Origin of the sequence: Microbacterium sp. EST19A (assembly GCF_019969685.1) — a bacterium.
In the GTDB taxonomy this organism is placed as follows: Bacteria; Actinomycetota; Actinomycetes; order Actinomycetales; family Microbacteriaceae; genus Microbacterium.
This window is the reverse complement of record NZ_JAHXYZ010000001.1, coordinates 951,849-1,065,293: the sequence shown is the minus strand read 5'-3', so window position 1 is coordinate 1,065,293 and position 113,445 is coordinate 951,849. Positions and strand designations below refer to the sequence as shown.

General features: G+C 69.5%; 109 protein-coding genes (2 of these 109 running past the window's edge). 84 read left to right on the top strand and 25 right to left on the bottom strand.

All coding sequences use genetic code 11. The features are described 5' to 3' along the window. The 3 genes from LC452_RS05260 to LC452_RS05250 form a co-directional block, all read left to right on the top strand. Positions 1-715: the 3' end of a CdaR family transcriptional regulator gene (locus LC452_RS05260; protein ID WP_223622976.1), read on the top strand. Its footprint begins 794 nt before the window's first position; 715 of the gene's 1,509 nt are visible here — the last part of the coding sequence; its start codon lies off the left edge, out of view; its stop codon occupies positions 713-715. 125 nt (positions 716-840) lie between these two features. Beyond that, positions 841-1,008, top strand: a complete 168-nt coding sequence (locus LC452_RS05255; protein ID WP_223622975.1) for a hypothetical protein — start codon at positions 841-843, stop codon at positions 1,006-1,008. A 109-nt stretch (positions 1,009-1,117) separates the two neighbouring features. After that, positions 1,118-1,279, top strand: a complete 162-nt coding sequence (locus LC452_RS05250) for a hypothetical protein (RefSeq protein WP_223622974.1) — start codon at positions 1,118-1,120, stop codon at positions 1,277-1,279. A 19-nt stretch (positions 1,280-1,298) separates the two neighbouring features. Here the strand turns inward: LC452_RS05250 and LC452_RS05245 are convergent, their stop codons facing one another. Then, positions 1,299-2,504 (bottom strand): ROK family protein, encoded by a 1,206-nt coding sequence (locus LC452_RS05245; protein ID WP_223622973.1) that lies wholly within the window; start codon positions 2,502-2,504, stop codon positions 1,299-1,301. 117 nt (positions 2,505-2,621) lie between these two features. Here LC452_RS05245 and LC452_RS05240 point away from each other — a divergent pair, with 117 nt between their 5' ends. The 18 genes from LC452_RS05240 (at position 2,622) to LC452_RS05155 (ending at position 18,226) form a co-directional block, all read left to right on the top strand. Next, positions 2,622-3,947, top strand: a complete 1,326-nt coding sequence (locus LC452_RS05240; protein WP_223622972.1) for an ABC transporter substrate-binding protein — start codon at positions 2,622-2,624, stop codon at positions 3,945-3,947. Beyond that, complete coding sequence (locus tag LC452_RS05235; protein WP_223622971.1) at positions 3,944-4,918, top strand: carbohydrate ABC transporter permease; 975 nt, start codon at positions 3,944-3,946, stop codon at positions 4,916-4,918. The genes LC452_RS05240 and LC452_RS05235 overlap by 4 nt, the downstream gene beginning before the upstream one ends. Continuing rightward, complete coding sequence (locus LC452_RS05230; protein WP_223622970.1) at positions 4,918-5,793, top strand: carbohydrate ABC transporter permease; 876 nt, start codon at positions 4,918-4,920, stop codon at positions 5,791-5,793. Before LC452_RS05235 ends, LC452_RS05230 begins: the two co-directional genes overlap by 1 nt. Before the next feature lie 40 nt (positions 5,794-5,833). Further along, positions 5,834-7,516 carry a glycoside hydrolase family 13 protein gene (locus LC452_RS05225; RefSeq protein ID WP_223622969.1) on the top strand — a complete coding sequence of 561 codons (1,683 nt, stop codon included), beginning with the start codon at positions 5,834-5,836 and terminating at the stop codon, positions 7,514-7,516. A 147-nt stretch (positions 7,517-7,663) separates the two neighbouring features. Continuing rightward, positions 7,664-8,647, top strand: coding sequence for a metal ABC transporter solute-binding protein, Zn/Mn family (locus LC452_RS05220; protein WP_223622968.1), 984 nt, complete (start codon positions 7,664-7,666; stop codon positions 8,645-8,647). Beyond that, positions 8,644-9,477 (top strand): metal ABC transporter ATP-binding protein, encoded by an 834-nt coding sequence (locus LC452_RS05215; protein WP_223622967.1) that lies wholly within the window; start codon positions 8,644-8,646, stop codon positions 9,475-9,477. Before LC452_RS05220 ends, LC452_RS05215 begins: the two co-directional genes overlap by 4 nt. Beyond that, positions 9,474-10,331, top strand: coding sequence for a metal ABC transporter permease (locus tag LC452_RS05210; protein WP_223622966.1), 858 nt, complete (start codon positions 9,474-9,476; stop codon positions 10,329-10,331). The genes LC452_RS05215 and LC452_RS05210 overlap by 4 nt, the downstream gene beginning before the upstream one ends. Positions 10,332-10,368: 37 nt before the next feature. Beyond that, a complete protein-coding gene (locus LC452_RS05205; protein WP_223622965.1) occupies positions 10,369-10,791 on the top strand; it encodes a hypothetical protein in 423 nt (140 codons plus the stop codon). Continuing rightward, on the top strand, positions 10,778-11,143 hold the full coding sequence (locus LC452_RS05200; RefSeq protein WP_223622964.1) for a DUF5615 family PIN-like protein: 366 nt from the start codon (positions 10,778-10,780) through the stop codon (positions 11,141-11,143). The genes LC452_RS05205 and LC452_RS05200 overlap by 14 nt, the downstream gene beginning before the upstream one ends. A gap of 96 nt (positions 11,144-11,239) precedes the next feature. Then, a complete protein-coding gene (locus LC452_RS05195; protein WP_223622963.1) occupies positions 11,240-11,656 on the top strand; it encodes a Fur family transcriptional regulator in 417 nt (138 codons plus the stop codon). Then, the gene (locus LC452_RS05190; RefSeq protein ID WP_223622962.1) at positions 11,653-12,699 is read left to right on the top strand and encodes a permease; all 1,047 of its coding nucleotides are present in this window, start codon (positions 11,653-11,655) and stop codon (positions 12,697-12,699) included. Before LC452_RS05195 ends, LC452_RS05190 begins: the two co-directional genes overlap by 4 nt. Next, the gene (locus tag LC452_RS05185) at positions 12,692-13,507 is read left to right on the top strand and encodes a TIGR03943 family protein (RefSeq protein ID WP_223622961.1); all 816 of its coding nucleotides are present in this window, start codon (positions 12,692-12,694) and stop codon (positions 13,505-13,507) included. Before LC452_RS05190 ends, LC452_RS05185 begins: the two co-directional genes overlap by 8 nt. Continuing rightward, entirely contained in the window at positions 13,497-15,395 is a 1,899-nt protein-coding gene (locus LC452_RS05180) for an Ig-like domain-containing protein (RefSeq protein ID WP_223622960.1), read from the top strand. Before LC452_RS05185 ends, LC452_RS05180 begins: the two co-directional genes overlap by 11 nt. Next, on the top strand, positions 15,395-16,111 hold the full coding sequence (locus LC452_RS05175; RefSeq protein WP_223622959.1) for a DNA-3-methyladenine glycosylase: 717 nt from the start codon (positions 15,395-15,397) through the stop codon (positions 16,109-16,111). The genes LC452_RS05180 and LC452_RS05175 overlap by 1 nt, the downstream gene beginning before the upstream one ends. A 126-nt stretch (positions 16,112-16,237) precedes the next feature. Then, complete coding sequence (gene rpmB / locus LC452_RS05170; protein WP_017203559.1) at positions 16,238-16,474, top strand: 50S ribosomal protein L28; 237 nt, start codon at positions 16,238-16,240, stop codon at positions 16,472-16,474. Continuing rightward, a complete protein-coding gene (rpmG, locus tag LC452_RS05165; RefSeq protein WP_017203558.1) occupies positions 16,474-16,644 on the top strand; it encodes a 50S ribosomal protein L33 in 171 nt (56 codons plus the stop codon). Before rpmB ends, rpmG begins: the two co-directional genes overlap by 1 nt. 3 nt (positions 16,645-16,647) lie before the next feature. Then, positions 16,648-16,953, top strand: coding sequence for a 30S ribosomal protein S14 (gene rpsN / locus LC452_RS05160; RefSeq protein WP_017829734.1), 306 nt, complete (start codon positions 16,648-16,650; stop codon positions 16,951-16,953). A gap of 448 nt (positions 16,954-17,401) precedes the next feature. Beyond that, positions 17,402-18,226, top strand: coding sequence for a type IV toxin-antitoxin system AbiEi family antitoxin domain-containing protein (locus LC452_RS05155; protein ID WP_263293782.1), 825 nt, complete (start codon positions 17,402-17,404; stop codon positions 18,224-18,226). Between the two features lie 111 nt (positions 18,227-18,337). Here LC452_RS05155 and LC452_RS05150 read toward each other — a convergent pair whose 3' ends face one another. After that, positions 18,338-19,180: an alpha/beta hydrolase gene (locus LC452_RS05150; RefSeq protein WP_223622957.1), complete on the bottom strand. Its 843-nt coding sequence runs from the start codon at positions 19,178-19,180 to the stop codon at positions 18,338-18,340. Between the two features lie 153 nt (positions 19,181-19,333). On the opposite strand from LC452_RS05150, the gene LC452_RS05145 reads away from it, so the two are divergent. The 3 genes from LC452_RS05145 (at position 19,334) to LC452_RS05135 (ending at position 22,522) form a co-directional block, all read left to right on the top strand. After that, positions 19,334-19,915: a TetR/AcrR family transcriptional regulator gene (locus tag LC452_RS05145; protein WP_223622956.1), complete on the top strand. Its 582-nt coding sequence runs from the start codon at positions 19,334-19,336 to the stop codon at positions 19,913-19,915. 192 nt (positions 19,916-20,107) lie between these two features. Then, positions 20,108-20,395: an HU family DNA-binding protein gene (locus LC452_RS05140; protein WP_017203554.1), complete on the top strand. Its 288-nt coding sequence runs from the start codon at positions 20,108-20,110 to the stop codon at positions 20,393-20,395. 114 nt (positions 20,396-20,509) lie between these two features. Next, the gene (locus LC452_RS05135) at positions 20,510-22,522 is read left to right on the top strand and encodes a cytochrome c oxidase assembly protein (RefSeq protein ID WP_223622955.1); all 2,013 of its coding nucleotides are present in this window, start codon (positions 20,510-20,512) and stop codon (positions 22,520-22,522) included. 22 nt (positions 22,523-22,544) lie between these two features. Here the strand turns inward: LC452_RS05135 and LC452_RS05130 are convergent, their stop codons facing one another. Continuing rightward, positions 22,545-23,615, bottom strand: coding sequence for a hypothetical protein (locus tag LC452_RS05130; protein WP_223622954.1), 1,071 nt, complete (start codon positions 23,613-23,615; stop codon positions 22,545-22,547). Positions 23,616-23,731: 116 nt separating this feature from the next. Between LC452_RS05130 and LC452_RS05125 the strand changes: the two genes are divergently transcribed. Next, complete coding sequence (locus tag LC452_RS05125; protein WP_223624693.1) at positions 23,732-25,153, top strand: ATP-dependent RecD-like DNA helicase; 1,422 nt, start codon at positions 23,732-23,734, stop codon at positions 25,151-25,153. A gap of 2 nt (positions 25,154-25,155) precedes the next feature. Here LC452_RS05125 and LC452_RS05120 read toward each other — a convergent pair whose 3' ends face one another. Continuing rightward, positions 25,156-25,803, bottom strand: a complete 648-nt coding sequence (locus tag LC452_RS05120; RefSeq protein ID WP_223622953.1) for a heme oxygenase (biliverdin-producing) — start codon at positions 25,801-25,803, stop codon at positions 25,156-25,158. A 50-nt stretch (positions 25,804-25,853) separates the two neighbouring features. Continuing rightward, a complete protein-coding gene (locus LC452_RS05115; RefSeq protein WP_223622952.1) occupies positions 25,854-26,168 on the bottom strand; it encodes a DUF2470 domain-containing protein in 315 nt (104 codons plus the stop codon). A gap of 98 nt (positions 26,169-26,266) precedes the next feature. Between LC452_RS05115 and LC452_RS05110 the strand changes: the two genes are divergently transcribed. Both LC452_RS05110 and corA read left to right on the top strand, forming a co-directional pair. Continuing rightward, the gene (locus LC452_RS05110) at positions 26,267-27,553 is read left to right on the top strand and encodes a serine hydrolase (RefSeq protein ID WP_223622951.1); all 1,287 of its coding nucleotides are present in this window, start codon (positions 26,267-26,269) and stop codon (positions 27,551-27,553) included. A 37-nt stretch (positions 27,554-27,590) separates the two neighbouring features. Next, a complete protein-coding gene (gene corA, locus LC452_RS05105) occupies positions 27,591-28,607 on the top strand; it encodes a magnesium/cobalt transporter CorA (protein ID WP_223622950.1) in 1,017 nt (338 codons plus the stop codon). 3 nt (positions 28,608-28,610) lie between these two features. Here corA and LC452_RS05100 read toward each other — a convergent pair whose 3' ends face one another. Together LC452_RS05100 and LC452_RS05095 are read right to left on the bottom strand one after the other, a co-directional pair. Continuing rightward, positions 28,611-28,829 (bottom strand): multidrug transporter, encoded by a 219-nt coding sequence (locus LC452_RS05100; protein WP_223622949.1) that lies wholly within the window; start codon positions 28,827-28,829, stop codon positions 28,611-28,613. Further along, on the bottom strand, positions 28,816-30,189 hold the full coding sequence (locus LC452_RS05095) for an APC family permease (RefSeq protein ID WP_223622948.1): 1,374 nt from the start codon (positions 30,187-30,189) through the stop codon (positions 28,816-28,818). Before LC452_RS05095 ends, LC452_RS05100 begins: the two co-directional genes overlap by 14 nt. A gap of 214 nt (positions 30,190-30,403) precedes the next feature. Between LC452_RS05095 and LC452_RS05090 the strand changes: the two genes are divergently transcribed. Continuing rightward, a complete protein-coding gene (locus LC452_RS05090) occupies positions 30,404-31,051 on the top strand; it encodes an MIP/aquaporin family protein (protein ID WP_223622947.1) in 648 nt (215 codons plus the stop codon). 126 nt (positions 31,052-31,177) lie between these two features. Further along, entirely contained in the window at positions 31,178-31,849 is a 672-nt protein-coding gene (locus LC452_RS05085) for a GPP34 family phosphoprotein (RefSeq protein ID WP_223622946.1), read from the top strand. Positions 31,850-31,860: 11 nt separating this feature from the next. Here LC452_RS05085 and LC452_RS05080 read toward each other — a convergent pair whose 3' ends face one another. After that, positions 31,861-33,051 (bottom strand): MFS transporter, encoded by a 1,191-nt coding sequence (locus tag LC452_RS05080; RefSeq protein ID WP_223622945.1) that lies wholly within the window; start codon positions 33,049-33,051, stop codon positions 31,861-31,863. Between the two features lie 111 nt (positions 33,052-33,162). Here LC452_RS05080 and LC452_RS05075 point away from each other — a divergent pair, with 111 nt between their 5' ends. Further along, entirely contained in the window at positions 33,163-33,624 is a 462-nt protein-coding gene (locus LC452_RS05075; RefSeq protein ID WP_223622944.1) for a MarR family winged helix-turn-helix transcriptional regulator, read from the top strand. 16 nt (positions 33,625-33,640) lie between these two features. On the opposite strand, the gene LC452_RS05070 is transcribed toward LC452_RS05075, so the two are convergent. Both LC452_RS05070 and LC452_RS05065 read right to left on the bottom strand, forming a co-directional pair. Beyond that, a complete protein-coding gene (locus tag LC452_RS05070) occupies positions 33,641-34,609 on the bottom strand; it encodes an NADP-dependent oxidoreductase (RefSeq protein ID WP_223622943.1) in 969 nt (322 codons plus the stop codon). A 9-nt stretch (positions 34,610-34,618) separates the two neighbouring features. Further along, entirely contained in the window at positions 34,619-35,602 is a 984-nt protein-coding gene (locus LC452_RS05065; protein WP_223622942.1) for an alpha/beta fold hydrolase, read from the bottom strand. A 64-nt stretch (positions 35,603-35,666) separates the two neighbouring features. On the opposite strand from LC452_RS05065, the gene LC452_RS05060 reads away from it, so the two are divergent. The 16 genes from LC452_RS05060 (at position 35,667) to LC452_RS04985 (ending at position 51,667) form a co-directional block, all read left to right on the top strand. Further along, positions 35,667-36,626 carry a YafY family protein gene (locus LC452_RS05060; RefSeq protein WP_223622941.1) on the top strand — a complete coding sequence of 320 codons (960 nt, stop codon included), beginning with the start codon at positions 35,667-35,669 and terminating at the stop codon, positions 36,624-36,626. Positions 36,627-36,935: 309 nt separating this feature from the next. After that, complete coding sequence (locus tag LC452_RS05055) at positions 36,936-37,148, top strand: heavy-metal-associated domain-containing protein (protein ID WP_223622940.1); 213 nt, start codon at positions 36,936-36,938, stop codon at positions 37,146-37,148. Further along, a complete protein-coding gene (locus LC452_RS05050; protein WP_223622939.1) occupies positions 37,145-38,065 on the top strand; it encodes a heavy-metal-associated domain-containing protein in 921 nt (306 codons plus the stop codon). Before LC452_RS05055 ends, LC452_RS05050 begins: the two co-directional genes overlap by 4 nt. Beyond that, positions 38,062-40,320, top strand: coding sequence for a cation-translocating P-type ATPase (locus LC452_RS05045; RefSeq protein ID WP_223622938.1), 2,259 nt, complete (start codon positions 38,062-38,064; stop codon positions 40,318-40,320). Before LC452_RS05050 ends, LC452_RS05045 begins: the two co-directional genes overlap by 4 nt. Positions 40,321-40,391: 71 nt before the next feature. After that, positions 40,392-40,613 carry a hypothetical protein gene (locus tag LC452_RS05040; protein WP_223622937.1) on the top strand — a complete coding sequence of 74 codons (222 nt, stop codon included), beginning with the start codon at positions 40,392-40,394 and terminating at the stop codon, positions 40,611-40,613. A gap of 131 nt (positions 40,614-40,744) precedes the next feature. Then, positions 40,745-41,356: a GntR family transcriptional regulator gene (locus LC452_RS05035; protein WP_223622936.1), complete on the top strand. Its 612-nt coding sequence runs from the start codon at positions 40,745-40,747 to the stop codon at positions 41,354-41,356. Between the two features lie 45 nt (positions 41,357-41,401). Further along, the gene (locus LC452_RS05030; protein WP_223622935.1) at positions 41,402-42,223 is read left to right on the top strand and encodes a sugar nucleotide-binding protein; all 822 of its coding nucleotides are present in this window, start codon (positions 41,402-41,404) and stop codon (positions 42,221-42,223) included. A 53-nt stretch (positions 42,224-42,276) separates the two neighbouring features. After that, positions 42,277-43,443 (top strand): MalY/PatB family protein, encoded by a 1,167-nt coding sequence (locus LC452_RS05025; RefSeq protein ID WP_223622934.1) that lies wholly within the window; start codon positions 42,277-42,279, stop codon positions 43,441-43,443. A gap of 45 nt (positions 43,444-43,488) precedes the next feature. Beyond that, positions 43,489-44,490, top strand: a complete 1,002-nt coding sequence (locus tag LC452_RS05020) for an aldo/keto reductase (protein WP_223622933.1) — start codon at positions 43,489-43,491, stop codon at positions 44,488-44,490. Positions 44,491-44,700: 210 nt separating this feature from the next. Then, positions 44,701-45,828 (top strand): N-methyl-L-tryptophan oxidase, encoded by a 1,128-nt coding sequence (gene solA / locus LC452_RS05015; RefSeq protein ID WP_223622932.1) that lies wholly within the window; start codon positions 44,701-44,703, stop codon positions 45,826-45,828. Between the two features lie 175 nt (positions 45,829-46,003). Then, the gene (locus LC452_RS05010) at positions 46,004-46,954 is read left to right on the top strand and encodes an ABC transporter permease (RefSeq protein WP_223622931.1); all 951 of its coding nucleotides are present in this window, start codon (positions 46,004-46,006) and stop codon (positions 46,952-46,954) included. Further along, entirely contained in the window at positions 46,951-47,937 is a 987-nt protein-coding gene (locus tag LC452_RS05005; protein WP_223622930.1) for an ABC transporter permease, read from the top strand. The genes LC452_RS05010 and LC452_RS05005 overlap by 4 nt, the downstream gene beginning before the upstream one ends. Beyond that, entirely contained in the window at positions 47,934-49,511 is a 1,578-nt protein-coding gene (locus LC452_RS05000; RefSeq protein ID WP_223622929.1) for an ABC transporter substrate-binding protein, read from the top strand. Before LC452_RS05005 ends, LC452_RS05000 begins: the two co-directional genes overlap by 4 nt. 88 nt (positions 49,512-49,599) lie before the next feature. Beyond that, entirely contained in the window at positions 49,600-50,469 is an 870-nt protein-coding gene (locus LC452_RS04995) for an ABC transporter ATP-binding protein (protein WP_223622928.1), read from the top strand. Then, on the top strand, positions 50,466-51,239 hold the full coding sequence (locus LC452_RS04990) for an ATP-binding cassette domain-containing protein (RefSeq protein ID WP_223622927.1): 774 nt from the start codon (positions 50,466-50,468) through the stop codon (positions 51,237-51,239). Before LC452_RS04995 ends, LC452_RS04990 begins: the two co-directional genes overlap by 4 nt. A gap of 2 nt (positions 51,240-51,241) precedes the next feature. Beyond that, on the top strand, positions 51,242-51,667 hold the full coding sequence (locus LC452_RS04985; protein ID WP_223622926.1) for a cupin domain-containing protein: 426 nt from the start codon (positions 51,242-51,244) through the stop codon (positions 51,665-51,667). A gap of 137 nt (positions 51,668-51,804) precedes the next feature. Here the strand turns inward: LC452_RS04985 and LC452_RS04980 are convergent, their stop codons facing one another. After that, positions 51,805-53,715, bottom strand: a complete 1,911-nt coding sequence (locus tag LC452_RS04980) for a GAF domain-containing protein (RefSeq protein ID WP_223622925.1) — start codon at positions 53,713-53,715, stop codon at positions 51,805-51,807. Positions 53,716-53,748: 33 nt separating this feature from the next. Continuing rightward, positions 53,749-54,597, bottom strand: coding sequence for an alpha/beta fold hydrolase (locus tag LC452_RS04975; protein ID WP_223622924.1), 849 nt, complete (start codon positions 54,595-54,597; stop codon positions 53,749-53,751). A 212-nt stretch (positions 54,598-54,809) separates the two neighbouring features. Between LC452_RS04975 and LC452_RS04970 the strand changes: the two genes are divergently transcribed. The 9 genes from LC452_RS04970 (at position 54,810) to LC452_RS04930 (ending at position 65,215) form a co-directional block, all read left to right on the top strand. Then, entirely contained in the window at positions 54,810-56,090 is a 1,281-nt protein-coding gene (locus LC452_RS04970) for a hydroxymethylglutaryl-CoA reductase, degradative (protein WP_263293781.1), read from the top strand. Then, positions 56,087-57,094: a hydroxymethylglutaryl-CoA lyase gene (locus LC452_RS04965; RefSeq protein ID WP_223622922.1), complete on the top strand. Its 1,008-nt coding sequence runs from the start codon at positions 56,087-56,089 to the stop codon at positions 57,092-57,094. The genes LC452_RS04970 and LC452_RS04965 overlap by 4 nt, the downstream gene beginning before the upstream one ends. Continuing rightward, positions 57,091-58,320, top strand: coding sequence for a CaiB/BaiF CoA-transferase family protein (locus tag LC452_RS04960; protein WP_223622921.1), 1,230 nt, complete (start codon positions 57,091-57,093; stop codon positions 58,318-58,320). The genes LC452_RS04965 and LC452_RS04960 overlap by 4 nt, the downstream gene beginning before the upstream one ends. After that, on the top strand, positions 58,317-59,144 hold the full coding sequence (locus LC452_RS04955; RefSeq protein WP_223622920.1) for a MaoC family dehydratase N-terminal domain-containing protein: 828 nt from the start codon (positions 58,317-58,319) through the stop codon (positions 59,142-59,144). Before LC452_RS04960 ends, LC452_RS04955 begins: the two co-directional genes overlap by 4 nt. Next, complete coding sequence (locus LC452_RS04950; RefSeq protein ID WP_223622919.1) at positions 59,141-59,779, top strand: FMN-binding negative transcriptional regulator; 639 nt, start codon at positions 59,141-59,143, stop codon at positions 59,777-59,779. Before LC452_RS04955 ends, LC452_RS04950 begins: the two co-directional genes overlap by 4 nt. Continuing rightward, the gene (locus tag LC452_RS04945; RefSeq protein ID WP_223622918.1) at positions 59,776-60,804 is read left to right on the top strand and encodes an ornithine cyclodeaminase; all 1,029 of its coding nucleotides are present in this window, start codon (positions 59,776-59,778) and stop codon (positions 60,802-60,804) included. The genes LC452_RS04950 and LC452_RS04945 overlap by 4 nt, the downstream gene beginning before the upstream one ends. 24 nt (positions 60,805-60,828) lie before the next feature. Then, on the top strand, positions 60,829-62,298 hold the full coding sequence (locus LC452_RS04940; protein ID WP_223622917.1) for an amidohydrolase: 1,470 nt from the start codon (positions 60,829-60,831) through the stop codon (positions 62,296-62,298). Between the two features lie 7 nt (positions 62,299-62,305). Continuing rightward, entirely contained in the window at positions 62,306-63,883 is a 1,578-nt protein-coding gene (locus LC452_RS04935) for an amidohydrolase (protein ID WP_223622916.1), read from the top strand. A gap of 192 nt (positions 63,884-64,075) precedes the next feature. Beyond that, on the top strand, positions 64,076-65,215 hold the full coding sequence (locus tag LC452_RS04930) for a CaiB/BaiF CoA-transferase family protein (RefSeq protein ID WP_223622915.1): 1,140 nt from the start codon (positions 64,076-64,078) through the stop codon (positions 65,213-65,215). Between the two features lie 10 nt (positions 65,216-65,225). On the opposite strand, the gene LC452_RS04925 is transcribed toward LC452_RS04930, so the two are convergent. After that, positions 65,226-66,704 (bottom strand): CdaR family transcriptional regulator, encoded by a 1,479-nt coding sequence (locus LC452_RS04925; protein WP_223622914.1) that lies wholly within the window; start codon positions 66,702-66,704, stop codon positions 65,226-65,228. Between the two features lie 73 nt (positions 66,705-66,777). On the opposite strand from LC452_RS04925, the gene LC452_RS04920 reads away from it, so the two are divergent. The 13 genes from LC452_RS04920 to LC452_RS04860 all read left to right on the top strand — a co-directional run bounded on the left by LC452_RS04920 (position 66,778) and on the right by LC452_RS04860 (position 82,720). Then, on the top strand, positions 66,778-67,881 hold the full coding sequence (locus LC452_RS04920; protein ID WP_223622913.1) for a DUF917 domain-containing protein: 1,104 nt from the start codon (positions 66,778-66,780) through the stop codon (positions 67,879-67,881). Further along, positions 67,878-69,452 carry a hydantoinase/oxoprolinase N-terminal domain-containing protein gene (locus LC452_RS04915; protein ID WP_223622912.1) on the top strand — a complete coding sequence of 525 codons (1,575 nt, stop codon included), beginning with the start codon at positions 67,878-67,880 and terminating at the stop codon, positions 69,450-69,452. The genes LC452_RS04920 and LC452_RS04915 overlap by 4 nt, the downstream gene beginning before the upstream one ends. A gap of 70 nt (positions 69,453-69,522) precedes the next feature. Further along, on the top strand, positions 69,523-71,103 hold the full coding sequence (locus tag LC452_RS04910) for an ABC transporter substrate-binding protein (RefSeq protein ID WP_223622911.1): 1,581 nt from the start codon (positions 69,523-69,525) through the stop codon (positions 71,101-71,103). Positions 71,104-71,107: 4 nt separating this feature from the next. After that, a complete protein-coding gene (locus LC452_RS04905; protein ID WP_223622910.1) occupies positions 71,108-72,151 on the top strand; it encodes an ABC transporter permease in 1,044 nt (347 codons plus the stop codon). A gap of 5 nt (positions 72,152-72,156) precedes the next feature. Beyond that, entirely contained in the window at positions 72,157-73,950 is a 1,794-nt protein-coding gene (locus tag LC452_RS04900) for a dipeptide/oligopeptide/nickel ABC transporter permease/ATP-binding protein (protein WP_223622909.1), read from the top strand. Beyond that, positions 73,947-74,735 carry an ABC transporter ATP-binding protein gene (locus LC452_RS04895; protein ID WP_223622908.1) on the top strand — a complete coding sequence of 263 codons (789 nt, stop codon included), beginning with the start codon at positions 73,947-73,949 and terminating at the stop codon, positions 74,733-74,735. Before LC452_RS04900 ends, LC452_RS04895 begins: the two co-directional genes overlap by 4 nt. Beyond that, positions 74,732-75,919 (top strand): M20 family metallopeptidase, encoded by a 1,188-nt coding sequence (locus LC452_RS04890; RefSeq protein ID WP_223622907.1) that lies wholly within the window; start codon positions 74,732-74,734, stop codon positions 75,917-75,919. Before LC452_RS04895 ends, LC452_RS04890 begins: the two co-directional genes overlap by 4 nt. Before the next feature lie 550 nt (positions 75,920-76,469). Further along, the gene (locus LC452_RS04885) at positions 76,470-77,840 is read left to right on the top strand and encodes an MFS transporter (RefSeq protein WP_223622906.1); all 1,371 of its coding nucleotides are present in this window, start codon (positions 76,470-76,472) and stop codon (positions 77,838-77,840) included. Beyond that, complete coding sequence (locus tag LC452_RS04880; RefSeq protein ID WP_223622905.1) at positions 77,837-79,102, top strand: CaiB/BaiF CoA-transferase family protein; 1,266 nt, start codon at positions 77,837-77,839, stop codon at positions 79,100-79,102. The genes LC452_RS04885 and LC452_RS04880 overlap by 4 nt, the downstream gene beginning before the upstream one ends. After that, positions 79,102-79,875, top strand: coding sequence for an enoyl-CoA hydratase/isomerase family protein (locus LC452_RS04875; RefSeq protein WP_223622904.1), 774 nt, complete (start codon positions 79,102-79,104; stop codon positions 79,873-79,875). Before LC452_RS04880 ends, LC452_RS04875 begins: the two co-directional genes overlap by 1 nt. Before the next feature lie 59 nt (positions 79,876-79,934). Further along, complete coding sequence (locus tag LC452_RS04870) at positions 79,935-81,857, top strand: helix-turn-helix domain-containing protein (protein ID WP_223622903.1); 1,923 nt, start codon at positions 79,935-79,937, stop codon at positions 81,855-81,857. Between the two features lie 91 nt (positions 81,858-81,948). Beyond that, complete coding sequence (locus LC452_RS04865; RefSeq protein WP_223622902.1) at positions 81,949-82,362, top strand: hypothetical protein; 414 nt, start codon at positions 81,949-81,951, stop codon at positions 82,360-82,362. Between the two features lie 7 nt (positions 82,363-82,369). After that, complete coding sequence (locus tag LC452_RS04860; RefSeq protein WP_223622901.1) at positions 82,370-82,720, top strand: hypothetical protein; 351 nt, start codon at positions 82,370-82,372, stop codon at positions 82,718-82,720. A gap of 92 nt (positions 82,721-82,812) precedes the next feature. Here the strand turns inward: LC452_RS04860 and LC452_RS04855 are convergent, their stop codons facing one another. Together LC452_RS04855 and LC452_RS04850 are read right to left on the bottom strand one after the other, a co-directional pair. Beyond that, entirely contained in the window at positions 82,813-83,118 is a 306-nt protein-coding gene (locus tag LC452_RS04855) for a hypothetical protein (RefSeq protein ID WP_223622900.1), read from the bottom strand. Between the two features lie 85 nt (positions 83,119-83,203). Beyond that, a complete protein-coding gene (locus LC452_RS04850; RefSeq protein WP_223622899.1) occupies positions 83,204-83,398 on the bottom strand; it encodes a hypothetical protein in 195 nt (64 codons plus the stop codon). A 132-nt stretch (positions 83,399-83,530) separates the two neighbouring features. On the opposite strand from LC452_RS04850, the gene LC452_RS04845 reads away from it, so the two are divergent. Then, a complete protein-coding gene (locus tag LC452_RS04845; RefSeq protein ID WP_223622898.1) occupies positions 83,531-86,011 on the top strand; it encodes a glycoside hydrolase family 2 protein in 2,481 nt (826 codons plus the stop codon). On the opposite strand, the gene LC452_RS04840 is transcribed toward LC452_RS04845, so the two are convergent. Further along, entirely contained in the window at positions 86,008-86,574 is a 567-nt protein-coding gene (locus tag LC452_RS04840) for a TetR/AcrR family transcriptional regulator (RefSeq protein WP_223622897.1), read from the bottom strand. The two genes, LC452_RS04845 and LC452_RS04840, sit on opposite strands and share 4 nt — an antisense overlap. Before the next feature lie 209 nt (positions 86,575-86,783). Here LC452_RS04840 and LC452_RS04835 point away from each other — a divergent pair, with 209 nt between their 5' ends. Both LC452_RS04835 and LC452_RS04830 read left to right on the top strand, forming a co-directional pair. Continuing rightward, positions 86,784-88,523, top strand: a complete 1,740-nt coding sequence (locus tag LC452_RS04835) for a CocE/NonD family hydrolase (RefSeq protein WP_223622896.1) — start codon at positions 86,784-86,786, stop codon at positions 88,521-88,523. Between the two features lie 47 nt (positions 88,524-88,570). Further along, positions 88,571-89,686, top strand: coding sequence for a magnesium and cobalt transport protein CorA (locus LC452_RS04830; RefSeq protein ID WP_223622895.1), 1,116 nt, complete (start codon positions 88,571-88,573; stop codon positions 89,684-89,686). A gap of 26 nt (positions 89,687-89,712) precedes the next feature. Here the strand turns inward: LC452_RS04830 and LC452_RS04825 are convergent, their stop codons facing one another. Beyond that, positions 89,713-90,729 (bottom strand): LacI family DNA-binding transcriptional regulator, encoded by a 1,017-nt coding sequence (locus tag LC452_RS04825; protein WP_223622894.1) that lies wholly within the window; start codon positions 90,727-90,729, stop codon positions 89,713-89,715. Positions 90,730-90,828: 99 nt separating this feature from the next. Between LC452_RS04825 and LC452_RS04820 the strand changes: the two genes are divergently transcribed. The 6 genes from LC452_RS04820 (at position 90,829) to LC452_RS04795 (ending at position 98,728) form a co-directional block, all read left to right on the top strand. Further along, on the top strand, positions 90,829-91,761 hold the full coding sequence (locus tag LC452_RS04820; RefSeq protein ID WP_223622893.1) for a nucleoside hydrolase: 933 nt from the start codon (positions 90,829-90,831) through the stop codon (positions 91,759-91,761). 181 nt (positions 91,762-91,942) lie between these two features. After that, on the top strand, positions 91,943-92,920 hold the full coding sequence (locus LC452_RS04815; RefSeq protein ID WP_223622892.1) for a nucleoside hydrolase: 978 nt from the start codon (positions 91,943-91,945) through the stop codon (positions 92,918-92,920). A 56-nt stretch (positions 92,921-92,976) separates the two neighbouring features. Continuing rightward, complete coding sequence (locus LC452_RS04810) at positions 92,977-94,008, top strand: BMP family protein (RefSeq protein ID WP_223622891.1); 1,032 nt, start codon at positions 92,977-92,979, stop codon at positions 94,006-94,008. A 63-nt stretch (positions 94,009-94,071) separates the two neighbouring features. Then, on the top strand, positions 94,072-96,858 hold the full coding sequence (locus tag LC452_RS04805) for an ATP-binding cassette domain-containing protein (protein WP_223622890.1): 2,787 nt from the start codon (positions 94,072-94,074) through the stop codon (positions 96,856-96,858). After that, the gene (locus LC452_RS04800) at positions 96,855-97,799 is read left to right on the top strand and encodes an ABC transporter permease (protein ID WP_223622889.1); all 945 of its coding nucleotides are present in this window, start codon (positions 96,855-96,857) and stop codon (positions 97,797-97,799) included. Before LC452_RS04805 ends, LC452_RS04800 begins: the two co-directional genes overlap by 4 nt. A gap of 23 nt (positions 97,800-97,822) precedes the next feature. Then, positions 97,823-98,728: a ribokinase gene (locus LC452_RS04795; RefSeq protein ID WP_308116464.1), complete on the top strand. Its 906-nt coding sequence runs from the start codon at positions 97,823-97,825 to the stop codon at positions 98,726-98,728. Positions 98,729-98,734: 6 nt separating this feature from the next. Here LC452_RS04795 and LC452_RS04790 read toward each other — a convergent pair whose 3' ends face one another. Together LC452_RS04790 and LC452_RS04785 are read right to left on the bottom strand one after the other, a co-directional pair. Continuing rightward, entirely contained in the window at positions 98,735-99,343 is a 609-nt protein-coding gene (locus LC452_RS04790) for a VOC family protein (RefSeq protein WP_223622887.1), read from the bottom strand. A 106-nt stretch (positions 99,344-99,449) separates the two neighbouring features. Next, positions 99,450-100,226, bottom strand: a complete 777-nt coding sequence (locus LC452_RS04785) for an IclR family transcriptional regulator (protein ID WP_223622886.1) — start codon at positions 100,224-100,226, stop codon at positions 99,450-99,452. 98 nt (positions 100,227-100,324) lie between these two features. Here LC452_RS04785 and LC452_RS04780 point away from each other — a divergent pair, with 98 nt between their 5' ends. From LC452_RS04780 to LC452_RS04765, 4 genes are all read left to right on the top strand, one after another. Next, positions 100,325-101,926, top strand: a complete 1,602-nt coding sequence (locus LC452_RS04780) for an FAD-dependent monooxygenase (protein ID WP_223622885.1) — start codon at positions 100,325-100,327, stop codon at positions 101,924-101,926. Beyond that, a complete protein-coding gene (locus LC452_RS04775; protein ID WP_223622884.1) occupies positions 101,923-102,876 on the top strand; it encodes an amidohydrolase family protein in 954 nt (317 codons plus the stop codon). Before LC452_RS04780 ends, LC452_RS04775 begins: the two co-directional genes overlap by 4 nt. 43 nt (positions 102,877-102,919) lie before the next feature. Next, a complete protein-coding gene (locus LC452_RS04770) occupies positions 102,920-104,401 on the top strand; it encodes an aldehyde dehydrogenase family protein (protein WP_223622883.1) in 1,482 nt (493 codons plus the stop codon). Positions 104,402-104,475: 74 nt separating this feature from the next. Beyond that, entirely contained in the window at positions 104,476-105,621 is a 1,146-nt protein-coding gene (locus tag LC452_RS04765; protein ID WP_223622882.1) for an amidohydrolase family protein, read from the top strand. On the opposite strand, the gene LC452_RS04760 is transcribed toward LC452_RS04765, so the two are convergent. From LC452_RS04760 to LC452_RS04740, 5 genes are all read right to left on the bottom strand, one after another. Next, positions 105,609-106,385: an SDR family oxidoreductase gene (locus LC452_RS04760; protein ID WP_223622881.1), complete on the bottom strand. Its 777-nt coding sequence runs from the start codon at positions 106,383-106,385 to the stop codon at positions 105,609-105,611. The two genes, LC452_RS04765 and LC452_RS04760, sit on opposite strands and share 13 nt — an antisense overlap. Further along, entirely contained in the window at positions 106,382-107,242 is an 861-nt protein-coding gene (locus LC452_RS04755; protein WP_223622880.1) for an alpha/beta hydrolase, read from the bottom strand. Before LC452_RS04755 ends, LC452_RS04760 begins: the two co-directional genes overlap by 4 nt. Positions 107,243-107,271: 29 nt before the next feature. Beyond that, positions 107,272-107,685 (bottom strand): HIT family protein, encoded by a 414-nt coding sequence (locus LC452_RS04750; RefSeq protein WP_223622879.1) that lies wholly within the window; start codon positions 107,683-107,685, stop codon positions 107,272-107,274. Then, positions 107,682-108,554 carry an NAD(P)H-binding protein gene (locus LC452_RS04745; RefSeq protein ID WP_223622878.1) on the bottom strand — a complete coding sequence of 291 codons (873 nt, stop codon included), beginning with the start codon at positions 108,552-108,554 and terminating at the stop codon, positions 107,682-107,684. The genes LC452_RS04750 and LC452_RS04745 overlap by 4 nt, the downstream gene beginning before the upstream one ends. Positions 108,555-108,628: 74 nt before the next feature. Then, positions 108,629-109,318, bottom strand: coding sequence for a GntR family transcriptional regulator (locus tag LC452_RS04740; protein WP_223622877.1), 690 nt, complete (start codon positions 109,316-109,318; stop codon positions 108,629-108,631). 119 nt (positions 109,319-109,437) lie between these two features. On the opposite strand from LC452_RS04740, the gene LC452_RS04735 reads away from it, so the two are divergent. Genes LC452_RS04735 through LC452_RS04725 form a run of 3 tightly spaced genes read left to right on the top strand, consistent with a single transcriptional unit; the run spans position 109,438 to position 113,287 of the window. Continuing rightward, on the top strand, positions 109,438-111,783 hold the full coding sequence (locus LC452_RS04735; protein WP_223622876.1) for a transketolase C-terminal domain-containing protein: 2,346 nt from the start codon (positions 109,438-109,440) through the stop codon (positions 111,781-111,783). A gap of 28 nt (positions 111,784-111,811) precedes the next feature. Beyond that, entirely contained in the window at positions 111,812-112,423 is a 612-nt protein-coding gene (locus LC452_RS04730) for a VOC family protein (RefSeq protein WP_223622875.1), read from the top strand. Positions 112,424-112,426: 3 nt separating this feature from the next. Next, positions 112,427-113,287: a fumarylacetoacetate hydrolase family protein gene (locus LC452_RS04725; RefSeq protein WP_223622874.1), complete on the top strand. Its 861-nt coding sequence runs from the start codon at positions 112,427-112,429 to the stop codon at positions 113,285-113,287. 72 nt (positions 113,288-113,359) lie between these two features. Here LC452_RS04725 and LC452_RS04720 read toward each other — a convergent pair whose 3' ends face one another. Continuing rightward, positions 113,360-113,445, bottom strand: the final stretch of a protein-coding gene (locus tag LC452_RS04720; RefSeq protein WP_223622873.1) for an MFS transporter. Its footprint extends 1,225 nt past the window's final position; the window shows 86 of its 1,311 coding nt (coding positions 1,226-1,311); its start codon lies beyond the right edge, outside the window; its stop codon occupies positions 113,360-113,362.

The window sequence follows — 113,445 nt, the reverse complement described above, 5'->3', positions numbered from 1 at the left end:
CGTCGATCTACGCGGCACCCCGGATCTCGACGTGGAGCGCCGCATGCTCGAGCGCGGATGGCGGACGAGCGGATACCACCTCGGCTTCCGCATCATCGGGCGCACCCGCGTCGACACCCTCCAGCTCCTCCGCTTCGTGATCGGCGAACTCGGCCGCATCTCCGTCGACTCGCACGCGACCACGAGCGGTCGAGGCGTGACCGGATGGCTGACGTTCACGGACCCGCCGGCTCCGCCCCAGATCGAGCAGCACGTGGCGTCACTCCGAGACCTGCATGTGGCCGCCCGGCGCTCGTTCAATGTCGCGACCGGCGTCGGCTCGGTGGCGAACGGCTCCGCGGGCCTCACGACGTCGTTGAGCGAGGCGTCCGACGCGTCCAAGATCGCCGTGAACCGTTCGACCACGAGCTGGTTCGTCCGTGTCGACGGACTCGGACTCGAACGGCTCCTGCTCGCGTGGACCGGCAACGACACCTTCGTCCCGGCGGCGCAGTCGCTCCTCGCGCCGTTGCAGGAGGGTCGCGGCGAGCTGCTGACCACCCTGTCGGCGTACCTCGATCACGAGTCGGCGCTCGCCCCGACCGCCGCCGCACTCGGTCTGCACCGCAACACCGTCGCCAGTCGCATCCATCGCGCGCAGGAGCTGCTCGGCGTGGACATGAACGATCCCGAGGTCCGTCTGGCGCTCCATCTCGCGTGCCGCGCGGTGCGCTGACGGCTCGCGCCCCGAGTCGCCGAAGGCAGACGGAGGTGGCGACCTGCGTCTATGGAGCGAGTCTCGGCAGCGGATCACACTGGGTGCGGCGAGCGCATGAGGCCTCGCGTGTGTGAGGAGACGAGATGTCCGACGAGAAGAAGATCCCTGCCGAGGCCGCCGCCGACGCGTCCGTGCCGGCCGAACTGACCGAAGAGCAGCTCGCCGCGGTCGCCGGTGGCATCGGCCATCCGACTCAGGGACAGCACATGGACAAGGCCGAGATCGACAGGGCCCTCCGCGGCGGGAGTTAGCCCGCGCGGATGCCGCGGAGGTGACGACCTGCGTCTATGGAGGCGCCTTCCCCGGCGGAACACACTTGTTCTGCGAGCGCACGAGGCCTCGCCCACCAGAGGAGACGACATGTCTGAGAAGAAGATCCCTGCCGAAGCCGCTGCCGACGAGACGGCCGAGCTCACCGACGAGCAGCTCGGCGAGGTCGCCGGCGGCGATGGCTACCCGAACCAGGGGCGCGGGGGCGGCAACATCCCCCTCGAGGAGAAGGTCCTCCGCGGCTGGAAGTGAAGGAGGCCGGATGCCGTGGCTAGGCGCGCATGCGGAGACGCTGCTCCGCCAGCCGCGGCACCGCCTGCTCGCGCGCGGCACGTCGCGCGGTGGCGACAGCGCCGACGGATACGACCTCGGCGCCGAGCTCTGAGGCGAGGATCTCGGGCGCGGGCAGGTGCAGCTCACCGGGCAGGACGCGGCGGGCGGCGGCCAGCACGGGCTCGACGCTCTCGGCCACTGCGCCGCACACGATGACGCGCGCCGGGTCGTACATGCTGCCGAGCACCCCCACGACGCGGGCGACCGTGGCGCCGACGCGGTCGGTGACGAGCACGGCATCCGCATCGCCCGACGCGGCGAGGGTCAGGACCAGCCGGGGGTCGATGTACCCGGAGGCGACGATGCGTCCGACCGCGGTGTCACGATCGATCTCTCCCGCGTCGACGGCCGCCTGCGCGTGGTTGCGCACCGAGTAGGGGAGTCCGAAGGCCGAGCCGACGCCGACGATGTGGTCGAAGACGACACCCTCGCCGACACCTCCGTGCGCGCCGTGCAGCACGTGGCCGTCGACGACGACTCCGCCGCCGAAGCGCTCGCTGGCGAGCAGGGCGACGTAGTCCCGGCATCCGACGGCCGCGCCGACCGCCCCTTCGGCGATCGCGGCGAGCTGGGCGTCGTTCTTGATCTCGACGACCGGCGCCCAGTCGCGCAGGGCGTCGGCGAGTCCGGGGTTGGTGCGTTCCCAGAAGCCGTCCGGGTGCGGGGGCGAGACGCCGTTGCGATCCACCGGTGCGGCGACGCCGACGCAGAGGGCGAGCACGTCCTCGCGAGGCACGGCGGCCTCCTCGAGTGCGGCACGCAGGCTGTCGACGATCGTCGCGCGGCGCTGTTCGGACGTCTGGGTCGGATCGAGGTCGACGCGGTGATGCACGAGAGTCTGATCGATCGGATCGGCGACGGTCACCGCGAGATGCGTGTCGCCGGCATCGATCCCGACGACGACACCGAGGTCGGGGGAGAGGCTGAAGCGCCGGGCGGGCCGACCGGAGCGGTAGCTGCCGACGGCGCGGGCGTTGGGGAGCTCGCGCAGCATCTCGGCGTCGAGGAGCGTGTCCATCGCGTCGATCGCGGTGGAGCGCGTCAACGACGTGCCCGCCATGACCTCGGTCGCGGTGAACTCGCCCGCCGCCCAGGCGAAGTCGAGGACGGCGCCGACGCTCGCGCGTCCGGTGCCGAGATCCATCGAGACTTCTGTCACTCCCCTTGACCTTTCTGTCGCGCCAATGAGAGAGTACCTCTCGACAGAGTAAATTCGCTCACTAGATTTAGTACGCGGATATACGGGATCGAAAGGACGACGGTGTCTGAGAAACGAACACGCGCGGTGCGGATGATCGCGGGAGCCCTCGGGCTCACGCTGGTCGGGGCCGCCCTCACGAGCTGCGCAGCCGGCTCGGGAGCGGAGACGATCCGCTTCACCTTCAGCAAGCGCGAGGCGATCGAGTTCATGAACGAGCTCGTCGCAGAGTACAACTCCTCGCAGGACGAGGTGAAGGTCGAGATCGACACGTCGGGTGTCGACGTCGTCTCCGCCAGCTTCGTGCGGGGCAACCCGCCCGACATCATGCTCGCCAACTACAACTACGAGATCGCGCGATTCGTGCAGCGCTGCGCGCTCACCGATCTCTCCGACACCGAGGCCGCCTCCGGCATCCGCGACGACCTCCAGCCGCTCATGGATCAGTACGGCTCCTGCGAAGGGCGCACCAGTGCACTCCCGTACTCGGTGATGGCGGCATCCGTCATCTACAACAAGCAGATCTTCGACGAGCAGGGGCTCGAGGTCCCGAAGACCTGGGACGAGCTCCTCGCCGTCTGCGACCAGCTCAAGGCCGCAGGCATCGACCCGTTCTATGCGACCTTCAAGGATGACTGGACCGTCGCGCAGGGCTGGTACGACTACACCGCCGGCGGCTCCGTCGACGTGATCGACTTCTTCGACGCGATGGCCGAAGAGGGCACCGAGGTCGGCCCCGATGCGCCGGTGTCGTTCGAGCAGGACTTCTCCGAGCCCATGGACCGGATGATGCAGCTGGTGACCGAGTACACCAACTCGGATGCCGCGAGCCGCGCCTACGGTGACGGCAACCTCGCGTTCGGCGAAGGCAAGGGCGCGATGTACCTGCAGGGCCCGTGGGCCTTCAGCGAGATCGAGAAGACCGCGCCCGACCTCGACCTCGGCACCTTCCCGCTGCCGATGACCGACGACCCGGCCGACCTCGGTGTGCGGGTCAACATGGACCTCGCCGCGATGATCCCCGCCGAATCGAACCACCAGGAGGCCGCGCGCGACTTCCTCGAGTACCTCTACCTGCCCGAGAACATCGAGGCGTACAACGCCTCGCAGCTCGGCTTCACCCCGACGACGGATGCTCCGGCCCCCGACGATCCGCGGGTCGAGGGAATGATCGAGTACTACGACAACGGGCAGATCTACCAGGGCCCCTCGGTGCTCGTGCCGAAGACCCTCCCGCTGAACAACTACGTCCAGGCGATGGTGCTCGGAGCCTCCCCGGAGTCCACGCTGCGCACGATGGACGCCGACTGGGCGCGGATCGCGTTCCGCGCACCGATACCCACCACTCAGGATTCCGCATCCGGCGAGACAGAGGAGTCGACGCCATGACGAACACCGCCCTGCCGAACCCGGCAGTCCCGAGCATCACGAAGCCGCCCGCCGTGACGACGGACACCACCTCCGTCGTCACCGGCGGCGGAACCCGAGGGCTCCGCCGCCGCACGAAGCGTGTCGAGCCGATCTACTACCTGTTCCTGCTGCCGACCCTGGTGATCTTCACGCTCGCCATCACGGTTCCGGCGGTGATGGGCATCTTCTTCAGCTTCACCGACTCGATCGGCATCGGCGAGTGGAGCTTCAACGGGCTCACCAACTATGTCGCGATGTTCAGCGACCCGTCGATCCTGCAGAGCTATCTGTTCACGTTCGGCTTCTCGATCGCCACGGTGATCGTGGTCAACGTGGTCGCCTTCCTGCTCGCGGTCGGACTGACCTCGCGCATCCGCTTCAAGACCGGGCTGCGCACGATCTTCGTGATCCCGATGGTGATCTCGGGCATCATCATCGCGTACGTCTTCAACTTCCTGTTCTCGAACTCCCTGCCGGCCGCAGGTGCTGCCACCGGCATCCCGTTCCTCGAGACGAGCCTGTTGGCCAACCCCGACCTGGCCTGGGTCGCGATCGTCATCGTGACGGCCTGGCAGGCCGTGCCCGGCACGCTCCTCATCTACATCGCGGGTCTCCTGTCGGTGCCCGGTGAGGTGTACGAGGCGGCGAGCATCGACGGCGCGAACAAGCGGCAGCAGCTCCTGCGCATCACGCTCCCGCTGGTCGCCGGCTACGTCGTGATCAACGTGATCCTCGGGTTCAAGGGCTTCCTGAACGCGTACGACATCATCGTCGGCCTCACCAATGGCGGGCCCGGCACCTCCACCCGCAGCGTCGCGATGACGATCATCGCGGGCTTCAACGGCGGCGACTACGCCTACCAGATGGCCAACGCGACCATCTTCTTCATCGTCGCCGTGCTCATCTCCCTCCTCCAGCTGTCGCTGACGCGCGGAAGGAACGCACTCTGATGTCGACGCAGACGATCACCACCCAGACGGCGGGCAAGAAGCCCCGCTTCAAGATCGAACGACCCAACTGGTCGGGCACGATCATCCTGATCCTGTGCACGGTCACCGTGCTCCTCCCGCTCTACGTGACCATCTCGATGGCGTTCAAGACGACGGGGCAGGCCGTCGACGGCAACGCCTTCTCGTTGCCCGCGCCGTTCAGCATCGACGGGTTCGTCGAAGCCTGGAACCTCACGAAGTTCCCGGTCGGTGCCGGCATCTCGCTCCTGGTCACCGCCGGAACGGTCGCGGCGACGATCATCCTCGCGGCGTTCGCGTCCTACGCGATCGTGCGCAACTGGGACCGCAAGCTGTTCCGCTACTCGTTCTTCTACCTGCTGGCCGCGATGTTCATCCCGTTCCCGGTGGTCGCTCTGCCGCAGATCCAGCTCACCGGCCGGGTCGGGCTCGACAACCCGTTCGGCGTGATCATCCTCGCCACGATGTTCCAGCTCAGCTTCAGCGTGCTGCTGTTCACCGCGTTCCTCCGCTCGATCCCGATCGAGCTGGAGGAGAGCGCCCGCATCGACGGTGCGACGACCTGGCAGACGTTCTGGCAGCTGATCTTCCCGCTGCTCGCCCCCATGAGCGCGACGGTCGGCATCTTCGCCTTCCTCTACGCCTGGAACGACTTCATGATGCCATCGCTGATCATCTCGGATCCCGCGATGCAGACGCTGCCGGTGCGGCAGAACCTGTTCCAGACCCAGTTCAGCAACAACTACAACGTCTCGTTCGCCTCATATCTGATGGCGATGGCCCCCGCGATCCTGGCGTACCTGTTCACGCAGCGCTTCGTCATGGAGGGCGTGACGCAGGGCGCCGTCAAGGGCTGACCGATACCGACCGCAACAAGAAAGAAGGAGTTCTCCTCTTATGACCGACGCGCTTCTCGTCGAGACCCGCAAGGCCGATGCCGCCGTCTGGTGGCGGCAGGCCGCCGTGTACCAGATCTATCCGCGGAGCTTCGCCGACGCGAACGGCGACGGACTGGGTGACATCCCCGGCATCGTCTCCCGCGCCGACTATCTCGCCGAACTCGGCATCGACGCGGTGTGGCTCAGCCCGTTCTATCCCTCGGCGCTCGCCGACGGCGGGTACGACGTGGCCGACTACCGCAACGTCGATCCCCGCCTCGGAACCCTCGACGACTTCGACGCGATGGTCGAGGCGCTGCATGCCCGCGGCATCCGGGTCGTCGTCGACATCGTCCCGAACCACAGCTCCGATCTGCACGAGTGGTTCCAGGAGGCGCTCGCCGCGGGTCGCGGGTCGGCGGCACGCGAGCGCTACATCTTCCGTGAGGGGAAGGGCGTCGACGGCTCCGAGCCGCCGACGGACTGGGGTGCGGCCTTCGGCGGCAGCGCCTGGGAGCGCGTCGAGGACGGGCAGTGGTACCTGCACAGCTTCGCCATCGAGCAGCCCGACCTGAACTGGGACCACCCGGAGGTGCGCGCCGACTTCCTGAAGACGCTGCGCTTCTGGTCGGACCGCGGGGTCGACGGGTTCCGCATCGACGTCGCGCACATGCTCACGAAGGACCTCACCGAGCCGCTGCCGAGCCAGGCGGAGCTCGACGCGATGGACCGCACATCGGGTCGGCATCCGCTGCTCGATCGTGACGACGTGCACGAGATCTACGCCGAGTGGCGTGCGGTGTTCAACGAGTACGACCCGCCGCGCACCGCGGTCGCCGAGGCCTGGGTCGAGACACCCGAGCGTCGCGCCCGGTACGCGTCGGCGGATGGCCTCGGGCAGGCGTTCAACTTCGACCTGCTGGTGGCGGAGTTCTCGGCGGGGGACTTCCGCGACGTGATCACCGAGAACCTCGAGCAGGCGCAGGCGAGCGGCTCGTCGACGACGTGGGTGCTGTCGAACCACGACGTCACCCGCCACGCCACCCGCTACGGCCTGCCGTCGCTGCGCGGCCGCACCGTCAAGCAGGGCACCGAGTGGGTGGCCGCCGGTGGTCCCGCCTACCAGCTCGACCGCGAGGGCGGGCTGCGCCGGGCGCACGCCGCGACCCTGATGCTGCTCGGCCTTCCCGGCAGCACGTACCTCTACCAGGGCGAGGAGCTCGGCCTGCACGAGGTCGCGCAGATCGCGCCGGAGCAGCGTCAGGACCCGGCGTTCCTGCGGGAGGAGGCCTTCGACGGCCTCGGACGTGACGGATGCCGCGTGCCGCTGCCGTGGACGGCATCCGGCTCCTCCTTCGGTTTCGGTTCGGCTGACGCGCACCTTCCGCAGCCGTCCTGGTTCGCGGAGTACGCGGTCGACGTGGAGGCGGCCGACCCGTCGTCGACGCTGTCGCTGTACCGCGAAGCGCTGCGCCTGCGGCACCTGCTGCAGGCCGATGAGCGCCTGGAGTGGATCGAGACGGGCCGCGACGATGTGCTGCGCTTCGCCCGCCCGAACGGCTGGCAGGTGGTGACCAACTTCGGCACCGAGCCGTTCGATCTCGGTGCGGATGCCGGGGAGGTCGTGCTCGGCGCGGTCGTCGACGGTGCGGTGCCGGGGGAGCACACGGTGTGGATCGCTCCGGCGGGTCTCGTCGGCTGAGGCCGCACCGCTGAATCTGCAGGCGGGAAAGACAGTTGCAGGTCGAGAACTCGGTTCTCGACCTGCAACTGTCGTCTCGACCTGCAGATCGACGGCGCACGCGGAACTGATTTGATAATGGTTCTCATTAGCGTTTAGAGTGAGGGCATGAAGAAGCCCGTGCTCGCCCTCGCCCTCGCATCCGTCGCCGCCCTCGCTCTCGCCGGATGCTCCACCCCCGCGGCGGGAGAGGGCGACGACGGCACGATCCAGGTCGTCGCGAGCACCAACGTGTACGGCTCCCTCGCCCAGCAGATCGGCGGCGACCGGGTCGAGGTCTCCTCGATCATCAACTCCGTGACCCAGGATCCGCATTCCTACGAGGCCACCGCCCGCGATCGGCTGACCGTGCAGAAGGCCGACCTCGTGATCGAGAACGGCGGCGGCTACGACGCGTTCATCGACGACCTGCTCGACGGATCGGATGCCGAGGTGCTCACGGCCGTCGAGTTCTCGCACGACTTCCCCGGCAACGAGGGCCACGAAGAAGGCGACGCCGACGCGGAGGAGCACGACCACGAGCACGCCGAGGGCGAAGAGGGCCACGAAGGCCACGATCACATCGAGGGATTCAACGAGCACGTCTGGTTCGACCCGCACACGATGATCCACGTCGTGGAGGACATCGCGGCACATCTCGCCGAACTCGACCCCGACGGCAAGGCCGACTTCACGGCTGCCGCCGACGAGATCGTGGCCGACCTCGAAGGATTCGAGACCGACCTCGAGACGATCAAGACGGATGCCGCCGGCGCGAGCGTCTTCATCACCGAGCCGCTTCCCGGCTACCTCGCCACAGCCGCGGGCCTCACGGACGTCACCCCGGAAGGATTCGCGGAGGCGGTCGAGGAGGGCACCGACGTGGCTCCCGCCGTCCTGCTCGATGCCCTGAACGTGATCGACAGCGGTGAGGTGACCGCTCTGCTCACGAACGCGCAGACCGGCGGTGCCGAGACCGAGCGCGTCGAGGCCGCCGCGAAGGATGCCGATATTCCGGTTGTCGCGTTCACCGAGCTGCTCGAGGACGGATCGTCGTACTCTGAGTGGATGCGTGACGCGATCAAGAGCCTCGCCGCCGCCGTCCAGTCGTGAGTGCGGCGGTCCCTGAGCGCGGGCCGGCCCTGGAGATCGCCGGTGCCGCCCTGCATCGCGGTGACCGAGAGCTGTGGGCAGGGCTCGACCTGACCGTGGAGCCGGGGGAGTTCATCGCCGTGCTCGGGCCCTCGGGTTCCGGCAAGACCACGCTGCTGCGCAGCATCCTGGGCCTGCAGCCCCTGTCGTCGGGCACGATCAAGGTGGCAGGTTCTCCCGTGCACCGCGGCAACGCGCGGATCGGGTACATTCCGCAGCAGCGCTCGCTGGCTCCCGACACGAGCATGCGGGCGCGCGATCTCGTGGCGCTCGGGGTGCAGGGCAGCCGCTTCGGCTTCCCCGTCCCGCACCGCGGCGACCGGGCCAAGGTCGACCGCCTGCTCGAGGCCGTCGGAGCCGCGCACTACGGCGACCGCCGGGTGGGCCTGCTGTCCGGCGGCGAGCAGCAGCGGCTGCGCGTCGGACAGGCCCTCGCCGACGAGCCCTCGCTTCTCCTGTGCGACGAGCCCCTGTCGAACCTCGATCTCGCGAACCAGGTCGGCGTGACCGACATCATCGATCGGCAGCGCCGCGAACGCGGCGCGGCCGTGCTGTTCGTCACGCACGACATCAACCCGATCCTCAACCGCGTCGACCGGATCCTCTACATCGCCGGCGGACGGTTCCTGCTCGGCACCCCGGAAGAGGTGCTGCAGACCCGCGTGCTCACCGACCTCTACGGCACTCCGGTGTTCGTGCTCCGCGCCGGTGACCGGCTGGTCGTCGTCGGAGTCCCGGATGCCGAGCCGCACCACGACCACGGCGACCACGAGCACGGCGGCGCCGCATGAGGCCTCTGCTCGACTGGAGCGACGTCTTCTCGTTCCAGGACTACGGAGACCTCGTCGCCCTGCTCGCGAACTCGATCATCGCGGGTGCGGTGCTCGGCATCGTCGGCGGACTGATCGGCGTCTTCGTGATGCAGCGCGATCTGGCGTTCGCGGTGCACGGGGTGAGCGAGCTCTCGTTCGCGGGCGCGGCGGCCGCCCTGCTCTTCGGCGGCAGCGTCGTCGCCGGTTCGCTCGGCGGGGCGCTCGTGGCGGCGATCCTCATCGGCGTCCTCGGCGCGAAAGCCCGGGACCGCAACTCGATCGTCGGCGTGCTCATGCCGTTCGGCCTCGGTCTCGGCATCCTCTTCCTCTCCCTCTACGACGGCCGCAGCGCCAACCGGTTCAGCCTGCTCACCGGGCAGATCGTGTCGGTGTCGAGCCCGGACCTGGGCTGGCTCATCGGCATCAGCGTCGTCGTGCTGATCGGGCTGCTGGTGATGTGGAACCCGCTGCGCTTCGACTCGCTCGACCCCGAGTCGGCCGCCGCACGCGGCGTGCCGACGCGCGCCGTGAGCTTGATCTTCATGGTGCTGCTCGGCCTCATCGTCGCGGTGAGCGTGCACATCATCGGCGCGCTGCTCGTCATGGCGCTGCTGGTGACGCCCGCCGCCGCCGCCATGCGCGTCACGGCCGGCCCTGTGGCGGTTCCGCTGCTCGCCGCCCTGTTCGGATTCGTCTCGGCCGTCGGCGGCATCCTGCTCGCCCTCGCCGGCACGCTGCCGGTGAGCCCGTACATCACGACCCTGTCGTTCACGATCTACGTGGTGTGCTGGATCGTGCAGAAGGCGCGGGCCCGCGTGCGGCGGGTGGCCTGAATCCGTCGACATCCGGGGGACTGCTACACTGTAGTGCATGGTAGCACCTACGAATGTTCGCTTCTCTGCGACCGTCAGTGACGCGTTGACGAAGTACGCCCACCTGACGGGTCAGACGAAGTCCGGCGTCATCAACAGCGCGGTCGAGGAGTGGCTGCGGATGCAGGTGCACACCGGCGTCCGATTCGTCACGGTCGAGACGGGCGAACGGCGCGCGCGACTCGTCGATGGCCCAGAGGTGTGGACAGTCGCGGAGGCGTGGCTGGCGCATGAACCCGATGCACGCACCCCGCAGATTCTGGGGCAGGTCCTCGGGCTGTCTGAAAGCACGATCGGGAATGCCTTGAACTACTGGGCCGATCATCGCGCCGAGATCGACGGCATACTCGAGCGGCACCGCATCGCACAGGACGAGGCGCTGGCGGCGTGGGAAAGACGCCAGGCGATTGACGCGGCCTGAACTCAGGGTCCTCCTCGACGAGCACTACCCGGGCTGGTTGGCCGATGCACTCGGCGCCGCAGGGATCGACGCTGCCGCGGTCGTCCAGCGCGACGACCTCCGGGGTGCCGAGGATGCTGAGGTGCTGCGAACCGCGACTCTGGAGCATCGCATCGTGATCACCGAGGACGTGACGACATTCGGGTTCGCGATAGACAAGCAGGCCTCGCACGCGGGCGTCGTCTTCTGTCATCACGCTCGCTTTCCCAGGAGCGGGAGCGGACTCGAGCGCCTGAGAGTCGCCTTGATCGCGTTCGCCGCGGATCCGCCGTCGGCAGCCGGGGAGCGCTCGTTCATCTGGTGGCTTCGGTGAGTCATCACATCCGTGAATCGTCGCCTGCGCACCCGATGCTGCCCCGACTGCTGCCGCTCCCAGCCCTCGCCAACCGCCGCCGCCTAGAATCGTCGTATGGCTCAGCGGAACACCTGGCAGCGCGAACGCGTGCGCGAAGCGCTCGCCGACGCGCGCGGTTTCGTGAGCGCGCAGAACCTGCACGCCTCGCTGCGTGAGGACAACACCGGCATCGGGCTCGCGACCGTGTACCGCGCCCTCGCCGGGCTCGCGGCATCCGGTGATGCCGACTCGCTGCAGAGCCCGGAAGGCGAGGCGCTCTACCGCGCCTGTACGACCCAGGGCCACCATCACCACCTGATCTGCCGGTCCTGCGGACTGACCGTCGAGATCGAGGCGAAGGACGTCGAGCAGTGGGCTCACCGCACCGCGGCTCTCCACGGGTTCACCGAAGCCGCGCACGTGGTCGACATCTTCGGACTGTGCACCCCGTGCACCAACAAGCGCGACGCCGAACGGGCAGCGAACGCGTGAGCCTCTCGGCAGGCACGGCGACCCGCGCGGGCCAGGGCCATGCGCATCGTCCGACCCGTTCGCCGCGCTCGGCCTGGGTCGGCGTCGGTCTGGGCGTCGCGATCATCGCGGCCCTGTTCCTCGTCGACCGGTTCCTGCCGTCGCTGTTCCCCGCCTCGCTGCCCACCCGGGCGCAGGATGGGCTCACGCTCGCCCTGAGCGTGCTCATCGAGGCCCTGCCGTTCGTGATCCTCGGTGTGCTGCTCTCGATCGTGGTGCAGGTCTGGCTTCCGGCCGATGTCATCCATCGCTGGCTGCCGAAGCGCGCCTGGGCCCGTCGTGCTGTGCTGTCGCTGCTCGGGATGGTGATCCCGGTGTGCGAGTGCGGCAACGTGCCCTTCGCCCGCGGACTGATGATGCGCGGACTCGCTCCCGCGGAAGCCCTGACCTTCCTGATCGCCGCCCCGATCGTGAACCCCATCGTCATCCTCACGACGCACGCCGCGTTCGGCTGGGACGGCGGCATCCTGATCGCCCGACTCGTCGGCGGCTACCTGATCGCGAACCTCATCGGCTGGATCTACAGCCTGCACCCCTCGCCCGACTCGCTGCTGACCCGGCGTTTCGTCGACACGTGCGACCGCGTCACCCACGAACCCGGCACGCCGGTGCGCCGCAGCCTCACCCAGTTCCTGGTCGAGCTCCGCGCGGTGATGCCCGCTCTCGTGATCGGATCCGCGCTCGCCGGGGCGGTGCAGGTGCTGATCCCGCGCGACATGCTGCTCGCGATCGGTTCGAACCCGGTGCTCTCGATCGTCGCGATGATGGTGCTCGCGATGACGGTCGCCATCTGCTCGAACGTCGACGCGTTCTTCGCGCTGTCGTTCGCGTCGACGTTCTCGTCGGGCGCACTCGTCGCCTTCCTCCTGGTCGGGCCCCTCGTCGACATCAAGATGCTCGCGCTCATGCGCACGACCTTCACCGGGCGCACACTGGCCGGCATCGTCGGCGTCGTGGTCACCGCGGCCTTCGCGATCGGGATCGGGGTGAACGTCCTTGTCTGAGCACACCTCTTCGCGCGCACGCGCCCTGGGCACCCGCTGGCTCGGCGTCGGACTCGCGACCCTCGTCGCGGTGGTCACCCTCGGCCTCGGCGTGACCGGTCGACTCACCCTCTACATCAGCCCCGAGTCCGTGTGGTTCGCGTGCGCCGCGGCCGTCGTGACCCTCGCCGGTGCGGTCTGGTCGTTCGCCCTGCCGCTCGGCGAAGAGGGCGACCACGGGCACGATCACGGGACGGATGCCGCAGCCGTGGATGCCGCCGCCGACGCGGATCACGCTCCGCGCTCGACGGCATCGCCCCGGAAGACCCTCGCCATGGTCGGAGCGGTCGCCGGCGGCGTGGTCGCGACGGGTGTGGTGGCCGCCGCGCTCGTGCTGCCCCCGGCATCGCTGTCCGTCGAACTGGCGATGTCTCGCGCCGGCGAGCAGAGCGCCCTCTTCGCAGGCGCCGACAACGTGGCGCTCGGGGTCGCCGACACCTCGACGTTCGGCATCGGCGACTGGGCGAGCGTCTTCGCCACCGCGACGAACACCACCGCCTATGACGGAGCCGCCGTCACCCTCACCGGATTCGTCACGCCCGGCGCTTCGGGCGACGACGACGTGAACCTCACACGCCTGGTCATCACGCACTGCGTGATCGACGCGCAGACCGCCACGCTTCCGGTCACCGTCGACCCGGGCGAGTACCCGACCGGTCAGTGGGTCGAGGTCACCGGAACCGTCCGAGCGGATGCCGACGGCACCCTCCGTGTCGTGCCGACCGACGTCGTCGCGATCGACGAGCCGGGGGATCCGTATGAGTACTGACGACGAACGCCCCGAGGTGCCCGCCGTGCCGCGGACCCGCGCCGAGATGCGCGCCGCCCGGGAGGCGGCCGAGGCTGCGGAGGCCGAGCGGATAGACCGCGCGACGGCTTCCGCGACGGCCCCCGCGGGGGAGACCGCGCAGGGGAGCGACGAGCCGGATGCCGGCCGCGACGCGGCTGCTGCGCGCGAAGCTGCAGTGCGTGAGGCTGCCGCTCGTGAGGCTGCTGTTCGCCAGGCCGGTGAACGTGAGATCGCCGAGCAGGAAGCCGCTGCCCGGAAGATGGCCGCCTTCGAAGCTGCTGCTCGGGATGACGTCGAGGCCACTGCGGATCCCGTCGTTCCCGCGATCCCGATCGCCCCGGAACCCGTCTTCGCTCCCGCCGCGCCTGTCGTGGCGACCGAGGAACCCGCACCCGGAAAGGTGCCCGCCGACGAGGCTCCCTCCGACGAGGCGCCCTCCTACAAGGCACCCACGGGCACGGCCGCTCCCGCCGGCGCCAAACTGCCGCGACGAGCTCTCCCCTCCCGTCGCTTCCTCATCTCGCTCGGCGCCGTGCTCGGCGTCCTCGTGCTGGTCGGCACCGGCTTCGGCATCGTCAGCCTGCTGCAGGGGCCGCGCATCTCGGAGGTGCAGGTCGATCCGGAGCAGGCGATCGAGGCCTCCGGCAGCAGGGTCATCATCACCGCGAATCAGGCGCTCTCCGATATCGACGCGAAGCAGGTCTCGGTCGAACCCGCCGTGCCGTTCACCGTCGACGCGTCGGGCCGTGGCGTCGGCATCCGCTTCACCGTCCCGCTCGACGATTCGACGGAGTACACCGTCCGCGTCTCCGACGTCACGGGCACCGGCGGGGGGCCGACGGCCGATCTGACGACGACCTTCTCGACTCCGGCGTCGAACATCTTCCTGCTGCGCCGCGACCCCGACGGCGACGACACGATCTTCCGCACCGACCTCAGCGGCGAGAAGGCCGTGCCGGTGTTCGCGGTCGACAAGATCAACGACTTCCGGGCGACGTCGACGCAGCTGGTCGTCTCCGTCGAGGAAGACGACGGCTCCCGACTGCTCGTCATGGACCGCGACGGCACGAACGAGCGCGAGCTCGAGCTCCCCGGCGACGGGTTCGTCGGAGCGATCCAGGTGTCCGAACGCGGCGGACTCGTCGGCTACAGCTACTCCGATCGCGAGCTCAGCGACACGGAAGGGCGAGCGAGCGTGCTCGTCACCCAGCCGCTGAACGGCGACGAGAAACCGCAGATCATCGAAGTCGCAGGCGTCGAGGCCAGTGTCTTCGCCTGGCAGTTCGTGCCCGACAGCCCGGCCGTGCTGTTCATCGACTTCGACGGGGCACTGTCGCTGGTCGATCGCTCGACCGATGCGGGCGTGCAATCGCTGGGCCTCGCGGCCACGATCCAGGGGATCTCCCGCGGCACCTACACCGCGATCGTCGAACGGCTCGACGGAACCGTGGTGGAGCTCAACCTCGCCGACGGCTCGGAGGCGCCGCTCGCGGCATCCGATCCGGACTACGGCACCGCGACGTCGATCACTCCGTACCCGGGCGGCACGCTCCGCCATGTCGTCGCCCGCGACGAGTCCGGGATGCCGATCGGGCAGGCCGTCGTCCGCGTCGACGACGACGGCGCCGCCACCCCGCTGGTCGAGGTCGGCTCGTCCGACTCGATCCTGCAGGCCTGCGCCTCGCCGAGCGGCCAGTACGCCGCCGTCGTGATCGCCCCCGACCTGTCGAACAACCCGTACGACGGCATGCTGCTGCCGCTGCCGGAGAACGTCGAGACGCACCTCATCGACATGGAATCGGGCGACGAGCTCGTCGCCCTCACCGGCTTCGACGCGTCGTGGTGCCAGACGGCTCCCCGGTTCTGATGTCCGTCCTGCGCCGAGCCACCCGCGCGGAGCTGAGCGGCTCGGCCGTCGAGGTCGCCCCGCGGCTGCTCGGTGCCGAGCTGCGCACCGTGGTCGCCGGGCAGGGGACGCCGCCGGATGCCGCCCCCGTCGAGGTGCGCCTGCGCATCACCGAGGTCGAGGCGTATCACGGGCAGGGCACGGGCGACTTCGCCGATCCGGGCTCGCACGCGAGGATGGGCCGGACGGCGCGCAACGCGACGATGTGGGGCGAGCCCGGGCACCTGTACGTGTACCTGAGCCACGGCATCCATTCCTGCGTCAACGTGGTCGCGGGTCCCGAGGGCCAGGGCGACGGCATCCTGCTGCGGGCCGGCGAGATCGTCTTCGGGACGGATGCCGCCGCGCGGCGCCGCGGTGCCGGACTGCCGCTCGGGCGCACGGCCTTGCGGGATCTCGCCCGCGGACCGGGACGCCTCGGGCAGGCCGTCGGGCTCCGGCATCCGCTGCACGACGGGATCGACGCGATCACCGGCGAAGAGCACCACGGGGCGCGTGCCGAACTCTGGCTCGGGGAGCCCCGGCCGGACGTCGTCACCGGCCCGCGCGTCGGTGTCGCGGGGGTCGCCGGGACGGATGCCTTCCCCTGGCGGTTCTGGATCGATTCGGACCCGACGGTGTCGCCGTTCCGCTGGGGTCGCGGGGCGCAGGCGGCCGCCTCCGCCGTGCTAGACTGACTCTTTGTCTGCGCACACTCCTGTGCGCAGTTCGCGTGCTACCGGGTCCTGAGGGATCCGGCGGCGTGCAGACAAGGGATCTTGGGTGGGGCCGTCTGGCCTCACGGTAGAGAAGGAGTCACCATCATGGCAGCAGTGTGCCAGGTGACCGGAGCTGTTCCCGGTTTCGGTCACAACGTCTCGCACTCGCACCGCCGGACGAAGCGCCGCTTCGACCCGAACGTGCAGAAGAAGACGTATTTCGTCCCGTCGCTCGGTCGTAAGATCACGCTCAACGTGTCCGCCAAGGGCATCAAGGTGATCGACGTCCGCGGCATCGAGAACGTCGTCAAGGACCTCCAGGCGAAGGGTGTGAAGCTCTAATGGCCAAGAAGGCTCAGGACGTACGTCCGATCATCAAGCTGCGTTCCACGGCAGGTACGGGATACACGTACGTGACCAAGAAGAACCGCCGCAACACCCCCGACCGCCTCGTGCTGAAGAAGTACGACCCGGTCATCCGTCAGCACGTCGAATTCCGAGAGGAGCGTTGATCAATGGCTAAGAAGAGCAAGATCGCTCGCAACGAGCAGCGCAAGGTCATCGTCGAGCGTTACGCCGAGCGTCGCGCCGAGCTGAAGAAGACCCTGGTCGACCCGAACGCCACCGACGAGGCCCGCGAGGCCGCACGCGTCGGCCTGCAGAAGCTGCCGCGCAACGCGTCGCCGGCTCGCGTGCGTTCGCGCGACGTCATCGACGGCCGCCCCCGCGGTGTCCTCACGAAGTTCGGCATCTCGCGTGTCCGCTTCCGTGACATGGCACACCGTGGCGAGCTGCCCGGTGTCACCAAGTCCAGCTGGTAAGTCTCAGCAGACAGAAGGGGCGAGGATCTTCGGATCCTCGCCCCTTCTCCGTGTCCGGGGGTGTTTCGCGCACTCGCGGTGCGCTCGCTGCGTCGGGCTGGCTTCACCGGCTTGGGCTGAGTCTGAAGTACAGGGCATCCTCCCGACAGTGTGATCTCCTCCGGACCGGGTTCTCTGCGCTAGTTCTCGCGGGTGCGGGTGCGGGTGCGGGTGCGGGTGCGGGTGCGAAGGCTTGGGCTTGGGCTTCTCTCGCGGGTTTGGGCTGACTTCGCGGGCTTGGGCTGAGGTTCGCGGCGGATCCACCCTCCCGACGCGGTGTTCTCCTCCCAGACCGGGGGCGTCGACTTCTCGTCCACTGCGGATGCCGTGGCGCAACTGTGCACACGCTTCGCGGAAGTCGGGGGTGATGCCCTGCGAGGGGTGCTCGATCCGCGCAGCATGAGGTCGCATGGATGTGACTTCTGCGTTGCGAGCACGCGACGGCGTGGCGAGAGTCAGGACATTGAGGAACGCGGGGGTGAGTGATCACGCTCTGCGCCGTGCGCGGGAGCGAGGTCTGATCTTCTCGGTGTGCCGTGGCTGGGTGGCGCTGCGGGAAGCGGATGCCATGCTCGTCGCTGCCGCCAGACGTGGTGTCGTGCTCAGCTGCGTGACACTCGCCGCCCGCAGGGGTCTTTGGGTGCTCGATGACTCCGGGCCACATCTGGCCGCCCCATCGACATCGGGTCATGCGTCATCAGCGCGTGGAGTCGTCCACTGGAGCAAGCCGATCTTTCCGCGCGACCCGGATTCCTGCGAAGACTCCCTCGAGAACGCGCTGGTGATCCTCGCGCGATGTCAGCCCTACGAGAGTGCGATCGCGACGTGGGAGTCGGCGTTCCGGCAGAGGCTCGTCGATCCGGGTGAGCTCGAGCGTGCCCCGTTGCCACCCGCTGCGCGTCAGCTGCTCGCGGAGGCGCAACCGTTCGCGGACTCGGGCACCGAGACGATCTTCCTCACGCGACTCGCTTGGCTGAACGTCTCGATCACTCCGCAGGTGTGGATTCTCGGGCATCGGGTCGACTTCTTGCTCGGCGACCTCCTCGTCGTCCAGATCGACGGAGGTCATCACGTCGGCGCGCAGCGCTCGAGCGAAATCGAACACGACGCTCTGTTGAAGCTGCACGGCTATCACGTGATCCGGATCGGATACGACCACCTCATGAACCAGTGGCCGTGGGTTCAGCGGACCATCCTCGCCGCCATCGCACAGCGCCTCCACCACGCCGCGTGATCGGGCGGAGATCACACCGATGGGCGGAGGATGCTCTCGCAAACCTCCGCCCATCAGCGAGATCTCCGCCCGACCCAGTGCGCACGACCCGCCGCGCGCAGCCTCCCGGCATCAGGCGACGGATGCTGTCGCGTGCGACACCGCCCAGGCGAGGGCCTCGTCGGCGATCTCTTCCCAGCCGTCCTGACTGACGAGCCGGTGCGTGCGTCCGGCGTACTCCTTGCGCTCGACGGTGGCAGGGCTCCCCGTGGAGCGGTACTTCTTCTCGATCGCCCGCACGATGGCCGGCGGCACGACGTGGTCGATCTCTCCGGCGATCAGCAGCAGCGGAGCGCGGTCGGTGCGGGCGTAGTCGACGTGGGTGACGCCGCCCTTCTCGTTCAGCACCGAGAGGACCCCTTCGAAGAACACCCGGTTGTAGGAGTTCACCGCGTACTCCTCCCAGAGGGCATCGGATGCTGCGCGGGGGAGGTCGTTGCCGAAAGTGAAGTGGAAGTGGCGCTTCGACAGCGGCTTGGCGCCGTTGCGCCCGAACGGGTTGGAGAGGATCGGTGTGCCGGTCCAGAGGGTGGAGAGGGGGAGGGCCGTGACGCCCGCGGTCTGCCCCGGGGCGACGCCGACGTACGCGACGCCGAGTCCGCGGTCGGCGAGCATCTGCGTGATCACGCCGCCGAAGGAGTGGCCCATGATGATCGGCTTGACCGGGAGGGCGCGGATGATGCGCTCGTAGTTGTCGGCGATCTGCTTCAGGCCGATGCCCTTGAGTGCTGCCGGGTTGCGGCGGATGTCTTCGACCGTGCGGTCGTCGATGCCGGGCCACCCAGGGACGATGACCTCGTGACCCTTCGCGCGGAAGCGGTCCGCCCACGTGTCCCAGCTCTTCGGCGTCATCCACAGTCCGTGGATGAGGACGATCGGGGCCTTGCCGGTGCTGGTGCTGTCGGTGCTGTTCATGATGTCTTCTCCTTGTCGGGCCCCGCCCTGTGCGGCTGCCGTATAGTGATAGTAGACCGAACGTTCTATCTACCGCAAGTGCTTTCTCAAAATTCGTGGAAGTCGTCATCCGGAAGCGGCGGATCGGATGCGACGATGAGAGGAGAGACCACCATGAACACCACGACGAAGCGCCCCAGTCCCGCCCGAGCTCGATTGATCGACGCCGCGACCCGCCTGTTCTACGAGGAGGGCATCCACGCGGTCGGCGTCGACCGCGTGATCGAAGAGGCCGCCGTGACGCGCGCGACGCTCTACAAGCAGTTCGGCGGCAAGGAGAACCTCGTCCTCGCCTACCTCGGCAATGAGGACGAGATGCTCCGCGGCATGTTCGCCGACGCCGGTGCCGCGGTCGCCGAGCCGGAAGGACTGCTGACGGCGATCGTCGACGGCATCGCCGCCGACATCCGCCTCCGGCACACGCGCGGATGCCCGTTCATCAACGCGGCAGCCGAGTATCCGGATGCCGGGGGAGCGGTGCGTCAGCTCATCGGCGAGCATCGCGAGTGGTTCCGCGCGACCCTGCAGGCTGTGGCGGAAGGCGCGGGACTGGACCATCCGGCCGATGTCGCGGCATCCCTCGTGCTGCTGCGGGACGCCGCCCTCGTGGGCGGATATCTCGACGGCGACGACCGCGTGACGCCGGCTTTCGAGCGCACGGCGCGGTCCGTGATCGACGCCCACCGCCCGCGCTGACCGCGCGTGAAACGGATGAAACCTGTGACTGGAGTGACGGAAGTGGTGCGACACGCCCAGTAATTGCCCAAAACCCGCGAAATGACGCGGAAATGTGGGCGGTCGTTGATACATTCGAGGCGGTCGCAAGACCAGGAGCATCCGCTCCGAACACATAACGATGCGACGGGATCTCGTCGCTGGAGGAGTGACATGGCTGACAAGTCCATCACCAAGACCGAGCTCGTCGCGAGCATCGCAAGCGCAACGGGCCAGAGCCAGGCCACCGTCTCCGGTGTCCTCGACTCGCTGTTCGCCACGGTCTCCGACGCTGTTGCCAAGGGCAGCAAGGTCTCGATCCCGGGCTGGATCTCGTTCGAGCAGGTCGACACGGCCGCCCGCACGGGTCGCAACCCGCAGACCGGCGCCGAGATCAAGATCCCGGCCGGCAAGCGCGTCAAGGTGACCGCTGGCTCCAAGCTCAAGGCTGCCGTCAAGTAATTCGACGCACCTTCACGAAGGCCGCCGCCCCTCCCGGGTGGCGGCCTTCTGCGATCCCCGGGACGCGGGCGAGGACGGTCAGCCGGGGCGGATGCCGCGGCTTAGGCTGGTGGGGTGACTTCCCGCGCCGAGACGACCAGTGGGTCCTCGGCGTATCGACTCGCGGGGATCGTGATCCTCGTCGTCGCAGCGGTCATCGCGACAGTCATCGCCCTCGCGCTCGGCGGCGGAGCCAAACCGCCGCTGCTGCAGGATCCCGGGCCCTTCGTGCTCTGGGGCACGCCGATCGCGAAGCTGGTGATGAACATCGCCGGTGCGGCGATGCTGGGCGCGCTCGTGCTGGCCCTGTTCGCGCTGCGGGCCGGAGAGCGCGCCTTCGACACGGCCCTGAACGTCGCCTCGGTGGGCGCCGCGGTGTTCACCGTCGCGTCCGGGCTCGCCGGCTTCCTCGCGTTCATGGCGGCGTTCAACCCGAAGCTCAGCATCGAGCGCGAGTTCGGCACGCAGCTCGGGCGGTTCCTGCTCGATCTTCCGCTCGGCCAGTCCTGGCTCATCACCACGATCTTCGGCGCTGTGATCACGGTCCTGGCCTTCGCGTGGCGCACGTGGACCCCGACCCTCATCACGGCGTTCCTGGCCGCGGCATCCTTCCTCCCGCTCGCCACGCAGGGGCACGCCGGAGATCTCGCCGGGCACAACATCGCGGTGAACTCGATCCTGCTGCACATGATCGCCGCGGCCGTCTGGCTCGGCGGGCTGCTGCTGCTCGTGCTCCTGCGCGGACGCACCGATGTCGACACTCCGCGCCTCGTGGCGCGCTACTCGTCGCTCGCGATCGCCGCCTTCGCGGTCGTCGCCGTGTCGGGGGTGACCCGCTCGATCGTCGCGGTGGGCAGCTGGGATGCGCTCTGGACGACCCCGTACGGCGCGATCGTGCTCGCGAAGGTCGCGCTGCTCGTCGGCATGGGCCTGCTCGGCGCCTGGTACCGCACCCGCCTCATCCCGAAGCTCTCGGGCGAACGCGCCACGCGCTGGTTCTGGATGCTCGTGCTCGGAGAGGTCGCCCTGATGGGCCTGGCATCCGGTGCCGCCGCCGCCCTCGCCCGCACGCCCCCGCCGACCGGCGAGACCGCGGCGTTCGCGCAGACACCGGCCGAGATCCTGACCGGCACGACGCTGCCGCCGGAGCTCACGCTCGAGCGCTGGTTCACCGCGTGGAACATCGACGTGCTGTGGCTCGTCGCGGCCGGGTTCGGACTTTTCCTCTACCTCGCGGGAGTGATCCGCCTGCACCGCCGGGGCGACCGCTGGCCGATCTACCGCACCGTGTTCTGGGTCCTGGGGATGCTGCTGCTCGTCTGGGTCACCGGCGGGCCGATCAACGCGTACCAGGAGTATCTCTTCAGCGTGCACATGCTCGGGCACATGATGCTGTCGATGGCGATCCCGCTGCTGCTCGTCACGGGCGCGCCCATCACTCTCGCGCTGCGCGCCGTCCACAAGCGCGACGACGGCACCCGCGGCGGCCGCGAGTGGATCATGTGGGCCGTGCACTCACCCGTGGCCCGGGTTCTCACGCACCCGTTCGTGGCGGCGGCGATCTTCATCCTGTCGCTCTGGGCGTTCTACTTCACCGATCTCGTGCGCTGGTCGATGTACGAGCACCTCGGCCACGAGTGGATGGTCATCCACTTCCTGCTGTCGGGCTACCTGTTCGTGATGAGCCTGATCGGCGCCGACCCGGTGCCGTACCGGCTGCCGTACCCCGGACGCCTCATCACCCTCATCGCCATCATGGCCATGCACGCGTTCTTCGGCATCGCGATCATGATGCAGGAGGGCCTCATGGTCGCCGACTGGTTCGGGTCGATGGGCCGCGCGTGGGGCGCCGACCCGATGACGGACCAGTATGTCGGCGGAGGCATCGCGTGGTCGATCGGTGAGATCCCGACGCTTATCCTGGCGATCACGGTCGCGATCCAGTGGAGCCGCAACGACACCAAGGTGCAGCGCCGGAGCGACCGGAACGCGGATCGCACCGGGGATGCCGAGCTAGAGGAGTACAACGCCAAGCTCGCCGCCCTCGCGGAGCGCGACCGTCGCGAAGCGGAGCGGCAGAGCCGCTAGGCTCCGTCGCGTCAGGGCCGGATCACTCCGTGACGGGATCGTCGGGCGAGCCCACCCGGATCGACGCGGAGCCGTCGGGCAGGATCACGATCGTGCCGTTGACCTGGAACGGCACGTCTTCGGACACCGGCTCGATGGAACCGTCGAAGAGGGACTGGATCTCGACCTCGACGTGAGCCACGGCATCCGCGGGAGGGATCTGCCACTCGCCGCCGTCCGGGGCCACCGTCACTTGAGGCTGCGTGGCGATCGACCACTTCGGCGGCGAGGCGATGCGGTTCCGGACCTCGAGGCCGAACGGACATGCCGCGGGCAGCAGCACCTCCTGCGTCGTGCACTCGGTGAGGAACTCCTCGACCCGTTGCTGCACGACCGCCACGAACTCCTCGGTCGGCTTCGTCTGCACGTCGAGCGGAGTGACGGCCAGGGGAGTGTCGGCGAGCACGCCGTTGCCCGACGACTCCGCGATGGCCGTGTCGACCGTGACCGAATACAGGCCCGGGGTGAACACGAGCAGTGGCAGCGGATCGATCCCCGTCGCGTCCACGCCGGCGGCGGACACCTGGCGCCGATCGACCTCGAACCCGTTCACGGCGAAGCGGTCGGCACCGCGCACGGTGAGCTCCACGACCGCCAGCGGGCTGGCGGTGAAGCGCCAGTTGGGCGTGACGCCGGCCCAGCCGTCCTGCTCGACGAGGAACGTGCTGCGTCCTTCGTGTCCGCCGGCCTTGTAGCTGACGGTCACCGCTGTCTTCCCGTCGGCGGGTTCCTCGGACTCGACCTCGATGTCGGTCAACGGGGCGAGCGCGGCATGGCGGAGCATCGCCTCGGATGCCGTGGCATCGATGCCCGCCGCATCGAGGGTCTCGCGGTCGACGGCGACCCCGGGGATGCGCAGCGCATCGGCGGCCCGTCCGGCGGCGAGCAGATCGAGATACCGGGTCACGAACGCGGAAGGCCCGTAGAACTGCTGGTAGAGGGTGGCGCCTCCGGCGCCGAGCGCGGCGAGCAGGAGGACGCCCACGAGCGCGAGCAGAGCCAGGTCGGCACCGAGACGGGCGCGCCGGGCCCCCGTGGTCGCGACCTGCTGCATGGCGTCAGTCTAGGAGGGCGTCCTGAGACGACGCCGAGCGTCGGCGGTGCCGGGCGGATGCCGGGACGTAGCATGGGTGGGCGCCCGTGTCCGTCCGCGTCCCCCTTGTGAGCACCGTGTCCCTTCCCGCCCTGTCCGAGGAGCAGCAAGAGCTGTTCCGGCTCATCGAGGACACCGGCGAGCACGTCTTCATCACCGGTCGCGCCGGCACCGGCAAATCGACGCTCCTGCAGCACTTCGCCTGGAACACGAAGAAGCAGATCGCGATCTGCGCTCCGACCGGCGTCGCGGCGCTGAACGTGGAGGGGCAGACGATCCACTCGCTGTTCCGGCTGCCCATCGGGCTCATCGGCGACGCCGACATCGATCAGAACGATGCGACCCGGCGGATCCTGAACGCGATCGAGACGCTGGTGATCGACGAGATCTCCATGGTCAACGCCGATCTGATGGATGCCATCGACCGATCGCTGCGCCAGGCCCGGGGGAGGCGCGGCGAGCCCTTCGGCGGCGTGCAGGTCGTGATGTTCGGGGATCCGTACCAGCTGGCTCCCGTGCCGCCGCGCGGTGACGAGGCGCGCTACGTGCAGGACCACTACCGCTCGTTCTGGTTCTTCGACGCGAAGGTGTGGGCCGGCCCGTGGACCGGCTCCGGCACGAGGGCGGAGTCCCACGGCTTCGGCTCGTCGGATCAGGACGGACTCTTCGCCGTCGACACCAGGGCCGAGCTGCACGTGCGGGAGCTGGTGAACATCCACCGGCAGTCCGACGACGGCTTCAAAGCGATGCTCAATGCCGTGCGCTATGGCCGGGTGACCGCCGAGATCGCCGGGGTGCTCAACGCGCAGGGGGCGAGGACGCCGCCCGACCCCGAGCCGGGCGAGGTGCCGATGATCACGCTCGCGACCCGCAACGACATCGTCAACAAGATCAACAGCCAGCATCTGATCGCCCTGCCCGGCAAGGAGCAGACCGCACGCGCCGAGGTCAGCGGCGACTTCGGGCGCGGTGAAGCGTCGCTGCCGGCGGAGTCCGAGCTGAAGCTCAAGGTCGGCGCGCAGGTGATGTTCCTGCGCAACGACACCGCGATGTCGGGCGAGCCGCCGCGCTGGGTGAACGGCACGATCGGCACCGTCATCCGCATCCTCGGCGGCGCGGTGCGCGTCGACATCGACGGCGACGAGGTCGATGTGGAGCCCGCGGTCTGGGAGCGATTCCGCTACGCCTACGACCAGAACACGAAGAAGCTGTCCCGCGACGTCGTGGCCGAGTTCACCCAGTTCCCGCTGCGGCTCGCGTGGGCCGTGACGATCCACAAGTCGCAGGGCAAGACCTACGAGCGCGCGATCATCGACCTGGGCTCCGGTGCGTTCGCCCCTGGTCAGACGTACGTCGCGCTCAGCCGGCTCACGTCACTGGACGGGCTGTACCTGTCGCGGGCGCTGCGGCCAACCGACATCCGGGTCGACGAAGACGTGCGGCGCTTCATGCGCGAGGCGTGGCTCGCGAAGTCCACGCCGGAGCTGCCGAAAGCCTGAGCTCAGGCGGCGACGCGGGCGCGGTCGAGGTCTTCGAAGAGCTCGGTGTTGAAGCGGTAAGCGAGCAGCACTTCGTCGATCACGCGCTCGCGCTCGGCGTCGTCCCACGGGGCGGAATCCAGCTGCTCGCGGTAGACGTCCTTGAAGGCTGCCGGGTCGGCGATGTCGTCGAACAGGTAGAAGCCGATGCCGTTGGTCTCGAAGCCGAAGCGCCGCGCCATGATGCGGCCGATGAAGATGCCGCCGGAGAGGTCGCCGAGGTAGCGCGTGTAGTGGTGCGCGACGAAGCCGCCTGCCCAGGTCGCACCGACCTGGCGGATGCGTTCGACGTAGCGCTCCGTGGTGGGCAGCGGCGTGATGCGCTCGCGCCAGTCGGCGCCGAGCAGGAACTCGAGGTCGGCTTCGAGCGCAGGGAGCCGCGTGAGCTTGTCGCTGAGGAAGACGGATGCCACCGGATCCTGCCGCATCCGCTCGCCGGCGCCCTCGAGCGCCTCGTAGATGAAGTAGTGCTGGGAGACGAGCGAGATGTAGTCCTCGCGCGAGCCCTCGCCCTTCAGCAGGTCGGACATGAATCCGGCGCCCTCGCTGCGGGAATGCGACCCGGAGGAGCGCTCGCGCAGCGCGGCGGAGAAGGAGAGGATCTCAGGCATGGGACCAGTGTAAGGCTTGCCTAACCTCGGACGGAAGCCGAGTTTCGCGCTCAGGCGTGCGGGCGGGGCTCCACGCCGAGGCGCGCGCAGGCGGCGTCGTACAGCGCGACGACCTCGCGACGCACGGCCGGACGCTCGTCGATCGGTCCGCCGGGCCAGGGCACCCGGAGCTCGGAGACATCGCCGTCGCGGGTGATGTCCCACACGCCGCCGTCGCCGTCGAAGCCGGTCATGACGGCATCCGTGATGGGAGCCTCGGCCGGCTCGGCGAAGGCGCGGGCGATGAGCAGGTTGTCGTCGGTGTGGTCGCCGTTCATGTGGCGGAGGATGGCGGTGATCACATCGGATTCGAAGGCATGGGGCACATTCACACCTTACGTGCGCCCCGTGCGGCGGGTGCCGGTGCTGACTTTCAGCATCCTCGTTCTAGACTCGGGGGACACGTCTTCGGGGGTACTTACCAATGCAGCTTCTCTCGTCGCGCCGGTGGCGCGCCGCCGCGGCCACCGCGGCCGTGCTCGCTCTCGTCCTCACCGGCTGCTCCGAGGGGGAGTCGTTCACCTACACTCCGCCTGCTCAGGCCGAGGGCGCGCTGCCCGACGACACGGTCGCCGCCATGCAGGAAGCCGTCGACAGCGCGGTCGCCGCCTCCGGCGCGAGCGGCGCGATCGTCGGCGTCTGGGTGCCCTGGAGCGGCACCTGGGTGACGGCCAGCGGCTCGCAGGACCGTGCAGGCGAGAAGGCGCTCGACACCGAGATGTCCTTCCGCATCGCCGACGTGACGCGACTGATGACCTGCGACGTGCTCTACGCGCTGGCCGACGAGGGCACGGTCAAGCTCGACGCGAAGGTCCCGAAGTACGTGTCGGGCGTCGCCGACATGAAGGACATCACCCTTCTCGACCTCTGCAACGGCACGAGCGGCGCCGGCTCCTCCGAGGCGACCGTCAAGAACGCGTGGCTGACCACACCCGACCGCGTCTGGGCTCCCCTCGAGCTCGCGGGCTTCGGGCTGGGGCACGTCCGCACCGCGGCGCACACCACGTACCGGGATTCGGACTCCGGCTACCTGCTGCTCGGTCTCGCACTCGAGCGCGCATCCGGCATGACGGCCGCCGAGCTGATCGCCGAATACGTCACGGAGCCCCTCGGCCTTCCGGACACCTCGCTCCCCGGTGTCACCGCCGCTCCTCCGTCGACCGGACCGGTGATGGACGGCCACTACCTCAGCGCGATCGAAGGCGGGTACAGCTGCGAGGCGCCGGTCGACATCACGACGCTCTCCTCCAGCTCCGGCTTCACGGATTCCGGTGTCGTCTCGACGATCACCGACCTCGGCCGCTACGCCCAGGCCGAGGCCGCGCAGGTGCTCCGCAAGGACAAGGACAAGCCGAACCGCTTCGGCGCACCGCTGCCCGTGGCCGCCGACGCCCCGTCCTGGTATCAGGCCACGGGCGGCGCCTACCTCGTGGGGTCGCTGGTCGGCCAGCACGGATGGACGCCCGGATACGCGACGTCCGCCTACTCGGACCCGGCGACGGGATTCACGGTCGCGGTGGTCCTCAACGACTCGACCGCGGGCGCGACCTTCGCGCAGTACCTCTCGTGGGAGCTCGCGGCCATCGCCTCCAAGGCGCCTGCTGCTTCCGGTCAGACGGCGCCGGAGTTCGGCCTGCCGTTCACGGCCGAGCAGTACCACCAGGCGATCACGGATGCCGCGCTCGTGTGCGTGCCGCCGCCGGTGGAGTGATCCGCAGCCGATCCGACAGAGCGAGGGGACGGCGACGATGGCGATCATCGACAACGCGATCTATGTGAACGGCGTCCGCACCGAGAACCCGCAGAGCCTCAGCGAGACGTTCGAGCTGATGCGCGCGCGCGACGGCATGAGCTGGATCGGGATGTACCGTCCGAGCGAGGAGGAGATCCGCGAGGTCGCCGATGAATTCGGCATCCACGTGCTCGTCGTCGAAGATGCCCTCTCGGGTCATCAGCGGTCGAAGCTGGAGCGCTACGGCGACGTGCTGTTCATGGTGCTGCGCCCGGCGCGCTACCTCGACGCAACGGAGGAGGTCGAGTTCGGTGAGGTGCACATCATCGTCGGCCCGGACTTCGTCGTGACCATCCGGCATGCCGAGTCGCCCGATCTCGGACGCGTGCGGCGTCGGCTGGAGGGCGATCCGACCCTGCTGCGCCACGGTCCGGAGGCGGTGCTCTATGCGATCCTCGACGAGGTCGTCGACGAGTACGCGCCGGTGCTCGCCGGGCTCGAGAACGACATCGACGAGATCGAGAGCCAGCTGTTCGAGGAGGATGTCGATGCCACGCAGCGCATCTACGACCTCGGCCGCGAGGTCATCGACTTCCAGCGCGCGACGCAGCCGCTCTCGGGGATGCTCGACGCCCTGCTGCGCGGATCGGACAAGTACCGGGTGAGCGAGGAGCTGCAGAAGTACCTGCGCGACGTGCTCGACCACACGCTGCGCGTCGCCGACCGCGCGACGACGTTCCGCACCGTGCTCGACAACGCGCTCACGGTGGAATCGACCATCGTCGCACGCCGGCAGAACGAGGAGATGCGGCGGATGACGGAGCTGAGTATCCGTCAGAACGAAGAGGTCAAGAAGATCTCGGGCTGGGCCGCGATCCTGTTCGCCCCGACGCTGGTCGGCACGATCTACGGCATGAACTTCGACAACATGCCCGAGCTGCACTGGTCGTTCGGCTACCCGATGGCGATCGCGCTGATGATCGGCATGGGGTTCGGGCTCTACGCGTTCTTCAAGCGCAAGGGCTGGCTGTAGCGCTCAGGCCGACTCGTCGTCGTCGGTCTCGACGCCCGGGCCGGGCCCGGGGCGCACCGGAGCGTCGGGGGCGATGTCGATGCGGGTGTTGCCGTCGTGCTCGCTGACCTCGATGCGGGGCGCGGCGTCGGCTTCGGTCGCATCGGGCGCTGCGGTCAGCTGATCGTGGCGCTTCTCCTCGAAGGTCTCGTCGTCTGCGGATCCGTTCTCAGGCGTGGTCATGGTTCTCCTCCGGGTTGCGGGTGTCATCGGTCTTCAGGTTCTCGGTGCGCTTCCGGCCCCAGCGCGCCAGCAGGAACAGCAGCACGCCGACGGCGAGCAGGATCGCGCCGAAGAGCCAGACGAGCGGCCGCTGCTGGGTGAGCAGCAGGATGCAGGACGCGATGCCCAGCACGGGCACGAACGTCCAGACGCGGAAGTGGTCCTGCTCCACGTGATCGCGGCGCAGGACCAGCACCGAGACGTTCACGCTGAGGAAGACGAAGAGCAGCAGCAGCACGACCGTCTCGGCGAGGGTCGCCAGGTCGCCGACGAGGGTGAGGCCCATCGCGACCAGCGTGGTGGTGAGGATGGCGACCCATGGCGTCTTCCGGTTCGGCAGCACGCGGCCCAGGGCGGCCGGGAGCAGGTTCTGCTCGGCCATGCCGTACGTCAGCCGGCTGACCATGATCATCGTGAGGAGGGCGCCGTTCGCGACCGCGATGAGCGCGATGAGGCTGAACAGCCAGGAGGGGATGCTGACGCCGGTCGCCTCGACCACCGCGAGCAGTGGCCCGCTGGACTCCTGCAGTTCCGACGCCGGCAGGGCGATCGAGCTCGCGAGCCCGACGAGCACGTACACGCCTCCCGCCGTGAACAGCGCGGCGAAGAGGGCGCGGGGGTAGGTGCGCCGGGGATTCTTGACCTCTTCGATCATGTTGGCCGAGGTCTCGAACCCGACGAAGGAGTAGTACGCGATGACGGCCCCGGCGAGGACGGCCATGCCGACGCTCGTGCCCTCGGGCGTCTCCGTGATGCGTGACACGTCGCCGCCGCCCCCGCCGACGAAGACCGCGACGACGGCGATCACGATCACGAGCCCGCTGAGCTCGATCGCGGTCATGACGAGGTTGGCGCCCATGGATTCGCGGATGCCGCGGGCGTTGAGGAGCGCGACGACGGCGAGGAAGACGATGGCGACCGGGATCGTGGGCAGATCGATGAAGGTGCGGAAGTAGTCGCCGGCGAAGGCGATCGCGAGTCCGGCCGCGCTGGTCACGCCCGCCGCCAGCATGCTGAATCCGACGAGGAACGACACGAGCGGGCTGCGGAAGGCCCGTTCGGCGAAGACGGCCGAGCCCCCGGCCTTCGGATACTTGGTCACGAGTTCCGCGTACGAGCCGGCCGTGAGCAGTGCGAGCAGCAGGGCGAGCAGCAGCGGCGCCCACAGCATCCCGCCGACCTTCTGGGAGAGCACCCCCATGAGCGCGTAGATGCCGGCACCCAGCACGTCTCCCAGGATGAAGGCGAAGAGCAGAGGGCCGGTGATGGCTCTGCGCAGGCGAGTGGGAGTCTCGGCCCCGGCGGCGGTCTCGGTGGTCATCCTCGAACGCTATGGCCTGCGATCGCAGGCGGCGATGGGGTTGACACGGCGGCCGCGCGGGCGTTCAGGATTCTCACAGAAATGCCGCGCGGCTTCGCGGGCCGTCGCCCGGGGCACCGATATATTGTCGTCGCACGAAGGACGGTCCGCCGGCCTCCGGCAGGGGCGATCGAGGGGATCGCTTCACGACCTGACACAAGAAACGGGTTCTCTCATGACCGGTACCGCACGGAAGGCGCTCGCCGAAGGGCTCGCGACCTTCCTCTTCGTCCTCGCCATCATCGCGGCAGTGAACAGCGAAAGCCCGCTGACGCCGCTCGCGATCGGCTTCACACTCATGGTCCTCGTCTACTCGACGGGCCACATCTCCGGCGCGCACCTGAACCCGGCCGTCTCGGTCGGCGTGTTCCTGCGCGGCGGTCTGAGCGTCGTCGACTTCATCGCCTACCTCATCGCCCAGTTCATCGGCGGCGCGCTGGCCGCGCTCGCCAGCCTGGCCGTATGGCCCAGCGGCGGCAAGGCCGTGGTCATCGAGGTCGGCCCCGCCTTCCTGGTCGAGGCGCTGTTCACGCTGATCCTCGTGTGGGTCGTGCTCAACACGGCCACCTCGAAGGACACCGACGGCAACTCCTTCTACGGCCTCGCGATCGGCGCCACGGTGTTCGTCGGCGCGGCGACGGTCGGCTCGATCTCGGGCGGTGGGTTCAACCCCGCCGTCGCCCTCGGCCTCTCGGTCGGCGGCTACTTCGCTTGGAGCTCGCTGTGGCTCTACATCGTCGCCCCGGTCGTCGGTGCCGTCATCGCCGCGATCCTGTTCCGCGTGCTCAACGCGGACGACGCGAAGAAGATCGCCGGCGAGTAACTCCCGGCTCCGAAGCGCCGCGTCCTCTCCGGAGGGCGCGGCGCTTCTGCGTGCGGCGGCATCCTCCGGACGGATCTCCGCCGCGCGGGGGATGTCGTCGGCATCCGTCTTCCGTATCGTGATCCCATGCTGATCGTCGAGGAACTCCACCTGCTGCTGACCCGGCCCGACGGGCGCGTCGAGAGCGCAGCGAGCGTGCACCGTCTGTTCGGTGCGATCGCCGCGGTCATCGTCGACCTCGCCCTCCACGACCGCGTCGTGGTCACCGAGGAGAAGAACGCCGCCGTGCAGGTCGTCTCGGTCGAGCCCACAGGGAATCCGATCCTCGACGCGACACTTGCTCGCCTCGAGCCCCTGAGTGGCAAGCGTCTGCAGTCCCTCCTGATGCGGTCGAAGCTCGACCCGCTCGACCACGTCGTCGAGTCGCTCATCGCACAGGGCGTGGTCGTGCGGGGAGAGCGCGGCTTCTTCGGGTGGGGCTCACTGCGCACGCCCGAGTCTGACCCCGGGCCGGAGATGCTGATCCGCTCGCGGCTCGCCGCCGTGCTTTCCGGGTCGGCCGCCCCCACCCAGGCCGATGTCACGATCCTCGCCATCCTGCAGGGGATGAACGCGGCGCACCCGATCCTGAAGAACGAGGCCGCGGGGGCGTCGGCGGGTCAGCTGAAGAAGCGGATCGAGCAGCTGGTCGAGGGCTCCGCCGCCGGTGACGCGGTCTCGAAGGCCGTGAACACGGCCATCGCCGCGGCGCTCATGGCAGCGATGACGCCGGTCATCGTGGCGACGACGACCGGCTGATCGTCGCCCGGTCAGCGCACGTCGACGCTGACCGGGCTGCGGTCATCGGACGCCACGGGGCCGCGAGCACGCGCGGCGGCGATCACGATGACCACGAGCGCGACGCCGGTGATGATCGCCCCCAGCCAGATCGGCGAGGTGTAGCCGAGCCCCGCTGAGATCCCCACGCCGCCTGCCCACGCGCCCAGGGCGTTGCCGACGTTGAACGCGCCGATGTTGGCGCCGGAGGCGAGCGTCGGCGCGCCGCCCGCGTAGTGCATCACCCTGCTCTGCAGGCCGGGCACCGTGCCGAAGCCGAACCCGCCCATGAGGAACAGGGCGATGATCGTCGCGATCCCGGACTGGGCGAGGACGGCGAACAGGGCGAGCACGACGACCAGTGCCGCGATGAAGACGATCAGGGTGCGGTCGATGGCGCGGTCGGCAAGGCGGCCGCCGAGCCAGTTGCCGAGTACGAGACCGCCGCCGAAGAGCACCAGCAGCCACGGCACAGCCGAGGAGCTGAAGCCGCTGACCTCGGTGAGCGTGTACGCGATGTAGGTGAACGCCCCGAACATGCCGCCGAACGCGAGGACCGTGACGATCAGCGAGAACCACACCTGGCCGGACCGGAAGGCCCGCAGCTCCTGCCGGAGACTGATGCTCTGGTCGGGCCGCGGCAGGGCCGGCACGAGGGCCGCGATGCCGATGAAAGCCAGCACGCCGATCGCGGAGATCGTCCAGAACGTCGAGCGCCAGCCGAACTCCTGGCCGAGGAACGTGCCGAACGGGACCCCGAAGACGTTCGCCGCGGTGAGACCGGTGAACATGATGGCGATCGCTCCGGCCTTCTTCTCCGGGGCGACGAGCCCGGCGGCGACGACGGATCCGATGCCGAAGAACGCGCCGTGGCAGAGGGCCGCGATGATCCGGCCGATCATGGCGCTGCCGTAGTCGGGAGCGAGAGCGGTCAGGGCGTTGCCGAGGATGAAGAGCACGAGGAGCCCGAGCAGCACGGGCTTGCGGGGAAGGCGAGTGGAGGCGGCCGTCAGCAGCAGGGCGCCGACGACGACGGCCAGCGCGTACCCGGAGATGAGCCAGCCGGCTGCGGATTCGGTGACGCCGTACTCCGCCGCGACCTCCGGCAGCAGTCCCATGATGACGAACTCGGTGAGTCCGATGCCGAAGGCCCCGATGGCGAGGGCGATCAGTCCTGCGGGCATGACGATTCTCCTGATACTCTGAGATTGATTGCACGCGCGGGATATTGCGCAGCGAGAGATAATCGTTGCACACGCAACTATAAAGCGCAAGCAACTACTTGGGAGGTGCTCATGGGAATCGCAGACGACGCCGTCGAAGTGCGCGCTCAGGGATGGCGGACACTCGCGGCCCTGCACGGCCTGATCGAAGCGGAGCTCGAGCGTGGGCTGGCCGACACGGTCGGACTGTCGGTCGTGGAGTACACGGTGCTCGATGCGCTGGAGCGGCAGGATGGCTGGCATATGCGCATGCAGCAGCTCGCGAGGGCGACCGCGCTGAGCCCCAGCGCGACGACGCGCCTGGTCAATCGACTGGAGGACCGCGGGCTCCTCACCCGCGTGCTCTGCGCTGACGACCGTCGCGGGATCTACACCGAGCTGACGGCATCCGGCCGTGAGCTGTACGACCGTGCGCACCCGATCCACGACGCGACGCTGGAGCGCGCGCTGGAGCATGCTGCTGGCCAGCCCGAGCTCGCGCCGGTCGTCGAGGCCCTGCACGGCGTCGCCCTCCCCGCTCTCGCCGCACGCTGAGGTCTTCTGGCGTCGGTCAGTCGGTCGCGCCGGCCCCCGGCTCCGTGGTGAGCACGATCTTTCCGGTGGCGTGTCCGGCGATGGAGCGCGCATAGGCCTCGCGCACGTCCTCGAGCGGGTGCACCGAGTCGATCGGCAGTTCGACGCCGCCCCCGGCGAGCAGCTCCGCGATCAGGGTCAGCTCCCGCGCGCCGGCCTTGGCTCCACCGACTCCGCGGACCGTCGGATGCCGTCGGCGCGCGTCGTAGTCGGCGATCGTGTTGATCCGGTTCGGGGGTACACCCAGCGTCAGCGCCAGGTCGACCGTGCCGTGGCCGACGGTGTCGAGCACTGTCGTGAGCCCGTCCGGGACGGCTGCGCGCACCTCGTCGGCGAGGCTGTCGCCGTACGCGAGCGGTTGGATGCCAAGCCGGCGGAGCAGCGCGTGGTTGCGGGGACTCGCCGTGCCGAGGACCCGTGCGCCGCGCAGCACGCAGAGCTGAGCGGTGAGGATGCCGACGCCGCCGGCGGCGCCGCTGACCAGCACGATGTCGCCCTCGCCGATCCGCTGCGACTCGACGCTCGCCACGGCCGTGCGCCCGACGACGTTGAGCGCTCCCGCGACGAGCAGCGAGAGGCCGTCCGGCACGCGGACGAGCAGAGCCGGATCGATCACGAGGTGGTCGGCCTGCGCCTCGTACCGGAGCCCGCCGAAGACCGGCTCGCCGACGCGCCACCCGATCACGTCGTCACCGAGCGCGTGGATCGTGCCCGAGAAGTCGTAGCCGTTGCCCGACGGCAGGCTGCGCTCGTACGGGTCGTTCATGGGTTCGCCGCTGAACAGCTTCCAGTCGACCGGGTTCACGCCGGCCGCGGCCACCCGGACCAGCACCTGATCCGGTTGCGGCCGCGGCACGGGGCGATGCTCGATCCCGAGCACCTCGGGTCCGCCGAAACGGTGGAACACGACCCGTCTCGACGCGGCATCCGTCGGTTCGAGGGGCATGGGGACAGCCTAAGACGATCGGAGAGGGGGACGGTCCGAGGCGATCGATCCGTGTCGTCCCAGCCACTCCAGGATCGCGCGGTTGGTCTCGTCGGGACGTTCCTGCTGGATCCAGTGACCGCTGTCGAGACGGATCTCCTCGACGTTCGGCACGAACTCCGCGAGGTTCGGTGACGGCGCCACAGGGTCGCGATCGCCCGAGATCATGAGGGTCGGCTGACGGACGATCGGATCGACGTCTCCGAGCAGCTGCCAGTCGCGGTCGAAGTTGCGGTACCAGTTGATGCCGCCGGTGAACCCGGACTCCTCGAAGGCCGTGACGTACACGGCGAGCTCCTCGGCGCTCAAGAGGGGCTCTCCGTGAGGGGAGTCCGACAGCGCGAGTGCGATCATCGCGTTCCCGGGCTGCGGCGCCTGGAGCGGCTCGTTCCGGCGGTAGAGGTTGCGGATGAACCGCTCCGTGTTCGCCTCGAGCACCGCGTCGGCGACGCCGGGCTGCCGGTTGAAATGCACGAAATAGTAGTCGCTGCCGAGTACCTCCTCCATGAACTCGAGCCACGGCCGCTCGCCGCGCGCGGGGTACGGCAGGCTCAGGCAGATCACCTTGTTCACCCTGGTCGGATGCAGCACGCTCAGGCTCCACACGACCATCGCGCCCCAGTCGTGACCGACGAAGGTCGCGTCCGTGTAGCCGTAGTGATCGAGCAGTGCGACGAGATCGCCGGCCAGCTGCGCGACGTCGTAGGCCTCGACGTCGGCCGGGCGGGACGAGTTGCCGAAGCCCCGCTGGGTGGGCGCGATCACGTGATAGCCCGCGGCGACCAGCGCGGGCACCTGGTGACGCCAGGTGAAGGCGAGGTCCGGCCAGCCGTGGCAGAGCACGATGGGTCGGCCGACGTTCTCACGGCCGGCTTCGAAGACCTCGAGCGTCACGCCGTTGACAGCGATCAGGGTCGGCTCGGGGAAGGGGATGGAGTGTGTCGATGAGTTCATGCTCTTCACGCTAGGGAGGTAAACAGGTCACCTGATGACCGGTTTATCTGGAAATGTTGTCGACATGCGAAGCGATCGACTCGTGGCCATCCTGCTCATGCTGCAGCGCCGCGAACAGGTGACGGCCGCCGAGGTCGCCGTCGAGCTCGAGGTGTCGGAGCGCACCGCGCGGCGCGACCTCGACGCGCTGGCGCAGAGCGGCATCCCGGTCTACTCGATCCAGGGCAGGGCGGGCGGCTGGCGGCTGCTCGGGGGCGGCCGCACCGATCTCTCCGGGCTGACGGCGAGCGAGACCCGCGCCCTGTTCCTCGTCGCCGGCCCGGCCTCGACGGCGACGCCGGCCGTGCGATCCGCGCTCCGCAAGCTCGTGCGCGCTCTTCCCGAGCCGTTCCGCGATGAGGCCGAGGCGGCGGCGACCTCGTTGATCCTCGACCCGCGGAATTGGGGCTCCACGCGGGTTGCGCAGCCGCCGCCCTTCCTCGATGAACTGCAGGATGCGGTGATCCGCGGCGTGCAGGTGCGACTCGGCTACGTCGACAGCGAGGGCGCGGAGTCCGAGCGGATCGTCCACCCGGTGGGCATCGTCGCCAAGGGGCCTTCGTGGTACCTCGTCGCCTACACGGAGAGGGGTCGGCGCACCTTCCGAATAGACCGGGTCTCGTCCGCCGCTCCGACCGACGAGCCCGTCTTGTTCCCCGGCGCCGTCGACCTCTCCGAGAGCTGGCAGGAGATCGCCGACGATCTCGACCGGCGGCGCACGTCGCCCGTCGTGATCCACGCGACCTGTGCGCCCGACGGGATCGACAAGCTCAGGATCGCCGTCGGCGACAACCTCGAGACCACGGGGGTCACCGCCGACGGGCGTGTGTCCGTCGTGATCCGCGGACCCAGCGAGTACGGGCTCGCCGGGCTCCTCTCCGGCCTCGTCGAATGGCTCGACATCACCGAGCCCGCCGGCGTGCGCGACCACCTCGCGGCCATCGGCCAGGCGCTCACGAAGCGCTACGGGGCCCCCGGCTCCTGACTCTGCGTCGTGTCGCTCACCCGGTCGCTTCGCGGTCGCATCGCGAACCGGAGAACGATCCGGTCTACGCCATCGCCGGCGTCAGAGCGCCCCGTCAGGGCGTCGGGTCAGAGCGCCCCGTCAGAGCGCCGTGGCCGCGGCGAACTCCTCGAAGGCCGCGATCTTGCCGGGGTCGATCGTGTACGTCACGACGCAAGTGATCACGGGGCCACGATACTCGCGTCCTGGGTGCGGGTTTCGGGAATACCCAAGAGGGGTATACAGTTGTTTCAGATACCCCGGTGGGGTATTCATCGAGACGAGGATGACATGGCGACGAACGAGTACCAGGTGACGGGCATGACCTGCGGACACTGCGAGATGTCGGTCCGTGAAGAGGTCGGCCAGATCGCGGGTGTCGAAGACATCCAGGTGAGCGCGCAGACCGGCCTGCTCTCCGTGACCGCCGCCGCCGACATCGACGACGCACAGGTCCTCGCCGCTGTCGAAGAGGCCGGTTACTCGGCGGTGCGGGCGTCATGAAGACCGGCGCGCGGCTGGCCCTCTTCGGGGCGGGATTGGCGGTGGCGTTCGGCGGGGCCTTCGGCATCGCCGCGGCCGTGGCGCCGGATGACATCGTGGCGGAATCGCAGAAGGGAAGCGACATGAACGAGCACGGCGGAGAACACGAGACGGAGTCGGCATCCTCGGCATCCGAACTGGCCGGCGCGCTGAAGGGGCTGGCGATCAGCATCGACGGGTACGTGCTGTCGCCGATCACCGCTCCGGCGGTCGCCGGGGAGTCGGGTGAGCTGAGCTTCCAGATCCAGGATGCCGACGGCGAACCCGTGACCTCGTTCACCACCGCACACGACAAGGACCTGCATCTGATCGTGGCGCGATCCGACGGGAGCCGGTTCCAGCATGTGCACCCCGTGCTCGACGCGTCCACCGGCACCTGGTCGGTGCCGTGGGAATGGGCGGATGCCGGAACCTACCGGGTGTTCGCCGACTTCACGACAGCGGGCGAGGATGCGACGAACCTGACCCTCTCGCGCCTCGTGCAGGTCGCAGGTGCCTTCACGCCGGTCGAGACGGAGCCGAGCATGGCCTCCGAGGTGGACGGCTTCACGGTCTCCCTCGAGGGCGACGTCGTCGCCGGATCCGCCAGCGAGCTGACGATCACGATCTCTCGCGACGGTCAGCCGGTCACGACACTCGAGCCGTATCTGGGAGCCTTCGGCCACCTCGTCGCCCTGCGCGAGGGCGATCTCGCCTTCCTGCACGTGCACGCTGAAGGTGACGAGCCCGCCGCCGGCGACACCGCGGGACCTGAGATCGTGTTCTTCGCCGAAGCCCCGACCGCCGGCCGCTACCTGCTGTACCTGGACTTCCAGGTCGACGGCGTGGTGCGCACCGCCGAGTTCGTGGTCGACGCCGCGCACGGTGATCACTCATGAGCACCTCCGTGCCCCAGACGGCCGGATCCGGCGTCGAACTGGAGATCGGCGGGATGACCTGCGCCTCCTGCGCGATGCGGATCGAGAAGAAGCTCAACAAGCTCGACGGGGTCTCGGCGACCGTGAACTACGCGACCGAGAAGGCCAAGGTCATCGTGCCCGAGGGGTACGACCCGGCCGCGCTCATCGCCGAGGTCGAGAAGACCGGATACACGGCCGCGATGCCGGCGCCGAAGGATGCTGCGGCACGCGGAGATTCCGACGACGTCGACCCCGAGCTGCGTTCGCTGCGCAACCGGCTGATCGGCTCGATCGTGCTGACGATTCCGGTCATCGCGATGGCGATGATCCCGGCCCTGCAGTTCATGTACTGGCAGTGGGCGTCGCTGGCGCTCGCCGCCCCTGTGATCGTGTGGGGAGCGTGGCCGTTCCACCGGGCCGCATGGATGAACCTGCGGCACGGTGCGGCGACGATGGACACGCTCATCTCGATGGGCACCTCGGCCGCGTTCCTCTGGTCGCTGTACGCGCTGTTCTTCGGCACGGCCGGCACCCCGGGCATGACGCATCCGTTCGAGTTCTCGCTCGCGCCGTCCGACGGCGCCGCGAACATCTACCTCGAGGTCGCCGCGGGCGTGACGATGTTCATCCTCGCCGGACGGTACTTCGAGAAGCGGTCGAAGAAGCAGGCGGGCGCTGCGCTGCGGGCCCTCCTGGAGCTGGGCGCGAAAGAGGTGTCGGTCGTGCGCGACGGCGTCGAGGGGAAGATCCCCGTCGACGAGCTGCGCGTCGGCGACGAGTTCCTCGTGCGGCCGGGGGAGAAGATCGCGACCGATGGTGTCGTGGTGTCGGGCACATCGGCGGTCGACGCCTCGATGCTGACCGGGGAGTCCGCTCCCGTCGAGGTCGCGTCGGGAGATGCGGTGACCGGCGCGACCACGAACGTCGGCGGTCGGCTCGTCGTGCGGGCCACGCGGATCGGATCCGACACGCAGCTCGCGCAGATGGCTCGCCTCGTCGAGGACGCGCAGACCGGCAAGGCCGAGGTGCAGCGCCTCGCCGACCGGATCTCGGGCGTCTTCGTGCCGATCGTGATCGTCATCGCGGTCGTGGCGCTCGGTGCCTGGCTGGGTGCCGGGTTCCCGGTGGCCGCCGCCTTCACCGCCGCGGTCGCCGTGCTCGTGATCGCCTGCCCGTGCGCCCTCGGCCTCGCGACCCCGACCGCGTTGCTCGTCGGCACCGGACGCGGGGCGCAGATGGGCATCCTCATCAAGGGCCCGGAGGTGCTGGAGTCCACCCGCACCGTCGACACGGTCGTGCTCGACAAGACCGGCACGGTCACCTCCGGCCGGATGACGCTGGTCGACGCGGTCCTCGAGCCGGGCACCGATCGGGCCGAGCTGCTGCGCCTCGCCGGAGCGCTGGAGGACGCCTCGGAGCACCCGATCGCCCAGGCGATCGCGAAGGGTGCGACGCAGGAGGTCGGCGCGCTGTCGGCGCCGGAGGACTTCGCGAACATCGAGGGCAAGGGCGTACAAGGCGTCGTCGACGGGCACGCCGTGCTGGTGGGGCGCGAGTCGCTGCTGGCCGAGTGGTCGCAGCACCTGAGTCCGGAGATCGCGGATGCCAAGGCGGATGCCGAGAGTCAGGGCAAAACCGTCGTCGCCGTCGGCTGGGATGGTCAGGCGCGCGGCATCCTGATCGTGGCCGACACGGTCAAGCCCACGAGTGCCGAGGCGATCGCGCAGTTCAGGGCTCTCGGTCTGACCCCGGTGCTGCTCACCGGCGACAACGAGGCCGTCGCACGGCGGATCGCCGCCGAGGTCGGCATCGACGAGGTCATCGCCGAGGTGCTCCCGGCCGACAAGGTCGACGTCGTCCGCCGCCTGCAGGGCGAGGGGAAGGTCGTCGCGATGGTCGGCGACGGCGTCAACGACGCTCCCGCCCTGGCTCAGGCCGACCTAGGTCTCGCCATGGGAACGGGCGCGGACGTGGCGATCGAAGCATCCGACATCACCCTGGTGCGCGGCGATCTGCGCAGCGCGGTCGACGCGATCCGGTTGTCGCGCAAGACGCTCGGAACGATCAAGACCAACCTGTTCTGGGCGTTCGCCTACAACGTCGCGGCGATCCCCGTCGCCGCCCTCGGCATGCTCAACCCCATGCTCGCGGGCGCGGCGATGGCGCTCTCCAGCGTCTTCGTCGTCGGAAACAGCCTGCGGCTGCGCGGATTCCGGAGCGTCGCGCGAGACTGAGCCTTCTGCCCTCGCAGAACGACCCCGACTCCGACGACGACCCCGACGCGTTCCGCTCGCTCCGCGCGCTCGTGGCGGTGGTCGAGGGCAAGGCGGACGTGCTGAGCGCCCTCCGGCCGGCGTGCGACACGGTGATCAGTTGGTACGGATCCTCCGACAGCTCGCAGGGCGGGTTCGTGATGGATGCCGAACTCCTCGCCGGGCTCGCCGCTCTCGGATGCGTCCTGGTCGGCACCACGTACCTGTCCGACGAGGAACCCGCAGACCGTTCACACTCCGGATCGGAGGCGTGAAGGGCTGACGCGTAGCGTGGAACCCCGCTCCGGCGATCCGAGCGAGAGTTCAGCGAATGGGGGTGCGGCGCGTGCTTTTCACACCTGTGCCGGAGACCCGGACCGATCGCCCCTCGTCGTTCGGCTCCTCGATGAGTGCGCCGATCCTCGTCGACGAGCTCTTCCAGCGCCTCGCTCGCCGCATCGCCGACGGGACGTACCCTCCCGGGGCCCGACTGCGGGACCAGGCGCTCGCCGAGGAGTTCGCCATCTCGCGCACCCCCGTCCGCGAGGCGATGCAGCGGCTCCGGGGGATCGGCATGATCGAGATCTACCCCAGCAGACACACCGTCGTGGCCGACGTCACGGCAGAGTCGATCGCGGCGACCCGGGATTTCGCGGCGTTGAGCGCGGGATGCATCGTCCGGCTGGCGGTCCCGAAACTCGGTGCGGCGGAACGCGACCGCGCGGCCGCGCTCGCGGGAGAGGTGGCGGCCGAGATCGCCGGCGACGGAGACTGGTTGTCGGCGCAAGCCGACATGCTTCGCTACCTGTGCGACCAGGTGCGGAGTCCGCTGTTCCGCCTGCTCCTCGGTGATGCCTGGTACCTCGTCATCCGCGATCTGAGCCGGGACCTCCTCTCGCCCGAGCGGCAGATGCAGCGGGAGAACACCGCCACCGCGCTGGCCCAGCTCATCCGAGACGGCGACGTGGACCGCGCGGAGCGCGCAGCGCGCGACGTGTTCTGCCTCGACGGCGGCTGAACGCCCCCGACCGCAACGGGTCGGAAATGCAGGTACGGTCGCAGGATGACCGTCACGGCGCCGCCCCCTCGCACGCTGCTCGTCGGGTTCGGCAAGCTCGGACAGCGTCTGGCTCTCCGGCTCGTCGACGACGGGGGAGAGGTGTTCGCGCTGCGGCGCAGCGACGGCGACCTGCCGGACGGCGTCGTCGGCCTCCGCGCAGACCTCTCGCTCCCTCTCGCGGAGGGCCTGCCCGAGGTCGACGCGATGGTCGTCACGCTCCCGCCGGGCGGCACGGTCGACAGTTATCGCATAGCCCTGACGCACCTCGCCGACGCCCTGCCCTCGGTCCCCGCCCGCACCGTGTTCGTCTCCTCGACCGGCGTCTTCGAGAGCGCAGCATCCGATCATCCGATCACCGAACAGGATGACCCCGCACCGGCATCCGATCGCTCGCGCGGGCTGTACGACGGCGAGCGGGCCGCGATCGAGCTGTTCTCCGCGGTCATCGTGCGGCCGGCCGGGATCTACGGTCCGGGCCGGGAGTTCCTGCTGCGGCAGGTGCGCGAGGGCAAGGTCGTGAACCACCGCCGCCGCACGAACCGCATCCACGAGACCGATCTCGTGCGCGCACTCGACGCGCTGCTGCGGATGCCGGAGCCACCGGCGCTCGTGCACGCGATCGACCAGGCGCCGGCGCCGCTCGGCGACGTCGTCGCGCACATCGCCCAGAGGCTCGGAGCGGATGCCCCGCCGGATGATCCCTCGGCGGAGGCGACCGGACTCGTGCACGACGGGTCGCTGCTCCTGTCCGTGCTCGGCACTCTCGAGTATCCGACGTACCGCGAGGGATACGACGAGATGATCGCGGGCGCGCCCGCCGGCTGAGAACCGGGCGAAGATGGAGGAGGCATCCCCGCCGCCGACCGACAGGAGCACGCATGTCTCTCGCCTCCGCCTTCGACGCCATCGAGGTCGATCACCTTCGTCGCATCGGCGGCCTGAAATGGTCGACGTTCCCCGACGCGGTCGGCGCCTTCGTGGCCGAGATGGACTTCGGCGTCGCCCCCGGCATCTCCCGGGCACTGCACGCCGCCGTCGACCAGGGAGTCTTCGGCTATCTTCCGACGGCTCTGTCGGATGACATGTCCGCGGCGACCGCCGAGTGGCTGAACGACATGTACGGCTGGGCGGTGCCGGCATCCGACGTGCATCCGATCGCCGACGTGATCCAGGGTCTCGAGCTGGCGATGAAGCACTTCTCCCGTCCCGGCGCGCCGGTGATCGTGCCGACACCGGCCTACATGCCGTTCCTCTCGGTGCCGCCGATGGCGGGGCGCGAGGTCATCCAGGTGCCGATGACGGTGACCGACGGGCGGTACGCCCTCGACCTCGACGGCATCGACGCCGCCTTCCGCGCCGGCGCGAGTCTGCTCATCCTCTGCAATCCGTACAACCCGGTCGGGCGGGTGTTCGACCGGGAGGAGCTGCTCGCGGTGAGCGAGGTCGTCGAGCGTCACGGCGGGCGGGTGTTCTCCGATGAGATCCATGCGCCGCTCGTCTACGCGCCGGCCGCGCACGTTCCGTACGCCTCGATCTCGGATGCCGCGGCGGCGCACACCGTCACCGCGACATCCGCGTCGAAGGCCTGGAACCTGCCGGGCCTCAAGACGGCGCAGATCATCCTCACCAACGAGGCCGATCGGGCGATCTGGGAGCCCATCGGGATGATGGCCTCGCACGGTGCGAGCAACCTCGGCGTCATCGCGAACACCGCGGCCTACCGCGACGATCGCGCCTGGCTCGCCGAGGTCGTGCAGTACCTCGACGGCAACCGCCGATTCCTCGGTGAAGCGCTCGCCGCGAAGATCCCCGAGATCGACTACCGGGCACCCGAGGGCACCTACATCGGCTGGCTCGATGCGCGGGCGCTCGAGCTCGGCGCACAGCCGGCCGAGTTCTTCCGCGAGAAGGCCGGTGTCGCGTTGACCGACGGATCGGCGACCGGCACGGCAGGCATCGGCTTCATGCGCTTCGTGTTCGCGACATCGCGGCCGATCATCGAGCAGGCCGTCGACCGGATGGCGGGGGCTCTGGCGCGGCGCTGAAGCTGGGATAGTGGAGACATCCCCCATCTGCGAGAAAGCAGCGTCATGACGTATACGGCTGAGCCGACCCGGTACGACTCGATCCAGACAGCGCGCAGCGGACGGAGCGGCCTCATCCTGCCGCGCGTCTCCCTGGGCCTGTGGAACAACTTCGGAGAGGATCGCACGTTCGAGACGCAGCGCGCGATCCTGCGCCGTGCGTTCGATCTGGGCGTCTTCCACTTCGATCTGGCGAACAACTACGGCCCGCCTGCGGGGAGCGCGGAGCAGAACTACGGCCGCATCCACCAGCTCGACTTCCGTCACTACCGCGATGAGCTCGTCATCTCGACGAAGGCGGGCTACCAGATGTGGGACGGCCCGTTCGGAGAGTGGGGCTCGCGCAAGACGATGGTGGCCTCGCTGGACCAGTCGCTGCAGCGCCTGGGCCTCGAGTACGTCGACATCTACTACTCGCACCGTCCCGACCCGGAGACGCCGATCGAGGAGACCATGGGCGCGCTCGCGACCGCGGTGCGCCAGGGCAAGGCGCTCTATGTCGGCATCTCGAACTACTACACGCCGGAGGAGACGCGAGCGGCCGCAGCCGCGCTGCGCGCCGAGGGCGTGCCGCTGACCATCCACCAGCCGCGGTACAACATGTTCGACCGCCGCATCGAGGAGCTGGGCCTGCTCGACACTCTGACCGAGCTGGGGGTCGGCGCGATCGCGTTCTCTCCGCTGGATCAGGGTCTGCTCACGGACCGCTACCTGAAGGGGATCCCGAGTGATTCGCGCGCGGCGACCGGTCGCTGGATGACGGAATCGAACATCTCGGAGGCCTACCTCGAACGGGCCCGCGCTCTGAACGACATCGCCTCCTCGCGCGGACAGACGCTCGCGCAGCTCGCGATCCAGTGGGTGCTCCGCGACCCCGCCGTGACCAGTGCGCTCATCGGCGCGTCGAGCGTCGGCCAGCTGGAGGACACGCTCCGCGCCCTCGACGGCGCGCCGCTCACCGACGACGAGCTCGCGCTTCTCGACCCGCTCGCGGCGAAGCCTTCCTGAACGCGCTCGCTTCTCCGTCCCAGCCGATCGAAACCTCGTCGAAACGCATTCGACGTCTGCGTGTTCGCCGCGGCCGCAGCGCGTGCTCAACACACATTCGCACGCCGTCAACATGGGACATCGATCCATAGTCGCCGTCGCACGGCTCCCGCACACTGACAGCAGCGAGCCGGTGGTACGCGCCGGTCGCCGCGAGAGAAGCGGAGCATCATGGAGTCGTTCGAGGTGGCAGTCGTCGGAATGGGAGCGATCGGCAGTGCAGCCGCGTACCATCTCGCTCGCCGAGGCGCGAAGGTGGTGGCGTTCGAGCAGTACGAGCTCGGCCACGTGCGCGGCGCCTCTCACGACACCTCGCGGATCGTCCGCACCTCGTACGGCGCCTCGTCTTACGTGCGCCTGGCCCAGTCGGCCTACCGCGATTGGGCCGACCTCGAGCAGGAGTCGGGCGAGCGGCTGCTCACGATCACCGGCGGGGTCATCCTCATCCCGACCGACGGACCCTACTCGGCATCCGATTTCACGGTCGCGCTGACCGAATGCGGCGTCGAGCACGAGCTGCTCTCGCCGACCGAGGTGCAGGCGCGCTGGCCGCAGTTCCGGGTGCCCGAGAACGTCGAGACCGTCTACACCGCCGACACGGGCATCGCCCATGCGTCTCGGACCGTGGCGACCCTGCAGATGCGCGCTCGCGTGCACGGGGCCGACATCCGCGACCGCACCGCCGTCCTGTCGCTCACCCCGGATGCCGACGGCGTGATCGTGCACACCGCGAACGGCGACATCCGCGCCGGCAAGGTCATCGTCGCCGCCGACGCGTGGACGAACACGCTGCTCGAGCCGCTCGACGCCGCGATCCCGCTCGACATCATGCAGGAGCAGGTCACCTACTTCCACCCGGCCGAGCCGGACGACTACGACCGTTCGCGCTTCCCGGTGTGGATCTGGGAGGACGACGAGTGCTACTACGGATTCCCCACCTTCGGCGAGCCGTCGATCAAGGCCGCGCGTGACGTGTCGGAGAACCGGATGACCCCGGAGCAGCGGTCGTTCGTGCCCTCGCCCGAGCTCACCGCGCAGCTGACCGAGTTCATGGACGGCCTGATCCCCGGGAAGGGGCCGGAGCTGCGCACCGTGACCTGCCAGTACGCGCTCACCAAGGACCGTCGGTTCGTGCTGAGCGCGCTGCCGCAGCATCCCGACATCATCGTCGGCCTCGCCGCCGGACACGGCTTCAAGTTCACGCCCACACTGGGCCGGGTGCTGGCCGAACTGGCGCTGGACGGCGAGTCGACCGACGACCTCCGCGAGTTCGGTGCCGCGGATTCGATGGTCCGATGATGCGCCCCGCGGGTGGTGAAGTGACGATCGCGAGCCCGCGAGCGATCCCAGCTATGGAGGATTCACCCACCATGCGATCGATGCCCTGGAGTCCCGCACCGTATGGGCGGCGGCATCCCCTGCGTAGCGTGACCGCCATGTCACTGACGACATCCCGAAGAGGAGTGACTTCGCGATGACCCGCTACATCATCTCCCGGATCCTCTCGTCCCTCTTCGTCCTGTTCATGCTGTCGATCCTCGTGTTCTCGATGGTCCGGATCATCCCCGGCGACCCGCTGGCCGCGTTCGCGGATCCGGCCAACCCCGACCCGGCGAAGCTCGACGCGCTGCGTGTCCAGCTCGGACTCGACCAGCCGTGGATCACCCAGTACTTCGTGTGGCTGCTCGGCGTCGTCCAGGGCGACTTCGGTCGCGCGATCACCGTCCCCGGCGAGGTGTCCGCCCTCATCGCCACCCGTCTTCCCCTGAGCCTCAGCCTGGCGGTCATGGCGACCGTGATCGGCACCGCCCTCGGCATCCCCGCCGGCGTGCTCGCTGCGACGCGGTGGCGTCGCCTCCCCGACACGGCCGTGCGCGGACTCTCGTTCGTGCTTCTCGCCACGCCGCCGTTCGTGCTCGGCACCGTGCTGATCCTCGTCAACTCGCTGACCCTGCGACTTCCGCTGGTCGGCTACGCCGGCGCGGCAGGCGATCCGCTGCGGGCCTTCGGCGTGCTGCTGCTGCCGTCGTTCCTGATCGGCATCGTGCTGGCGGCGATCATCGCCCGGTACACCCGAGGAACGCTTCTCGACACGCTCGGACAGGACTTCGTCCGCACCGCCAGGGCCAAGGGCGCATCCCCGAGTCGCCTCGTCACGCGGCACGCACTGCGCAACGCCCTCATCCCCGTCACCACGGTCATCGGCATCGAGCTCGCTGCCCTCGTCGGCGGCACCGTCGTCATCGAGGCCGTGTTCTCGCTCCCCGGCATGGGCTCGCTGCTGCTGACCGGCATCCGCTCCTCCGACTATCCGATCATCCAGGCGACCGTCCTCCTCATCGGCGTCGTCTACGTCGTGATCAATTTCGCCGTCGATCTGCTCTATCCGCTGATCGACCCCAGAGTGAGGGTGCACGCACGATGACCGTCACACGAGAACTCGCCCTCGCCAACGTCGCGGGCAAGCGCCCCGCGCGCCGCCGGTTCGGGCCGGCGTTCTGGGGCGGCGCCGGCATCCTCGGCGTCATCCTGATCCTCGCCGGCTGGATGAGCTTCTGGCCGCCGTACGACCCGTTCGCCGCCTCCGGCCTGCCCCTCGGCGGACCCTCCGGCGAGCACCTCCTCGGCACCGACAACCTCGGCCGCGACACCTTCACCCGTCTCGCCCTCGCCGCCCGGACCAGCCTCGTCATCTCGGGTGCCGCGGCACTCCTCGGTGCGGTGATCGGCACGTTCTTCGGACTGATCGCCGGATACGTCGGCGGCTGGATCGACGCGGTCATCATGCGCGTCGTGGATGCCGTGCTCGCACTCCCCGCGATCCTCGTCGCCCTCGTGGTCGGCGTCGTGATCGGCAACGGCCCCTGGCCGCTGATCCTCGCGCTGGGACTGGTCTTCGCCCCCGGATTCGCCCGCGTCATGCGCGCTCCGGTCATCGCACTGCGGGAACGCGACTTCGTGCTCGCCGCCACGATCAGCGGCGTGCGCCCTGCGCGAGTCATCGCCGAGCACCTGCTGCCGAACGTGCTCACCCCGCTGTTCGTGCAGTTCGCGTCGGTCGCCTCGCAGGTGGTCCTGATCGAGGCGGCCCTCAGCTACCTCGGCCAGGGGGTGCAGGCGCCGGAGCCGTCGGCCGGTCGCATGATCAGCGAATTCACGCGGTTCATGCAGCTGCAGCCGCTGCTCATCATCCTCCCGTCGCTCGTGATCATCCTGCTGTCAGCCGCCTGGAACCTCCTCGCCGACGGCCTGCAGGACTACCTCGCGCCGCGTCGCGAGCCGGCGTTCTCGCTCGGCCGTCGCACGAAGCGCCGACCGAAGCCCACGGCATCCGACAGCTCCACCCCCTCCACGCACGACACCCGATCAGAGAAACAGCAATCCCGAACCGAGAAGAGGCCCTCATGAACAGACGACACTGGGCAGGGACGGCGGCAGCACTCGCCGTCGTGACCCTGACGATCGCCGGATGCACGTCCGGAGGCGGCGGCACCGGAGCCGACGAGCCCGCGGGCGACCCGGTCTCCGGCGGCACGCTCACCTGGGGAGTCCCGGCAGAGCCCTCCGCCGGCGGCATCGACCCGATGGTCGCCTCGGCCATCGCCGCCGAGGTCATCGACTCGATGGCGTACGACACCCTCCTCACCCGCGACGACGACAACAAGATCGAGCCGGCCCTCGCGACCGAGTACGAGCAGGTCGACGAGCTCACCTGGGTGTTCCAGCTGCGCGACGACGTCACCTTCGCCGACGGCTCGCCGTTCGACGCGGGCGACGTGGTCTACTCCTTCGAGACGCGCAAGGACGGCGGCACGAACGCCACGTACCTGAGCCTCATGGAGAGCGTCGAGGCGACCGGCGACCACGAGGTGACCTTCCACTTCAGCGCACCGGACGGCACGTTCCTCGACGCGGTCTCCGCGCGCCAGACCTTCCTCATCGTGAGCGAAGAGGGATACGGCAACGCCACCGAGGAGGAGCGCCAGACCTCGACCTTCGGTACCGGCGCCTTCCAGGTGACCGAGTGGAACCAGGGCGTCTCGGTCACGCTGGAGAAGAACGAGGACTACTGGGGCGACGAGCCCTACCTCGACGAGATCGTCTTCGAGCTGTACCCCGACGAGAACACCCTCCTCGCCGCCGTGCAGCAGGGCAGCGTGCAGGCCGCGTCGTTCATCGACGGCAGCCTCGCCCAGCAGGCGGCCTCCTCGGGCTTCACCCTCGGCGACGCGGCGTTCCGTCAGAACCTCGCCATCTACGTGAACCCGGAGTCGGGTCCGCTGGCCGACGTGAACGTGCGCCGCGCGATCTCGCTCGCCCTGGACCGCCAGGCCATCGTCGACACCGCGATGCTCGGCAACGCCGGCATCTCGTTCGTCCCGCCCGCCGGCGACCCCGGTGCCACGGACGCGACGACCCTGCCGTACCACGAGCGCGACGTCGAGGAGGCGAAGCGACTGCTCGAAGAAGCCGGTCAGCCGAACCCCGAGATCACGCTCAGCTACATGGGCGACGTGGCCGCGGCCCATCACCCGGCCTACGAGATGATGCAGCAGCAGCTCGCCGAGGCGGGCATCACGCTGAACCTCAAGTCGACGCCGCTCGCCGAGATCGCACCGATCTTCACTACGGGCGAGTCGTGGACCGACCTCGTCGCGATCCCGGGCAGCCCTCGTGCGTCGGCCGCGTTCTACCTGGAGCCGGTGCTCCTCGAAGGCGGCGTCTACAACCACTGGGACGGCAACCCCGACGCCGACAAGGCGCGCGAGCTGCTGACGGCGGCGAAGTCGGCCGCGACCCCGGAGGAGTACACCGACCTCATCACGCAGCTCGCGACCGAGGCCGCCGACCAGGCGCTCGAGTTCGTTCCTGCCGCGGTCCCGGTGTACTTCGAGGTCTGGAACAGCAACAAGCTGCACGACTACGAGAACGACGCGTTCTACTCGCGCTCCGCTCTCGACCACGCCTGGTTGTCGCAGTGACACCCCGCCCGGGCGCCGTCGTGATCATCCACGCCGGCGCCCGGGCATCCACCTCCGCCTCCGAACCAGAGAGAAAGCCGGGTCGCGCATGACCGACGACGTCGACGCCCTCCGTGTCGAAGACCTCAGCATCTCCTACGGCGCCGCGCCGCCGTCGGTCACCGGCGTCTCCCTGCGCGTGCGCAAGGGCGAGATCGTCGGCGTGATCGGCGAATCCGGCAGCGGCAAGTCCAGCATCGCGCTCGCGATGATGGGTCTGCTCCCCGACTCCGCCCGCGTGACGGCCAGCCGCATGACCGTGGCGGGCGCCGACATGCAGGACGCCACCGAACGCGACTGGGGACAGGTGCGCGGCGTGAAGGCGTCGATGGTCTTCCAGGAGCCGATGGCGGCCCTCAACCCCTGCATGCGCATCGGCGCCCAGATCGCCGAGGTGCTGCAGATCCACGGCACGGCTGACAAGAAGCAGGCCAGGGCGCGCGCCCTCAAGATCCTGCAGCTGGTGCAGATGCCGGATGCCGAGAAGCGACTGAACTACTACCCGCACCAGCTCTCCGGCGGTCAGCGTCAGCGCGTCGTGATCGCGATCGCCGTCGCCGCCGGCCCCGACCTGCTCGTGGCGGATGAGCCGACGACCGCGCTCGACGTCACGGTGCAGGCGCAGATCCTGGAGCTGATCAAGAGCCTTCGCGACGAGACCGGCATGGGCGTGCTGTTCATCAGCCACGACCTCGGCGTGATCGGGCAGCTCTGCGAACGTGTCGCGGTGATGTACCGCGGCCGGGTCGTGGAATCGGGCTCGGCGCGGCGCGTGCTGGAGGATCCGCGGCATCCGTACACCCGCGCGCTGCTGGAGAGCATCCCGCGCCCGTCGGTGCCGGTGCGGTCGCCGCTCGCGGTGATCCCGGCCCTCAACGACTTCGCCGAGGCACCCGCCGAACTGGAGGAGGCCTCATGAGCGACGACGTGCTCCGGGTGAAGAACGTCACCCAGCGCTTCGGTCACGGCGACAACGCCATGGTCGCGCTCGACGACGTGAGCCTGTCGGTTCCGCGCGGCGAGACGCTGGGCCTGGTCGGCGAGTCCGGCTCGGGCAAGAGCACGCTCGCGCGCGCCATCCTGCTCATGCGCACGCCGACCGCGGGGACGATCGAGTTCGACGGCGAGGACGTCACCGGGTTGCGGGGCCGGGCGCTGCGCACTCACCGGCGTCGCATCCAGATGGTTTTTCAGGATCCGAACGACTCGCTCGACCCGCGGTTCACCGTCGCGCGGTCGATCTCCGAGCCGCTCGTGGCCGCCGGGATCGGATCGAAGGAGCGCCGCCGTCGCCTCGCCGACGCGCTGGATCGCGTCGGACTGCCGATGGACTCGGCCGAACGCTACCCGCACGAGTTCTCGGGCGGTCAGCGCCAGCGCATCGCGATCGCCCGCGCCATGGCCGCCGAACCCGAGTTCGTCGTGCTCGACGAGCCGACATCGGCACTGGACGTCTCGGTGCAGGCACAGGTGCTGAACCTGCTCGTGCAGCTGCAGAAGGACACCGGCGTCACCTACCTGTTCATCACCCACAACCTCGCCGTCGTTCATCACCTCGCCCACCGCGTCGCGGTGATGCACCAGGGCAAGGTCGTCGAGGAGGGCACCGGCGAGCAGGTCATGAACGCTCCGGAACACCCGTACACCCGGCAGCTGCTCGAGTCCATGCCGGTGCTGTACCGGACCTGATCATGAGGATTCAGCGAGCGGGCGACAACGCCCACGACTGGGAGCTGTACGACGGCGAGGGCCGTATCGGCATCGAGTGGTACTTCAAGGAGACCTCGGCGCTGCCGATCTCGGTCATGCGGTACCACCTCGAACCCGGGGCGGAGGAGGGCCAGCATCACCACCTCGAGGGCGACCCGGACAGCTGCTCGACGAACAGCTCCCACGAGATGTACATCGTCACGCAGGGCGAGGTCGTGATCACCGCGGGTGAGGAGCGGCGGGTCCTGCGGGCGGGTGACGCCTTCTATGCCCCGGAGGGCATGCAACACGGAGTGCGCAACGAATCGGATGCCGCCGCCGAGCTCCTGCTCGTGTTCGGCCCGCGCGGTCAGCATCCGTTCTCCCAGACCGGCGCCGAGGCCTTCGACGCGGAGGCGGACCGGTAGGTCGTCAGGAGATCGCGGCCGCGGGTCGCCACGGCATCCGCTCGGGAGGAGAACTCCGTGCCGGGCTGAGGTCTGCGGCGGATTCCCCAGCCCATGGGTGCCTTCTCAGCCCATGGGTGAGTCCCGACGAGCCGCGCTCAGACCTGCGGCCCCTGCAGTCTCTCCCGCAGCTCGTCGAGGCGCACGGCGATGCCGAGGCGGAACATCCGCTCGTCGTCGCGCCAGGTCTCGCCGAGCACGTGGTCGAGGCGGTCGAGCCGCTGGAGGATCGTGTTCGTGTGGAAGTTGAGCGCCCGGGCGGTCCGGGTGGGACTGGCGTTGTTGCGCACGAACGCCCGGAGGGTGCCGAGCAGGTCGGCATTGCGCTCGGCGTCGTACTCGCGCACGGCGCCGATCGTGTCGCGGAGGAACGTCGACAAGCCCTGCGCGTCGGCGTCGAGCACGGCCGAGTAGGGGAGGAAGTCCTCGACGTGCGCCGTGAGGTCGGTCAGCTCGAGCGCGGCGAGCAGTCGGGCGGTGCGCCGAGCGGCGAGGAACGCGGCGGGCAGCGGGCCCTTCGCCGGCGGGGGCACGACGACGGCGACGGAGTCCTGGATCGCCGACGCGACCTGCGCGCGCAGCCGGTCCGGCTGGATCTCGCCCCGCCCGCCCGAGTACGCGGCCACGACGAAGCCGCGGTACTCGCCGACCAGCGCCCGGTCGTCGAGCTGTCGTATGACCGCGCGCCCTGCGGGGGTCTGCTGGTCGCCGGCGACCGACAGCAGGAGCAGCGAGTCGAGCGCGCCGAGGTCGACGCCGAGCCTTCGGGCGCGACGTTCGACGTCGGAGCGGCGCTCCGGCACGTCGTCGAGGATGTCGGCGATCAGCTCGCTGCGCACGCGATGATCCGCACCGGATGCCGCCTCCTGCTGCAGCTCCAGCAGTGCGCCGACCTGTGCGGCGCGCTCGATCGTGCGCAGGTCGACGGCCCCGAGCTCGAAGTCGCCGTCACCCAGGAGCAGCGCACCGAAGTGCCGGTTGCCGGCGGTGAGGGCCGACACCGCCCGCACGCCCTGACCCGCGACGGGGACGGCATGGCCGTGCCGCCGGCTCTCCGCGAGGGCGTCGCGCACCGGCTCGTCGAGGGACAGCATGCCGGGGGCGAGGGGGAGTCCGGCCGCGGCGATCACGTTCTCCTGCGCGTCGATGATCGCGACAGCGCGCCCGAGAGCCGAGGCGAGGGTCTCGGCCACCGGGCCGAATCCGCCACCGGCGAGCACGGCCTGCACCAGCTCCTGGTGCACCGTGTTGGCGCGGTCGCGTTCGACGAGGTGGGCGGTCAGACTCTCGAGGGTGCGGCGGCTGGCGTCTTCGGAGAGCTGCAGATCGCGCAGGGTCTGCGTCGTCTGCAGGATGACCGACGCGTGGTCGGCGACCGCCGAGAGCAGGGCGACCTCCTCGGGGGAGAAGCTCTTCTTCTCGCGGTTCGCCACGAACAGCACGCCGAGCACATCGTCGCTGGTCAGCATCGGCACGCCGAGCAGCGAGACCAGGCCCTCGGCCGAGACGGCGTCGTCGATTCCCGCGTCGTGGCGGTCCGCGGCATACGCGGTGTAGTCGGCGACCCAGTGCGCGGTGCGCGACTCGACCACGACGCTGGCGAGTCCCCGACCCGGAGGCACGCGGAGCGTCTGGAACGACGCGCTCACTGAACCGCTGGTCTCGCGTACCCGCAGCTCGCGGCTGTCGGTGTCGAACTCCGACAGGTAGGCCAGGTCGACGCCCATCATCTCCCGGGCGCGCTGCACGAGACGCGCGAGCACCGCGTCGCTGTCGCGCAGCTCGGCCAGCTCCCTGGCGCTCGAGAACAGCGCGGTCAGCTCGTGCTCGCGACGGCGCAGCCGCGAGAGCTCGCGCTGCGCACGCCCCACCCGTTCGGCGAGCGCCGTGGCCTCAGCATCCGCCGCCCCGAGCTGCCGCAGCGCATCGCTGACCGCGGTCGGTCCGACCAGCTCGGGATCGTACGCCGCGTCGAGCAGCGCAGCGATCGCTTCGGTGTCCTCGGGCATCACATCACTGTACGGCGCGACGTCGGTCGGGCGTCAGCGCCCCTCGTCCGCTCGGGCCGCGGTCCTCAGGAGGGCTGCGGCCAGATCGGGCCACAGCTCGTGCGGGATGAGGTGGCCCATGTCGGCGTGCACCTGCAGCTCTGCCCCGGGGATCGCCTCGGCGATGTCGACGGCCGATGCCCAGTGCAGCACGTCGTCTTCGCGCCCGTGGAAGACGACGGTCGGCGCGGTCACCGCCTTCAGTGCCTCGAGCCGCTCCGGCGCGCGGCGCAGCGCGGCCCATTGCCGCGCGAAGCCCTCGGGGTGGTACCCGCGGTCGTACGCCTCGCCCGCCGCCGCCCGATGCCATTCGACCTGCGGGTCGTAGGCGCCGAGCCGGGTCGACTCTGCGTACAGCGCCGCGAACTCCACCGCCTGCTCGCGCGAGACGCGCACGGGAGGCGCACTGAGCTCGGCGCGCTCGTCGTGCAGCACGTAGCGCGGGGACTGGCCGGGGATGGTCGACAGCAGCCCGAGGCTGCGGATGCGCTCCGGATGCCGGATCGCGAGCATCTGCGCCATCATCCCGCCCATCGAATGACCGGCGACGTGCGCCGCGTCGACGCTCAGCTCGTCGAGGACCCGCAGAACGTCCTCCGCCATGTCGGACAGGTCGTAGCCGCCGTCGACGTCGTCCTCGCCGCCGAAGAGCTGCGAGAACCCGGTGTCGCGATTGTCGAAGCGCACCACGCGCAGCCCACCGGCGGTCAGCATCCCGATGAACCGCTCGTCCCAGGAGAGCATTTGGGCCCCTCCGCCGGAGACGAGGACCAGCACGGGAGCGTCGGCGTCGCCGAACACCTCGTAGTACAGACGCACGTCGGCTGAGTCGGTGTAGGGCATCGGATCTCCTCACGCACAGCGGACGAGAGAGTCCGCACCCCGGGATGTGCTGCGAGTCTAGGTCGGTCGCGCGCCCAGACGGATGTGTCATCCGCCCACAGCGAGCCGCAGGCGATGAGCTTTCCATCCATCGTCGCTCGCTCGGACCGCTCCTAGTGTCGTCCTTGACCACAGCGCCGAGGACCCGGCCGCTGTCAGGAAAGAAGGTGGCGATGTCGATCAACAGCCGAATCTCTGGTCTGCGCGACCACACTCCCGACGAGCGGCTGACGCTCGTCGCGCAGAGCGCCGACCTCGACCCGGACGTGCTCGACGCCCTCCGGCCCGACAGCGGGCTCTCGCTCGCCCAGGCCGATCACATGATCGAGAACGTGGTCGGCATGATCGGCATCCCGATCGGCGTGGCCACGAACTTCACGATCGACGGCCAGGATCGCCTGATCCCCATGGCCACCGAGGAGCCCAGCGTCGTCGCCGCCGCCTCCAACGCCGCACGCATGGCGCGGCAGCACGGCGGCTTCACCACCTCGTACACCGGTGACGTGATGATCGCCCAGATCCAGGTGCTCGACGCCGTCGACCCGCACGGCACCCGCTTCGCCCTGCTCGAGGCGAAGGACGAGCTGCTGGCACTCGCGAACGAGCAGGACCCGATGCTCGTGTCGCTCGGCGGCGGCGCCTTCGACATCTCGGTCCGCGTGCTCCCGACCCGCGCGGGCGTGCAGGTCATCCTGCACCTGCACGTCGACGTGCGCGACGCCATGGGCGCCAACGCCGTGAACACGATGGCCGAGGCGATCGCCCCCCGCATCGCCGAGGTCGCCGGCACCCGCACGCTGCTGCGCATCCTGACCAACAAGGCCGAGCTCCGCCTCACCCGTGCGCGGGCCGTCTTCGACGCCGAACTGCTGGGCGGGGCGCAGGTGGTCGACGACATCGTCGCCGCGAGCGCCTTCGCCGAGGCCGACCCCTACCGCGCGGCCACGCACAACAAGGGCATCATGAACGGCATCACCGCCGTCGTGCTCGCCACCGGCAACGACACGCGCGCGGTCGAGTCGGGCTGCCACTCGCACGCCGCCCGCACCGGCCGGTACGCGGCGCTGTCGCAGTTCGAGAAGGATGCCGACGGCAACCTCGTCGGCACGCTCGAGGTCCCCCTCGCGGTCGGCCTCGTCGGCGGCGCGACCCGCGCCCACCCCACGGCCCAGGCGTCGGTGAAGCTGCTCGGCGTGCAGACGGCCAGAGAGCTCGCCAGCGTGATCGCGGCCGTCGGCCTCGCGCAGAACCTCGCCGCCTGCCGCGCGCTCGCCGCGGAAGGCATCCAGCGCGGGCACATGACCCTGCACGCCCGCACGATCGCCGCGAGCGCCGGCGCCGAGGTCGATGAGATCGGCGCGGTCGCGGCGCGCATCGTCGCCGAGCGCCGCATCCGCGTGGAGTACGCCCGGGAGGTGCTCGCGGAGCTGCGCGCGGGCGGGGCGAGCGCATGAGCGCTCCCGCCCCGAAGGTGATCCGCCAGGACGGCCTTCCCACTCGGGTGACCGTGTTCGAGGTGGGGCCCCGCGACGGGCTGCAGGCCGAGACCGACATCATCCCCGCCGACATCAAGACGCAGCTCTGCCGCCGGCTGTACGCCGCGGGCAGCCGTGATCTCGAGGTCACGAGCTTCGTGCCCCCGAACTGGATCCCGCAGCTCGCCGATGCCGAGGAGGTCGTCGCCGGTCTCGAGGTGCCCGCGGGCGCCCGCGCCGTCGGCCTCGTGCCGAACCTCCGCGGACTGCAGCGCGCGATCGATGCCGGCATCCGTGAGGTGTCGGTCGTCGTCAGCGCCACCGAGTCGTTCGCGCAGGCGAATCTCAACACCACGCGGGCGGGCGCGATCGAGCGCGCCGTCGAGGTCATCGCCACGGCGACCGCGCAGGGCATCCCGGTGCGCGGCTACGTCTCGATGGCATTCGGCGACCCGTGGGAGGGCGCCGTCGACACGGATGCCGTGATCGAGGCGGCCTCGGCCCTCCACCAGGCCGGCAGCCGCACGATCGCCCTCAGCGACACGATCGGCGTCGCGACGCCGGGGCACACGGTGGGGATCATCGAGGAGGCACTCGCCGTCGGCATCCCGGTCTCTGACATCGCCCTGCACCTGCACGACACGTACGGACAGTCGCTCGCCAACGTGCACGCCGCCCTGCAGCTCGGGGTCGCCGAGTTCGACGCGTCCGTCGGCGGACTCGGCCGCTGCCCGTACGCGAAGGGCGCGACCGGTAACCTCGCCACAGAGGACCTCGTGTGGATGCTGCACGGGCTCGGCATCGAGACCGGACTCGATCTCGGCGCCCTGGCCGCGACCACGCTCTGGCTCTCGCGCATCCGCAATGTGCGTCCCGCCTCGAACGTCGCCCGTGCGTTCGCCGCCGCGGGAATCGACAGCATCGGCATCGACGCCCCCGAATCCGTCGCCCCTCAACCCGCCCAGGAGGTCACGCCCACATGATCGACACCACGCTCCCCGCTCCCGGTGCGCTCGCCGGGGTCACCGTGATCGATCTGTCGCGCGTGCTCGCCGGCCCCTACGCCGCGCAGATGCTCGCCGACCTCGGCGCGACCGTGATCAAGGTCGAGAACCCGCGGGATCCGGACGTGTCGCGTGGCTTCCCGCCGTACCTGACCGACGGCGACGAGGAGTTCAGCGCCTACTACGCCCAGTACAACCGCGGGAAGCTCGGCATGGGCCTCGACCTCGCCACCCCCGAGGGCAAGGAGGTGCTGAAGGACCTGGTCCGCGGCGCCGATGTGCTGGTCGAGAACTTCCGCCCCGGCACGATGGAGAAGCTCGGCGTCGGCTACGAGGTGCTGCGCGAGGTCAACCCGCGCCTCGTCTACACCGCGATCTCCGGCTACGGCCGCACCGGATCGCGCAGCAAGCGCCCCGCGTTCGACAACACCGCGCAGGCGGCTGGCGGCATCTGGTCGATGAACGGCTACGCCGAGCATCCGCCGGTCCGTGTCGGCGTCACGATCGGCGACCTCTCGGCCACCCTGTTCGCGGTCGTCGGCACGCTCGCCGCCCTGCGCCATGCCGAGGCGACCGGCGAGGGCCAGGTCGTCGACGTCGCGCAGGTCGACAGCATCGTCGCTCTGACCGAGACGGCTGTCGTCGACTACACGGTCAACGGCACGGTGGCGTCGCCGCAGGGCAACGCGCACGCCTGGGTGCGTCCGTACGAGCTCTTCGACTGCGCCGACGGGCAGGTCTTCTTCGGGGCGTACACCGACAAGCTCTGGAACGCGAGCTGCGACCTGTTCGGCACGCCCGAGCACAAGGACGACCCCGAGATCGACACCATGCGCAAGCGGTTCGAGGAGGACGTGTACGAGCGCCGGGTCAAGCCGATCGTCGCGGGCTGGCTCGCCTCGCGCACCAAGAAGGAGCTCGAGGATCTCGCCGGCGACGTCGTGCCGCTCACCGCGGTGAAGACGATCGGCGAGGTCGTCGAGGACCCGGGCACCGCCGAGCGCGACATGATCGTCGAGGCCGACTACGGCGACCTGGGCGTGCTGCGCATGTTCGGGCAGCCGATCAAGCTGTCGGCGACGCCTGCGACACCGGCTCGCACGGCCAACCGCTTCGCGGAGCACGCCGACCGGGTGCTCACCGAGTTCGCCGGCTACGACGCCGCGCGCATCGCCGAGCTGCGTGCCGCGGGAGCGCTGCCGTGAGCGAGCTGCGCACCGAGCGGATCGCGGCATCCACCGTCGAGGCGTACCGCGGCACCTTCGCGGCCGACGACCCGGCTCTCACCGACGGCGACACGCTGCCGGCCGGCTGGGAGGGCGTGTTCTTCCCGTTCGACGCGGTGCTCGCCGATCTCCGTCCCGACGGGACCCCCGCTCGCGACGGCATCATCCCCGAGATCGATCTGCCGCGCCGGATGTACGCCGGCGAGACGACCGAGTTCCTGCGCCCGCTTCATCTGGGCGAAGAGGTGACGCGAACGGCATCCCTCGGGAGCGTCGTGGAGAAGAACGGCTCCCGCGGACGTCTGGTGTTCGTCGACGTGGAGCGCGAGTACGCGGTCGACGACGAGCCCGCCGTGCGCACCGTCTGGCACGACGTCTTCCTCGAGGCGGCCGATCCGGATGCTCCGGCGCGCGCACCCCGGCCCGATCCGGCCGTCGTGGCCGAGGCCGACTGGCAGGAGGAGCTCACGCTCGACGCCCGGCAGCTGTTCCGGTTCTCGGCGCTGACCTTCAACACGCATCTCATCCACTACGACCGTGCCTGGGCGCGCGAGGTGGAAGGGCTGCCCGATCTGCTCGTGCACGGCCCGCTCACGCGCATCCTGCTGATGGATGCCGCGCGGCGGAACGCCCCAGGACGCGTGCCCGTGCGCCTCGACCTGCGGGCGATCGCGCCCGTGCTCGTCGACCTCCCCCTGCGGATCGTGGGTCGCACGACCGGGGACTCGACTCGGGTGACCGCGGTCGATCCAGATGACGTGGTGCTCGCGACCGCCGACATCGACTGGCGGAAGACCTCATGAGGCACACCCCCGACTACGTGCTCGACGACGTCGAGGCGATCCGCGCCCTCGTGCGCGAGAACCCGTGGGCGACGATCGTGAGCCACGTGCCCGGCCAGGGCCTGGTCGCGTCGCACTACCCGATGCTGCTCGATGAGGATGCCGACGGCATCGTGCTCCTGAGCCATGTCGGCCGACCCGACGAACGGCTGCACCGGCTCGGCGAGCACGAGGTGATGGTGATCATCTACGGGCCGCAGGGCTATGTCTCGCCCGGTTGGTACGACGTGTCGCCGGCCGTGCCGACCTGGGACTTCGCGGTCGCGCATCTGCACGGCACTCCCGAGATCCTCTCCGACGAGGAGAACCTGCAGGTGCTGGACCGGCTCGTCGCGTGGTTCGAGAGCCCGCTGCCGGAACCGTTCCTCATGCACCGCACACTCGAGAACACCGCCTACGCCGAGCGGATCGTGCACGGCACGGTCGGCTTCCGCCTGCGCGTCGACCGGTTCGAGGCAAAGGACAAGATGAGCCAGGACAAGCCCGCCGAGGTGATCGCCAAGATCATAGAAGCGCTGCGGCGGCCCGGCCCCTATGAGAACCCGAAGCTCGCCGATCGCATCGCGAGCACCAATGGACAGGAGGTGACGGCATGACCGCATTCGTGGGAGTCGCCGACATGGTGGAGTGGATCTCGCGTCGCGGCGCCGAGCGGATCATGACCGAGATGGCCGACACGATCGAGGACGACTTCCGTCGCTGGGAGTCCTTCGACAAGAGCGAGCGCGTCGCCAATCACACCCCGTTCGGTGTGATCGAGCTCATGCCGATCAGCGATCCCGACATCTACGCGTTCAAGTACGTCAACGGTCACCCGTTCAATCCGGGCCGCGGCTACCAGACCGTCACGGCGTTCGGCGTGCTCGCCGACGTGCACAACGGCTACCCGGTGTTCCTCGCCGAGATGACGCTGCTCACCGCGCTGCGCACCGCGGCGACCTCGGCCATGGTCGCCCGCCGCCTCGCACGCCCCGAGTCGAGCACGATGGCGATGATCGGTGCGGGCAGCCAGGCCGAGTTCCAGGCGCTGGCGTTCCGCGGCGTGCTCGGCATCTCACGGCTGCGCATCTACGACGTCGACCCCGCGGCATCCGAGAAGTTCGTCCGCAACCTCGGCTCGCGCGGCTTCGACATCACGGTCTGCGGCTCGGCGTCGGAGGCGGCATCCGGTGCCGACATCGTCACGACCTGCACGGCCGACAAGGCGGTGGCCCAGGTGCTGACCGATGCCGACGTCACCCCGGGCATGCACATCAACACGATCGGCGGCGACTGCCCGGGCAAGACCGAGCTCGACCCGCGCATCCTCGATCGAGGACCGGTCTTCGTCGAGTACACGCCGCAGACCCGTGTCGAAGGCGAGATCCAGAACGTCGCCCCCGACTTCCCAGTGACGGAGTTCTGGCAGGTGCTCGCCGGTCTCGCACCGGGACGCACCTCGGCCGATCAGGTCACGATCTTCGACTCGGTCGGCTTCGCCATCGAGGACTTCTCGGCGCTGCGGCACCTGCGGGCGGACCTCGCCGGCAGTGGCCTCGACACCGAGATCGACCTCGTCGCGGCGCCCGAGGACCCGAAGGATCTCTTCGGCTTCGCGCACTCGCCCGTCCCCGCCCTCTGAACCGCGCTTCCTGATCGGAGCATCATGACCGAAACCGTGACCCTGACCGGAGCGCGCCCGTTCGACGGCGGCGAGCCCGTCGACCTCGTGCTGCGCGACGGGATCATCGCGTCGATCGCCCCGGCCGGTGCGGCTGCGGCCGAGGGTGAGATCGTGGACGCCGACGGGCGGTTCATCGGCCCGGGGTTCTGGGACGCGCACGTGCACTTCACGCAGCACGTGATCCGTCGCCGTCGTGTCGATCTGACGGAGACCCGCAGTGCGGCCGACGTGCTCGATGTCGTGCGGCGGGCGCGGGCGGGTGGTGCGCCGCTGAGCGACGGGATGCTGATGGGGTACGGGTTCCGCGACGGACTGTGGCCCGTGCCCGCCTCGCTCGACGCCCTCGACGCGGTCGTGTCCGATGTCCCGGTCGTGCTGGTGAGCGGTGACCTGCACTGCGGGTGGATGAACCGCGCGGCCGAACGGCGGTTCGGTCTCGCGCTCGATGAGACCGGGTTGCTGCGCGAGGGTCCCTGGATCCAGCTGATGCACTCGTTCGACGAGGTATCCGCGCTCCCGGCCGACGCCTATCGTGAGGCCGCCGATGCCGCCGCGGCGCGAGGCGTCGTCGGCATCGTGGAGTACGAGAACACCGACAACGTCGCCGAGTGGTCGAAGCGGACGGCGAACGGACTCGCCAGCCTCCGCGCCGACATCGCGGTGTGGCCGGATCGGCTCGAGTCGGTCATCGCCGACGGCCGCCGCACGGGTGACGTGGTCGACGCGCAGGGGCTCGTCACCTTCGGCCGTCTCAAGGTCGTGGTCGACGGCTCGCTGAACACCCGTACGGCATGGTGCTGGGACCCGTATCCGGGGATGGATCCGGGCCACCCGCACGCGTGCGGGATGGAGAGCGTGCCGATCCCGGAACTGCGTCGCCTGCTTGAGCGCGCGCGGGGTGCCGGGATCGAGGCCGCCGTCCATGCGATCGGCGACCGCGCCAACACCGAGGTGCTCGACACCTTCGAGGCGCTCGGGATGAAGGGCGTGATCGAGCACGCCCAGCTCGTGCGCGACGAGGACTTCGCCCGCTTCGCCGCTCTGGAGTTGATCGCGAGCGTGCAGCCCGAGCACGCGATGGACGACCGCGACGTCGCCGACCGGCATTGGGCCGGCCGCACCGGTCGCGCCTTCGCGTTCGGATCCCTGCACCGCTCCGGTGCGGCGCTGCGCCTCGGTTCGGACGCCCCCGTCGCTCCGCTCGACCCGTGGGTCTCGCTGAGCGCCGCGACCGCCCGCAGTCGGGGCGACCGTGAGGCCTGGCATCCCGAGCAGCGTCTGCCGCTCGACGTCGCGCTCGCGGCATCCGTCCGCACCTCGCTGGCCGTCGGCCAGCCGGCCGACCTCGTGCTCACCGACCGCGACCCGTACGCGAGCGACCGCGATGAACTGCGCACGATGCCCGTCGCGGCCACCCTGCTCGGCGGACGATTCACCTGGCGAACGATCTGAGGACGGCATGACGACCTTCACCAACGGCCGGGTGTTCACCGGCGAGTCCGAGACGGCGTTCGCCTCGGCGTTCCGGATCGCCGACGGCCTCATCGACTGGCTCGGCGATTCCGCCGACGTCACCGATCCGGATGCCGTCGACCTGGGCGGACGCACCGTGCTGCCCGGACTCCTCGACAGTCACACGCATCCCGCGCTCCTGGCCGGGACTGCGGCGGCGGCCGAGTGCTTCCCGCCCGCGGTCATGTCGCCCGACGACCTCGTCACCGTGCTCGAGCGGCACGCCTCCTCTCTCGCCGACCCGAAGGCGTGGGTGCTCGGCCGTGGATTCGACGACACGAAGTTCCCCGAGGGGCGGATGCCGACGGCCGAAGACCTCGATCGTGTGAGCACCGAACGTCCGGTGCTGGTGTGGCGCTGCGACGCCCACTCCGCCGTGTGCAACACGAAGGCTCTCGAAGTCGCGGGTATCACCGCCGACACGGTCGACCCGGAGGGCGCCCGCTTCGAGCGCGACGCCGTCGGGAAGCCGAACGGGGTGCTGACCGAGCTCGCCGCGGTCGACGCGGTGACCCGGTTCATCCCCGCGCCCACACGCGAGGACCAGCTCGCGGCGATCCTATCGATCGGCGAAGAGCTCGCCTCGCGCGGCATCGTCGCGGTGTGCGACCTGCTGTCGTCGCGCATCGATCAGCCTCTGGCGACATTCCGCGCGGCGGTCGAGCGCGGACTTCGCACGCAGGTCGCACTGTACCCGGGGTGGGATCCGGCGGCGCCGCTCGCCGACCTGTCTCCCGGCGACCGCGAGGGGCAGATCCGAATCGCCGGAGTGAAGGTCGTGCTCGACGGCGCCTACTCCAACCGCACCGCGTGGGTGCACGAGGCCTATCCCGACTCATGCGATCACGGGCTGCGACTGGTCGACGACGCCGACGTGCTCGCGGCCGGCGACTGGGCGCGACGCAACGGAGTGCAGCTCGCCGTGCACGCCATGGGCGACCGGGCTCTCGACCGGGTCGTCGAGCTCTTCGCGGACGCGGAGCCGTGGCTCGACGGCATCCCCTCGGTGCGCATCGAGCACGCCACGATCGTGAGCGACGCGTATCTCGCACGCCTCACCTCGGCGCGCATGTCGTTCGGCATCGCGACGCACACGGTGTTCTTCTTCGCCGAGTACGACGGCTACGAGAAGGCGCTGCGCGTCGAGCAGGTGCCCGATGCGTATCCGATCGCCCGGCTGTACGCCGGACTCGGCCCGCTCGCGCTGTCGTCGGACCGGCCCGCCACGGCATGGAGCGGGGCCGACGACGTGATGCTCTCGGTCGAGGCCGCCGTGCGCCGCCGCACGTACAACGGCATCGAGTTCGGCGCCGAAGCCGCGATCACGGTCGCCCAGGCCCTGCTGCTGTACACCTCACGTGCGGCGACGCTCTCGCCGCTGACCGGCGTCGGCACTCTCGCGCCGGGGTGCGACGGCAGCTTCGCCGTGCTCGATCGCGACGTCTTCACCGTGCCCGACGACGAGATCGCCGCCGTGCGCGTCGCCGAGACCTGGGTGCGTGGCGAGCGGGTGTTCCTGCGGTGACTCGCTGATGGGCTGAGTTCCCTCTCTTGGGAGGAGTATCAGCGCGGAATCCTCCTCCCGGCAGTGCGAAGTCAGCCAGACGGGAGTGGAGGGAACGCTCAGCAGCGACGCCCTCGGGTGTGCGCAGCATCCATCGTCGGCGGATGCCGCGGGGCATAGCCTCGCAACGATGAACACGCACCGGAGCCACGCATGACCGAAGACGGCGCGTTCCTGCCGCTCGCCGGCATCCGGGTGATCGATCTCACGCGACTGCTCGCGGGCCCCTACGCGACGATGACGCTGGCCGAGCTGGGCGCCGACGTGATCAAGGTCGAGCAGCCGGGCATCGGCGACGAGACCCGGCATTGGGGCCCGCCGTTCGTGCACGGCGCGAGCGCATACTTCCACGCGATCAACCGAGGGAAGCGCAGCATCGCGCTCGACCTGACGGATGCCGCGGACCGCGCCGTCGCGCTCCGGCTCGTCGAGTCGGCCGATGTGCTGGTGGAGAGCTTCCGGCCGGGCGTGGCCGAGCGCCTGGGAATCGGTCCGGACGCGATGCGCGAGCGGTTCCCTCGGCTGGTCTACGCGTCGATCAGCGGCTTCTCCCCGAACGGGCCGCTGGCCGCCGAACCCGGCACCGCTGTCACGGTCGAGGCCGAGTCGGGGCTCATGCACGTCACCGGGTACGAGGGAGCCGATCCGGTGCGCTCGGGGGTGGCGATGGTCGACATCGCGACCGGCATGTCGATGATCAACGGGGTGCTCGCGGCGCTCCTCGAACGCACCCGCACGGGCGTCGGGCGGCGCCTGGAGTTCTCGCTCTTCGCCACAGCGCTGAGCTCGCTCGGCACGGTCATCGCGGCGACCTCGGCGGGCGGCCCTCCGTCGAAGCCCTGGGGCAGCTCGCATCCGTCGATCGTGCCGTATCGGGCGTTCGCGGCGGCCGACGGCAGCGTCGTGCTCGGCGCGACGAACGACGCGATGTTCGCACGACTGGTGTCGGCGCTGGATCTCGGAGAGCCGCTCGGCGCGGACCGCTGGGCCGGCAACCAGGCGCGCGTCGAGGGTCGCGACGAGCTCGAGGCGGTGCTCGCCTCACGGGTGCGCGTTCTGACGCTCGACGAGGTGGTCACCCGCTTGAAAGCGGCGCGCGTACTCGTGGCCCGGGTGCGCAGCCCCGAAGAGGCAGCGGCCGGGGAGCAGGCCGCGGCGCTGGGCCTCATCGAGCACGACGACGGCGTCTCGATCGCACGGTCGGCGCTCGGCACGAACGGCACCGCGCACCTGCCGCGTGCGCCGCAGCTCGACGCTGACGGTGCTGCGCTGCGCGCCGAGGTCGGTGAGTGACCGCGGCCGCCTACCCCGCCCCCAAGAGCCGCACCCGGCATGCGAGTTCGACCGCGAAGCGCACGTCCGGATCGTCGAGGTCGATGTCGAGCTGCTCGCGGATGCGGCGCATGCGGTAGCCGACGCCGTTCGGATGCAGCATCAGCTCCTTGCCCGCGTGCACGAGCGAGCGGCCGTGCGCGAGGTACACGAGCAGTGTGCGCACGGCATTCAGCGCGCGCTCCGGACCGAGCTCGTCGAGGGGGCGCAGCACATCGTGCAGCAGGTCGCGGCTGATCGGCGACGCGTACACGTCGAGCAGCACGCGCCGCAGCCCCGTCACGTCGGTGAGCTCGACCCCGCCCAGACGCCCGGCGGCGATCGCGGACTCCGCGGCGATCCGGGCCTCGGCGGCCGACTGCCGCAGCCCGAGCGCGCCGAGCTTGGGCGTGCCCAGCCCCAGCGTGTACGCCCATTCGGTGCCCGCGAGCTCTCGGGCCTGGTGCTGGATCAGCCGCGCCACCTCACGCACGCGGCGCTGGTGGTCGCCGGCGCCGTGCTCCTCGGTGCACACCAGCATGAGGTCGTCCTGCAGGAAGGCCGCGTGCCACATCTCCTCGCGCGATTCCACGAGCTGCAGCACGAACAGCTCGAGGGCGGGCTGCACGCTGCGGGGCGCCCGGGCCTCGGCATCCGCCGTATGGGTCGGCGCGAGCCAGGCCACCACGTGCGACTGGGGGAGCGGCAGCCCGAGCCGCGCGGCCTGCCCGACGAAGCCCTCCACGCGCGACGACTCGGCGAGCACGAGCTCCACGAGCAGGTCGGCGCGGGACTGGGTCGGAGCGTAGCGGTCGCGGCTCTGGCGCTGCACGACACGCGACAGCAGCGACGCGATCACCGGCACAGAGACGGCCGTGGCTCCGTCGGTGGTCGCCGCCACCAGACGCCCCACGGGCACCTCGCCGATGCACACCGCGTCGGATGCCGCCCACGTCACGGTCGGATCGGCGATCATCGACAGCTCGATGCCGAGCGCCCCGCTCGCGGCGGCGAGGATGCTCTCCGGAGTGCTCTCGGATGCCTCGGCGGCCTCGGTGGCCGCAGACACGGCGTGCGCCCCGCGCATCATGGCCTCGGAGGCGCCTCCGGAGATCGCGCGGTCGATCGTCTTCGCCAGGTCTGCGGCGCCGATGCCGGCGGCGGAGAACACCGGCACACCGCCCCGGGTCGCGAGGACGGTGGCGGTCTCGGCGAGGGCGACTGCGGTGGTGAACACGATGCCGGCGAGCCCGCGCGCACTGGCCTGCCGCAGCGCCACATCGATCCGATACGGTGGCGGCTGCTCTTCGCCGGGGATGATGACGAGCGTCCCGGCGGGCACGGCGTCGAGTCGATCGACCGCCGCCATGTCGACGCGCACGACGATGCGGGAGTCGACGGGCCCCGCGACGTGCAGCAGTCCGAGGCGGCCCGCATCACCGCGCAAGTCTTCCAGCGTGTACTGTGCCATCCGCACAGTATGCCGGGAAACACTGGCTCCTGGGAACATTGCCGGGGGTTCACCCCGACCGTAGCGTGATCACATGGCACAGACATCCCCGATCGCGCGCACCGAGCGCATCACCGAGATCACGGTCGAAGACGTCGCCGCGCTCGGCATCGGCACCGCGATCTTCGGCACCGGCGGCGGCGGCGCCGTGTACACCAGCCAGATCATGGTCGAGAACGCGTTGCGCGATCACGGACCCGTGCCGCTCGTCACGGTCGACGAACTCGGACCCGACGACGTCGTCATCCTGATGTCCGGCATCGGCGCCCCCACGGTGGGCATCGAGATGCTCTCGGCCACCGGTCAGATCCATGCGCTGCTCGCCGAGGCGGAGCGGCTGCTGGGTCGCAAGGTCACGACCCTCATGGCGGCGGAGATCGGCGGCGGCAACGGCGTGCAGCCGATCGGCTGGGCCGCCCGCCTCGGGCTGAAGGTTCTCGACGCGGACGGCATGGGTCGCGCGTTCCCGGATGCCGCGATGGTCGCGATGAACGTCGCAGGGGTGCCGTGCGAGTGGGCGGTCCAGAGCGACGTCGTCGGCAACATCTCGGTCATGAAGACCATCGATCTGCACTGGCTCGAGCGCCACGCGCGGGCACTCACCGTCGCCAGCGGCTCGATCTGCCTCGGCGCGCACTACCCGATGACGGCCGAGACCGTGCGCGGGGCCGTGATCGAAGGCACCGTGAGCGCGTCCATCCGTGTCGGCCACGCGCTGATGTCGTCGTCCGACCCGGTGGCCGCCGTGGCCGAAGAGCTCGACGCCCGCGTGCTGATGACCGGCAAGATCACCGACCTCGACCGCCGCACCGCCGGCGGCTTCGTGCGCGGCTCGGTCACCATCTCGGGCACCGGCACCGACCGCGGACGCCTGCAGCGACTGGAGCTGCAGAACGAGAACCTCCTGGTGCTCGAAGACGGCGCGGTGCTCGCCAGCGTGCCCGACCTCATCACCATCATCGACGCCGAGACAGGGCACGCGATCACCACCGAGATGCTGCGCTTCGGCCAGCGGGTGTCGGTGCTCGCCTGGGCCTGCGATCCGATCTGGCGCACACCCCGCGGGCTGGAGCTCGCAGGGCCGGCGGCCTTCGGCTACGACCTCCCCTACGTCCCTTTCGAAGGAGCAACCCGATGACCGCGCGCGACCTGGCGATCGGCGTCGACGTCGGCGGCACCAACACCGACGCCGTCGTGCTCGACGGTGACGGCCGGGTGCTGGCCTGGACCAAGCGGGCGACGACCGACGACATCACCGGCGGCATCCGCGCGGGCATCAGCGACGTGCTCGCCGCCATCGGCGACGACCGCTCGCGGGTCTCGCGCGTCATGCTCGGCACCACGCACGCGACGAACGCGATCGTGCAGCGGCGTCAGCTCGACCGGGTCGCGATGATCCGTCTCGGGGCGCCCGCCGCCACCGAGTACCCGCCGCTCACCGGCTGGCCGGACGACCTGGTGCGCATGGTGCTCGCCGGATCCGCGATGCTCGGCGGCGGACACATGGTCGACGGCACGCCGATCTCGCCGCTCGATCGCGACGGCATCCTGCGCTTCGTCGACGGACTCGACGACTTCGACGCGATCGCCGTCGCCGGGATCTTCAGCCCCTCCTCGCCCGAGCAGGAGCTCGAGGTCGCCGAACTGCTGCGCGGCCATCTCGGGCAGGACACCCGGGTCTTCCTCAGTCAGGACATCGGCCCGACCGGTCTGCTGGAGCGCGAGAACGCCACGCTGCTCAACGCCGCGCTCTACAGCGTCGCGCGTTCGGTGACCGAGGCGCTCGTCACCGTCGTCGCCGAGGAGGGGCTCGACGCCGCCACCTTCTTCGCGCAGAACGACGGCACGCTCATGTCGCTCGACTATGCGGCGCAGTATCCCGTCCTGACGATCGGCTCGGGACCGGCGAACTCCATCCGCGGCGCCGCCTACCTGTCGGGCCACGACGACGCGATCGTCATCGACGTCGGCGGCACGACCTCCGACCTCGGCGTCGTCGTCGGCGGATTCCCGCGTGAATCCACGCTGCCGCGCGAGATCGGCGGGGTGCGCACGAACTTCCGGATGCCGGACATCCTCAGCGTCGGCATCGGCGGCGGGACGGTCGTCGACGTCGCCACCGGGCGGGTCGGGCCGGACTCGGTCGGCTACCGCATCGATCCGGAGGGGCTGCTGTTCGGCGGTTCCACCCCGACGCTGACGGATGCCGCGGCGCTCGCCGGCAGCCCGGTGGCCGGTCGCTCGCTGCCGCCGCTCTCCTCGACCGTGTCCGCGGCGCTGGAAGCCGCGCTCGCCGTGGTCGCCGACCGCCTGGAGGAGGCGGTGGAGCGCCTCTCGCTCGGGCGCCTCGACATCCCGCTGGTGGTCGTCGGCGGCGGCGGCTTCCTCGTTCCCGACCGGCTCGCCAGCGCCGGACGCATCCTGCGTCCGGACCACGGCGGCGTCGCCAACGCGGTCGGCGCGGCCATCTCGCTCGCCGGCGGACGTGCCGACCAGATGGCCCCGATGGGCGATCGGGATGCCGCGATCGAACAGGCATCCGAGGCGGCCGTGGCGAAGGCCATCCAGGCCGGGGCCGACCCGCTGCAGGTGTCGGTGGTCGAGGTGCTCGAGACCCACGTGCCGTACACCGCTCAGCCCACCGTCAACGTGACCGTCAAGGCCGCAGGACCCCTCGCCCGGCTCTCCGCCGAGGCGCCCGTCCGCTGATCCGCACCACCGCCGTACCCTGCACCGCCGCCGTACCCCCGCACTTCCCACCCGATAAGAGGAGATCGCAATGAAACGCAGTACCGCAGTACCCGTGGCCGCCGTTCTCTCTGCGCTCGCGCTGACACTGACGTCCTGCGCGGGTTCCACCGGTCCGTCCGAAGGCGAGGTCGTCTCGGGCGGCACCTTCGTCACCGCCGTGGGCGATGACCCGGGCGACCTCAACCCGCTCAAGGCGGTCTCGCCCGACACCTTCTCGGTGATCAGCCTCGCCTACGAATCGCTGATCGCCGTGACGCCCGAGGGCGAGCTCGAACCGTGGCTCGCCGAGAGCTGGGAGGAGACGGGCACCGAGGTCGTCTTCACCCTCAAGGACGGCATCACGTGCGCCGACGGATCCGAGTTCACCGGACAGACCGTCGCCGACAACCTGAACTACAACGCCGATCCCGAGAACGCGACGTTCTCGTACGGCTCCGTCATCGACGAGAAGATCTCGGCGACGGCTGAGGGCAACACCGTCACCGTGACGAGCACCGAGAACAACCCGTTCCTCGTGGTCAACATCGGCACCATCCAGCTGGTGTGCGACGCCGGCCTGGCCGACCCGACCACGATGTCCGACGCGACCGACGGCACCGGCCTCTTCGCGCTCAGCGACATCAAGCCGGGTGACACCTACACGTTCACCAAGCGCGACGACTACACGTGGGGCCCCGACGACGTCACGAGCGACACCGAGGGCCTTCCCGACACGATCGAGGCGCGCGTCATCTCCGACGAGAGCACCGCGGCCAACCTGCTGGTGTCCGGCGAGATCAACGCCGCGACCATCTCGGGTGCGGATCGTTCCCGTCTGGATGCCGCCGGGCTCACCTTCGTCGGCGTGCGCAACCCGGTCGGCGAGATCCTCTTCAACGAGAAGGAGGGGCGTCCGTTCTCCGACCCGCTCGTCCGCGAGGCGCTGTCGACCGCGATCGACCGCGACGAGGTCGGCACGGTCATCGCCGACGGCGAGGGTCTGGAGTCGATCTCGCTCGTCACGAAGAACCCGCTGCTGTGCGTCGCGGACGAGCCCGAATGGTCGCTGCCCGACACCGACCTCGACCGCTCCGCCGAACTGCTCGACGAGGCCGGATGGCTTCTCGAGGACGACGGCCTGCGCTACAAGAACGGCGAGCCGCTCACCATCAAGTTCGTCTACAACGCGCCCACCTCGACGCACGCCGCCGCGGCGGAGCTCGTGAAGGAGACGTGGGACGGTCTCGGCGTGACCACCGAGCTCTCCGGCAACGACGCGGCCGCGTGGTCCGAGCAGCTCTACACGTCGTTCGACTGGGACACCGGCTGGGTCCAGATCGCGCCGGGCGGACCCGTGCTGCTGTCGGTCTTCTTCGACGGAGCGACGCCCGACGTGGGCGGTCTGAACTTCATGTGGGTCGACAACCCGGAGTACTCGGCCCTCGTGACCGAGGCCTCCAGCGCGAGCCCGGAGGAGGCCTGCGGCATCTGGCAGGATGCGGAGAAGGAACTCATCGAGCGCTTCGACGTGTTCCCGGTGATCGACAACATCCTGCCGACCTACCAGTCGGGTGCGACGTTCGATCTGCCGAACTTCATCCAGCCCACCTCGATCCGGATGCTCGGCTGACATCATGACGACGACTCCTCCGCTCGCGACCGCCGACGTGGTCGACACGACCACGGCCGCTCTGGCGGCGCGGGCGGAGGAGCGCCGCCTGCGCCGGGGGCTCACTCCGCGCACCGCCTTCCTGCTCCGCCGGCTGGGGCGCCTGGTCGTCTCGCTGGCCGTCGTCATCATGGCCTCGTTCCTGCTCATGTACCTCGTGCCGGGAGACCCGGTGCGTGCGGCCCTCGGCCAGAGCGCGACACCCGAGCTCGTCGAGGCGACGCGCATCCAGCTCGGGCTCGACAAGTCGATGCCCGAGCAGTTCCTGCGCTTCATCGGCGGCCTCTTCACCGGTGATCTCGGAACATCCGTCCGTCTGCAGCGTCCCGTCGCCGATGTGATCGCCCAGCGGTTCCCGACCACGCTGCTCCTCGCGGTCCTCGCGTTCGTCATCGCGGTGGTCGGTGCACTCCCCGCCGGCATCGGCGCGGCGGTGCTCGCCCGCTCGGGCCGCCGCCGCGGCCTGTCGATGGCCGTCTCGGCCGTGCTCGGCATCCTGATCGCGGTGCCCAGCTTCCTGCTCGCGGTCGGACTGATCTCGCTCTTCGCGGTGCGGCTGGGCTGGCTCCCCGCAGCGGGCTGGGGCGCGCCGGCGGATGCCGTGCTGCCGGTCATCGCGCTCGCGATCGGCCCCATGGCCTACCTCGTGCGCATCGTGCAGGTCGAGATGCTCGCGGTGCTCGACACCACGTACATGACCACGGCGCGCGCCAAGCGCCTGCCGCGGCGCCTGATCCACCTGCGCCACGCCCTGCCGAACATCGTGACCGCCACGCTCACTGTCGGCGGCATGATCCTCGCCGGACTCACCGCGGCGACGGTGCTCATCGAAGCCGTGTTCGCCATCCCCGGCCTCGGCTCGATCATGGTCTCGTCGGTCGGCGCCAAGGACTATCCGATGGTGCAGGGCGTCGTCATCGTCTACGCCCTCATCGTGCTGGGCGTGAACCTCGTGGTCGACGTCATCCTCGCCACCATCGATCCGCGCTCGTCGATCACGGAGGGCTGATCCCGATGTCTCTGCGCAAGAGGTTGCTCAATCCGATCGCGATCTCGGCGATCGCCGGCAGTGCGCTGCTGCTCTTCGCCGCCGTCGCCGGCCCCGTCATCTGGGGTGACGCGGCGACCACGACCGACGTCTCGTCCCGCCTCCTCGGCGCGAGCGCCGCCCACCCGTTCGGCACCGACGAGCTCGGTCGCGACATCCTCGCCCGCGTGCTCGTCGCGACGCGCCTGACGCTGCTGCTCACCCTGGGCGCGACGGCGATCGCGCTGTGCGGCGGGATCGTGTTCGGGCTCGTCGCCAGCATCCTGCCGAAATACCCTCGGCGCCTGTTCACCGGTCTGCTCGACATCCTGCTCGCGTTCCCGTGGCTGCTGATGGTGCTGTTCTTCACGGTCATCTGGGGAGCGACGGCGACCGGGGCGATGCTCGCGATCGGCTTCGCCGGCATCCCCTCGTTCGCCCGACTCGTCTACAACCTCGCCGCCTCCGTCTCGGGGCGCGACTACGTGCGGGCCGCGCGGGTCGTCGGAGTCGGACCGATCGGCGTGCTCCTGCGACACGTGCTGCCGAACATCGCGAACCCGTTCTTCGTGAACGCCGCGGCGACAGCGAGCGTGACGCTGCTCTCGTTCGCAGGGCTGTCGTTCCTCGGCCTGGGCGTGCAGGCGCCCGAGTACGACTGGGGACGGATGCTCCAGGAGGGGATCCTGCGCATCTACGTCAACCCGCTCGCCGCCCTCGGCCCCGGCCTCGCCGTGGTCCTCGCGGGACTCGTCTTCACCATGGTGAGCGAGGCGGTCGCGGGGTCCCGGGGCGCCGGATTCCGTGCCGTCGCCGCACGTGCGGCGGGAGCGGTGACCATCTCCTCGCGTCGTCGTGAGCTGGTGGCGGAGAGCGCAGAGCCCGAAGGCGAGGTGGTCGCCGAGATCCGCGACCTGCACATCGCGTTCGCGACCCCCGACGGCGGCACCGTCGAGCGGGTCCGCGGGGTCGACCTGCGCATCGCGCGCGGCGAGATCGTCGGCATCGTCGGGGAGTCCGGATCGGGCAAGTCGCTGACGGCGATGGCACTGGCCGGTCTGCTCGGCGACGACGCCATCATCACCACGTCGGCCCACACCTTCGCCGGGATCGACATGACACGGGCGCCGTCGGCTGCGGATCGCTCGCGCCTCGGCGTCGAGCTGGGCATGATCTTCCAGGATCCGCTGACCTCCCTGAACCCGGCGCTCACCATCGGTCGCCAGCTCACCGAGGTGCCGGAGGTGCACATGGGCATGCGGCCGAAGGCGGCGCGCGCCCGGGCGGCCGACGCACTCGACGCCGTCGGCATCCCGAACGCCGCGCAGCGGCTGAAGCAGTATCCGCACGAGTTCTCCGGAGGCATGCGGCAGCGCGCGATGATCGGCATGGCCATGACCGGGCGTCCGCGGTTGATCGTGGCCGACGAGCCGACCACCGCGCTCGACGTGACGGTTCAGCGCCAGGTGATGGGCGTGCTGCACCGGGCGCAGGAGGAGACGGGCGCGGCGATCGTGTTCATCTCGCACGACATCGCCCTCGTCTCGGCGTTCTGCGACCGGGTCATCGTGATGAAGGACGGCCGCGCGGTCGAGACGCTCGACGCCCGCCGCATCCGCGAGGACGCCCGGCATCCGTACTCGAAGGCGCTGATCGCCTGCCTGCCCGACATGAACAGCGACCGCACGCGGCCGCTGCCCGTGATCCCGCCGGAGCTCGTGCCCGAGGCCCTCGACGAGAACCACGACGATGTCCACGACGATCGGGAGGTGACGGTGTGAGCACGCAGGAGAACGTGAACGCGCTGGAGATCGAGAACCTGAGCGTCCGGTACGGCCGCACCCGTGTGGTCGAGAACGTGAGTCTCGCGGTGCCGAAGGGGCGCACCGTCGGGCTGGTGGGCGAGTCGGGATCGGGCAAGAGCACCATCGCCGCCGCCGCCGTGGGGCTGGTCCGCCCCGAGTCGGGATCGATCAGAGTGGACGGAGCGGATGCCGTCGGCACGAACGCCGCGGCCCGTCGCACCCGCCGCCGGATGCAGCTCGTGTTCCAGGATCCGTTCTCGGCGTTGGACCCGCTCATGCCGATCGGCGACTCGATCGCCGAGGCGCTGCGGGCGACCGGCCGCCGCTGGACCAGGGCCGAGCGTGTGGCACGAGTCCGCGAGCTGTTGGCGAAGGTCCACCTCGACCCCGACCGCGCGGACGAGAGGCCCGGAGCGTTCTCCGGAGGTCAGCGCCAGCGCATCACGATCGCGCGGGCACTCGCGGGCGAGCCCTCGGTTCTCATCGCCGACGAGGTCACCAGTGCGCTCGACGTGTCGGTGCAGGGCGCGATCCTGAACCTGCTCCGCGAGCTGCAGCAGGACCTCGGCCTGTCGATGCTCTTCATCTCGCACAACCTCGCGGTGGTGCGGTACATCAGCGACGAGGTGTGCGTGATGCGGCATGGCAAGCTGGTCGAGGCCGGCCCGACGGAGACGCTGCTCGCGGCTCCGGGTGACCCCTACACGCAGGATCTGCTCGACGCGGTGCCTGTGCTCGGCGAGAGGATGCAGTTCGGATGACGACACGGTTCGCGGATGCCACGGCGGAAGAGCTGCGCGAAGACCTGATCGCGGTGCGGCGGGAGCTGCACCAGGCGGTGGAGATCGGCCTCGACCTTCCGCAGACGCAGGCGATCCTGCTGCGCGAGCTGGAAGGCCTCGGCCTCGAGATCACGCGCGGCACGTCGCTGTCGTCGATCACGGCCGTGCTGCGCGGCGGTCGACCCGGGCCCGTGGTGCTGCTGCGTGGAGACATGGACGGACTCCCGGTCGCCGAGGCGACGGGCCTGCCGTTCGCCTCGACCTCGGGGGCGATGCACGCGTGCGGGCACGACCTGCACATGGCCGGTCTCCTGGGTGCCATCCGCCTGCTGGTCGCCCGTCGGGACGAGCTGCCCGGCACCGTGATCTTCATGTTCCAGCCCGGCGAGGAGGGGCAGGCCGGCGGTCGCATCATGATCGAGGAGGGCGTCCTCGACGCCGCGGGGGAACGCCCGGTCGCGGCGTACGCGATCCACGTCGACAGCGCGACGCCGCGCGGGCAGCTCGTCACGCGCGAGGGCGCCATGATGGCCAGCGCCAGCGCGATGCGCATGACGCTCCGGGGCACGGGCGGTCACGCCGCGTTCCCGCAGCTCGGGATCGACCCGGTGCCCGTGGCCGCGCAGCTCATCCTCGCGGTGCAGACCTTCGCCGCCCGGCGGCTGCCCGCCACCGACCAGGCCGTGATCTCGATCACCCGTCTCAGCAGCGACTCCGAGGCGAGCAACGTGCTCGCGGCGAGCGTGTCGCTCGAGGCGAACATCCGCACGCTGTCACAGGTCACGCTCGACACGGTGCGCACGCAGCTTCCGGTGCTGCTCACGGGCATCGCCGAGGCGAACGGCTGCACGCTCGAGACGGAGTTCATCGCGTCGTACCCGGTGACCTACAACGACCCGGCCGAGACGCGCGAGGTGCTCGCGGCGCTCGACGAGGTCGTCGGGGTGGAGCGGGTGACCCGGCTCGCGGCCCCGTCGATGGCCTCCGAGGACTTCTCGTACGTGCTGGAAGAGGTGCCGGGCGCCCTGGTCTTCGTCGGCGCCGCGCCCGACAGCGGACCGCTGCCGCTGCACTCCGACAACGCGATCTTCGACGACGCCGTGCTTCCTCTCCAGGCGCAGGTGCTCGCCGAACTGGCCTGGAGGAGGCTCGAGCGCGGCTGAGGCCGGTGCCGCGGCATCCGCACCCGGCCTCCGGCTCGGCAGCATCCGCGCCCGGCCTCCGGCTCCGCGCGCCCTCGGCCACCACGACGGGCGGAGATCTCCGCGACGGGAGGAGAAATCCCCGCGTTTCCTCCTCCCAAGGCAGAGTTCTCCTCCCGAGGCCCTGACTCCTGGCGATGCCCTGCGGATGCCGCCGCCCAGAGCATCCGCACCGGCTCATGGAACGAAGGAGATCTCGCGTTCTGAAGGGCCGAATCAGACAGACGCTCCTTCATTCGCTGTGATCTCCTTCATTCCGCGCGCCCACGCCACCGCGATAGGCGGAGATCTCCGCGTGAGGCGGAGAAACCCCGTCGCGACCTCCTCCCGACACAGAGTTCTCCTCCCGACGCGGCGGCACCCCGCCGAACAGGCACCGGATGCCGTAGCCACAGACGCCATGCTCAGCTCCTGGCTATAGCCCTTGAGCACATATTCCGTCGCGCGACTCCCCGCCAGGCTGGACACTGCCGGCTTCAGCGCGGATGCCGGCGGAAAGGACACTCCCCTCATGACCTTGGCATCCACCGCGACGCGCCGCTCAGGCGCAGCATCCGGAGAGAACGGCCCGGCCGCACCGTCGCAGATCCGCACCATCGTCGCATCCAGCGTCGTCGGCACCACTGTGGAGTGGTTCGACTTCTTCGCCTACTCGACGGCGGCGGCCCTCGTCCTCAACGGGCTGTTCTTCCCGGACTACGACCCGCTGGTCGGCACGATCCTCGCGTTCGGGGGCATCGCGGTCGGGTACTTCGGGCGTCCGCTGGGGTCGATCGTGTTCGGGCACTTCGGCGACCGCATCGGACGCAAGCAGATGCTCGTCATCTCGCTCGTGCTCATGGGCGCCGCCACGTTCCTCATCGGTCTCCTGCCGACGTACGCCGCGATCGGGGTCGCAGCTCCGATCCTGCTGATGGTGCTGCGCTTCGTGCAGGGCTTCGCCCTCGGCGGCGAGTGGGGCGGCGCCGTGCTGCTGGTCGTCGAGCACGCCGAGCCGCGGCGCCGCGCCTTCCTGGGCAGCTTCCCGCAGGTCGGGCTCGCGCTCGGTCTCACCCTGTCGACCCTGGTGTTCCTGCCGCTCGTCGCGCTGCCAGGCGACGCGTTCGCCGAGTGGGGGTGGCGGGTGCCGTTCCTGATCAGCGCCGTGCTGGTGCTCGTCGGCCTGTTCATCCGTCTGAAGATCACCGAGACCCCCGAGTTCGAGAAGATGCGGGATGCCGGCAAGGCCGCCAAGGTGCCGCTGTGGGACACGCTCAAGACCCACCCCGCGCAGGTCCTGCTGGCCGCCCTCAGCTTCGCCGTCATCGGAGCCGTCTTCTACATGCTGTTCACGTTCAGCCTCACCTACGGCACCGAGTTCATCGGCCACGAGCGGTCCGAGATGCTGACGATCGCGACGATCTGCTCTGTCCTGGCCCTCGGCGGACTGCCGCTGGCCGGATGGCTGGCCGACCGCTTCGGCGTCGCGAAGGTCTTCGCTGCGGGCACGATCCTGTCGGTGCTGCTGGCCTTCCCCGCGTTCTGGCTGATCGACACCGGCAGCCTCGCCGCCGCGTACGTCGCCTACCTCGCGATGACGATCGCCTTCTGCGCCACGTACGGAACCCTCGGCGTGCTGTACGCGCAGGCCTTCGATGTGCGCATCCGCTACACGGGCATGTCGCTGGCGCTCGGGATCGGCACGATCATCGGCTCGGCGTTCGTGCCCATCATCTACCTCGAGCTGCTGTCGGTCTTCGAAGGATCCTGGGCGATCGCGCTCTACATCGTGGTGGCGGGCCTCGTCACGCTCGTCGCGGCGACGCTCCTGCACCGCCTCACGCGGCGCGCGGCCCAGCGCTCCGCGGCATCAGTCCCCTCGAACGAAGGATCCTCTCGATGATCGATGACGCGACGCGCGCCCTGCTGAACACCCTCGGCGGAGTGGATGCCGCGCCCGGCTCCCTCGACGGCGTCGTCGTGCTCGACGTCACGCGGGTGGTCGCCGGTCCATACTGCTCGATGATCCTCGCCGATCTCGGCGCGACCGTGATCAAGGTCGAGAACCCGGGCGACCCCGACTACACCCGCACGTTCCCGCCGCTGCTCGACCGCGAGGGGGAGGAGCCGCTGAGCGGGTTCTTCGCGCAGTACAACCGGAACAAGCTCGGCGTCACGCTGAATCTGAAGAGCCCGGATGCCGCGGCGGTGCTCGACCGACTGGTCGAGAAGGCCGACGTGCTGGTCGAGAACTTCCGTCCCGGCACGATGGACCGCCTCGGGCACGGGTACGAGCGACTGCGCACCGTGAACCCGCGCCTCGTCTACGCGGCGCTCAGTGGATACGGGCAGACCGGTCCGTACCGGTCGCGGCCGGCGTACGACAACAGCGCGCAGGCGACCGGCGGACTGTGGTCGATGAACGGTCCCGCCGGTGGACCCCCGACCCGGGTCGGCACGATCATCGGCGACCTCGCCGCCAGCCTGTACGGCGTGATCGGCGTGCTCTCGGCGCTGCGCCACGTCGAGCGCACCGGCGAAGGGCAGCTGGTCGACGTCTCGCAGCAGGACTCGGTGCTCACGCTCACCGAGAACGCGGTCGTGGCGTACACGGTCGACGGCACGATTCCGGAGCCGCTCGGCAACGAGCATCCGTTCGTCCGGCCGTACGAGCTGTTCCCGTGCCGCGACGGGTTCGTGTTCTTCGGCGGGTACACCGACAAGTTCTGGCGCATCTCGTGCGAGACGTTCGGCACCGCGGCCGACTGGGAGGCGCACCCCGATCTGCACACGATGGCCGCGCGCTTCGACGCCGAGGTCTACCGCACCGAGGTGCGGCCCATGGTCGAGCGCTGGTTCGCCGACCGCACGAAGGCCGAGCTGGAGCAGCTCGCCGGCGACCTCGTGCCGCTGAGCGCGGTGAAGGACATCGGCGAGGTCGTGGAGGATCCGCAGATCACCGCGCGCGGCATGATCGTGGAGGCCGAGTACCCGGGGCACGGGTCGCTGCGTACGTTCGGGTCGCCGGTCAAGCTCGACCGCACCCCGGCGAAGACGGCGGGGCTCGCGCCGGAGATCGGCCAGCACACGGCTGACGTGCTCCGTGACCTGCTCGGCTACTCGACCGACGACGTCGAGGCACTGCGCGCCGGAGGCACGGTCTGATGGGCATCCGTCTCGAGCGGCACGGCGGCATCGGCGTCATCACCATCGATCGTCCCGAGAAGCTGAACGCGATGACGCTGTCGATGTACGACGAGCTGGGTGCTGCGTTCGCCGAGGTGCGCGACGACGCCGGCATCGGCGTCGCGGTGCTCACGGGTGAGGGGGATCGCGCGTTCTGCGTCGGCGCCGACCTCGGCGAGTCGATCCCTGCGCTGACCGAGGAGCGGTTCGACATCAGCGAGTGGGATGCCGCGCACCAGAAGCACTCCACGCTGGAGAAGCCGGTGATCGCGGCGATCAACGGCCTGGCCCTCGGCGCCGGCTTCGAGATCATGCTGTCCACCGACATCCGTCTCGCCGCGTCCCACGCCGAGTTCGGGCTGCCCGAGACCGGGGTGGGCGTGGTCCCGGCGGGCGGCACGCTCGTGCGGCTCGTGCGGCAGATCCCCTACGCCTTCGCGATGGATCTGATGCTGCGCGGAGAGCGCATCGACGCCGACACCGCGCTGCGGTACGGGCTCGTCAACCGCGTCGTGCCGGCATCCGACCTCCGCGACGAGGCGCTCGCCGTGGCGGAGCAGCTGCTGACGAAGAGCCGCACCGCCGTCGCGACCGTGAAGCGCGCGGTGCGCGCGCTGCAGGACCTGCCGGAGGACGAGGCGTTCCGCCAGGAGGCCGTGCTCGGGCAGCAGGCGTTCGCGAGCGCTGACGCCCGCGAGGGCCTCGCCGCTTTCGCTGCGCGCCGCGCGCCGGTCTTCCCTTCGCACGCCTAGGCGGAAGCGGCGCTCGTAGACTGCTGTCGATCCCGATGGCCGCTTCCCGAGGAGGTGCGATGGCTGAGAAGCCCCGAGCCTCGTCCGGTGCGTCGTCGGCCCTGGTGACCGAGGTCGTCGCCGCCATCCGCTCGGAGCCGGGTGAGGGCATGACCGCGCTCGCCGAGCTGCTCGCCGAAGCCGGTGTCGCCGCCGCCGAGCTCGAGCAGCTGCTGACCTCGGTGCAGGAGTCGCAGCAGCTGACCGCACGACTGCGACGTCGAGCGACCGAGCTCGAAGCCCTCTTCTCCACCGCGCGCGAGCTCGTGCGGCTGCAGGACGTGACCGATGTGCTGCGCCGGCTGGTGGAGAGGGCACACGAGCTGATGGGCACCGACGTCACCTATCTCTCCGAGGTCGAGAACACGGGCGGCGACCTTCGCGTGCGGTACTCGGTCGGCACGGTCACCCCCGAGTTCCGTGATCTGCTCGTGCCGGCCGGGTTCGGCCTCGCGAGCCTGGTCGCGCAGAGTCGGGAGCCGGTCTGGGTGCGCCAGTACACGCGGATGGCGGATGCTCCGCACGACGCGTCGATCGATGCGGCCGTCGAACGCGAGGGGCTGGTGTCGTTCCTCGGCGTGCCGCTCGCGGTCGGCGACGAGGTGCTCGGCGCGCTGTTCGCCTGCAACCGCTTCGCGCACGACTTCACGCCCGAGCAGGTCCTGCTGCTGTCGGCCTTCGCCGATCACGCGGCGGCGGTGCTGCACAGTGCGCGCGTGCTGGCCGACAGCGCGGCTGCCCGTGCGCGTGCCGAGGCTGCGTATCAGGAGCTGCAGCGGCATCTCGAGGCGACGCAGGTGGCGAGCAGCATCCATGAGCAGCTCACGGCGGCCGTGATGTCGGGCGCCACGGTGGTCGATCTCGTCGCCACTCTCGCCGACCGGCTCGGTCGCCGGGTGTGGGCCGTCGATGAGGCGGCCCGCCCACTCGAAGCCTCGGCCGGCGCCCGCACCGGCCTGCCGGCGCGGGCCCTGTTGGCGGATGCCGTGCGCGAGAGTCAGCGCAGCGGTCACGCCGCGACGATCGACGACGGCGGGCACCGGTGGCTCGTCGTCGCGATCCTGGGTGCCGACCGCGTGCTCGGCGCGATCGTCGCCGAGGAGCCGGAGGATGCGCCGGTCGAGGACGTCGCCCGACCGACACTGGAGCGGGCCGCGCACGTCGCCGCGCTGGTGTCGTTCAAACGCGAGGCGGTGTCGGCTCTGCGGGCCGACCGCCGTGCCCATCTGCTGCTCGGCCTTCTCGATGGAGCGACAGCGCGGGAAGCCGCGGAGCTCGGCTCCGAGTTCTCCGCGACGATCACGGCGTGCGCGGTGGTCGACGTGCGCGGGGGAGAGGGCGCGCTCACGGCGGCGGCGGATGCGGTCGGCGACGACGGCCTCGTGGCGCAGCGCGAGAACCACCTGATCATCGCCTGGGGCGTGCCGGATGCCGCGGCGGCGACCGAGCGGGTGCGGCGCGTGCTCGCCGACCGGCTGCGCCAGCCCGACGCCACGGCGGTGGTCGGAGCGGTCGAGTACGGCATCCCCTCCCTGCGCGACGCCGTGGATCGGGCGACGCGCGATCTGCGGTTCCTCGCGCCGCTCGGCATCACCGGTGCGACGGTGCGTTCCGAGGCCTTCGCGCCGTACCACGTGCTCACCTCGGCCGCGCCGGATGCCGTGGCGCGTTACGTCGACGACCTGCTCGGGCCCGTGCGGGAGTGGGATGCCCGCCGCGGCACGCTGCTCGTCGAGACGCTGGGCGCCTACTTCGACGGCGGGGAGAGCCGGCGGGCCGCCGCGGCCGCACTGCGGGTGCACACGAACACCGTGCAGCAGCGGCTGGAGCGCGTGTGGGCTCTGCTCGAGGGCGACTGGAGCGACCCGGAATACCGGTTCCGCGTGCAGGCGGCCGTGCGGCTGGAGAGGTTGCGGGAGCGGCTGGCCGCGGATGGGGTCTGACGCGGTTCGCCGTCGATCATGCGGGAGCCGGCGACCGGTGGGGCTTCATCCGTGACGGCCTCTGCTCGGAGACGTCGCCTAGGATCACAGCATGCGCGGGCGTGTTCTCCTCGGTGTCTCCCTGGCGACGGGCGTGCTCGCACTGACCGCATGCGGTCCCCTGCCGCCGCTGAGCGGCCCCGACCGTTCGGAGGCGGTGCCGGTGCCCGGTGGCACCTGCGACATCAGCTGGTGGCTCAGCCCCGCGGTCGACGATCCGCCCGCCGAGGCGAACCGCATCGCCGCGGAAGCTCTCGAGAACGCCGCGGTGAGCGACTCTCAGTGGAGGGACTGGTACACACTTCTCGATGACGATCCGGACCTCGACTCCGTTCCCGAGATCAGGCTCCGAGGGTCCGCATACCTGGAGTCCGTGCGGGAGGACGTGCGGGTAGCGCTGGAGGAGGCGGGATACCCCGATATCGAACGGGTCATCGAGGTCTATTCGAACCTGTCCTGCGGGTGATCGGACCGTGCGGATCGTCGGAACTGTCATCCTCGCCATCGCGGCGACGCTCGCCGGACTCTTCGGCGGCTTCATGCTCGGACTCTCCGGCCTCACCCTGGCGGGCCCGGGCCTCATGGTGATCGAGTACTCCGATGCGGACGACACCGAGCGGGCGATCGGTATCGGGATGGGCGTCGTCTCGCTCGTGGCCTGGCTCGTTCTGCTGCTGTCCGCCGCGCTCGTGGGGCTGCGCGGCGATCGGCCGACGCGCGCCCGGCGTGCCACGGTATGGATCGTCGTCGGACTGAGCGCGGTGCTCGTGCTGGGGCTGCTGACCGCGGTGCTGGCCACCCCGCCTCCCGTCAGCTTCGGGTGACCACAGACCCGTCGAAATCGATCGTCGTCGGTGGACTCGTTGACTCCGACCATCGGGTGCGCGACACGCCGACGATTGATGGTCGATCCGCATCAGGGCCTGTAGTCAACGTGCACGTCGATCTCTTGTCCGAGTTCGATTTCGATGCGTTTGGCGAGGCTTCGGCCCTCTTTTTTCCACTGATTCAGTTCGTCCTCCCAGTCCCACTCATTCCCGGGTGGCTTCGGGGAGAAGTACTTCTGCCCTCGAGAGTTCCAGGCGATGAGATCCTGGATGAGCTGCTCTGAGAGACCCGAGGTCTCGGGATCGAGCGGCCCGCCTCCTTCACCAGGCGTTCTCTCCCAGACCGGAAACGTGTCCCAAAGCTCCGCCATGAGCGCTAACAATCGGCGTGACATGTACGTCCTCCATCTGTTCGGTACCGAATCAAGCAGACGCTACAGGTCGCGGAAACAGCGCTTCGCCGCGGCATCCGTTCCCGCCTCAGTGACGGATCGAGCGGATCGCGGCGATCAGGATGCCGAAGGCGAAGACCGGCACGGCGGCGAACACGGACCGCCAGTTGCCGTTGAGCAGCGGGAATGCGAGGGCGACCGCCACTCCGATCACGAAGATGGCGATGATGATGACGCGCCACAGGGCGTCCGTCCTGGTCCTGGCCTTGGCGGGCTCGCTCACGATCTCATCCTCGTTCCGGTCGTGGTGGGCATCGGTACGTGCGCGACCCTAGCAACAGAAGGCGGCCCCGGCAGGTAGCGTGGCTGGGTCAAGCCACACGATCCCCCGAGTCGTTTCGAAAGCAGGCACCAAGTGACCCAGGTCTCCTCCCTCACCCGCGGATGGACGCTCCGCGCCGTCGCTCCGGATGCCGCGAGCCCGGCATCCGCGCTGCCGGATTCGATTCCCGCGACCGTCCCCGGCACCGTGCACACCGACCTCCTCACGGCGGGACTGATCGATGATCCGTACCTCGATCTGAACGAGCTCAAGGATGAGTGGATCGGGCACACGCGCTGGGCGTACCGCACCACTGTCGAATGGGCGGATGCCGGCGAAGAGCGCACCGAGCTGGTGTTCGACGGCCTCGACACCGTGGCGACCGTGTCGCTGAACGGCGAGGAGGTCGGGCGCACCTTCAACCAGCACCGCACCTACCGCTTCGACGTCACCGATCGGCTGCGCGCCGGCGCGAACGACCTCGAGGTCACCTTCGACTCCGCGTGGGAGTACGCGGAGTCGGTGAAGGCCGAGCTCGGCGACCTGCCCAACGCGTACCCGACGCCGTTCGGGTTCATCCGCAAGATGGCGGCGAACTTCGGGTGGGACTGGGGTCCCCAACTGGTCACCGCCGGCATCTGGAAAGACGTGCGGCTCGAGTCCTGGTCGGGCGCCCGCCTCGCCGAGGTGCGCCCCGCCCTGACGCTCGACGGCGACGAGGGCGTGGTGCGCGTCACTGCGCTGCTCGCGACGTCTGGATCAGAAGCGGATGCCGTCGCCACGGGTCGCGTGCTCACCGTCTCCATCGGCGGCCGTCATGTCGACGTCCCGGTCGACGGCGAAACCGTCGATGCCGAGGTGCGCGTGCCGCAAGCCGCCGTCTGGTGGCCGCGCGGGATGGGCGAGCAGCCGCTCTACGAACTCGAGGTCTCGGTGCGCGAGGGCGAGACCACGAGCGACTCCTGGACCCGGCGGGTCGGCTTCCGCACGGTCGAGCTCGACACGTCGGAGGACGAGGCCGGCTCGAAGTTCACCTTCATCATCAACGGCATCCCGCTGTTCATCCGCGGCGCCAACTGGATCCCCGACGACTGCTTCCCTTCCCGCCTGACCGAGGAGCGCTACCGCGACCGCATCGAGCAGGCCATCGGTGCGAACCTCAACATGCTGCGCGTGTGGGGTGGAGGCATCTACGAGCGTGACGAGTTCTACGGCATCTGCGACGAGCTCGGCGTACTGACCTGGCAGGACTTCCTGTTCGCCTGCGCCGCGTATCCCGAGGAGGAGCCGATCCGCAGCGAGGTCGTCGCCGAGGCGCGCGACAACGTGCTGCGACTGTCGACCCACCCGAGCCTCGTGCTCTGGAACGGCTGCAACGAGAACATCTGGGGCTGGTTCGACTGGAACTGGCAGGAGGAGCTCGGCGACCGCACCTGGGGCCTCGGCTACTACACCGAGCTGCTTCCGCCGATCGTCGCCGAGCTCGCCCCGACCACGCCGTACTGGCCGGGCAGCCCGTTCTCGGGGTCGATGGAGTTCCACCCGAACGACTTCGATCGCGGCAACGTGCACATCTGGGACGTGTGGAACCGCGTCGACTACACGACGTACGCCGACTACGAGCCGCGCTTCGTCTCGGAGTTCGGCTTCCAGGGTCCGCCGACGTGGTCGACGCTCACCCGCTCGATCCACGACCAGCCCCTCACGCCGGAATCGCCGGGGATGCTGCTGCACCAGAAGGCTGCAGACGGCAACGAGAAGCTCGCCCGCGGCATGGAGCCGCACCTGCCCGAGCCGCAGTCGATGGAGGACTGGCACTACCTCACGCAGCTCAACCAGACGCGCGCCATCGTCTTCGCGATCGAGCGCTACCGGTCGCAGCGCCCGCACTGCATGGGCACGATCGTCTGGCAGCTCAACGACTGCTGGCCCGTGACGTCGTGGGCGGCCGTCGACGGCGACGGACGACGCAAGCCGCTCTGGCACGGACTCCGCCGCTCGAACGCCGAGCGCATCGTCACCGTGCAGCCCATGCCCGACGGGAGCCTGATGCTCGTCGCGGTCAACGACTCGATCGAGGACTGGACGGTGGCGGGCAGCATCCGCCGGCTCGCGTTCGACGGCACCGTGCTCGCCGAGCAGGCCGTCTCGCTGACCGTGCCGGCTCTCGACAGCGTCGGGGAGCCCGTCGACGCGGATGTCGCGACGCCGGATGACGCGCGGCGTGAGGTCGTGCGCGTCGACGTCTCCGGTGCGCGAGCGACGAGTCACGTGTTCGTCGAGGACAAGGCGCTCGCCCTGCAGGCGGCTGTCCTCCAGGTCGAGGTCGGAGAATGGCGCGACGGTCAGCAGGCGGTCGACATCACGGCCGGCGAGTTCGTCCGCGGTCTCTGCCTGTTCCCCGATCGGCTGGTCGCCGCCGCGTGGACCGACGACGCCGACATCGACATCGTCCCCGGCGAGGTCACGCGCATCACGGTGACGTCGCCCGAGCCGCTCGATGCAGAGGCGCTGGGGTCGTTCCCGGTGCTGCGGACTGTGAACGAGGTGGTGGCCGCGAGGGCGGTGGTCTAGAGCACCTCGAGCACGCCCGTCAGCCGCGACGCGAGCGCTCGCGAATCGATCGAGCGATCGATCGTGACGCGCACCAGGTAGCCCTGGAGCGAGGTCAGGATGACGTCGGCGAGTGCTTGTGCCGCGGCATCCTGATCGCCCGAGATGGCGGCGCTCCGCGTCGAGTCACGGCACCAGTCGGAGAGCGCATCGCTGATGTGCGCGCGCAGGTCGGCCAGATTGTGCGTCGCGATCTCCTCGAGCTCGGGGTCGCGCGGCACCTCCGCCCAGATCTGCAGGAGGGACCGCGCACGCGTGGATCGGTCGCTCGCCTCCAGCAGGTGCGCGAGGATGACTGCCGGCCCGCGCTCGGACGGCAGGCCCCCACTCGCGGCGGCGACCAACTCACTCATGGCGCTCGACGCGGTGAACCGCACCAGCTCCGCCTTGCTGGCGAAATGAGAGTAGACCGATCCGGCGGAGGAGCCCGCCTCGGCGATGATGTCCGCCATCGAAGTGCTCGCGAACCCGTCACGCGCGAAACAGCGCATGGCTGCCACGGCGATGGCCTCTCGGCGCTGCACGCGTGTCGCCTCGTTCAATCGCGGCATCTCGGCGTCCGTCCTGTCTGATCTCGGCGGCGATCCGATCGCACGCGGATCCATCGTGTCATGTGGTGCGAGGCTTCTCACCGCCCTCTAGCTAAACAGAATACTTGTTCTGTATGATGAATGTCGACCGGCAGGCGCACCGAGGGTTCGGACCGCCCCGGACGAGACAGAAGGAGCCCATCATGAGCCAGGACAAGAAGATCTACACGGCATCCGGCCCGCTGCCCGCACCGCGCACCGGCATCCTCACGCCGTTCGAACAGGGAACCCGCGTGCTCGAGGCAGGCTTCCAGATTGCCCCGCAGTTCCGGCCGCTGCCTGTCGACGTCGTGTTCGACAAGGACGTCGCCATCACGCTGCGGGACGGCGTGACGATCCATGCGGACATCTTCCGTCCTGTCACCGACGAGCCGGTCCCCGTGATCGTCGCGTGGAGCCCGTACGGCAAGGGGCAGGGCACCTCGATGAGCGTCAAGGGCGTCTTCGGCCTCGTCGGACTTCCGAACTCCATCGTCTCCGGACTCGAGAAGTTCGAAGCGGCCGACCCCGCCTACTGGGTGGCCCAGGGGTACGCGATCTGCAACCCCGACATCCGCGGCGTCGTCGACTCCGAGGGCGACAGCGTGCTGTGGGACCGGCAGGACGGTCTCGACGCCTATGACGTGATCGAGTGGCTCGCCGAGCAGGAGTGGTGCAGCGGCAAGGTCGGCATGAGCGGCACCTCGTACCTCGCCGTCTCGCAGTGGTTCGCGGCCGCCGAGCAGCCGCCGCACCTCGCCGCCATCAACCCCTGGGAGGGCGTGAGCGACGTCTACCGCGACCTCGTCAAGCGGGGCGGGATGCCCGATATCGGCTTCGCCCGCCAGCTGCAGGAGGGCAGCTTCTTCGGCAAGAACCGCAAGGAGGACATCCTGCGCGAGGTCGAGGAGTACCCGCTCATGAACGAGCTGTGGGAGGACAAGATCCCGGCGTTCGACCGCATCACCGTTCCCGCCTACATCGTCGCGAGCTACTCGAACACCCTGCACACCGCCGGCACCTTCCGCGCCTGGCGCCGCATCGCCTCCGACGAGAAGTGGCTGCGCATCCACAACACGCAGGAATGGCCCGACTACTACGAGGAGCGGAACGTGGAAGACCTGCGGCGCTTCTTCGATCACTACCTCAAGGGCGTCGACAACGACTGGACGCAGACCGCCCGGGTGCGGTACTCCGTGCTCGACCTCGCCGGCGGCGACCGCATCGAGATCGAAGCGGACTCGTTCCCGCCCGCGGATGTCACCTCCACCAGGTTCTACCTGGACGGGCGTCGACGGATGCTGGTGACCGAGGCGCCGGACGACGAGGTGCCGGTGTCATACGCGGTCGCGTCGAACCCGAACGCCGTGTCCTTCCTCACGCGGTTCGAGGAGGAGACGGTGCTCGTCGGCTACCCGAAGGCGCACCTGTGGGTCGAGGCGAGGGGCTCCGACGACATGGACCTGTTCGTGCTGGTGCAGAAGCTCGACCGATACGGCACGCCGCTCGCCGCATTCACCGTGCCCAACCAGAGCGCGATGGCGCACGACCTGACCGATCACGGGGCCACGATCCTCAAGTACAAGGGGGCGGACGGACGCCTGCGCGTCTCGGCCCGACACCTCGATGCGGTGCTCTCCACCGACGATGTGCCCGCGCACACGTTCGACCGCATCGAGAAGCTGTCCCCCGGGGAGATCGTCGAGATCGAGATCGACCTCTTCCCCGTCGGTCTCGCCTTCCACCCCGGCGAGCAGCTGCGATTCATCATCAGTTCGGCGAACCTGCTGGGCACGCTGATGCCGGCGATCGAGGAGTACGTGGGTGAGAACAGCGGCGAGCACGTGATCCACACCGGAGGCGCGCACGCGTCGTACCTGCAGCTTCCCGTGCAGGCGGGATGAGCCGGGCATAGTCTGGGCAGAGCATCAGCTCGGAGAAGGGGTGCGTGGTGACACAGGAGAACAAGAGCACAGCGGCTCCTCGCCGTCTGGCGCCTCTGCGTCGTCGCGCGGCGACGGCGGTGCAGGCCCCGGCCGACGTGCCGCACCTCATGCGCTACGTCACCGACGGGCATCCCGCGGTCGCGCCGCAGGAAGCCACCGTCGCTGACGGGCTGCAGTTCGCGAGCGGCGCCGACGATCGCATGACGATGCTCTTCTACCCGGCGCCGACGCCCGACGCGATCACCGAGCTGGCCGATGCCTGGGAGCTGCATCCGCTCCTCCGCGAGGATCTGCTGCATGCGCACCAGCGGCCGAAGGTCGACCGCTATGGCGACGTGCTCTTCCTCGTCGTGCGGTCGGCTCGGTACATCGACGAGGACGAGGACATCGACTTCGCCGAGTTCCACATGCTCGTCCGGCCGGGCGCCGTGGCCGTGCTCTGCCAGGACAAGCGGTGGATCGACGGCACCGACGGCACCGACTTCGACGAGGAGGAGGTGATGAGCTCCACCCGCAGGGAGCGCACTCTCCTCGCCGACGAGAACCTGCTGCGACTGGGCCCCGAAGCGGTCGTCTACCGCCTTCTGGATGCGATCGTCGACGGGTACGTTCCGGTGCTCCACGGGCTCGCCGTCGACAAGGAGCAGATCGAGCGCCAGGTCTTCAGTGGAGACGCCGCGGTCGCGGAACGCATCTATCGCCTCAGTCAGGAGGTCATCGACATGCAGCACACGACCTCATCGATGACCGAGGTGCTCGAAGCTCTCTCGGCCGGGTTCGGCAAGTACGAGATCCCCGATCAGCTGCAGGTCTACCTCGAGGACGTTTCGGACCACCTGACCCGCACGCATACGAAGGTCGGCGAGTACCGTGAGTCGCTCTCGCAGATCCTCAGCGTGAACTCGACGCTCGTCGCGCAGCGGCAGAACGAGGACATGAAGAAGATCTCGGGGTGGGCTGCGATCCTCTTCGCACCGACGCTGATCGGCGCGATTTACGGAATGAACTTCGACAACATGCCCGAACTGCACTGGACGTTCGGATATCCCCTGGCGATCGGATCCATGGTGGCGTTCGCGGCGATTCTGTATTGGGTCTTCAAGCGCAGCAAGTGGATGTGAGTGCCGGCGCGTAGTTGGCGGCGCGATCAGTCGCGCGCGGACTCCCGCGATGTCGATCCGCCGAGCTGCAGCTCGGGCGCGAGGCGGTTGCGGCGCAGGGCTCCGGTCCCGCCCTGGATCCGGTCGACCAGCACGGCGACGGCATCCGCCGCGATCGATGAGAGGGGCTGGACCACGGTCGTGAGCGTCGGCCAGAAGACCCGAGAGAGCTCGCCGCCGTCGAAGCCGGTGACGAGCACATCGCGAGGGACGTCATGGCCGCGCTCCCGGAGCCGCGACACGAGGCCGACCGCGATCTGATCGGACCCCGCGATGATCGCGTCGGGCAGCGGCCCGGCGTTGAGGATGTGGTCGGCCGCGGCGACGCCGTTCTCGACGCTGAACTCGCCGCGGAATGTCGCGCCCACCTCGATGTCGTGTCGTCGGGCGAGCCGGTGGAAGCTCTGCCAGCGCTCGACGCCGCTCGTGGTCGCGTCGTCGGTTCCGGCGTAGCCGACCGAGGTCACTCCCTGCTCGACGAGGTGCTCGAACAGCAGCTGGATGCCGAGCTCGTTGTCGACCCCGACGAAATCGGCGATCGGCTTGTCCAGCGCGCGATCGACCGTGACGACGGGGATGTCGTCGGGCACATTGGAGATCGACGGCATCGACGCCGTGCGATCCGAGGAGACGATCAGGATGCCGTCGACACGGCGATCGCCGAGAACCCGCAGCCGCCGCACCTCCTCGTCCACGAATCCATGGGAGTCGGCGAGGAGCAGCTCGAAGCCGGCGCGACTGAGCTCTTCCTCGACGGCGTCGATCAGCTGCGCATAGAACGGGATGCTGATCACCGGGACGATCATCCCGACGAGACGGCTCGATCCGTCGCGGAGTGCCCGGGCGATCGGATCGACGCGGTAGCCGAGCTCCGCGGCGACGGCCCGCACCCTGTCCACCATCTCCCGGGATACGCGCGGTTTGCCGGCGAGCGCTCGGGATGCCGTGGCGATCGATACCCCGGCGCCTGCGGCGACATCGGAGAGGGTCACATTCGACTTCACGGCATCTCCTGTCTCGACAACCGCCGCCCGCGGACGAATCCGGATGTAAAATCGGATCTCAAGTAAACGATTACACGAAGATTAGCAGAAGGGTTCACGATGCCCACGCCCGTCATCCTCGACTGCGACCCCGGCTACGACGACGTGTTCGCCATCTGGCTGGCTGCGGCAGATCCGTCGATCGATCTGCGCGCGATCACCACCGTGGCCGGCAACGGGGCCATCGAGCACACGTCTCTCAATGCGCGGGTGGCGTGCACGATCGCGGGTGTGCTCGACGTGCCGATCGCGCGCGGCGCCGCCGGCCCCCTCGCCCAGGAGCTCAAGACCGCCGACTGGATCCACGGGTCGAACGCGCTGGGCGGCGTCGAACTCCCGGAGCCGGCGATGGCTCTCGACGACCGTGACGCGACGGAGCTCATCCGTGACGTGCTGCGGGCTGCGGAGCAGCCCGTGACCATCGCGGCGACCGGCCCGCTCACGAACATCGCGCTCGTGATCGAGCGCCACCCCGACCTGATGGAGCGGATCGCGCGCATCGTCTGGATGGGCGGATCCACCGCTCGTGGCAACGTTTCCGCCTACGGGGAGTTCAACGCCTCGACCGATCCCGAAGCCGTCGATGTGGTGCTGAGATCCGGGATCCCCTTCACGATGGTCGGGCTCAACATCTCGCATCAGGCGCTGATCACTCGCGAGGTGCGTGCCAGGATCCGGGGCATCGGGAACGCGACCGGTCTCTTCGGCGCCGACCTGCTCGAGCAGTTCTGCTCGACGTATGACGCTTTCGGCGACATGCCGGACGGCCCGCTGCATGACCCGATCACGATCGCGCTGATCATCGATCCTGCGGTCGCGACGGTGCGTCAAGCCCGGATCGATATCGAACTGACCGGCGAGCACACGCGCGGCGCGACGGTCGTCGATCTCCTGGAGCTCGCGCATCGTCCGAAGAACGCGACGGTCGCGCTCGAGCTGGACGTCAAGAGGTTCTGGCACCTCGTAGAAGACGCCGTCACCGCTCTCCGTTGACCCCCGACCCGTCGGGCGGCCCTCTTCACCGCGTCCTTCGACGAAGATGAGCAATCGTTTACGCACATCTGTCACAGCTCGATAACGCCCTTGACACTCCCCTTCGTTCGTCGTTCCATGGGTGAAACGCAGCGTAAATCGTTTCTCAGTCTGAGAAACAGCTTGCACACGAAGGAGTGACATGGAGAAGATCATCCTGGACTGCGATCCCGGACACGATGACGCGATCGCCATCCTGCTGGCCGCCGCGAGCCCGGAGATCGATCTGCTCGGCATCACCACCGTCTCGGGCAACCACACGGTCGACAACGTCACCCGCAACGCCCTGTCGGTCTGCACGGCCTTCGGCATCCGGGTGCCGGTGGCCCGAGGCTCCGAGCGGCCGATCCTCATCGACCAGATCATCGCGGACGCGATCCACGGCGAGACCGGCCTCGACGGACCGTACCTGCCGCCGGCATCGTTCGATCTCGACCCCCGGCACGCCGTCGACTTCATCATCGAGACGGTCATGGCGCACGAGCCCGGCACGGTGACCCTCGTGCCCGTCGGCCCGTACACGAACATTGCTCTGGCCGCTCGCAAGGAGCCGCGCATCATCGACCGCGTCAAGCAGGTCATCGTCATGGGCGGGGCCTACACGCGCGGCAACATCACTCCCGCTGCCGAGTTCAACATCTATGCCGATCCCGAGGCCGCGCACATCGTGTTCACCGCGGGCTGGCACGTCACGATGATCGGCCTCGACCTCACGCAGCACCAGGCCCTCGCCACCCCGGAGCTCCAGGAGAGGGTCCGCGCGATCGGCGGAGACATCAGTCAGTTCATCCTCGACACCTGGGACTTCGTGCACACCACCCACAACGGTCTGCTCGACATCCCGTACCCGGCGATCCACGACGCCTGCTGCGTCGCCGCCGTGATCGATCCGTCGATCATCACCGTCGAGAAGGCCGACGTGCGCGTCGAGCTCGAAGGCCGATGGACCAAGGGGCAGACCGTCGCGAACTTCGAAAGCGCCTCCGGCATGCGCCACTTCGGCGGAACAGCGAGCGAGCAGGTCGACTACCGCACGGATGTCGCCATCAGTCTCGACTGGCAGCGCTTCGCCGACCTCATCGTCGACTCCACCGAGCGCCTCACCGCCGCCAAGGTCTGACCTCGACCCACGCACTCCTCACCCACCACAGCACCACCCACCCGAAGGGAAAGTCCATGAACATCAAGCGGTACAGCCTCATCGCCGCGGCTGCCGTGCTCGCATTGAGCATGAGCGCGTGCAGCTCCCCGAGCAGCGAGGACGGAGGCGAAGACGACGGAGCACGCTCGGTCGCCAACGTCGTCCCGGGCGCGCTCGGCGACCAGAGCTTCTACGACGACGCCGAGAGCGGCATCGCGCAGCTGAAGTCCGACGGCTACACGGCCACGACCCTTCAGGGCGACGCGAACAACCCCGCCCAGTGGAAGGCCAACCTGCAGTCGGTCTCGACCGGTCAGAACGACGTCGTCGTGATCGGCAGCTCGACGGCATCCGACACGATCACCGAGGTCGCGCCGAAGTTCCCCGACCAGCACTACATCTTCTACGACGGCGTGATCGACGCCCCGAACGTCGCGTCCCTCACCTACAAGCAGAACGAGGGGTCGTTCCTCGCCGGCGTGCTCGCGGCGTTGGCCACGACGCAGACGGAGGACTTCCCGCTCGCGGACGGCAGCAAGAAGATCGGCCTGGTCGGCGGCATGGACATCCCGGTCATCAACGACTTCGCCGCGGGCTTCCGAGCCGGAGCAGAGGCGGTCGACCCGAGCGTCGAGGTCCTGGTCAGCTACGTGGGCTCGTTCAGCGACTCCGCCAAGGGATACGACCAGGCGAAGGCGATGTTCGACCAGGGTGCGGACGTCGTCTATCAGGTCGCCGGCGGCGCCGGTGTCGGCGTGCTCCAGGCCGCAGCGGATGCCGACAAGTACGCGATCGGCGTCGACAGCAATCAGAATGCGCTGCAGAAGGGCCACATCCTCGCGTCGATGCTCAAGCACGTCGGAGCATCCATCGTGCAGGCGGTCGAAGACGACGAAGCCGGCACGCTCGCCTACGGCAAGACGACGGAGTTCGGTCTGGCCAATGACGGCGTCGGCCTGACCTTCGACGACAACGAGGGCATCGTGCCCGACGCGGTCATCCAGGCCATCGACGACTACAAGCAGAAGGTCGTCGACGGCGAGATCGAAGTTCCGAGCGGCTTCTAGCGCTCGGCGGTGGCGAGGGTCTTCGGGCTCTCGCCACCCACCACGAACTCGAAGGAGAGAATCATGGATCGCCCGATACTCGAGCTCCGCGGCATCACGAAGACGTTCGGCACCAAGGTCGCCAATCGCGACGTCTCGCTCCGCATCCGGCCCGGAACCGTGCACGCGATCGTCGGGGAGAACGGCGCGGGCAAGTCCACGCTGATGAACATGATCTCCGGCAATCTTCAGCCGGACTCCGGCGAGATCATCGTCGATGGCGAGCCGGTGGTCGTCACGGATCCGAAGAAGGCCGACGCGCTCGGTATCGGCATGGTGCATCAGCATTTCAAACTGGTGCCGTCGCTCAGCGTCGCGTCGAACATCTTCCTCGGGAACGAGATGAGCAGCGGGCCCGGTGTGCTCGACCGTCGAGCGATGGAGAAACGCGTCGCCGCTCTCACCGCCGAACTGGGGCTCGAGCTCGACCCCCGCGATCGGGTGCAGGATCTCTCGGTCGGCGAACGCCAGCGCGTCGAGATCGTGAAGGCTCTGTCGCACGACACGCGTCTGCTGATCCTCGACGAGCCGACCGCGGTGTTGACCCCGTCCGAGACCGACGAGCTCTTCGTCGTCGTGCGGCGGCTCGCAGCGCAGGGCTGCGCCGTCGTCTTCATCTCGCACAAGCTCGGCGAGGTCCTCGCGATCGCCGACGAGATCACCGTCATCCGCGACGGAGAGGTCGTCGGCAGCAGGTCGGCGGAGGGTCTCAGCCAGAGCGACATCGCCTCGATGATGGTCGGGCGCGAGGTGCTGCTCCGCATCAAGCACACGCCGTCCAACCCCGCGCAGGAGGTGCTCCGCGTCGACGACCTCTCGGCGATCGACCAGCGGGGTGCGGTCGCCGTCAAGAACCTCTCACTCACCGTCCGCGCCGGCGAGATCGTCGGCATCGCGGGTGTCGAGGGGAACGGGCAGTCCGAACTCGCGGCAGCCGTCGCGGGCATGTACCTCCCGCCCCGCGGACGCGTGTCGATCGCCGGAAACGACGTGACGGCGGCGTCCGTGGCCGAGCGTCGAGCGCGCGGACTCTCCTACATCCCCGAAGACCGGCACGAGGAGGGAGCGGCTCCGACGCTGAGCATCGCGGAGAACATCGCGGCCGGACACCTGCGGCCGCCGATCGCCCGTCGCGGGTGGCTCTCGCTCGACGCGATCCGCTCCGAGGCGGCACGGCTGATCGCGAAGTTCGACGTGCGCGGTGCGCAGCCCGAGACGCCGATCGGATCCCTCTCCGGCGGCAACATGCAGAAGGTCATCATCGCCCGCGAGTTCGAGTCCGACCCGGCGCTGCTGATGATCTCGCAGCCCACCCGCGGGGTGGACGTGGGTGCCATGGAGTTCGTGCACAACTCGATCGTGGCGCTGCGCGACAAGGGCGCCGGGGTGCTGCTGTTCTCGGCCGACCTCAACGAGGTGATGAGCCTCTCCGATCGGCTTCTCGTGATGTACCGCGGAGAGGTCATCGCCGAGTTCACCCAGGACAACATGACCGAGCTCGCCGTCGGACTCGCGATGGCCGGGGCGGCACCCACCGAAGACGCCCTGCGCGAAGCGGAAGCCGAACGCGAACGCGTCTCGCGCGAGCTCGAGGCGAGCGGCACGCACCTCGCCGACGCCTCGGCCGACATCGCGCGCGTGGACGAGCTGACGACCACGTCGGTCGTGCTGCCGAAGACGGTGGCCGTCGAGACCTCGCGGAAGAGCATCGGCGCGACGCTCTCGGCGTTCGCCTCGAAGACGTTCACCAGTGCGCTGCAACCCGTCTTCGCCGTGCTCGCGGCGCTCATCATCGGAGCCGTCATCATCCTCGTGATCGGGCAGAACCCGATCACCGCCTACATCGAGCTCTTCACCTCCGCGTGGCGCACCCCGTTCGGCATCGGCAGCATCATCGCGATGTTCGTGCCGCTGGCCATCATGTCGGCGGGGACGATCATCTCCTTCCGCGCCGGGTTCTTCAACATCGGCGGTGAGGGCCAGCTGTACTTCGGGGCCTTCGCCGGCGCGTACGCGGGATTCACGTTCCAGGGCCTGCCGCCTATCGTGCACGTCGCCCTGGTGCTGGTCTTCGGAGCGGCTGCCGGAGGACTGTGGGGTCTGATCCCCGGCTTCCTCACCGGCTTCCTCAAGGTCGACGTCGTCGTGATCACCCTGCTCCTGTCGCAGGTCGCGCTCCTGGTCACGAGCTTCCTCGTGACGGGTCCCTTCGCCGACCCGACCGCCACGCTCGCCGGCTCGCCGCGTGTGCTGCCCTCCGCCCTGCTGCCCGTGTTCGATCCCGCGTTCGGCTTCGCGCCCGACCTTCTCATCGCCCTGGCCATCGCCGTGATCCTCGGATTCGTGCTCAACCGCACGACGTGGGGTCTGCGGGTCAAGGAACTCGGTGAGCTCAATCGCTTCGCCGACTACATCGGCACGTCGTCGAAGCGGATGGCCCTGCAGGTGATGTCGCTCAGCGGCGCGGTCGCGGGGATCGCGGGGGCGCTGTTCGTGATCGGCCCCAACGGCGGACGCTTCCTGCAGGCGTTCTCTCCAGGTTTCGCCTTCCTCGCGATCACGGTCGCTCTGCTGGCCCGGCTCAACCCGTGGGCATCCCTCGTCGCGGCCCTCTTCTACGCCACGATGATGGCCGGCGGCACAGGCATCCAGTCGGTCGGGGTCCCGTTCCCGATGATCAGCGTCCTGCAGGGCCTGATCGTGATCGCCATCACCGCGACGTTCGCGGTCAACCTCCGCAGGCGTCGGAGACTCCCCGCCGCCACGGCATCCGCCGATCCGATCGCCACCACGAAGGGTGCATCGAAATGAACGAGATCCTCGCCCAGATCCTGACGGTGGGCACGCTGGCCGTCATCCTCGCCAAGACCGCGCCCATCCTCCTCGCCGCTCTCGGCGGCGGCCTCACCCAGGTCGGCAACATCCTGAACATCGGCCTGGAAGGCCTGATGCTGGTCGGTGCTTTCGCCGGGATCGCCGTCGGCGCGGTCACCACTCCGTTCATCGGCGTCATCGCGGCCCTCGGAGCGGGTGTGCTGCTCGCTCTCATCTACGCGATCGCGTCGCTCGTCTTCAAGGCGGACTACATCGTCGTCGGCATCGGCATCAACCTGCTCGCGATCGGTGTCACCGTCCTCCTGCTGACGGTCTTCTACGGCAACGCCGGTGTGACGCCCGGCGACGTCAAGTCGGTGCTGCCGAAGATCGGCCTCGGGCCCGTGGGCGACATCCCCGTGATCGGGCCGCTGTTCGACAATCACACGATCCTGGTGTGGGTGGCACTGCTTCTCGTGCCCGTGTACTGGTTCGTCCTCTACCGCACTCGGTACGGCGTGCACCTGCGGGCCGTCGGCGAGGACGAGCCGGCAGCGGTCGCCGCCGGCATCCGCGTCTTCAAGGTCAAGTTCATCTCGATCATCGTGTCGGGGGCGCTGTGCGGTCTCGCCGGTGCGCAGCTCGCGATGGCCTCCGTCGGGTCGTTCACCGCCGGGATGACCTCGGGCCGAGGGTTCATCGTGGTCGCCGCCGTGATCTTCGCGGCGGGGAAGCCGGTGCCGACCCTGATCGTCTGCCTCATCTTCGGAGCCGCAGACGGCCTGGCGGATCGCCTCGCGCTCGGAGGCGTGAACTCGTCGCTGGCGCTGCTGACGCCGTACGTGATCACGATCATCGCGCTCGTCGTGGCCGCCCTCCGGGTGCGCGCGGCCGTCCGTGCCCGTACTCGGCGGGGGCTGGCTCAGGTGACCGCGTGAGTCCGGACTCACCGAGGAAGCGCGTGGCGGTCGTCGGCAGCGCGAATGCCGATCTCGTGGTGGAGGTGCCGCGCCGACCCGACGGTGGCGAGACCCTGCTCGGATCCGACCTGCGGCTGTTCGCCGGAGGGAAGGGCGCGAACCAGGCGGCGTCGGCGGCACGATCCGGCGCGGAGGTGCAGTTCCACGCCTGCGTCGGGGCGGATGAGAACGCTGCCATCATCCGGGCTCGACTGCTCGAGGCAGGCGTGGACATCAGCGGGGTCACGTCCGTGGAACGGCCGACCGGCACCGCGCTCATCCTCGTGACCCCCGACGGGGAGAACTCGATCGTGGTATCACCAGGGGCGAACCACGCGCTCGACATCGCATTCGCCGAGGCCGCGGCGGGGGACTGGTCTCAGGCGGACGTGCTGGTGCTGAACCTGGAGTCCCCCATCGAGACGGTCGAGCACGTCGCCGCCGCGGCCGCCGAGCGAGGAGTGCGCGTTCTGCTGAACGCCGCACCGGCGCAGAGACTGACGGCACACACGCTGTCGGTCTGCGACCCTCTCGTGGTGAACGAGCACGAGGCACGCATCCTGCTGGATGACAACGGCGGCAGCTCTTTCGCAGAACTCGCGCAGCGTCTGCTCGACGCCGGCGTCGTCTCGGTCATCATCACCCTCGGCGCCGCCGGTGCGCTGTTCGGCGATCGGAGCGGCATCGAGACGGTGTCGTCCCACCCCGTCGACGTCGTCGACACCACCGGCGCGGGTGATGCGTTCGTCGGAGCGACGGCGTGCGAACTCGCCGGCGGACGCAGCCTCCGCGACGCCGTCGAGTTCGCGACCGCGGTCGCAGCGATGTCGGTCCAGGTCATGGGCGCCCAGTCGTCGTACCCAGACCGACGTGACGTCGACGCGTGGCGGGAGACGAGGGCTACCTGATCGCGCTCACCACAGCTCGGGCAGGTGCACCTGCGGGATGACCTCGGGAATGTAGTGGCCGGCGCGGGTGCGGCGGTGGATGTCGTCCCACTCGAGGCCGGATTCGCGTGCGGCCACGATCTGGTCGGGATCGAAGTACTCGCCGATGGGGTTCTCGCCGAACTCCTGCGAAGCCCACATCCATTCCTTGGACTTCGTCCAGCTGCCGAACGTGTCGAACTGGATCTCGACGCCGTTGCCCTCGGGGTCCTGGTAGTACATCGACATCGTCATGCCGTGGTCGAGGCAGAGGAAGGGGCGGATGCCACGCTCGACGAGCCGCTCGTAGTTGTCCAGCCACGCGTGGAAGTCGGCGTACTCGAACGCGGTGTGGTGCAGGCCCACGGTGTGACCCTTGTCGACCGCCTCCTTCAGCTCGGGCAGCGCCAGCAGGGCGATGCGGTGGTTGGCCTCGTCGTTGGTCAGCCAGGCCCCGTCGGTGCCGTGGTAGACGGGCTCGAGCCCGGCGATCGCCTCGTAGAACTCCACCATCTCGTCGAGCTTCAGCGTGGCGAAGGTCGTGTGGTGGAAGACCGGGCGGGTGATCGGTCGGCGGCGGTCGCGGTTCGCGGTCATGGTTCTCTTCCTCGAGTCTCGGGCGTCAGCGGCGACGCCTGTCGTCCTGTGTACCCGCGAGTCCGCCCGACCTCCCAGCGGATTGCCAATGATCGGAAGTCGAGCGTCAGCGTCCGCTGCGGCTCAGGTCGCGGCTGATGGCCCGGGCGATCGCGACGACCGCCGGCTCCAGCATCCGCGTGTCCAGTGATCCGTCGGCGCCGAGGACCGAGAGCGCCGCCACGCACGCACCGGACCGATCGAACACCGGAGCCCCCACGGATGCCGCCGGCTCGGGCAGCGATCGGGTCATGTGCGCGACCCCGAGCGCGCGCACCGACCGCAGCTGCGACCGCAGCTCGGCCGCCACGATCGGGAGGTGCTCGGGCTCGAGGAACAGCTCCCGCTGCAGGTACGCCTCCTGGAACTCCGGGCGGGCGTGCGCGAGCAGGATGACGCCGAGACCGGTCCCGTGCAGGGGCACCCTGCCGCCGACGTAGTAGAGCACTCTTCCCGCGCCGGGAGCGGAGAGCCGCTCGATGATGATCCCCTCGTCGTTGTCGCGCACCGCGAGTTGCACGTGCTGGCGTGTGGCGCGGTGCAGGTCCTCCATGTACGGCAGAGCGATGGCTCTGAGGCCGTGACCGCGAGGGGAGAGGGCCGCGTACTCCAGCATCCGGAGTCCCACGGTGAACGTGCCGTCGGGCTGCCGTTCGAGGGCGCCGAGACGGCTCAGGTGCTGGGCGAGTCGCAAGGTGGAGCTGAGCGGGATCGCGGCGCGCTCGCTCAGCGCCGTGAGGGTGAGGCTCGTCTCCTGATCGGTGAAGGCGTCGAGCAGGCGGAAGGCGCGGTCGAGCACGGGCTCTCCCGAAGGCGGTCGACCACCGCGTCGTGTCGTCGTCATGGGGTGATGGTGCCATTGATTGAAAGCTTCGGCAACCGCGAGGAGGCGACGGGGGAGGATCGGAACGTCAACGACGACCAGATCCGGAGTTCGCGCACATGCCTGAGGAAGTCCTCCCCGTCCTGATCATCGGCGGTGGCCCGGTGGGGCTGGCCCTGGCCGAGGAGATCGCGTTCCACGGCGTGCCCGTGACCCTGATCGAGCCGCGGACGATCGTCGAGCATTCGCGGCCGCGGGCGAAGACCACGTCGGTGCGCACCATGGAGCACCTGCGGCGCTGGGGCGTCGCAGACCGCCTGCGCGAGATCGCACCGCTGCACGCGGACTGGTCGCAGCGCGTCACATTCGTGCAGACCGTACTGGGGCGTGAGATCACGCACGTCGACGACTGCCTCGGGCTCTCCGCTGCCCCCGAGCTGACGGCGGAGCGCGCCCAGCAGGTGACGCAACCCCTGGTCGAAGAGGTGCTGCGCGCCCACCTCTCGACGAAGGACGAGGTCGAGCTCCTGTTCGGCTGGCGGGCTGTCGAGGTCGTCGACGGCACGACGCACGCCGAGGTCGTGATCGAGTCCGTCGACGGTGAGCGCCGCACGCTGCGGGCGCAGTGGGTCGTGGGCGCCGACGGCCCGCGCAGCCTCGTGCGCGAAGCGATGGGAGCACGCTACGAAGGCGCTCCCGCCGGGCGGCCGAATGTCAACATCACGTTCCGTTCCACCCGGCTGGCCGCCGCCATCCCGCATCCGGACTCCATCCACTACTGGGTGCTCAACCCCGCGTCGCCCGGGGTCGTCGGACCGCTCGATCAGGACGGCACCTGGTGGGCGATCTCGACGGGCACTCCCGAGGTCGCCGATGCGGCGCATGCGCGAGAGATCGTCCGGACGCTCATCGGTGTGCCCGACGGCGACGAGACCCTCGACATCGAGATCGTCGCCACCGACCCCTGGCGCGCACGCACGCTCCTCGCCGATCGGTACCGCAGCGGGCGCCTCTTCATCGTCGGAGACGCCGCGCACCAGAACCCGCCCTGGGGAGGGCACGGGTTCAACACCGGTGTCGGGGACGCTGTGAACCTGGGCTGGAAGCTGGCGGCGGTGTGCGCCGGCTGGGCTCCGGACGAGCTGCTCGACAGCTACGGCCACGAGCGGCGGCAGGTCGAGGAGCAGACCATCGCCCTGTCGTCGGCGAACATGGCCTCGCTCTCGATCGACCTCAGCAACCCGCTCCTGATGACCACCGGTGAGGTCTTCGAGAGTGCGCGCAGGGAACTGGGCCCGGCGATCTGGCGCCTCAAGTCGCCCGAGTTCTACAGCGCGGGCCTCGTGCTCGGCTACGGCTACGGCCCGACATCCCGCGAGCAGGCCCCGACGCCGGCCGAGTACACCCCGATCGTCGGGGCGGGGAACCGGCTCCCGCATCGGATGGTCGACGGGCACCCGATCCACGACCTCCTCGGGCCGTGGTTCACCGCGATCGGAGGGGCGGAGGACGTGCAGGATCTGCTCGCCGAAGCCGCGGCCCGCGGCATCCCCGTCGCGCATCTCGCGACGCATGACGCCGAAGCCGTGCTCGTCCGGCCGGATCAGCACATCGCCCACGTCGGCATCCGTTCGTCGGACCCGGCGGAGGTCCTCGATGCCGCCCTGCGGGGTTTCCCCGCTCCCGCCCTCACCCCTCAGCAGGAGGCCGTCGTCCGATGAAGGTCATCGCCATCGAGGAGCACATGCTCCCGCACGACATCGTCGCATCCGCCGGCATCGACCTGGGGTCGAGAGCGGGTGCGCGTGCGGAGCAGCTCGACGACCTCGGAGCCGATCGTCTGAAGATCATGGACGATGCCGGGATCGACGTGCAGGTGCTCTCCGCCCTCGGCTACTTCGTGCAGGATCTCGCTCCGTCCGAGTCGGTGCGCTGGAGCGCCGAGCTCAACGACCGCCTTGCCGCCGCGGTGGCGGCGCACCCCGACCGGTTCCGCGCCTTCGCGAGCCTGCCGATGACCGAACCCGACGCCGCCGTCGACGAGCTCGTCCGCTGTGTGGAGGAGCTCGGGTTCGTCGGCGCGATGATCCACGGCCAGACCCGCGGGGTCTTCCTCGACCACCCGTCGGTGCGCCCGATCCTCGCCGCCGCCGCGCGACTCGACGTGCCGATCTATCTGCATCCGGCTCCGCCGCCCGCCGTCGTGCAGGAGGCGTACTTCTCCGGACTTCCGGATGCCGCTGCCGCCTGCCTCGCCACGTCCGGCTGGGGCTGGCACTCCGAGTGCGGGATGCATGTGCTGCGAATGGTCGTGGCCGGTGTCTTCGAGGAGCTGCCCGACCTGAAGATCATCGTGGGCCACATGGGTGAAGGGCTGCCCTTCCACCTCGAGCGGATCGAGGCGATGCTCAGTCCGGTCGTCACCGGCCAGACGCTGACGGTGGCCGAGACGCTGCGGCGCAATCTCTTCCTCACGACCTCCGGGTACAACTACGACGCCCCGCTGCTGTGTGCGCTCGCCGCGTTCGGCGTCGACCGCGTGATGTTCTCCGTCGACCACCCCTTCGGCAGCAGTGCGCAGGCGACGGCGCACCTGGCCTCGGCACCCGTCGGCGCGGCCGACCGGGAGAAGATCGCCCACGGCAACGCCGAAGCCCTGCTGCGTCTGTGACGCGATAGATCCACCCTGACAGAGTCCATCCAGGAGCACAGAAATGACGATCATCCCCGACGCAGGCCGGCACTCCGTGACGACCCACTTCATCGACGGCGCCTGGACGACCGCATCCGGACCGACGTTCGATGTGCGCAACCCGCTCGACGACTCCCTCGTCGCCGAGTCGGCGGCCGGGTCGGCATCCGACATGCAGACGGCGGTGGATGCGGCGGCACGGGCCTTCCCCGCCTGGGCGGGCATGGCGCCGGGCGAGCGGCAGCGGCTGTTCCTCGCCGCCGCAGACATCGTCGACCGGCGGCACGACGAGCTCGTGCGACTGATGGCGATCGAGGGCGGCGCGAGCCGGGCGTTCTCGTCGTTCCAGATCAGACTGTCGTCGGCGATGCTCCGTCAGGCGGCGGGGTGGGGCTACCTGCCCGCGGGTGACGTGCTGCGCAGCGATGTGCCGGGACGGACCGCGTTCGTCACCCGCAAGCCGCTCGGTGTCGTCGCAGGCTTCACGCCGTGGAACGGCGCCTTCTATCTGGCCTGGCGCACGTTCCTCCTGCCCCTGGCGTTCGGCAACACCACGGTCATCAAGCCGTCCGAGCTGGCTCCGATGTCGGCCGGACTCATCCACGCCGAGATCCTCGCCGAAGCCGGCTTCCCGCCGGGGTCGTTCAACGTCGTCACGAACGCCCCGGGTGACGCGGCATCCGTCGCCGAAGTGTTCTTCGAGAGCCCGGACGTGCGCTGCATCAACTTCACCGGCTCCGACAAGACCGCACGGATCCTGGGAGAGCGCGCCGGACGCGCGCTCAAGCGGATGGTGCTCGAGCTCGGCGGTTTCAACCCGGTGCTGATCCTCGACGACGCCGACCTCGAGGAATCCGTCAAGGCCGTCACCTTCGGCGCCTTCCTGCACCAGGGGCAGGTGTGCATGAACGCCCGCAAGGTCTACGTCGACCGGTCGCTGCACGACGAATTCGTGGAGCGACTCGTCGCGCGCGTCGAGAGCCTCGCGCTCGGCGATCCCGTCGATCCCGCAGTGATCATCGGTCCGTTGATCACGGATGCGGCGGTCGAGCAGATCCAGGCGCGCGTGCAGGACGCCCTCGACCGCGGCGCGACGCTGGCGACGGGCGGCCGCCACGAAGGGCGGGTGTACGCCCCGACGATCCTCACGCACGTCCCGAAGGACGCGATCTGCAGCACCGGTGCCGATGAGACCTTCGGGCCGCTGCTCGTGATCGAGGCGTTCGATGACGCCGACACGGCGATGCGCGACGCGCAGGCGACTCCGTACGGCCTCAGCGCGTCGATCATGACCGCCGACCGCGGTCGAGGGCTCGATCTGGCCGCGCGGTTCGATGCGGGCATCGTGCATATCAACGCCCCGACCATGGCGAGCGAGGCCGCGCTGCCCGTCGGCGGTGTCAAGGACAGCGGATGGGGTCGCTCCGGGCACTACGCCGTCGAGGACTTCACCGAGGTGCGGCTGACCACGATGAGCAGCGGCCCCGGCCGGTACCCCTTCTGACGACTCGACACCCCGAGGACCGAATCCGCACGACCGACCACGCCGCAACGACGCGGCGAGAACAGGATGATGAGATGCCCGCAGACGCCACCTCGCCGCAGCCCACGCGCACCGCCTTCACGAACGTCCGCGTGTTCGATCGAGGGGCGCTCGGCGCGCCGACCACGGTCGTGATCGACGACGGCGTCGTCAGCGAGGGCACGTCGACCGAGGGGGCGAAGATCATCGACGCCGACGGCGGCGCCCTCCTCCCCGGCCTGATCGACACGCACGTGCACGCGCGCACGAGGGAGCATCTCGAAGCGGCGAGGGCCGTCGGCGTCACCACGCTGATCGACCTGGGCTCGCCCGACCTCGATGTGCTGCACGGCCTGCAGGGCCTCCCCGGCCTGCCCACGCTCAAGAGCTCGGGGCATTCGGCGAGCGCCCCGGGGTCGAACTTCATCGTGAAGATGGGGATGCCGCCGAAGAGCGGTGTCGACGGTCCGGGCGACGCGAAGCGATTCGTCACCGAGCGCAAGTCCGAGGGCTCCGACTACATCAAGATCCTCATCGAGGATCCGAAGTTCCCCGGAGCGAAGCCGCTGCCGACCGAGACGATCGCCGCGATCGTCGTCGCCGCGCATGACGCGGATCTGCTCACGATCGCGCATGTCGTGAGCGCCCACACGCTGCGATCCGCGCTCGACGCCGGCGTCGACGTCGTCACGCATGCGGCCCTCGGCGGCGAGCTCGACGGGGAGACGAAGGCGCTCATCACGGCCCACGGCACCGTCATCATCCCCACGCTCGGCATGATGCACGGCGTCGTCGAGACGATCGGCGGGAAGCTCATGATGAAGGTCGTCGGCGCGCTCGTGCCCGCTGCTCGGATGAAGTACCGCTTCGCCGAGACCACCGTGCGCGCCTTCCGCGATGCCGGCAGCACCGTGCTCGTCGGGACCGACGCGAACGACGACCATGGCGCGCCGTACCAGGTGCCGTTCGGCGAGGGTCTGCACGACGAACTGCGTCGGCTCGTCGCCGCCGGTCTCTCTCCCGCGGAAGCGCTCGACGGTGCCACCTCGCACGCCGCGAGGATCTTCGGCCTGCACGACCGCGGGCGGGTGGCACCGGGACTCCGCGCCGACCTCGTGCTCATCGACGGCGATCCGACGGCCGACATCACCGCGGTCCGTCAGATCCGCGGCGTGTGGATCGGCGGTGCTCAGGTCGTCTGACTCGGGTCCTCCGGCAGCGGGGCGCTCATCAGGTCGTTGAGCCTGGTGGTCGCCCCGATGTCGTCGGTGCGCTGCGCGTCTCGGCGCTCGCGGGCGCGGGCGACGTAGGCCTCGGGGTCACCCGACTCCAGAGCCTGCAGCGTCTCGGCGAGGAAGTCCTCGAGCGGCATCGACCGGGGATCGGTGAGGTTGACCGGCTGCAGCGCCGTGCGTGTGAGCGGCGGGGCTATCTCGACCACCTCGGTGTCCGTGCCGTCGAGCCGGTACCGCAGTGAGAGCGTGTACGAGTGCATGGCCGCCTTGGTCGCCGAGTAGAGGGCGGAGCGCGCGAGCGGCGCATAGCCGAGCATCGACGTCACGTTGACGATCACGGCATCCGGCGTCGCGCGCAGGTGCTCGACGAACGCGGAGACCATCCGGATCGGCCCGAGCAGGTTGGTCGAGACCACCATGAGCAGGTCCTCTTCGGCGACGACGGCGCTCACGTCGTCGTCGATCATGACACCGGCGCAGTTGATCAGGACGTTGAGGGACGGATGCCGCGCGAGCACGGCGGATGCCGCGGCCGTGATGCTCGCGGCATCCGACACGTCCACGAGTTCCGTGTCGAGTCCGGGGTTCGCCGCGGCCGCCTCCGCCAGCTGGTCGGCCCGGTGGCCGGCGGCGATGACGGTGCTGCCCCGGGCGAGGAAGGCCTCGGCCAGCGCCCGCCCGATCCCCGAGCCGCCGCCCGTGATGAGGACCGTGTTCCCCCTGAGCCTCATGCCGCGACGGACCTCGCGAACGCCAGCTCGGCATCCTCGAACTCGCGGCTCGGCAGGTGGAAGTCGATGCAGTGGCCGCTGCCGGTCTGCAGCGCGATGTCGGTGGATGCCGCCGCCGTGAACCCGGCCGCGAACTCGTCGACCTCGTCCTGGCTGGTGATCCACAGCGCATCGAACTCGCCCGGGCGGTGGAACACGGGCACGGTGACCCGGCCGCACACCTCGGCGCGGCGGTCGATCCACGAGCCGGTGATGTCGAGCAGCTCGGCCTTCGGCACGAGGGTGTTCGACGAGTGGCTGGCCGCCGGCATGTCGTCGGCCAGGGTCTCGGCCGGACCGAACATCAGCTGGTCCTTCAGTGGAACGGGCAGATCGATCATCGGGATCGGCGGCAGAGCCGCCCAGGCGTCCGCAGACTCCGCCGGCACGCGCACCAGGCATCCGGACGTCGCGAGCCCGAGCAGCGGCCACGACGGCTGCGAGGCGGCGATGGCCGTGGCGATCGCCCCGCCGATCGAGTGGGCGATCAGCACGACACCGGATGCCGCGCCGCCCTGCTGCTCCCAGATCTCGCCGATCGCGGTCGAGAGCACCTCGGCGTTGTCGAGGATGATCGATCCCTCGCTCTCAAGCGGGCTGGAGCCGCCGTAGTTCGGTCGGTCGAGCGCGATGACGGGCACACCGGCCTCGTCGCCGCGGTCGAGCAGCGAGTACCCGGCGATGTCGAAGTACTCGGAGGTGTACGTGCCGCCGTGCAGGGCGATCACGAGCGGTCCGCCGGCCGCCGGTTCTGCGGCATTGCGTCGGCCGGTGAAGGTGCGGCCATCGGAGGTGGTGAAGGTGAACGGAGTGGACATCATCGTCCTTTCGGGTGGGTGGTGAGGGTTCAGGTCAGGGTGGCGCGCACGTCGACCGCGAGGGCGAGCGATGCGGCCGGATCGCGGCGTTCCTCGCGGAGCGCCAGGATGCCGGCGCCACGGTGCTCGGGCGCCAGATCCGGTTCGCGCGCGATCACGAGGAAGTGGAAGTGCGAGTAGTTCTCGCCGAAGCTCAGGAAGTAGACGGTCGGGGCACCGGTGACCGCACGGATGGCGGCGACGACGCGCTGCGAGATGACACCGAAGCCGGCGGCCTCGTCGGGGGAGAGGCCTTCCCACCCCTCGGCGTGACGGCGCAGCCGGAGGATGTACCAGCCGGGGGCGTCGTACGGGGCCGCGACATCGAGCGACCAGTCGTCGTCGCGATAGACCTGTGCTGCGGCATCCGCTTCTTCGAGGTCGCAGGGAAGGCAGGCGCTCATGCGGTCACCGGCTCTGCGGCCAGCGTCTCGTCGAGATACGCCTCGATCGTGCGGGGCTCGTTCCCGGTGACCTCGCGGACCGTGTCGGTGACGAAGGCGGAGGCGCCCGCAGCGAAGAGTTCGTACATCTCGCGGAAGTGCTCGGCCTCCCACGGAGCCATTCCGTTCGCGGTCAGCGACGCGTGCACCTGATCGAGTGTGACGTCGGCGACGGCGACCGGAACGCCGCGCCGTGCGGAGACCGCCTCGGCGATCTCCGCATAGGTGACGGGTCGCGGTCCGGTGAGGGACAGCGTCTGACCGTCCCAGGCGTGGCTGGTCAGCACACGCGCCGCGACGGCCCCGACGTCGCGCGCGTCGATCATGCTGATGCCCGCGGTGCCGAGCGGGTTGATGATCTTCCCGGTGGAGTGGATGCCCGGAAGCATCAGCTTGCCCACGAGCACCTGGAGGAAGGAGTTGGGCCGGAGGATCACGAAGGGCTGGCCGCTCCCCTCGAGGACCTGCTCGATCTCCCAGTGCTCGCGGCAGGCGAGCGGGCCATCGGGGGTGATCGCCGAGGCGGTGCCCGAGAGCTTGATGATGCGGATGCCGGTGCGGCGCAGTGCGCGGATCACGCCGAGCTGGAGGTCGGCCATCGTGAAGCTGTGCGGAGAGAGCAGGAACACGCTGTCCATCCCCTCGGCCGCCGCGCGGATCGCGTCGGAGTCGGTGGCATCGCCGGCGACGACCTCGACGTCGGGCCCGAAGAGCGCGCGCGCTCGCTGGCCGTCTCTCACGAGGACGCGGGGAGTGTCGCCGAGCCGGCGGAGCTCGTCGACGACATGGGGTCCGATGTTCCCCGTGGCGCCCAGGATCAGGGCAGGCATTGACGCTCCTCGCTACTCGCTACGATATATCCTGCATGCTAAGCGCGGATGCCGACAGCGCACAAGCCCCGGTTCTACGGAGCCGCTTCGAGGGGCGCGATGTGCTCGCGGATGCGCGTCTCGTTCGCATTGAGATGATCGCGCAGAGCCTGTGACATCGCGGCGGGGTCGGCCACGAGCGCGGCATCCCGCAGGAGGCGGTGGGTCTCGTAGCGGCGAGCGCGCTCCTCCTCGGTGATGCGCGTCGGGTCGAACACGAGGTGCGTGTAGCGCTCCGCTGCCATCCAGAGCGTGTGCAGCACGCGGTCGTCCCAGGCGTTCGCGGCCGGGCGCACGAGCGCCTCATGGAAGTCGTAGTGCGCCTGCCAGGCGATGTCGGGATCCAGGTCGCGGCTGCGTTCGAGGAGCGCGTCGAGCTCGGCGATCTCGGCGTCGCTGCGTGCGCCGGCCGACGATCCGGCGAGCGGGAGCTCGATCACGTAGCGGAGGCGGTAGATGGCGGCGAGGTCGTCGGTGCTGAGCGGCGCGACGCTGGCCGCGCGGGCCTGGCGCATGACGATCAACCCCTGCGACTCGAGGCGGCGCAGCGCCTCGCGGATCGGGATGTGGCTGACGCCGAGCTGCGCGGCGAGGTCCCGGATCGAGAACTGCTTGCCCGCCTCGAGCGATCCGGTCAACACCGCGCGACGGATCTCCGCCGTCACCAGGTCGACGGCGGAGCTGTTGGCTGAGGCCACCGACCTCAACTGCCCTTCGATGGCCATGCCATCTCCCTTCGGTGATTCTCCCTATGGTGCCAGGCCCGGGGCCCCGCACTTGCTCGCCACGACTGCAATCGCTACGGTATAAGATATATCCTGCGATCGAACAAGGAAGTCCGACCATGAACTCACCCTCCCTCGCGGCACCGGCGAGTGCGGCTCCCACCGAGCTCGACACTCTGCGTGCGATCGAGAAGAAGGTCCTCTGGCTGGCCACCGCGATCATCGACTCGGCGAACGCCGGCAGCCGCAAAGACCCGGACGGCCTGAAGATCGGCGGGCACCAGGCGTCGAGCGCCTCGATGGTGACGATCATGACGGCGCTGTGGTTCACCGCCCTCACGAGCGACGACCGGGTCTCGGTGAAGCCGCACGCGTCGCCCGTGCTGCACGCGATCAACCACCTGCTGGGCGAGCTTGCGCCCGAGGAGCTCGAGACTCTCCGCGGCTTCCACGGTCTGCAGAGCTACCCGAGCCGCTCGAAGGACCCCGACACGGTCGACTACTCCACGGGTTCCGTCGGCATCGGAGCCACCGCGCCGATCTGGGGCGGAATCGCACGCCGCTTCGTGGCCGACACGGTCGGCGCACCTCTCCCACGGGGTCGGCAGTACAGCCTGGTCGGCGACGCCGAACTCGACGAGGGCGCCGTGTGGGAGGCCGTGCTCGACCAGATGGTGGGTGACCTCGGCGAGATCGTCTGGGTCGTCGACTTCAACCGGCAGTCTCTCGATCGTGTCGTGCCGAACATCTCGGCGACCCGGCTGCAGTCCATGTTCGCGGCGGCGGGCTGGCAGGTGATCACCCTCAAGTACGGGTCGTTCCTCACCGAGCTCTTCGCGCGACCCGGTGGCGAGCACCTGAAGCAGCGGATCGACGAGATGTCGAACCCGGAGTATCAGCGGCTGCTGCGCTGCTCGGCGGAACAACTGCGCGTGCGGCTTCCCGGCACCGGCGCCGGCGCGGAGAACGTCTCCGCGCTCCTCACCGACCTCAGCGACGACGACGTGCTGCGGGTCATCCGCGGTCTCGCCGGTCACGACATCCCCAGCCTGATCGACGCCTTCGGGCAGATCGACGACTCCCGTCCGACGGTGATCTTCGCCTACACGATCAAGGGCAACGGACTGCCCAGCGCCGGGCATCCGCAGAACCACTCGAACCTGCTCAAGCCCGAGCAGTTTGCCTGGGTCGCCGAGCAGCTCGGCGAGAGCACCGACGATCGCTGGCGGTCGTTCCCCGGGGATTCCGCGGAGGCCGCGCTCTGTGCCCGCGTCGCGGAGCGTCTCGGCCGGGAGCCGGTGCATCCGACCGCTCCGCCCGCTGTTCCCGAGGACTTCGGACGAGACATCCGCGGGCACAGCTCCACGCAGCAGGGCCTCGGCAGGCTGCTGCTCGATCTCGGCAGGTTCGCCCCGGATGCCGCGCGACGGGTCGTGACCGTGGCGCCGGACGTCGCCTCGAGTACCAACCTCGGCGGCTGGGTGAACAAGGTCGGGGTGTGGTCGCCGACCGCCCGGCAGAACTGGTTCGCCGACGACGCCGAGACGATCCTGCACTGGGACGAGCGGCCGTCGGGTCAGCACGTCGAACTGGGTATCGCCGAGGTGAACCTGGTCGGCCTGCTCGGCGAACTCGGTGCCACCTGGAGCCGCTGGGGCGAACCGCTGCTGCCGATCGGCACGCTCTACGATCCGTTCGTCACCCGCGCGCTCGAGCCGTGGTCGTTCGGGGTCTACGCGGGCGGACAGTCGATCCTCGTCGGCACTCCCTCCGGCGTGACGCTCGCGGCCGAGGGCGGCGCGCACCAGTCGATCATCACGCCGTCCATCGGCATCGAGCAGCCGGGCGTCGTCGCCTTCGAACCGGCGTTCGCGCAGGACTTCGAATGGTGCATGCTCGACGCGATGTCGCGGCTGGGGCGACCCGACGGCTCGTCGAGCTACTTCCGTCTCAGCTCCCGGGTGATCGACCAGGGGCTGGCCGATGTTCCCGCCGACCCGGCCGCGCGCGAGCGCCGTCGCCGTCAGGTCACGGCCGGGGCGTACGTGCTGCGTCGCGCCGAGCACCCGGACGTCGCGCTCGTGGGCATGGGCGCGCTGATGCCCGAGGTCCTCGCCGCGGCTGACCGCCTGGCACAGCTCGGGATCGCCGCCGACGTCATCTGCGTGACGAGCCCCGACCGGCTGTACCGCGCCACGCGCGCACGCAGCGGCAGAGGGGACGGCGAGGCATGGATCCTCGATCAGGTCTTGCCGGCCGATCGGGCGGTGCCGATGGTGACCGTGCTCGACGGGCATCCGCACTCCCTCGCCTTCCTCGCTGCCGTGCGCGGGGTCCCCAGCGTGAACCTCGGCGTCACCGAGTTCGGCCAGACCGGCACGTTGCAGGACATGTATCGCCTGCACGGCATCGGCCCCGATGCGCAGATCGCCGCCGCACTCGACCTCGTCTCACCGACCCTCTGAACCACCCCCGATCTCGAAGGAGAGAGAAATGCCGGACAACAAGGCCACCCACTGGCCCGCGAACCCGCCGAAGCTGCACCACACCACGTTCACCACCCTCCGGATGGACGAGATGGTGAACTGGTACGGACTCGTCTGCGGACTGCGCCCCGTGTTCCAGAGCGACGAGGCATCCTGGCTGACGAACGACGACGCCAACCACCGCATCGCCCTGCTGTCCCCTCCTGGACTCAAGCACCCGACCGACAAGGGGCACGAGACCGGCATCCACCACACCGCGTTCGAGTTCTCGACGTTCGACATGTGGATGAACAACTACATCCGGCTGCGCGATCACGGCATCCTGCCGTTCCTGCAGCTCGACCACGGCATCACGATGTCGGTCTACTACCAGGACCCCGACGGCAACGGCGTTGAGATCCAGGTCGACGGCTTCGGCGACTGGGCGGATTCCAGCGAGTGGATCGCCAACGCGAAGGAGTTCGCCGAGAACCCGATCGGCACCTTCTTCGACTCGGAGAAGCTCGTCGCGGCTCGTGAGGCAGGACTGTCGTTCCAGGAGATCCACGAGCGCACCCGCGCGGGCGAGTATCTGCCCGATGTGATCCCGGAAGACATCTTCCTGCCGGAGGTGTGGTGACCGATGCGCATCGCGAACCTCGCCGGTCGGCTCGTCCTCGTCGAGGGCGAGCGCGCGCTCGATGTCGAGACCGCCAGCGCCGGAGCCTTCGGCGCTGATCCCGCCGCCGTGTTCGATCGCTGGGCGGAGTTCACGGCGTGGGCGGATGCCGTCGACGTCGCGACGGCCGAGGGTACAGCCGCGTTCGCCTCGGCTGACCTGGGCGCCCCGTCGCCGCGTCCGAGGCAGGTCATCGGCGTCGGACTGAACTACGCCGATCATGCGGCGGAGGCAGGACTTCCGATCCCGGAGCACCCGGTCGTGTTCACGAAGTTCGCCTCATCGATCGCCGGCCCCGACATCTCGGTGCGGCTCCCCGGAGACACAGTGGACTGGGAGGCCGAGCTCGTCGTCGTCATCGGTCGCGGGGGGCGCAGCATCCCGATCGCCGAGGCGTGGGAGCGGATCGCCGGCTTCACCGTCGGGCAGGACCTCTCCGAGCGCACGGTGCAGTGGCAGGGCACGCCCGCGCAGTTCAGCATGGGCAAGTCGTTCGAGGGCTTCGCACCCATCGGCCCGGCGATCGTGTCGGTCGACGAGCTGGCCGACCCCGACCGGCTCGCGGTCTCCACGACCATCATCGGGGCGGACGGCACCGAGACGCGGGTGCAGGACGGCTCGACGGCGCAGCTGATCTTCCCGGTCGCCGAGCTCGTGAGCCGGCTGTCCGAGACGGTGGAGCTGCTCCCCGGAGACGTCATCTTCACGGGGACGCCTCCCGGCGTCGGGGCGGGCATGAAGCCCAACCGGTATCTCGTGGCGGGGGAGACCCTCGTGACCGAGATCGAGGGCCTCGGCCGCATCACGCAGCGCCTGACCGCCTGAACCCACCTGGCACGAAGAAGCCCCGCGCATCTCGGATGCGCGGGGCTTCTTCGCAGCTGTCGGTGGTGCAGGTCAGGCGCGGACGGCGGACGAGGTCGCCTCCGCCGAGACGGCTGCACCGGCATCCGCTGGCGCCTCTTCGCGCGGCCGCAGTCGCA

Excerpts from the sequence above, each read along its gene's own strand:
- LC452_RS05255 (WP_223622975.1), top strand. The coding sequence starts at position 841 with ATGTCCGACGAGAAGAAGATCCCTGCCGAGGCCGCCGCCGACGCGTCC.
- LC452_RS05250 (WP_223622974.1), top strand. The coding sequence starts at position 1,118 with ATGTCTGAGAAGAAGATCCCTGCCGAAGCCGCTGCCGACGAGACGGCC.
- LC452_RS05245 (WP_223622973.1), bottom strand. The coding sequence starts at position 2,504 with ATGGATCTCGGCACCGGACGCGCGAGCGTCGGCGCCGTCCTCGACTTC.
- LC452_RS05235 (WP_223622971.1), top strand. The coding sequence starts at position 3,944 with ATGACGAACACCGCCCTGCCGAACCCGGCAGTCCCGAGCATCACGAAG.
- LC452_RS05230 (WP_223622970.1), top strand. The coding sequence starts at position 4,918 with ATGTCGACGCAGACGATCACCACCCAGACGGCGGGCAAGAAGCCCCGC.
- LC452_RS05225 (WP_223622969.1), top strand. The coding sequence starts at position 5,834 with ATGACCGACGCGCTTCTCGTCGAGACCCGCAAGGCCGATGCCGCCGTC.
- LC452_RS05220 (WP_223622968.1), top strand. The coding sequence starts at position 7,664 with ATGAAGAAGCCCGTGCTCGCCCTCGCCCTCGCATCCGTCGCCGCCCTC.
- LC452_RS05210 (WP_223622966.1), top strand. The coding sequence starts at position 9,474 with ATGAGGCCTCTGCTCGACTGGAGCGACGTCTTCTCGTTCCAGGACTAC.
- LC452_RS05205 (WP_223622965.1), top strand. The coding sequence starts at position 10,369 with ATGGTAGCACCTACGAATGTTCGCTTCTCTGCGACCGTCAGTGACGCG.
- LC452_RS05195 (WP_223622963.1), top strand. The coding sequence starts at position 11,240 with ATGGCTCAGCGGAACACCTGGCAGCGCGAACGCGTGCGCGAAGCGCTC.
- LC452_RS05180 (WP_223622960.1), top strand. The coding sequence starts at position 13,497 with ATGAGTACTGACGACGAACGCCCCGAGGTGCCCGCCGTGCCGCGGACC.
- LC452_RS05175 (WP_223622959.1), top strand. The coding sequence starts at position 15,395 with ATGTCCGTCCTGCGCCGAGCCACCCGCGCGGAGCTGAGCGGCTCGGCC.
- rpmB (WP_017203559.1), top strand. The coding sequence starts at position 16,238 with ATGGCAGCAGTGTGCCAGGTGACCGGAGCTGTTCCCGGTTTCGGTCAC.
- rpmG (WP_017203558.1), top strand. The coding sequence starts at position 16,474 with ATGGCCAAGAAGGCTCAGGACGTACGTCCGATCATCAAGCTGCGTTCC.
- rpsN (WP_017829734.1), top strand. The coding sequence starts at position 16,648 with ATGGCTAAGAAGAGCAAGATCGCTCGCAACGAGCAGCGCAAGGTCATC.
- LC452_RS05155 (WP_263293782.1), top strand. The coding sequence starts at position 17,402 with ATGGATGTGACTTCTGCGTTGCGAGCACGCGACGGCGTGGCGAGAGTC.
- LC452_RS05150 (WP_223622957.1), bottom strand. The coding sequence starts at position 19,180 with ATGAACAGCACCGACAGCACCAGCACCGGCAAGGCCCCGATCGTCCTC.
- LC452_RS05145 (WP_223622956.1), top strand. The coding sequence starts at position 19,334 with ATGAACACCACGACGAAGCGCCCCAGTCCCGCCCGAGCTCGATTGATC.
- LC452_RS05140 (WP_017203554.1), top strand. The coding sequence starts at position 20,108 with ATGGCTGACAAGTCCATCACCAAGACCGAGCTCGTCGCGAGCATCGCA.
- LC452_RS05130 (WP_223622954.1), bottom strand. The coding sequence starts at position 23,615 with ATGCAGCAGGTCGCGACCACGGGGGCCCGGCGCGCCCGTCTCGGTGCC.
- LC452_RS05120 (WP_223622953.1), bottom strand. The coding sequence starts at position 25,803 with ATGCCTGAGATCCTCTCCTTCTCCGCCGCGCTGCGCGAGCGCTCCTCC.
- LC452_RS05110 (WP_223622951.1), top strand. The coding sequence starts at position 26,267 with ATGCAGCTTCTCTCGTCGCGCCGGTGGCGCGCCGCCGCGGCCACCGCG.
- corA (WP_223622950.1), top strand. The coding sequence starts at position 27,591 with ATGGCGATCATCGACAACGCGATCTATGTGAACGGCGTCCGCACCGAG.
- LC452_RS05100 (WP_223622949.1), bottom strand. The coding sequence starts at position 28,829 with ATGACCACGCCTGAGAACGGATCCGCAGACGACGAGACCTTCGAGGAG.
- LC452_RS05095 (WP_223622948.1), bottom strand. The coding sequence starts at position 30,189 with ATGACCACCGAGACCGCCGCCGGGGCCGAGACTCCCACTCGCCTGCGC.
- LC452_RS05090 (WP_223622947.1), top strand. The coding sequence starts at position 30,404 with ATGACCGGTACCGCACGGAAGGCGCTCGCCGAAGGGCTCGCGACCTTC.
- LC452_RS05085 (WP_223622946.1), top strand. The coding sequence starts at position 31,178 with ATGCTGATCGTCGAGGAACTCCACCTGCTGCTGACCCGGCCCGACGGG.
- LC452_RS05080 (WP_223622945.1), bottom strand. The coding sequence starts at position 33,051 with ATGCCCGCAGGACTGATCGCCCTCGCCATCGGGGCCTTCGGCATCGGA.
- LC452_RS05075 (WP_223622944.1), top strand. The coding sequence starts at position 33,163 with ATGGGAATCGCAGACGACGCCGTCGAAGTGCGCGCTCAGGGATGGCGG.
- LC452_RS05070 (WP_223622943.1), bottom strand. The coding sequence starts at position 34,609 with ATGCCCCTCGAACCGACGGATGCCGCGTCGAGACGGGTCGTGTTCCAC.
- LC452_RS05065 (WP_223622942.1), bottom strand. The coding sequence starts at position 35,602 with ATGAACTCATCGACACACTCCATCCCCTTCCCCGAGCCGACCCTGATC.
- LC452_RS05060 (WP_223622941.1), top strand. The coding sequence starts at position 35,667 with ATGCGAAGCGATCGACTCGTGGCCATCCTGCTCATGCTGCAGCGCCGC.
- LC452_RS05055 (WP_223622940.1), top strand. The coding sequence starts at position 36,936 with ATGGCGACGAACGAGTACCAGGTGACGGGCATGACCTGCGGACACTGC.
- LC452_RS05050 (WP_223622939.1), top strand. The coding sequence starts at position 37,145 with ATGAAGACCGGCGCGCGGCTGGCCCTCTTCGGGGCGGGATTGGCGGTG.
- LC452_RS05045 (WP_223622938.1), top strand. The coding sequence starts at position 38,062 with ATGAGCACCTCCGTGCCCCAGACGGCCGGATCCGGCGTCGAACTGGAG.
- LC452_RS05035 (WP_223622936.1), top strand. The coding sequence starts at position 40,745 with ATGAGTGCGCCGATCCTCGTCGACGAGCTCTTCCAGCGCCTCGCTCGC.
- LC452_RS05030 (WP_223622935.1), top strand. The coding sequence starts at position 41,402 with ATGACCGTCACGGCGCCGCCCCCTCGCACGCTGCTCGTCGGGTTCGGC.
- LC452_RS05025 (WP_223622934.1), top strand. The coding sequence starts at position 42,277 with ATGTCTCTCGCCTCCGCCTTCGACGCCATCGAGGTCGATCACCTTCGT.
- LC452_RS05020 (WP_223622933.1), top strand. The coding sequence starts at position 43,489 with ATGACGTATACGGCTGAGCCGACCCGGTACGACTCGATCCAGACAGCG.
- solA (WP_223622932.1), top strand. The coding sequence starts at position 44,701 with ATGGAGTCGTTCGAGGTGGCAGTCGTCGGAATGGGAGCGATCGGCAGT.
- LC452_RS05010 (WP_223622931.1), top strand. The coding sequence starts at position 46,004 with ATGACCCGCTACATCATCTCCCGGATCCTCTCGTCCCTCTTCGTCCTG.
- LC452_RS05005 (WP_223622930.1), top strand. The coding sequence starts at position 46,951 with ATGACCGTCACACGAGAACTCGCCCTCGCCAACGTCGCGGGCAAGCGC.
- LC452_RS05000 (WP_223622929.1), top strand. The coding sequence starts at position 47,934 with ATGAACAGACGACACTGGGCAGGGACGGCGGCAGCACTCGCCGTCGTG.
- LC452_RS04995 (WP_223622928.1), top strand. The coding sequence starts at position 49,600 with ATGACCGACGACGTCGACGCCCTCCGTGTCGAAGACCTCAGCATCTCC.
- LC452_RS04990 (WP_223622927.1), top strand. The coding sequence starts at position 50,466 with ATGAGCGACGACGTGCTCCGGGTGAAGAACGTCACCCAGCGCTTCGGT.
- LC452_RS04985 (WP_223622926.1), top strand. The coding sequence starts at position 51,242 with ATGAGGATTCAGCGAGCGGGCGACAACGCCCACGACTGGGAGCTGTAC.
- LC452_RS04980 (WP_223622925.1), bottom strand. The coding sequence starts at position 53,715 with ATGCCCGAGGACACCGAAGCGATCGCTGCGCTGCTCGACGCGGCGTAC.
- LC452_RS04975 (WP_223622924.1), bottom strand. The coding sequence starts at position 54,597 with ATGCCCTACACCGACTCAGCCGACGTGCGTCTGTACTACGAGGTGTTC.
- LC452_RS04970 (WP_263293781.1), top strand. The coding sequence starts at position 54,810 with ATGTCGATCAACAGCCGAATCTCTGGTCTGCGCGACCACACTCCCGAC.
- LC452_RS04965 (WP_223622922.1), top strand. The coding sequence starts at position 56,087 with ATGAGCGCTCCCGCCCCGAAGGTGATCCGCCAGGACGGCCTTCCCACT.
- LC452_RS04960 (WP_223622921.1), top strand. The coding sequence starts at position 57,091 with ATGATCGACACCACGCTCCCCGCTCCCGGTGCGCTCGCCGGGGTCACC.
- LC452_RS04950 (WP_223622919.1), top strand. The coding sequence starts at position 59,141 with ATGAGGCACACCCCCGACTACGTGCTCGACGACGTCGAGGCGATCCGC.
- LC452_RS04945 (WP_223622918.1), top strand. The coding sequence starts at position 59,776 with ATGACCGCATTCGTGGGAGTCGCCGACATGGTGGAGTGGATCTCGCGT.
- LC452_RS04940 (WP_223622917.1), top strand. The coding sequence starts at position 60,829 with ATGACCGAAACCGTGACCCTGACCGGAGCGCGCCCGTTCGACGGCGGC.
- LC452_RS04935 (WP_223622916.1), top strand. The coding sequence starts at position 62,306 with ATGACGACCTTCACCAACGGCCGGGTGTTCACCGGCGAGTCCGAGACG.
- LC452_RS04930 (WP_223622915.1), top strand. The coding sequence starts at position 64,076 with ATGACCGAAGACGGCGCGTTCCTGCCGCTCGCCGGCATCCGGGTGATC.
- LC452_RS04925 (WP_223622914.1), bottom strand. The coding sequence starts at position 66,704 with ATGGCACAGTACACGCTGGAAGACTTGCGCGGTGATGCGGGCCGCCTC.
- LC452_RS04920 (WP_223622913.1), top strand. The coding sequence starts at position 66,778 with ATGGCACAGACATCCCCGATCGCGCGCACCGAGCGCATCACCGAGATC.
- LC452_RS04915 (WP_223622912.1), top strand. The coding sequence starts at position 67,878 with ATGACCGCGCGCGACCTGGCGATCGGCGTCGACGTCGGCGGCACCAAC.
- LC452_RS04910 (WP_223622911.1), top strand. The coding sequence starts at position 69,523 with ATGAAACGCAGTACCGCAGTACCCGTGGCCGCCGTTCTCTCTGCGCTC.
- LC452_RS04905 (WP_223622910.1), top strand. The coding sequence starts at position 71,108 with ATGACGACGACTCCTCCGCTCGCGACCGCCGACGTGGTCGACACGACC.
- LC452_RS04900 (WP_223622909.1), top strand. The coding sequence starts at position 72,157 with ATGTCTCTGCGCAAGAGGTTGCTCAATCCGATCGCGATCTCGGCGATC.
- LC452_RS04890 (WP_223622907.1), top strand. The coding sequence starts at position 74,732 with ATGACGACACGGTTCGCGGATGCCACGGCGGAAGAGCTGCGCGAAGAC.
- LC452_RS04885 (WP_223622906.1), top strand. The coding sequence starts at position 76,470 with ATGACCTTGGCATCCACCGCGACGCGCCGCTCAGGCGCAGCATCCGGA.
- LC452_RS04880 (WP_223622905.1), top strand. The coding sequence starts at position 77,837 with ATGATCGATGACGCGACGCGCGCCCTGCTGAACACCCTCGGCGGAGTG.
- LC452_RS04875 (WP_223622904.1), top strand. The coding sequence starts at position 79,102 with ATGGGCATCCGTCTCGAGCGGCACGGCGGCATCGGCGTCATCACCATC.
- LC452_RS04870 (WP_223622903.1), top strand. The coding sequence starts at position 79,935 with ATGGCTGAGAAGCCCCGAGCCTCGTCCGGTGCGTCGTCGGCCCTGGTG.
- LC452_RS04865 (WP_223622902.1), top strand. The coding sequence starts at position 81,949 with ATGCGCGGGCGTGTTCTCCTCGGTGTCTCCCTGGCGACGGGCGTGCTC.
- LC452_RS04855 (WP_223622900.1), bottom strand. The coding sequence starts at position 83,118 with ATGTCACGCCGATTGTTAGCGCTCATGGCGGAGCTTTGGGACACGTTT.
- LC452_RS04835 (WP_223622896.1), top strand. The coding sequence starts at position 86,784 with ATGAGCCAGGACAAGAAGATCTACACGGCATCCGGCCCGCTGCCCGCA.
- LC452_RS04820 (WP_223622893.1), top strand. The coding sequence starts at position 90,829 with ATGCCCACGCCCGTCATCCTCGACTGCGACCCCGGCTACGACGACGTG.
- LC452_RS04815 (WP_223622892.1), top strand. The coding sequence starts at position 91,943 with ATGGAGAAGATCATCCTGGACTGCGATCCCGGACACGATGACGCGATC.
- LC452_RS04810 (WP_223622891.1), top strand. The coding sequence starts at position 92,977 with ATGAACATCAAGCGGTACAGCCTCATCGCCGCGGCTGCCGTGCTCGCA.
- LC452_RS04805 (WP_223622890.1), top strand. The coding sequence starts at position 94,072 with ATGGATCGCCCGATACTCGAGCTCCGCGGCATCACGAAGACGTTCGGC.
- LC452_RS04800 (WP_223622889.1), top strand. The coding sequence starts at position 96,855 with ATGAACGAGATCCTCGCCCAGATCCTGACGGTGGGCACGCTGGCCGTC.
- LC452_RS04790 (WP_223622887.1), bottom strand. The coding sequence starts at position 99,343 with ATGACCGCGAACCGCGACCGCCGCCGACCGATCACCCGCCCGGTCTTC.
- LC452_RS04785 (WP_223622886.1), bottom strand. The coding sequence starts at position 100,226 with ATGACGACGACACGACGCGGTGGTCGACCGCCTTCGGGAGAGCCCGTG.
- LC452_RS04780 (WP_223622885.1), top strand. The coding sequence starts at position 100,325 with ATGCCTGAGGAAGTCCTCCCCGTCCTGATCATCGGCGGTGGCCCGGTG.
- LC452_RS04775 (WP_223622884.1), top strand. The coding sequence starts at position 101,923 with ATGAAGGTCATCGCCATCGAGGAGCACATGCTCCCGCACGACATCGTC.
- LC452_RS04770 (WP_223622883.1), top strand. The coding sequence starts at position 102,920 with ATGACGATCATCCCCGACGCAGGCCGGCACTCCGTGACGACCCACTTC.
- LC452_RS04765 (WP_223622882.1), top strand. The coding sequence starts at position 104,476 with ATGCCCGCAGACGCCACCTCGCCGCAGCCCACGCGCACCGCCTTCACG.
- LC452_RS04760 (WP_223622881.1), bottom strand. The coding sequence starts at position 106,385 with ATGAGGCTCAGGGGGAACACGGTCCTCATCACGGGCGGCGGCTCGGGG.
- LC452_RS04755 (WP_223622880.1), bottom strand. The coding sequence starts at position 107,242 with ATGTCCACTCCGTTCACCTTCACCACCTCCGATGGCCGCACCTTCACC.
- LC452_RS04750 (WP_223622879.1), bottom strand. The coding sequence starts at position 107,685 with ATGAGCGCCTGCCTTCCCTGCGACCTCGAAGAAGCGGATGCCGCAGCA.
- LC452_RS04745 (WP_223622878.1), bottom strand. The coding sequence starts at position 108,554 with ATGCCTGCCCTGATCCTGGGCGCCACGGGGAACATCGGACCCCATGTC.
- LC452_RS04740 (WP_223622877.1), bottom strand. The coding sequence starts at position 109,318 with ATGGCCATCGAAGGGCAGTTGAGGTCGGTGGCCTCAGCCAACAGCTCC.
- LC452_RS04735 (WP_223622876.1), top strand. The coding sequence starts at position 109,438 with ATGAACTCACCCTCCCTCGCGGCACCGGCGAGTGCGGCTCCCACCGAG.
- LC452_RS04730 (WP_223622875.1), top strand. The coding sequence starts at position 111,812 with ATGCCGGACAACAAGGCCACCCACTGGCCCGCGAACCCGCCGAAGCTG.
- LC452_RS04725 (WP_223622874.1), top strand. The coding sequence starts at position 112,427 with ATGCGCATCGCGAACCTCGCCGGTCGGCTCGTCCTCGTCGAGGGCGAG.